General features: G+C 61.0%; 99 protein-coding genes and 1 tRNA gene (1 of these 100 only partly in view). 28 read left to right on the top strand and 72 right to left on the bottom strand.

Annotation, left to right across the window (positions count from 1 at the left end):
- Together ACP_RS06495 and ACP_RS06500 are read right to left on the bottom strand one after the other, a co-directional pair.
- A protein-coding gene (locus ACP_RS06495) for a CRTAC1 family protein (protein ID WP_148215253.1) crosses the window boundary here: on the bottom strand, positions 1–978 show its 5' portion. It extends 834 nt beyond the left edge of the window; only the first 978 of its 1,812 coding nucleotides appear in the window; its start codon is at positions 976–978; its stop codon lies beyond the left edge, outside the window.
- 109 nt (positions 979–1,087) lie between these two features.
- Complete coding sequence (locus tag ACP_RS06500; protein ID WP_148215066.1) at positions 1,088–3,343, bottom strand: tetratricopeptide repeat protein; 2,256 nt, start codon at positions 3,341–3,343, stop codon at positions 1,088–1,090.
- 215 nt (positions 3,344–3,558) lie between these two features.
- On the opposite strand from ACP_RS06500, the gene ACP_RS06505 reads away from it, so the two are divergent.
- Entirely contained in the window at positions 3,559–4,881 is a 1,323-nt protein-coding gene (locus tag ACP_RS06505) for a sialidase family protein (RefSeq protein WP_015896494.1), read from the top strand.
- Positions 4,882–4,983: 102 nt separating this feature from the next.
- On the opposite strand, the gene ACP_RS06510 is transcribed toward ACP_RS06505, so the two are convergent.
- Complete coding sequence (locus ACP_RS06510) at positions 4,984–8,094, bottom strand: hypothetical protein (protein WP_169305938.1); 3,111 nt, start codon at positions 8,092–8,094, stop codon at positions 4,984–4,986.
- A gap of 193 nt (positions 8,095–8,287) precedes the next feature.
- On the opposite strand from ACP_RS06510, the gene ACP_RS06515 reads away from it, so the two are divergent.
- Both ACP_RS06515 and ACP_RS06520 read left to right on the top strand, forming a co-directional pair.
- Entirely contained in the window at positions 8,288–11,326 is a 3,039-nt protein-coding gene (locus ACP_RS06515; RefSeq protein ID WP_015896496.1) for a WD40/YVTN/BNR-like repeat-containing protein, read from the top strand.
- Between the two features lie 147 nt (positions 11,327–11,473).
- The gene (locus tag ACP_RS06520; RefSeq protein WP_015896497.1) at positions 11,474–12,616 is read left to right on the top strand and encodes a radical SAM protein; all 1,143 of its coding nucleotides are present in this window, start codon (positions 11,474–11,476) and stop codon (positions 12,614–12,616) included.
- Between the two features lie 8 nt (positions 12,617–12,624).
- On the opposite strand, the gene ACP_RS06525 is transcribed toward ACP_RS06520, so the two are convergent.
- The 7 genes from ACP_RS06525 to ACP_RS06555 all read right to left on the bottom strand — a co-directional run bounded on the left by ACP_RS06525 (position 12,625) and on the right by ACP_RS06555 (position 20,213).
- Complete coding sequence (locus tag ACP_RS06525; RefSeq protein WP_202944495.1) at positions 12,625–13,944, bottom strand: glycosyltransferase family 4 protein; 1,320 nt, start codon at positions 13,942–13,944, stop codon at positions 12,625–12,627.
- A 3-nt stretch (positions 13,945–13,947) separates the two neighbouring features.
- Positions 13,948–15,096: an NAD-dependent epimerase/dehydratase family protein gene (locus ACP_RS06530; protein ID WP_015896499.1), complete on the bottom strand. Its 1,149-nt coding sequence runs from the start codon at positions 15,094–15,096 to the stop codon at positions 13,948–13,950.
- Between the two features lie 178 nt (positions 15,097–15,274).
- Positions 15,275–15,838: a PIN domain-containing protein gene (locus ACP_RS06535; RefSeq protein ID WP_015896500.1), complete on the bottom strand. Its 564-nt coding sequence runs from the start codon at positions 15,836–15,838 to the stop codon at positions 15,275–15,277.
- Positions 15,839–16,297 carry an excisionase family DNA-binding protein gene (locus ACP_RS06540; protein ID WP_015896501.1) on the bottom strand — a complete coding sequence of 153 codons (459 nt, stop codon included), beginning with the start codon at positions 16,295–16,297 and terminating at the stop codon, positions 15,839–15,841.
- A gap of 224 nt (positions 16,298–16,521) precedes the next feature.
- Positions 16,522–16,597: transfer RNA gene (locus ACP_RS06545), tRNA-Lys, on the bottom strand.
- An 84-nt stretch (positions 16,598–16,681) separates the two neighbouring features.
- Positions 16,682–18,382, bottom strand: a complete 1,701-nt coding sequence (locus tag ACP_RS06550) for a carboxypeptidase-like regulatory domain-containing protein (protein ID WP_148215068.1) — start codon at positions 18,380–18,382, stop codon at positions 16,682–16,684.
- 88 nt (positions 18,383–18,470) lie between these two features.
- On the bottom strand, positions 18,471–20,213 hold the full coding sequence (locus tag ACP_RS06555) for a GWxTD domain-containing protein (protein ID WP_015896504.1): 1,743 nt from the start codon (positions 20,211–20,213) through the stop codon (positions 18,471–18,473).
- Between the two features lie 257 nt (positions 20,214–20,470).
- On the opposite strand from ACP_RS06555, the gene ACP_RS06560 reads away from it, so the two are divergent.
- From ACP_RS06560 to purN, 7 genes are all read left to right on the top strand, one after another.
- A complete protein-coding gene (locus tag ACP_RS06560) occupies positions 20,471–21,844 on the top strand; it encodes an efflux RND transporter periplasmic adaptor subunit (protein ID WP_015896505.1) in 1,374 nt (457 codons plus the stop codon).
- 40 nt (positions 21,845–21,884) lie between these two features.
- The gene (locus ACP_RS06565) at positions 21,885–22,643 is read left to right on the top strand and encodes an ABC transporter ATP-binding protein (protein WP_041839367.1); all 759 of its coding nucleotides are present in this window, start codon (positions 21,885–21,887) and stop codon (positions 22,641–22,643) included.
- Positions 22,644–22,893: 250 nt separating this feature from the next.
- Positions 22,894–23,649 (top strand): 3-keto-disaccharide hydrolase, encoded by a 756-nt coding sequence (locus tag ACP_RS06570; RefSeq protein WP_015896507.1) that lies wholly within the window; start codon positions 22,894–22,896, stop codon positions 23,647–23,649.
- 121 nt (positions 23,650–23,770) lie between these two features.
- The gene (purM, locus tag ACP_RS06575) at positions 23,771–24,847 is read left to right on the top strand and encodes a phosphoribosylformylglycinamidine cyclo-ligase (protein WP_015896508.1); all 1,077 of its coding nucleotides are present in this window, start codon (positions 23,771–23,773) and stop codon (positions 24,845–24,847) included.
- Positions 24,848–24,947: 100 nt separating this feature from the next.
- Positions 24,948–25,130, top strand: a complete 183-nt coding sequence (locus tag ACP_RS06580) for a hypothetical protein (protein ID WP_015896509.1) — start codon at positions 24,948–24,950, stop codon at positions 25,128–25,130.
- Positions 25,127–25,825, top strand: coding sequence for a Fic family protein (locus ACP_RS06585; protein WP_015896510.1), 699 nt, complete (start codon positions 25,127–25,129; stop codon positions 25,823–25,825). Before ACP_RS06580 ends, ACP_RS06585 begins: the two co-directional genes overlap by 4 nt.
- Before the next feature lie 34 nt (positions 25,826–25,859).
- On the top strand, positions 25,860–26,465 hold the full coding sequence (gene purN / locus ACP_RS06590; protein WP_015896511.1) for a phosphoribosylglycinamide formyltransferase: 606 nt from the start codon (positions 25,860–25,862) through the stop codon (positions 26,463–26,465).
- 86 nt (positions 26,466–26,551) lie between these two features.
- On the opposite strand, the gene ACP_RS06595 is transcribed toward purN, so the two are convergent.
- A complete protein-coding gene (locus ACP_RS06595; RefSeq protein WP_015896512.1) occupies positions 26,552–27,391 on the bottom strand; it encodes a DUF1003 domain-containing protein in 840 nt (279 codons plus the stop codon).
- Positions 27,392–28,293: 902 nt separating this feature from the next.
- On the opposite strand from ACP_RS06595, the gene lipA reads away from it, so the two are divergent.
- From lipA to murQ, 6 genes are all read left to right on the top strand, one after another.
- Positions 28,294–29,208 (top strand): lipoyl synthase, encoded by a 915-nt coding sequence (gene lipA, locus ACP_RS06600; protein WP_041839368.1) that lies wholly within the window; start codon positions 28,294–28,296, stop codon positions 29,206–29,208.
- A 58-nt stretch (positions 29,209–29,266) separates the two neighbouring features.
- A complete protein-coding gene (nadD, locus tag ACP_RS06605; protein WP_015896516.1) occupies positions 29,267–29,989 on the top strand; it encodes a nicotinate (nicotinamide) nucleotide adenylyltransferase in 723 nt (240 codons plus the stop codon).
- Positions 29,990–30,252: 263 nt separating this feature from the next.
- Positions 30,253–30,930, top strand: coding sequence for a ribosome silencing factor (gene rsfS / locus ACP_RS17270; protein WP_015896518.1), 678 nt, complete (start codon positions 30,253–30,255; stop codon positions 30,928–30,930).
- Positions 30,931–30,952: 22 nt separating this feature from the next.
- Entirely contained in the window at positions 30,953–32,041 is a 1,089-nt protein-coding gene (locus ACP_RS06615; RefSeq protein ID WP_041839369.1) for an energy transducer TonB, read from the top strand.
- A 53-nt stretch (positions 32,042–32,094) separates the two neighbouring features.
- Complete coding sequence (locus ACP_RS17275; protein WP_015896519.1) at positions 32,095–33,174, top strand: energy transducer TonB; 1,080 nt, start codon at positions 32,095–32,097, stop codon at positions 33,172–33,174.
- Positions 33,175–33,178: 4 nt separating this feature from the next.
- On the top strand, positions 33,179–34,075 hold the full coding sequence (gene murQ / locus ACP_RS06625; RefSeq protein ID WP_015896520.1) for an N-acetylmuramic acid 6-phosphate etherase: 897 nt from the start codon (positions 33,179–33,181) through the stop codon (positions 34,073–34,075).
- A gap of 341 nt (positions 34,076–34,416) precedes the next feature.
- Here murQ and ACP_RS06630 read toward each other — a convergent pair whose 3' ends face one another.
- Complete coding sequence (locus ACP_RS06630; protein WP_041839370.1) at positions 34,417–35,790, bottom strand: FAD-dependent oxidoreductase; 1,374 nt, start codon at positions 35,788–35,790, stop codon at positions 34,417–34,419.
- 390 nt (positions 35,791–36,180) lie between these two features.
- Here ACP_RS06630 and ACP_RS06635 point away from each other — a divergent pair, with 390 nt between their 5' ends.
- The gene (locus ACP_RS06635; RefSeq protein ID WP_012680514.1) at positions 36,181–37,113 is read left to right on the top strand and encodes an IS481-like element ISAcp2 family transposase; all 933 of its coding nucleotides are present in this window, start codon (positions 36,181–36,183) and stop codon (positions 37,111–37,113) included.
- A gap of 274 nt (positions 37,114–37,387) precedes the next feature.
- Here ACP_RS06635 and dnaB read toward each other — a convergent pair whose 3' ends face one another.
- The 7 genes from dnaB to ACP_RS06670 form a co-directional block, all read right to left on the bottom strand.
- The gene (gene dnaB / locus ACP_RS06640; protein WP_015896522.1) at positions 37,388–38,791 is read right to left on the bottom strand and encodes a replicative DNA helicase; all 1,404 of its coding nucleotides are present in this window, start codon (positions 38,789–38,791) and stop codon (positions 37,388–37,390) included.
- 531 nt (positions 38,792–39,322) lie between these two features.
- A complete protein-coding gene (purF, locus tag ACP_RS06645) occupies positions 39,323–40,894 on the bottom strand; it encodes an amidophosphoribosyltransferase (protein ID WP_015896523.1) in 1,572 nt (523 codons plus the stop codon).
- Positions 40,891–43,275 carry a phosphoribosylformylglycinamidine synthase subunit PurL gene (gene purL / locus ACP_RS06650; protein WP_148215069.1) on the bottom strand — a complete coding sequence of 795 codons (2,385 nt, stop codon included), beginning with the start codon at positions 43,273–43,275 and terminating at the stop codon, positions 40,891–40,893. The genes purF and purL overlap by 4 nt, the downstream gene beginning before the upstream one ends.
- Before the next feature lie 12 nt (positions 43,276–43,287).
- Complete coding sequence (gene mmuM, locus ACP_RS06655; RefSeq protein ID WP_015896525.1) at positions 43,288–44,220, bottom strand: homocysteine S-methyltransferase; 933 nt, start codon at positions 44,218–44,220, stop codon at positions 43,288–43,290.
- 175 nt (positions 44,221–44,395) lie between these two features.
- Positions 44,396–45,730, bottom strand: a complete 1,335-nt coding sequence (locus ACP_RS17280; protein ID WP_052294719.1) for an outer membrane beta-barrel protein — start codon at positions 45,728–45,730, stop codon at positions 44,396–44,398.
- Between the two features lie 62 nt (positions 45,731–45,792).
- A complete protein-coding gene (locus ACP_RS17285) occupies positions 45,793–51,018 on the bottom strand; it encodes a beta strand repeat-containing protein (RefSeq protein WP_169305939.1) in 5,226 nt (1,741 codons plus the stop codon).
- 723 nt (positions 51,019–51,741) lie between these two features.
- On the bottom strand, positions 51,742–52,233 hold the full coding sequence (locus tag ACP_RS06670; protein WP_015896528.1) for a hypothetical protein: 492 nt from the start codon (positions 52,231–52,233) through the stop codon (positions 51,742–51,744).
- 179 nt (positions 52,234–52,412) lie between these two features.
- On the opposite strand from ACP_RS06670, the gene ACP_RS06675 reads away from it, so the two are divergent.
- Both ACP_RS06675 and ACP_RS06680 read left to right on the top strand, forming a co-directional pair.
- Positions 52,413–52,760 carry a PadR family transcriptional regulator gene (locus ACP_RS06675; RefSeq protein WP_015896529.1) on the top strand — a complete coding sequence of 116 codons (348 nt, stop codon included), beginning with the start codon at positions 52,413–52,415 and terminating at the stop codon, positions 52,758–52,760.
- Positions 52,757–55,558 (top strand): ABC transporter permease, encoded by a 2,802-nt coding sequence (locus tag ACP_RS06680; RefSeq protein ID WP_041839371.1) that lies wholly within the window; start codon positions 52,757–52,759, stop codon positions 55,556–55,558. Before ACP_RS06675 ends, ACP_RS06680 begins: the two co-directional genes overlap by 4 nt.
- Positions 55,559–55,828: 270 nt before the next feature.
- Here the strand turns inward: ACP_RS06680 and ACP_RS06685 are convergent, their stop codons facing one another.
- Positions 55,829–59,263 (bottom strand): TonB-dependent receptor, encoded by a 3,435-nt coding sequence (locus tag ACP_RS06685; RefSeq protein ID WP_420794753.1) that lies wholly within the window; start codon positions 59,261–59,263, stop codon positions 55,829–55,831.
- Positions 59,264–59,745: 482 nt separating this feature from the next.
- Between ACP_RS06685 and ACP_RS06690 the strand changes: the two genes are divergently transcribed.
- From ACP_RS06690 to ilvA, 3 genes are all read left to right on the top strand, one after another.
- A complete protein-coding gene (locus ACP_RS06690) occupies positions 59,746–62,103 on the top strand; it encodes a GH92 family glycosyl hydrolase (protein WP_015896532.1) in 2,358 nt (785 codons plus the stop codon).
- Between the two features lie 118 nt (positions 62,104–62,221).
- On the top strand, positions 62,222–62,683 hold the full coding sequence (locus ACP_RS06695; protein WP_015896533.1) for a DUF1569 domain-containing protein: 462 nt from the start codon (positions 62,222–62,224) through the stop codon (positions 62,681–62,683).
- Positions 62,684–62,935: 252 nt separating this feature from the next.
- Entirely contained in the window at positions 62,936–64,147 is a 1,212-nt protein-coding gene (ilvA, locus tag ACP_RS06700) for a threonine ammonia-lyase (RefSeq protein WP_015896534.1), read from the top strand.
- A gap of 3 nt (positions 64,148–64,150) precedes the next feature.
- On the opposite strand, the gene ACP_RS06705 is transcribed toward ilvA, so the two are convergent.
- Positions 64,151–64,774 (bottom strand): TetR/AcrR family transcriptional regulator, encoded by a 624-nt coding sequence (locus tag ACP_RS06705; protein ID WP_015896535.1) that lies wholly within the window; start codon positions 64,772–64,774, stop codon positions 64,151–64,153.
- A gap of 56 nt (positions 64,775–64,830) precedes the next feature.
- On the opposite strand from ACP_RS06705, the gene ACP_RS06710 reads away from it, so the two are divergent.
- From ACP_RS06710 to ACP_RS06720, 3 genes are all read left to right on the top strand, one after another.
- Positions 64,831–65,400, top strand: coding sequence for an isochorismatase family protein (locus ACP_RS06710; RefSeq protein WP_015896536.1), 570 nt, complete (start codon positions 64,831–64,833; stop codon positions 65,398–65,400).
- A 25-nt stretch (positions 65,401–65,425) separates the two neighbouring features.
- Positions 65,426–66,829, top strand: a complete 1,404-nt coding sequence (locus tag ACP_RS06715; protein WP_202944496.1) for a DHA2 family efflux MFS transporter permease subunit — start codon at positions 65,426–65,428, stop codon at positions 66,827–66,829.
- Positions 66,830–66,900: 71 nt separating this feature from the next.
- A complete protein-coding gene (locus tag ACP_RS06720; protein WP_015896538.1) occupies positions 66,901–67,806 on the top strand; it encodes a DMT family transporter in 906 nt (301 codons plus the stop codon).
- A 67-nt stretch (positions 67,807–67,873) separates the two neighbouring features.
- Here ACP_RS06720 and ACP_RS06725 read toward each other — a convergent pair whose 3' ends face one another.
- The 14 genes from ACP_RS06725 to ACP_RS06790 form a co-directional block, all read right to left on the bottom strand.
- Positions 67,874–69,253: a TolC family protein gene (locus ACP_RS06725; protein WP_015896539.1), complete on the bottom strand. Its 1,380-nt coding sequence runs from the start codon at positions 69,251–69,253 to the stop codon at positions 67,874–67,876.
- On the bottom strand, positions 69,250–72,423 hold the full coding sequence (locus ACP_RS06730) for an efflux RND transporter permease subunit (protein ID WP_015896540.1): 3,174 nt from the start codon (positions 72,421–72,423) through the stop codon (positions 69,250–69,252). Before ACP_RS06730 ends, ACP_RS06725 begins: the two co-directional genes overlap by 4 nt.
- 2 nt (positions 72,424–72,425) lie before the next feature.
- Positions 72,426–73,706, bottom strand: a complete 1,281-nt coding sequence (locus ACP_RS06735; protein ID WP_015896541.1) for an efflux RND transporter periplasmic adaptor subunit — start codon at positions 73,704–73,706, stop codon at positions 72,426–72,428.
- 108 nt (positions 73,707–73,814) lie between these two features.
- On the bottom strand, positions 73,815–74,378 hold the full coding sequence (locus tag ACP_RS18075; protein ID WP_148215073.1) for a hypothetical protein: 564 nt from the start codon (positions 74,376–74,378) through the stop codon (positions 73,815–73,817).
- A 46-nt stretch (positions 74,379–74,424) separates the two neighbouring features.
- The gene (locus ACP_RS06745) at positions 74,425–74,829 is read right to left on the bottom strand and encodes an OsmC family protein (RefSeq protein WP_015896543.1); all 405 of its coding nucleotides are present in this window, start codon (positions 74,827–74,829) and stop codon (positions 74,425–74,427) included.
- A gap of 44 nt (positions 74,830–74,873) precedes the next feature.
- Positions 74,874–75,110: a hypothetical protein gene (locus tag ACP_RS06750; RefSeq protein WP_041839373.1), complete on the bottom strand. Its 237-nt coding sequence runs from the start codon at positions 75,108–75,110 to the stop codon at positions 74,874–74,876.
- A gap of 14 nt (positions 75,111–75,124) precedes the next feature.
- Complete coding sequence (locus tag ACP_RS06755; RefSeq protein ID WP_015896545.1) at positions 75,125–75,703, bottom strand: class I SAM-dependent methyltransferase; 579 nt, start codon at positions 75,701–75,703, stop codon at positions 75,125–75,127.
- Between the two features lies 1 nt (position 75,704).
- Complete coding sequence (locus ACP_RS06760) at positions 75,705–75,917, bottom strand: YgaP family membrane protein (protein ID WP_015896546.1); 213 nt, start codon at positions 75,915–75,917, stop codon at positions 75,705–75,707.
- 10 nt (positions 75,918–75,927) lie between these two features.
- Positions 75,928–79,185, bottom strand: coding sequence for an efflux RND transporter permease subunit (locus tag ACP_RS06765; RefSeq protein WP_015896547.1), 3,258 nt, complete (start codon positions 79,183–79,185; stop codon positions 75,928–75,930).
- A gap of 11 nt (positions 79,186–79,196) precedes the next feature.
- Positions 79,197–80,318, bottom strand: a complete 1,122-nt coding sequence (locus ACP_RS06770) for an efflux RND transporter periplasmic adaptor subunit (RefSeq protein ID WP_015896548.1) — start codon at positions 80,316–80,318, stop codon at positions 79,197–79,199.
- A complete protein-coding gene (locus tag ACP_RS06775) occupies positions 80,315–81,694 on the bottom strand; it encodes a TolC family protein (RefSeq protein ID WP_015896549.1) in 1,380 nt (459 codons plus the stop codon). The genes ACP_RS06770 and ACP_RS06775 overlap by 4 nt, the downstream gene beginning before the upstream one ends.
- 59 nt (positions 81,695–81,753) lie before the next feature.
- Positions 81,754–82,680: a sigma-70 family RNA polymerase sigma factor gene (locus ACP_RS06780; RefSeq protein WP_015896550.1), complete on the bottom strand. Its 927-nt coding sequence runs from the start codon at positions 82,678–82,680 to the stop codon at positions 81,754–81,756.
- 126 nt (positions 82,681–82,806) lie between these two features.
- The gene (locus ACP_RS06785; protein WP_015896551.1) at positions 82,807–84,345 is read right to left on the bottom strand and encodes a carboxylesterase/lipase family protein; all 1,539 of its coding nucleotides are present in this window, start codon (positions 84,343–84,345) and stop codon (positions 82,807–82,809) included.
- Positions 84,346–84,529: 184 nt separating this feature from the next.
- Complete coding sequence (locus tag ACP_RS06790) at positions 84,530–85,963, bottom strand: alpha/beta fold hydrolase (protein ID WP_015896553.1); 1,434 nt, start codon at positions 85,961–85,963, stop codon at positions 84,530–84,532.
- 161 nt (positions 85,964–86,124) lie between these two features.
- Between ACP_RS06790 and ACP_RS06795 the strand changes: the two genes are divergently transcribed.
- A complete protein-coding gene (locus ACP_RS06795; protein ID WP_015896554.1) occupies positions 86,125–86,709 on the top strand; it encodes a TetR/AcrR family transcriptional regulator in 585 nt (194 codons plus the stop codon).
- A 75-nt stretch (positions 86,710–86,784) separates the two neighbouring features.
- Here ACP_RS06795 and rplQ read toward each other — a convergent pair whose 3' ends face one another.
- The 36 genes from rplQ to ACP_RS06975 form a co-directional block, all read right to left on the bottom strand.
- Entirely contained in the window at positions 86,785–87,267 is a 483-nt protein-coding gene (rplQ, locus tag ACP_RS06800; RefSeq protein WP_015896555.1) for a 50S ribosomal protein L17, read from the bottom strand.
- A gap of 98 nt (positions 87,268–87,365) precedes the next feature.
- Positions 87,366–88,457, bottom strand: coding sequence for a DNA-directed RNA polymerase subunit alpha (locus ACP_RS06805; RefSeq protein WP_015896556.1), 1,092 nt, complete (start codon positions 88,455–88,457; stop codon positions 87,366–87,368).
- Positions 88,458–88,628: 171 nt separating this feature from the next.
- The gene (gene rpsD, locus ACP_RS06810; protein ID WP_015896557.1) at positions 88,629–89,258 is read right to left on the bottom strand and encodes a 30S ribosomal protein S4; all 630 of its coding nucleotides are present in this window, start codon (positions 89,256–89,258) and stop codon (positions 88,629–88,631) included.
- A 199-nt stretch (positions 89,259–89,457) separates the two neighbouring features.
- Complete coding sequence (rpsK, locus tag ACP_RS06815; RefSeq protein WP_015896558.1) at positions 89,458–89,874, bottom strand: 30S ribosomal protein S11; 417 nt, start codon at positions 89,872–89,874, stop codon at positions 89,458–89,460.
- The gene (gene rpsM, locus ACP_RS06820; RefSeq protein ID WP_015896559.1) at positions 89,874–90,257 is read right to left on the bottom strand and encodes a 30S ribosomal protein S13; all 384 of its coding nucleotides are present in this window, start codon (positions 90,255–90,257) and stop codon (positions 89,874–89,876) included. The genes rpsK and rpsM overlap by 1 nt, the downstream gene beginning before the upstream one ends.
- 164 nt (positions 90,258–90,421) lie before the next feature.
- Positions 90,422–90,535 carry a 50S ribosomal protein L36 gene (rpmJ, locus tag ACP_RS06825; protein ID WP_015896560.1) on the bottom strand — a complete coding sequence of 38 codons (114 nt, stop codon included), beginning with the start codon at positions 90,533–90,535 and terminating at the stop codon, positions 90,422–90,424.
- Between the two features lie 91 nt (positions 90,536–90,626).
- The gene (gene infA, locus ACP_RS06830; RefSeq protein ID WP_015896561.1) at positions 90,627–90,845 is read right to left on the bottom strand and encodes a translation initiation factor IF-1; all 219 of its coding nucleotides are present in this window, start codon (positions 90,843–90,845) and stop codon (positions 90,627–90,629) included.
- A 42-nt stretch (positions 90,846–90,887) separates the two neighbouring features.
- Positions 90,888–91,640, bottom strand: a complete 753-nt coding sequence (gene map / locus ACP_RS06835; protein WP_015896562.1) for a type I methionyl aminopeptidase — start codon at positions 91,638–91,640, stop codon at positions 90,888–90,890.
- A gap of 4 nt (positions 91,641–91,644) precedes the next feature.
- Positions 91,645–92,361, bottom strand: a complete 717-nt coding sequence (locus tag ACP_RS06840; protein ID WP_015896563.1) for an adenylate kinase — start codon at positions 92,359–92,361, stop codon at positions 91,645–91,647.
- On the bottom strand, positions 92,361–93,755 hold the full coding sequence (secY, locus tag ACP_RS06845) for a preprotein translocase subunit SecY (protein WP_015896564.1): 1,395 nt from the start codon (positions 93,753–93,755) through the stop codon (positions 92,361–92,363). Before secY ends, ACP_RS06840 begins: the two co-directional genes overlap by 1 nt.
- Positions 93,756–93,823: 68 nt before the next feature.
- Positions 93,824–94,264 carry a 50S ribosomal protein L15 gene (gene rplO, locus ACP_RS06850; protein WP_015896565.1) on the bottom strand — a complete coding sequence of 147 codons (441 nt, stop codon included), beginning with the start codon at positions 94,262–94,264 and terminating at the stop codon, positions 93,824–93,826.
- 180 nt (positions 94,265–94,444) lie between these two features.
- A complete protein-coding gene (rpmD, locus tag ACP_RS06855; RefSeq protein ID WP_015896566.1) occupies positions 94,445–94,630 on the bottom strand; it encodes a 50S ribosomal protein L30 in 186 nt (61 codons plus the stop codon).
- 2 nt (positions 94,631–94,632) lie between these two features.
- On the bottom strand, positions 94,633–95,142 hold the full coding sequence (gene rpsE, locus ACP_RS06860) for a 30S ribosomal protein S5 (protein WP_015896567.1): 510 nt from the start codon (positions 95,140–95,142) through the stop codon (positions 94,633–94,635).
- 60 nt (positions 95,143–95,202) lie between these two features.
- Positions 95,203–95,559, bottom strand: coding sequence for a 50S ribosomal protein L18 (gene rplR, locus ACP_RS06865; protein WP_015896568.1), 357 nt, complete (start codon positions 95,557–95,559; stop codon positions 95,203–95,205).
- 43 nt (positions 95,560–95,602) lie between these two features.
- Positions 95,603–96,142, bottom strand: a complete 540-nt coding sequence (gene rplF / locus ACP_RS06870) for a 50S ribosomal protein L6 (RefSeq protein WP_015896569.1) — start codon at positions 96,140–96,142, stop codon at positions 95,603–95,605.
- Positions 96,143–96,318: 176 nt separating this feature from the next.
- Positions 96,319–96,717, bottom strand: a complete 399-nt coding sequence (rpsH, locus tag ACP_RS06875) for a 30S ribosomal protein S8 (protein ID WP_015896570.1) — start codon at positions 96,715–96,717, stop codon at positions 96,319–96,321.
- A gap of 124 nt (positions 96,718–96,841) precedes the next feature.
- Positions 96,842–97,027, bottom strand: a complete 186-nt coding sequence (locus ACP_RS06880; RefSeq protein WP_015896571.1) for a type Z 30S ribosomal protein S14 — start codon at positions 97,025–97,027, stop codon at positions 96,842–96,844.
- A 20-nt stretch (positions 97,028–97,047) separates the two neighbouring features.
- Entirely contained in the window at positions 97,048–97,596 is a 549-nt protein-coding gene (gene rplE / locus ACP_RS06885) for a 50S ribosomal protein L5 (protein WP_015896572.1), read from the bottom strand.
- Between the two features lie 104 nt (positions 97,597–97,700).
- The gene (rplX, locus tag ACP_RS06890; protein ID WP_015896573.1) at positions 97,701–98,027 is read right to left on the bottom strand and encodes a 50S ribosomal protein L24; all 327 of its coding nucleotides are present in this window, start codon (positions 98,025–98,027) and stop codon (positions 97,701–97,703) included.
- A 27-nt stretch (positions 98,028–98,054) separates the two neighbouring features.
- Positions 98,055–98,426, bottom strand: a complete 372-nt coding sequence (gene rplN / locus ACP_RS06895) for a 50S ribosomal protein L14 (protein ID WP_015896574.1) — start codon at positions 98,424–98,426, stop codon at positions 98,055–98,057.
- A 27-nt stretch (positions 98,427–98,453) separates the two neighbouring features.
- Positions 98,454–98,765, bottom strand: a complete 312-nt coding sequence (gene rpsQ, locus ACP_RS06900) for a 30S ribosomal protein S17 (RefSeq protein ID WP_015896575.1) — start codon at positions 98,763–98,765, stop codon at positions 98,454–98,456.
- A 3-nt stretch (positions 98,766–98,768) separates the two neighbouring features.
- Positions 98,769–99,044, bottom strand: a complete 276-nt coding sequence (gene rpmC, locus ACP_RS06905; protein WP_015896576.1) for a 50S ribosomal protein L29 — start codon at positions 99,042–99,044, stop codon at positions 98,769–98,771.
- Between the two features lie 82 nt (positions 99,045–99,126).
- Complete coding sequence (rplP, locus tag ACP_RS06910) at positions 99,127–99,561, bottom strand: 50S ribosomal protein L16 (RefSeq protein ID WP_015896577.1); 435 nt, start codon at positions 99,559–99,561, stop codon at positions 99,127–99,129.
- 85 nt (positions 99,562–99,646) lie between these two features.
- Positions 99,647–100,318 (bottom strand): 30S ribosomal protein S3, encoded by a 672-nt coding sequence (rpsC, locus tag ACP_RS06915; protein ID WP_015896578.1) that lies wholly within the window; start codon positions 100,316–100,318, stop codon positions 99,647–99,649.
- Between the two features lie 15 nt (positions 100,319–100,333).
- Positions 100,334–100,849 (bottom strand): 50S ribosomal protein L22, encoded by a 516-nt coding sequence (gene rplV, locus ACP_RS06920; RefSeq protein ID WP_015896579.1) that lies wholly within the window; start codon positions 100,847–100,849, stop codon positions 100,334–100,336.
- Positions 100,850–100,875: 26 nt separating this feature from the next.
- The gene (gene rpsS / locus ACP_RS06925) at positions 100,876–101,160 is read right to left on the bottom strand and encodes a 30S ribosomal protein S19 (RefSeq protein WP_015896580.1); all 285 of its coding nucleotides are present in this window, start codon (positions 101,158–101,160) and stop codon (positions 100,876–100,878) included.
- A 134-nt stretch (positions 101,161–101,294) separates the two neighbouring features.
- Positions 101,295–102,122: a 50S ribosomal protein L2 gene (gene rplB, locus ACP_RS06930; RefSeq protein WP_015896581.1), complete on the bottom strand. Its 828-nt coding sequence runs from the start codon at positions 102,120–102,122 to the stop codon at positions 101,295–101,297.
- A gap of 112 nt (positions 102,123–102,234) precedes the next feature.
- A complete protein-coding gene (locus ACP_RS06935) occupies positions 102,235–102,528 on the bottom strand; it encodes a 50S ribosomal protein L23 (protein WP_015896582.1) in 294 nt (97 codons plus the stop codon).
- A complete protein-coding gene (gene rplD, locus ACP_RS06940; RefSeq protein WP_015896583.1) occupies positions 102,528–103,196 on the bottom strand; it encodes a 50S ribosomal protein L4 in 669 nt (222 codons plus the stop codon). Before rplD ends, ACP_RS06935 begins: the two co-directional genes overlap by 1 nt.
- Positions 103,197–103,293: 97 nt before the next feature.
- A complete protein-coding gene (gene rplC / locus ACP_RS06945; protein WP_015896584.1) occupies positions 103,294–104,034 on the bottom strand; it encodes a 50S ribosomal protein L3 in 741 nt (246 codons plus the stop codon).
- A gap of 90 nt (positions 104,035–104,124) precedes the next feature.
- The gene (gene rpsJ, locus ACP_RS06950) at positions 104,125–104,442 is read right to left on the bottom strand and encodes a 30S ribosomal protein S10 (RefSeq protein WP_015896585.1); all 318 of its coding nucleotides are present in this window, start codon (positions 104,440–104,442) and stop codon (positions 104,125–104,127) included.
- A gap of 73 nt (positions 104,443–104,515) precedes the next feature.
- Complete coding sequence (gene tuf / locus ACP_RS06955; RefSeq protein WP_015896586.1) at positions 104,516–105,703, bottom strand: elongation factor Tu; 1,188 nt, start codon at positions 105,701–105,703, stop codon at positions 104,516–104,518.
- A gap of 70 nt (positions 105,704–105,773) precedes the next feature.
- The gene (gene fusA, locus ACP_RS06960) at positions 105,774–107,855 is read right to left on the bottom strand and encodes an elongation factor G (protein WP_015896587.1); all 2,082 of its coding nucleotides are present in this window, start codon (positions 107,853–107,855) and stop codon (positions 105,774–105,776) included.
- Between the two features lie 94 nt (positions 107,856–107,949).
- The gene (rpsG, locus tag ACP_RS06965) at positions 107,950–108,420 is read right to left on the bottom strand and encodes a 30S ribosomal protein S7 (RefSeq protein ID WP_015896588.1); all 471 of its coding nucleotides are present in this window, start codon (positions 108,418–108,420) and stop codon (positions 107,950–107,952) included.
- Positions 108,421–108,511: 91 nt separating this feature from the next.
- On the bottom strand, positions 108,512–108,907 hold the full coding sequence (gene rpsL, locus ACP_RS06970) for a 30S ribosomal protein S12 (protein ID WP_015896589.1): 396 nt from the start codon (positions 108,905–108,907) through the stop codon (positions 108,512–108,514).
- A gap of 547 nt (positions 108,908–109,454) precedes the next feature.
- Complete coding sequence (locus ACP_RS06975; protein WP_083770544.1) at positions 109,455–109,907, bottom strand: GNAT family N-acetyltransferase; 453 nt, start codon at positions 109,905–109,907, stop codon at positions 109,455–109,457.
- A 163-nt stretch (positions 109,908–110,070) separates the two neighbouring features.
- On the opposite strand from ACP_RS06975, the gene ACP_RS06980 reads away from it, so the two are divergent.
- Both ACP_RS06980 and ACP_RS06985 read left to right on the top strand, forming a co-directional pair.
- Complete coding sequence (locus ACP_RS06980; RefSeq protein WP_015896591.1) at positions 110,071–112,080, top strand: S9 family peptidase; 2,010 nt, start codon at positions 110,071–110,073, stop codon at positions 112,078–112,080.
- A gap of 164 nt (positions 112,081–112,244) precedes the next feature.
- Positions 112,245–114,608 carry a YncE family protein gene (locus tag ACP_RS06985; RefSeq protein WP_015896592.1) on the top strand — a complete coding sequence of 788 codons (2,364 nt, stop codon included), beginning with the start codon at positions 112,245–112,247 and terminating at the stop codon, positions 114,606–114,608.
- Between the two features lie 349 nt (positions 114,609–114,957).
- On the opposite strand, the gene ACP_RS06990 is transcribed toward ACP_RS06985, so the two are convergent.
- On the bottom strand, positions 114,958–115,242 hold the full coding sequence (locus tag ACP_RS06990) for a hypothetical protein (protein WP_041839375.1): 285 nt from the start codon (positions 115,240–115,242) through the stop codon (positions 114,958–114,960).
- Positions 115,243–115,343 lie beyond the last annotated feature (101 nt).

Consider the following 115,343-nt stretch of genomic DNA (forward strand, 5'->3'; position numbering starts at 1 on the left):
GCTGTTGTCAGTGAACGTGCCGTTGCCGTTGTTGGTGTACAGATAGTTCGGCGTGGAATCGTCGGCAACAATCAGGTCCACCTTGCCCTTGTTGCTGAAATCGGCAAAGATGCCGCCAAAGCCGTAATAGGCGCTCGGATCGCTGACGCCCGCCTTTTTGCTGATGTCGGTGAAGGTGCCATCGCCGTTGTTCTGGAAGAGATGGTCCGTCTCGCCCTGCAAACCGCGCGGCCCGCACATGGTCGCCACGCCGCGATAGTTACAAAACGCGTAGGAGACGGCCTTCGAGCCGGACACCGGCGGATTGTTCAGGTCGTAATGAATGTAGCCCGGCACAAACAGATCGAGCTTGCCGTCGCCGTTGATATCGCCCCACGTCGCGCCTGTGGACCAGTTGCCCAGCGCCACGCCGGCCTTCTCGGCAATGTCCGTGAAGGTGCCGTCGTGATTGTTCTTGTAGAGGCGATTCTTGCCGAAGTTAGTGACGTAGAGATCCGGCCAGCCATCGTTGTCAAAGTCGGCCACCACCACGCCAAAGCCCCAGCGCTCATTGAGCACTCCGGCCTTTTCGGCCACATCGGTGAATGTGCCGTCGCGGTTGTTGTGAAACAGCGCGGCGCGCGGCTGCGGAGCCTTGCCATCCATCGCATCGTAGGTCGAGCCGTTCACCAGATAGATGTCGAGCCAGCCATCGTTGTCATAGTCGATCAGCCCCACGCCCGAGCCGATGGTCTCAAGGATGAACTTCTTCTCCTTGGTGCCCATCACATGCGTGAAGGCATCGAGACCAGCCGCCTTGGTGGCGTTCTGGAAGACGATGGGGCCGCTCTTCACAAATCCGCCCGCGGTGATGGGGCGATGCTCCGCGTCATAGATCGCGGCATGCGCGCCGGCCGTCGAGCTGCCGCCTCCACTGCCGCCCGGCGTCTGCTGCGCCAGGCCGGGAATCGCGGACAGGTCAAGACCGGGCGCCACCATCGACGCCAGAAAACTCAAAGTAAACACACGGCGGTTCACCACTCAACAATCTCCCGCAATAAGAATGTCCATGACTGAGAAAAACAATACGACAGCGGGCAGGGAGCGCTCAACGCGCTCCTCCCTTGGCGACCGTTGCCGGTGGAGCGGTTTTGGCCGATGGCGTAGGCGAGTTCCAGGACTGCATGGCCTCGGCCTCAGTGTGTACATGCCACGGCACCGCCTCATCGGCAATGGCCGGATGCTTCGCATAGTAGCTCTGCATGCCGATATCCGCCATCGGATCGAGCTTCTGGTCGGCGAAGAGCTTCTCCTGCTTGGCTGCCTCGGCCCGATTGCCCAGGCGGCTGTAGACGATGCCCAGAATGTAGTGCGCCGCCAGATCATTCGGATTGATCGACTGCACCGTCTGGTACTGCGCCTCTGCCAGCTTGTACTCATGCTGCTGGTAATAGCTGAAGCCCAGCTCGCGATGAATGTCTGACGAGAGCGGGAAGAGCGTGGCCGCCTTCTTCAAATCGGCAATCGCCTCGGGCACCTTGGCCTGATTGCGGAAGGTGAGCGCCTGCCAGTAGAGCGTGCGCGCACTGTCAGGATTCATCGCCAGAGCCTTGGCCAGGTACTGCGCCGCCTCGGGATACTTCTCCCAGTTGTAGTACGCAATGCCAATGTTGGCCCAGGCGCGGTCATAGTCCGGCCGCATCTTGGCCACCTGCTCAAAGGCATACACGGCCTCGCCATACTGCTGCTGGCTCAGCAGAGTGATGCCGAAGTCGTTCCACCGCATCCAGTCGGGGTTGTCGCCCGGCTTGGGCGGCACCGGCTTGTTCTGGCCCAGGTAAAGCGTGCGCGTGCGCGAGGCCATCACAGTCACGGGCAGCGGCTTGTGCCCTGTGCCCAGCACCCAGTTGGCAAACACCTGATCGAAGTGACGGTAGTTCACCTTGGCCGTGACGGTGAAGGGGCCAGGATCGCCCTCGGGAATCTGGAACTGGTAGCGCACCAGCGTCGAGCTGCCCGACTGAATGGTGTAGCCCACCGCATTGGTGTGCTTGAGCCAGACCTCGTGATGCTGCAGCAGATTTCCCTGCGCATCGAGCATCTGCGCCACAAAGCTGTGCGCGTTCGGGTCCACGTAACCATTCGGCAGAATGCCGCCACTGTTCATCACCACGCGGCCATGCGCATCCTTGACGACAAACTGCACCCAGCTTTCCAGAATGTCGCGCTGCTCCGGCACCAGCGAGTGGCCAATGCCTTTGTTCTGAATCACGACCGCCAGTTGCACATTGTCGCCGGGCTTGAGCGTGAAGCCGGTCGAGCCGAGCGGGCCGGTCCATTGCTGATCCTTATTGAGGCGAACGGCAAAGAGATCCACATTCAACCGGTCATGCTGCAGGTTCTTGACCGTCTCGGCATACTGCTTCTTGTCATGGAAGTAGACCGGCACAGCCGTATTCCCGCCAATCCAGCGGTGTGACATGATCATGCCATTCTTCTTCGAGTAGTCCGGCAGCGAGGTCCGCACCAGGTCCATATGGCAGTTCTGGCACACCAGGTGCGGCTTGGTGTAGAAGGGCAGCGGCGACTCGTGCGAGAACGATGAATGCTGCCACTCGTCATAGAGCGTGATCGCCGGCAGCCACTTGTAATGGTTGAGCGTGCGCGGCAAATCGGCCTCATGGCACGCCGCGCAATATTGCGGCGACTTGTAGAAGGGCTTCATCACGGCCGCAATGTGGCGCTGCACGTGAGCCATGATCTCGCTGTAGGGCACCTCGCCGGGAATCGGCTTGCCATTCGCGTCGAGCAGCGCCGAAGGCGTGCCCATCACATAAGAACCGATGCCGTAGGTGGGCTTCACTTCCGCAATGGAGTGGCACACCGAGCAGGTGACGCCCTCGTTGTTGTACCAGGTGGCGTGCGTGTATTTGTCCGGCGTCAGGCTGCCGGAGAGCAGCGCGATGGGATTGTGGCAGGCCTCGCAGTGCCGCGCATAGGCCACGCCTTTGGTGTGCTTGAGCAGGTCTACATTCTTGACGTAGTAGGGCTCGCGGAACGAGTTCGAATGCAGCGAAGCGCGCCACTGATGATAGCTGGCCTGGTGGCAATGGCCGCAGTACTCTGCCGTCGGGAATGCGCCCGGCTGAATGAACTGGCCGCTCTGTGTGCTCGCATAGCTCGGCGAGAATGGCTTGTCAGAGCCGAAGGGGTACTGATAATTCTTGCTGACCGCCGCCGAATATTGCGTCTGCGGCGTCGCCGGGCGGCTGCCCGCGTGCGTGGGCCGCAGAAAGAGAAACGTGCAGCCTGCGAATAGAAGGAGTGCGGTACCGGCCTGAAAAAGTGTCCTGCGAAACTGCATATTTCTTCCCTGTTTTGGTGGTGGCTTCTTGAAAAATCGATTCGGGATTACGCAGAGCAGGGTACAGGAGGCCCACAACGGCGGGCAATGCAAAAGTTGCCGAAAACCCGCGAAAACATTGAGGATTTAACTCTCCACCCAGTGATCGATGCGGTAATCAACCAAAAGGTGGAGATGGTATTCCTCCCCTGGTGGGGAGCAGTACCATGAGGAGTATGAATCGCTTTCAAGTTGTGCTTGCCACCGCGCTCGCCGCGCCGGTTTTGGCGGCGTCTGGTTTTGCGCAAAGTCTGCCGCCGGTTCCCGGCTCTCAGGTCATCAACATTACGCCCACGCCCGGAACCTTCACTGAGCCCGGCGTGGCCGTGAATCCGAACAATCCCAAACAGGTGGTGGTGGTTTTGCAGTACACCGCCAAGGCCGCCTACACCGAGGACGGCGGCCAGACCTGGCATCTGGACAGCACCGGCGTCGCGCCGCTCAACTACCGCATGTCCGGCGATGTGTCCGTAGCCTTTGACAACAAGGGCCACGCCATCATGGACTGCATTGCCTTCGACAAGCTGGGCAGCTTCAACTACTGGGGCCATGGAGCCACGCGCAACGGCATCTTTCAGCGCCGCTCGCTCGACGGCGGCAAGACCTGGGAGACGCAACTGCGCACCGTAAGCGCGTTCCCGACGAAGCCGGGAATTCCCTTTGAGGACAAGCCGTACATCGTGGCCGATGACAGTCCGCAGAGCCCCCATGCCGGCAATCTCTATGTGGGCTGGACGCGCTGGACGCTGACCGACTCACGCATGCTCTTCTCGCGCTCGACCGATGACGGCGTGAAGTGGAGCAAGCCCATTGAGATTTCCCAGACGCGCGGCCTGCCTCGCGATGACAACGGCGCATTGGAAGGCTTTGATGGCGTCGTGGGGCCAAAGGGTACGCTTTATGGCGTCTGGTCCGCCGATGACGAGATCGTGCTGACCGAGTCGCACGACGGCGGCAAGACCTTCACGCCCTCGCGCAACATCGTTCACACCGCGCCGACGATGTTTGCCGTCGATGGCATGGACCGCGCGAATGGATTCCCGCAGATTGCCGATGACCCGAAGAATGGCGAACTCTACGTCACCTGGAGCGATTATCGCAACGGCGATGTGGACATCTTTTTGTCGCGCTCGACCGATCATGGCGCGACCTGGAGCGCCCCGGTGAAGGTGAACAATGACCCGAAGCATGATGGGGCCGATCACTTCTTCCAGTGGCTGGCCGTCGATCCCGTAACGGGCGCGGTGAATGTGGTGTTCTATGACCGCCGCGAAAACCCTCACAAGCAGATCGTGGTGCTGGCCCGCTCGACCGACCACGGCGCAACCTTCAACAACTACGCCTGGACCAACACGCCCTTCAGCGGGAAAGACGTCTTCATGGGCGACTACCTCGGCCTCGCCGCGTATGGCGGCAAGGTGTACGGAGCGTGGCCGGTGCATCCGCAGGGCGCAAAGGGCACGATTCTGCAGATTGGCGAGGCCAACTTCAACAAGTAACTTTCACGCGAGCAAATAAGAAATCCCCACTCCGGCGGCTGCTTTGCCGGGGTGGGGATTTTGTTTTGCGCGAGACAACGGGTCAGGCTCAACGCGCTTGCATTAACGAGTCATCAGGTAATGCATCTGCTGCTCGATTTCGGCAATGGCGACCGGCTCCAGATGGTGGCTGGCCAGCGCGGCATTCAATTGCTTGAGCGAGCCATGCTTCACCTGCTGCCACTCGGCAGACTGCTCCTCCACCTCGTGCGTGGCACGCTTGCCGAGCGTGAGCGCCTGATCGGTCGGCGTGCGGTCGCCGCTCTCGATGGCGCTGAGCACAGCCAGCAGCTCGCCGTTGGACTTGGCGAGGCCGCCGCGATCATGGCCCGGCCGCACTTTGCCTTCGACAAGCTGGTTGAGCGTGAGTTGCACGGCCTCGACCTGCGGCAGCAGGCCGGCGGTGGCGACTTCCGGCTTCTTCGCCAGATCGTCGAGCTTCTGCCGCACAGAGTTCACCTCGGCGAGCGCCTTGCGGCTGACCAGCGTCATGGCAAAGATGCGCTGCGCCGCCGTGAACTGCGCCTGCAGTTCGGCCGGGGTGGCCGGGCTGTTGGGGTCCATGAGGACGGTGAGCGGCTGGGTCTGGCTGTGGCCATCCACGGTGAGCGTCACCGTGTAGTCGCCGGGCAGCACGCGCGGTCCCTTCGGCGCGCCATCGCCTGCATCGTCGTCATCGTTCTTCGGCTTGGCTCCGGCGGCCGCCCATTGCAGGTCCCACACGAAGCGGTGCTCGCCCGGCGTGCTGAGAATGCGCTGCGGCTTGGGGAACCAGCGCGCCGCGATGGGCTGCGGCGGCTCCGGAGGCGGAGGCGGCTCGTTGCTGCGATAGCTGCGCACCACCTGCCCGCTGGCATCGCGAATGGTCAGCGTGACCAGCGATGCCTTGGCCGGCAGATAGTAGTCGAGAATGGCGCCGTTCGGCGGATTCTTTGCAGTCGGCTCCTCGGGCGGCAGTGGCGTGCCGGGGAAGGCGTCATTGTCGATGCGGTAGGCCGGCTCAGGCTGGAAGAGCAGCGGCTTCTGCGTGGATGTAGCCGCGCTGAGCTGGCGCAGCGGCGTCATGTCGTCGAGAATCCAGAGCGAGCGGCCATGCGTGGCCACGACAAGATCGTTGTCATGCACCGTCATGTCGCGCACTGAACTGGTGGGCAGATTCAACTGCAGCGGCTGCCAGTGATTGCCGTTGTTGAAGCTGACGTAGATGCCGTATTCGGTGCCGGCAAAGAGCAGGCCCGGCGTCTTGGGGTCTTCACGCACGGCGCGCACAAAGTGCCCGGCGGGAATTCCGGTGGTGACGAGCTTCCAGCTCTTGCCGTAGTCCTCTGTGCGGTAGATGTAGGGCGCATCGTCCATCATGCGATGGCGATCGACCGCGGCCCAGGCTTCGCCGGGGTGGAAGTTAGATGCCTCGATCAGCGAAATCTTGCTCCACGGCTTCAGGCCCGGCGGCGTGACATTCTTCCAGTGCTGGCCGCCGTCGGTGGTGAGGTAGATGAGGCCCGTGTCGCTGCCCGACCATATCTCCTGCGCGTTCACGGGCGAGGGCGCAATGGTGTAGACGACGCCATAGCCTTCCTGGATGGCCTCTTCGGGCGTGGGCGTCACACCGGGTTTCGGAGTCAGCTTCGGCGTAGCCGCGCCGGTGAGGTCGGGGCTGATTTTGGTCCAGTGCAGGCCGCCGTCCTCGGTCTTCATGACATATTGCGTACCGAGGTAAAGCGCCTTCTTGTCCACGGGCGAGAAGACGAGCACCGGCGTCCACGGGTCACGGTACAGGTGCGCGTAGATGGGGCTCTCTTCAAAGCCCGCGCCGGGTCGCGGCGAAATGTCCTGACTGAGCGCTGTCTTGCGGTTCCAACGCGTGACGGTGCCGTAGGTGTCCGTCTCATAGACGATGTTCGAGTTCAGCGGATCGGGCGCCATGTAGCCCGCCTCGCTGCCGCCGGCCGGGAACCAGTCGCGGGGCGTGATCTGCAGATGATTGGTGCGGCTGTAGACGCCGAGGCTGCCGCTGTCCTGCTGCGCGGCGTAGACCACGTAAGGAAACTCGTTGTCGGTGATGACGTGATAGAGCTGCGCAGTGGGCTGGTTATACCAGGTGCTCCAGCTCTTGCCATAGTCCAGGCTGATGGTAGTGCCCTGGTCGGTGCCGAGAATCATCGAGCCGGGATTCTTCGGGTCCACCCAGAGCTGATGATAGTCATCGCCGCCCGGAGCGCCGCGAATGATCGTGATGGTTTTGCCGCCATCGGTCGAGCCATAGAGCGCGACGTTGGGAATGTAGATGTCGTTCGCATGCTCAGGATCGACGGTGATGGAGTCGAAGTACCATTGTCGGCTGGTGAGGCGCGCATCGGCGTTGATGAGCGTCCAGTCGTTGCCCCCGTCATCGGAGCGGTAGAGGCCGCCGTCTTTAGCCGAGATGAGCGCGTAGACACGCCGGCCATGCGCGGCCACGGCGACGCCGACGCGGCCCCACGGCTGCGCGGGCAGGCCGTGGCCGCTGAGTTCGGTCCAGTGGGCACCGCTGTCCGTCGAGCGATAGAGGCCGGTGCCGGGCCCGGGGATGGGCGGATAGGCGCTCCACGGCGGACGATGCGCGTTCCATGTGCCGGCGAAGAGCACGCTCGGCTTGTCCTGGGCGATGGCGAGGTCAGAGATGCCCACGCTGGGGCCCTTGTCGAGCACATGCTGCCAGGTGCGGCCGCCGTCAGTCGATTTGTAGACGCCGCGCTCGGCGCTGGGGCCGTAGGCGTCGCCGAGCACGCCCACATAAACAATGTTGGCGCTGCTGGGATCAATGACAATGCGGCTGATCTGTTTGGCATGCGCCAGGCCCATGTGCTGCCAGCTCTTGCCCGCGTCGGTGGACTTCCAGACGCCATCGCCGGAGGCGAGGTCAGAGCGGATATCGGATTCGCCGGTGCCGACGTAGAGGGTGTTCGGGTCAGAGGGCGCGACCGCGAGGGCCCCAATGGAGGCCACCGGCTTGTGGTTGAAGATGGGCTTCCACACGGTACCGGCGTCGGTGGTCTTCCAGACGCCGCCATCGACCGAGCCGAAGTAGAAGGTGGTGTTGTTGCCGGGCACTCCAGTCACGGCGACAACGCGGCCCGCGCGAAAGGGGCCAATCAGACGCCAGTGCAGACCAGAGAACATTTGCGGAGGCACGGTTTGCCCCGAAGCAAACAGGGGCGCGCAAAGCAGAAGAGCAGCGGCAGAACGCAGGCAGTTTCTAAAAAGCATCGTGGAATGATTTAATCTTGAGTCCCGGAAAATATCAAAGCCTCTCACGGGTTGAGCAGTTGGTAACGCTGTGAGCAGCTCGCCGGGCCAGCACATTTCAATTTTGGAGCTGCCTCTGATGCGCACTCTCCCTGCTCTGCTTTCCGTCGCTGCCCTCGCACTGAGCGCGGCCGTCCTGCCCGGCCATGCCCAGGCCGTCCACCCGTCCCCGGCCGCGGTAGTCTCGTCTTCCACTTACAGCCACGACCTGCACTGGCGGCTGATTGGGCCGTTCCGCGGCGGACGCACCCGCGCGGTGAGCGGCGTGCCCAGCGAGCCGAACGTGTTCTACGTGGGCGCGGTGGATGGCGGCGTGTGGAAGACAAATGATTACGGGCGCACGTGGCATCCGATTTTTGACCATGAGCCGACCGGCTCCATTGGTGCCCTCGCGGTCGCGCCCTCTGACCCGAAGATCATTTACGTGGCCAGCGGCGAAGGGCTGCACCGGCCTGATCTTTCGGTCGGCGACGGCATTTACAAATCAACCGATGCAGGCAAAACATGGACACGCCTCGGACTGAGAAATGTGCAGCAGTTCTCGCAGATGGCCGTGGATCCCACGAATCCTGATCGTGTCTTTGTCGCAGCCGCCGGGCATCCTTACGGGCCCAACTCACAGCGCGGCATCTATCGCTCGCTCGACGGCGGCAAGACGTGGCAGAAGGTGCTCTATGTGGACGAGAACACGGGCGGCAACGACGTGCGCATCGACCCGAAGAATCCGCAGATTGTGTATGCCACGCTGTGGGAAGCGCGCGAAGGCCCATGGGAGAATGGCGAGTTCAGCGGGCCGGAGGGCGGCATCTATAAATCGACCGACGGCGGCAGCACATGGAAGAAGCTGCACGGCGGATTGCCGGACGACATCATTCAGGCTTACGTCGCAATCTCCCCAAGCCACCCCAGCACGCTGTTTGCCTCGGTCGCGGTACCGGGCAAAGTGCAGCTCTACCGCTCAGAGGATGGCGGCCAGACCTGGACCGCGCCGACCACGGACGCGCGGCCGAAGAATCGCATTGGCGGCGGCGACCTGCCCATGCCGGCCATTGATCCCGAGCACCCGAACGTCTTCTACATGACCAGCATTGTGACCTGGAAGAGCGAGGATTCCGGGCACACGTGGCATGCCTTTCGCGGCGCGCCGGGCGGGGACGATTACCAGAACATCTGGATCAATCCTCACAACTCGAAGGTGATTGCGCTGGTGGGCGACCAGGGCGCGCTGGTGACGGTCAACGGCGGACAGACGTGGAGCTCCTGGTACAACCAGCCGACGGCACAGATCTATCACGTCGCGGCGGACAACGCCTTCCCTTACCGGCTGTGCGGCGGACAGCAGGAGAGCGGATCGGTTTGCATTCAGACGCGCGGCAACGATGGCGAGATCAACTTCCGCAACTGGCACCCGGTGGGCGCGGAGGAATACGGATACGTTGCTCCCGATCCGCTGGACCCGGATATTGTCTACGGCGGCAAGCTGACCAAGTGGAATCGCGCGACCGGGCAGGTGCAGGACGTACTGCCGGTGCCGCTGCGCAACCATGGCTTTCGCGCGGTGCGCACCGAGCCGCTGATGTTTTCGCCGGTGAATCCGCACCTGTTGTACTTTGCGGCCAATACGCTGTGGGAGAGCTACGACGGCGGCAACACCTGGAAGCAGATCAGCCCCGATCTCTCGCGCAAGACGTGGGCGATTCCCTCGGTGGTGGGCATCTACAGCAAGCAACCGGACGCGCAGCCGAAGGATCGCGGCGTGATCTACGCGCTGGCTCCGTCGCCTTTGAATGTGAACCGCATCTGGGCCGGGACCGACGATGGGCTGATCTGGCTGACGACCGATGGCGGCCAGCACTGGAAGAACGTGACGCCGCCGGAGATGAAGCCGTGGCAGAAGATTTCCATTCTGGACGCGGGCCACTTTGACCCGAACACCGCCTATGCGGCGGTGAACACGCTGCGGCTCGACGATCTGCATCCGTACATCTATCGCACGCACGATGGCGGCAAAACGTGGACAAAGATTGTGAATGGCCTGCCGGACGATGAAGACGTGAACGTGGTGCGGCAGGACCCCAAGGTGAAGGGGCTGCTCTACTGCGGCACCGAGCGCACGGTGTATGTCTCGTTTGACGATGGAGACCACTGGCAGCCGCTGCGGATGAATCTGCCGGCGACATCGATTCGCGACCTCATCCTCAAGAACGACGACCTCGCGATTGCCACGCACGGGCGCGGCTTCTGGGTGATGGATGACATCACTCCGCTGCGGCAGTGGAAGAAGGTTGCGGGCAATGCGCCCGCGCTGATGAGGCCCGCGCTGGCCTATCGCGTGCACTGGGACACAAACACCGACACGCCGCTCGCACCCGATGAGCCGCATGCGGACAATCCTCCGGATGGGGCGATTCTGGACTACTGGCTGCCTGCCGATGCGCAGGGCGCGGTGACGCTGACCATTCGCGATGCTGCGGGCCACGTGGTGCGGCAGTATTCGAGCGCGACGCCGGTACCGCCGACGGACCCAAAACTTATGATTCCAGCCTACTGGCTGCGCCCGGCACAGCATCTCTCCGCGCAAGCCGGGCTGCATCGCTTCGTGTGGGACCTGCACTTCACGCCGGTCGCGGGAATTCCGGCCGAGTACCCGATTGCCGCCGTGCCGCATGACACGGCCCCCGCGCCCACCTCGCCGTTTGTGCTGCCGGGCCAGTACACCGTGCAGCTCACGGTCAATGGCAAGACGTATGCGCAGCCGCTGGTGATTCGCGAAGACCCGCGCGTGAAGACGCCGATGGAGGGATTGGAGGCCCAATTTGCGCTCTCCGATGCGGTCTATCGCGATCTCAAGACCGTGCAGGCGGTGATTGATAAAGCCAGCGCCACGGCCAGCAAGCCAGAGGTGGCCGAATTGGTGGGCGAGCAGGGCGGCTTTGAAGAGGGTCCGCGCCAGATGCAGCCCACGCTCTACGGCATGCGCGGCATGCTGCTGCAGATGCTCACGACGCTGCAGGGTGCGGATGTGGCTCCAACCCAGCCGCAGCACGCCGCCGTGAAGGAGCTGCACGGCGACGTGGAGAAGCTGCTGGCCCGCGCCAAGGCATTGGGCCTGAGCTGACGCGAGGCGAAATCGGCCCTTGCCGCCCTCCTTTTTGCAGGGGCGGGCGGCGGGGACCGTGGTCTGCCTGATTTCAACCGCTTTCGAGCAGAAATAGCCCTCTTTTAACAAGGGTTCGGTATCCTGTTAACAAGGAGTACTGCCCGCATGATGCCGATGCCCGTTCGCCGCACCCTCAGGCGCTGGAACCGTCTCTACCGCGAGACGCGAGTTGTCGCCCAGGCGCTGCGCGAGAAGGATCATCCTGTCTTTGCCCACGTCGTGGTGACACGGCGATGCAACCTGGCCTGTACCTATTGCAGCGAGTTTGACGACCACTCGAAGCCGGTCCCGGCCGAGGAGCTGCTGAAGCGCATCGACAAGCTGGCTGCGCTGGGCACGACGACCGTGACCATCACGGGCGGCGAGACGCTGCTGCATCCCGAGCTGGAGCTGGTGATTGCGCGCATTCGCAGCTACCGCATGATCGCCGTGATGATCACCAACGGCTATCTGCTCTCAGTGGATCGCATCAAGAGCCTCAACAAGGCCGGGCTGGACCGCATGCAGATCAGCATCGACAACATCGAGCCCGATGATGTGTCGATGAAGAGCCTGCGCATCCTTGACCTGCGGCTGCGCTGGCTGGCCGAGCATGCCGAGTTCCCTGTTCACATTCACTCGGTGGTAGGCGCGGGCACCAGCAAGCCTGCGGACGTGATCCAGATTCAGAGCCGCGCCCGGCAACTGGGCCACCTGAGCACGGCCGGCATTGTGCATGACGAGACCGGCCACATTCTGCCGATCGACGAAGAGAGCCGCCGCGTGCTCAAGCAGGTGGAAGGCAGCACGAAGTCTGCGTTTTCGTTTGCGCGGCACAATCCGTGGCGGGCCAAACTGCTGGCGGGCAAGCCGAATGACTGGCACTGCCCGGCCGGGGGACGCCACCTCTACATCTGCGAATTTGGACTGGTGCACTACTGCATGTCGCAGCGCGGCTATCCGGCGATTCCGCTGGAGAAGTACACGATTGAGGACTGCATTCGCGAAGCGAAGAAGCCCAAGGCCTGCGCACCCTATTGCACCATCTTTTGCGTACACCGCATTGCGTGGGTCGATCGCCTGCGCGAGAACCCGAGCCAGGCGCTCACCGAGCTGTTCCCTCCGCAGGAGGGCAGCGATCAGCCGGCGATTCCCGCGCCCGTGCGCGCGCTGACCGCGCTGTTTGCCGCACCCAAGCCGGGCAGCAAGCCGAGCGGAGCCACTCTGGCCTTCCGCAAGGCGGCCATGCGACTGCTCAAGATCAGCTAAAACAATTATCAGTTCGCGGTTGCGTGAACCTTCCGCTTGCCACCGGGCCCTGCCAGGGCGGCGTGGCGGCGGAAGGTAGCGCCGGAAATCTGCAACTGGGCGCAGATGGCTTCGGGCGTGGCGCCTGAGGCCATGGCCTGCGGTACCTCAATGGCCAGACGCTCCTCGCGCAGCAGCACGCGGCGGTAGTAGTCCTCAAGCTGGCGCGTGGCGGCGGCCCAGTCCCACTTTTCGGCGTCCAGGCGGGCGCGGCGGCGCACCTCGGCATGGTGGTTGGGGTCGGCAAGCAACTGCTGCACAGCCTTGACGTGGCCCATCTCGTCGGCGGGATCGTAGAGATGGCCTGTAATGCCGTCCTGCACAATGTCTGCCGTGCCCCCGGCATTGGGGGTGACCACCGGGCAGCCGGCGGCCATCGATTCCAACAGCACGAGGCCGAGCGTCTCGGTGCGCGAGGGCAGCATGAAGACATCGCCCGAGGCAAAAGCCTCGGCCAGGTCACGGCCCCGCATGAAGCCGGCAAAGTAGGTCTTTGTTCCGGCGAAGTGCTGCTGCAGCTTTTCGCGGTGCGGTCCGTCGCCCACCAGCGCCAGGCGCAGACCGGGGACGGATTTGAGCACGTCCAGGCAGCGCTCAATCTCTTTCTCGGCCGAGAGGCGGCCCACGTAGAGCAGCAGCTTGTCCTCCGGGTGCCCCTGCGTGAGGCGCTCGCGCATGGCCTGGCTGGCGCAACTGGGGTGGAAGGTCTCAGTATCCACACCGCGCTGCCAGAGATGCATGCGCTGAATGCCGTGAGCCTCCAGCTCGGTCTGCATGGCTGAGGAGGTCGCGAGCGTAAGATCGGCCCGGTTGTAGCCGGCCCGCATGCCCCACCACATCAGCGGCTCCAGCGAGCCGAGGCCGTAGTAGCCGAGATATTTAGGCAGATGCGTGTGGTAGGAAACCACCAGCGGAAGCTGATACCGCACGCTGTAGTAGAAGGCCGAAACGGCCAGCATGGCCGGATTGATGGCGTGAACGATGTCCGGCTGAAAGGCGGCCAGCGCCTCGCCGACCGAAGGCCGCGGAATGGCGATCTTCAGGTCGGGATATAGCGGGAAGGGGAATCCTGAAACACCGTAGACGGGCGCGCCCTCAAAATCATCGATCCCCTTGGGAGCGATGATCATGACCTCGTGCCCGGCCCGCCGCAGGTTGCGGATGGTGTGGCAGAGACGGGTCACGATGCCGTCGATCTTCGGCAGGAAGGTCTCCGTCAGCAGTGCGATGCGCAGCGGCCTCGCCTGGCCCGGCTCCACGGTCTGGATTACGGATTCCCCTTCGCGCAATGGTTACCTCCAGGTCACCTTGGGCAGAATCTGGCCGCGGTCTACGCGATCCTTATACCGGATCGCGAAGCTCAGAAGCGAGCTCAAAAGCGAATCGGAAAGGTTGTGCGGCTTGAGCCCCAGATCCTGCAACAGCGTGTTCTTCGCGTTGTAGTAGTGCTCTTCCTTTTCGACGCGCGGATTCTGAATATGGCTGATTTCCACGTTCAGGCCGGCTTCCTTGCCTGCCTTCTGCACCATCTCTGCCAGTTGCAGCACGCCGAACTGCTCGGTGAACTGATTGAAGACGCGGAACTCGCCCTTGTCTGCCGGATTGGTGCAGGCAATCTCAATGCAGCGCACCGTGTCGCGGATGTCGAGGTAGCCGCGCGTCTGACCGCCGGTGCCGTAAACCGTCAGCGGGTGGCCAATGGCTGCCTGGATGCAGAAGCGGTTGAGCGCCGTGCCGAAGACATGGTCATAATCAAGGCGGTTGACCAGCTTGTCGTCATTGGCGGTTTCGTCGGTCAGCACGCCGTAGACCACGCCCTGATTGAGGTCAGTGGCGCGCAGGCCCCAGATCTTGCAGGCAAAGCGAATGTTGTGCGTGTCATGCACCTTGCTGAGGTGGTAGAACGAGCCCGGCTGCATGGGATAAGGCAAACGGTCTTCGCGGCCGTTGTGCTTGATCGTGATGTAGCCCTCTTCAATATCAATGTTGGGCTGGCCGTACTCGCCCATGGTGCCCAGCTTGACCAGGTGAGCATCGGGGCAGATCTCGTGCATCGCAAAGAGCAGGTTCAGGGTACCGGTGACGTTATCCACCTGCGTCATGACGGCGTGGTCGCGGTCAATCATCGAGAACGGCGCCGAGCGCTGCTCGCCAAAGTGAACGATCGACTCCGGCTCCCAGGTCTTGAGGATGTTGCGCACCAGTTGATAATCGGTGATGTCGCCCACGAAAAGGTCGATCTTGCGGCCGGTCTTTTCATTCCAGTGCTGCACGCGCTGATGAATGGATGCGATCGGGGTGAGCGTATCGACACCCAGCGTCGCATCCCAGTGCCGGCGCACCAGACTGTCCACAATGGCCACTTCATGGCCGCGCTCCGACAGATAGAGGGCGGTTGCCCAGCCACAATATCCATCGCCTCCGATTACGAGAATCTTCATCTGTTGATTCGTCTCCGCAAGTACGTTTCAAATGAGGCGCGGAAATGCGCCCCTCCCAGCATCGCACAACGGCCCCGGAGATTGCACGGAGCGACGCCCTGAGGATTGTTTCTTAAAGGATTTGTAATGAAGAAAAGTACATTCTGATGAACATCAGACGGCATGCAGATCGAGACGATTAAAGGCCGAGATTTTGACGAATCAACCCGGTGAATGCGTAGCAACGGCACACCTCGAGGGATTTGAGCACACTTTCGATATTGCGCGGTGGATTAAGCTCAGCCCCCTGCTGATGCAAAATATGCACGACTATCTCTGGATTTATGGAATACAGATCAACCAGATATTCGTCTGGCGTTTTAGCTACGATGTTCTGGGCCTGGAGCCAGTCAGCGGGGAAATGCTTCGTATTGTAGGTCAGAATGACTTCTGCTCCGCATTTGATTGCAGCAGCCACGACATGGCGGTCTTTAGGCTCATTTCTCATGGCTGGAATAAGCTCCTTGTAGCCGTCTGCTACCCAGGCATCTGCAAAATGCGTGCGCAGTTCTCCAACCAAATAATCAGCGTCTTGCTCTGAACGCCCCAGCCTGGCAATCAGATTCCTCCGGACTTCCTCAATAATGTCGTCAGACCAGCGGCAAAGAAAAAGCCGCCGTTCTGACAACCGGAGAAGCGTGTCGCGAACAGCAGCCTGTATGAGTACATTGGCGTCAATAATGACGGGGAAATCCGAAGTCATCTAGCTTTCATCTACCGGAACAAACGTATCGTATATTCCTGATTCCTCGGATTTCTGGGCAATTCGTTGAATCGCATCATGCCGGTTGCGCTCTCGAGCTTCCTTGTAATCGCACAAATCCTTGAAGAAGATGCGCCGATGGGTTCCGGCCCGGTGAAACTTCAACTTCCCCGATTCGAGTTCGTTCACAAGATATTGACGGGATACCCCCAGCATATCCGCAGCAGCCTGGGTGCTGAGCTCCTCCATCACGGGCATCAAGGCCACGGCCTTGCCCTGTTGCATATCTTCAATAATCCTGCGCAGAACCTGATATACGGTTGGAGGCAAATCGATCCTGGTGTTATCAGGCCCAACCAGGGCCGCGGCACCGTCATGAATGAGCATCCGGTACAGTTTTTTGACTGCCTGAGTCTCCTCCTCATTCTGCGGGGCGATGCGAATTGCTTGCGTGCCCATAGGCTCCTCCCATGCGAATGCGCAAATATGCAGATTCTCATATTCGCTATACTCGCTACCGCTTAGTATCGGCAGCCGGCAGGCATTATGTCAACGAACAGCACTCCTCCTGCCCCAGAATGCTGTCCCATAGAATCCCTTTCCAGACAACGGAAAGACACATGCAGATCTCCAGCCCCTGCAAGGTGAGAGACACAGAAAAGAGTGTTGAAATGTTGATTTAATGGTGGACGCGGTAGGAATCGAACCTACAACCTGTCGATTAAGAGTCGAATGCTCTGCCAGTTGAGCTACGCGTCCACTGTTTGCGGAGATGCCCGCGGAAGGAAGAAGCGAAGAACTCGCTCCCTCATTTTTATATCACAAGATTGCGGTGTATCCGCCTCAGAAGGAGAAGGAAAGTCCGCCTTCAATCGAGCGGCTGAGCTGAGCGAAATACAACTGGCTGCCATCGCTGCTGAGGAAGGGCCGATAGCCCTCGGCGAGCAGGTTACGCACGTCCACCAGCGCCTCCATTCCATTGGGCAGCATGCGGCAGTGAATGGGCTGGCGCAGATAAAGGCTCAGATACGCATCAGGCAGCGCCGTAGCAAAGGGCGCAACCGGCGTCAGGGTGCCGGCGGTCTGCCAGCGGTAGGCCGCGCGCCATGCGGTGCCGGTGCGGTCCACACGCCCGGCGGCGGAGATGGCGACCATCTCGGCCGCCTCAGGATGCATCTGCTCAAGCGGCGCGGAGAAAGACACCGGCTCGGCCATCTGGCTGGCCGCGGCGAGCGCTTCGCCCGTGGCGGCATCGACGGTCAGGCGCAGATTGGCCCCCATGGGATTGCGAATCTCCGCCACGATGCCGGTGGCGCTGTAGCTTTGGCCGGCAGCGCTCAACTGCCCGGCAACCGGATCAAAGAGCAGATTGCCGGAGTTCAGGTCCGCATTCGTGGGCGCGCCGCCGCCATTCACAATGGGGTTGTCGATCTGATCGTGATAGACGCTCACGCTCATGGCACGACCGCTTCCGTCTGTGCCGTGGCTGATGGTGAACTGCTGGTGCAGGCCATGCTCGGTGACCAGTTGGCCATTGAGCTCGGTGGCCGCGGCGGAGAGATTCGTCTCCTCATCCACCATGCCGGCGCTCTGCGCGTCGGGGCTCGTAGCCACAGAGTAGGAGTAGCGCGTGTGGCCGGACTGCACCATCAGCAGCGCGAAAGGATAATTGCCCACCGTCGTGCTGGTGGAATGAAAACCCAGAACCTGGTCGCCCACCTGGGCCTCGACGCCCGGCATCAGGTTGAGCGTTTCGGCATTTCGCAGAGCAAAGGAATTCAGCCCCTGCACTGCGCCGCCCGCGATGCCTGGATGGTCTTCCACAATGCCGACCGTGCGGAAGGAGTTGCCAAAGGCGAGCCGGTGCTCGTAGCCGGCGACCATTCTGACGGCGGGGCTATCGGTCTCGACAGGGTCTGCGAGGTCGGCGCGCAGTACGAGCCCGCGCGAGCCGTCGAGGCTGCGGGCAAGTTCGAAGTCCTGATGCACGCCGCCGTCGCCAAAGCGGCTGTCGCCTCCGCGCAGCGTGACACGCGCCTTGAGGGTGCGGTTGCCGTTCGAATCAGTCACGACGACCAGTGGGCCATTCTGCAGCATACGCAGCAGGGGCCGGTCGGCGGAAAGACGCAACGTCCAGGTCCAGTCATCGGGCGGCTCCCCGGCTTTGCGGGGCTCGGCAGGCAGCCAGCGGAATGCCTCGTAGAGCGTGTTCAGCGTGAGATTGACGACGACGCGGGTGCTGGCGGCCAGTTCAAGATTTTCGCGAATGGTAGGCAGAAAGAGCGGACTGGTGGCGCGCAGCTCATAAGTGCCCGAGGGGATATGGTGCAGCGCATAATGGCCGTGCGTATCCGTCGCCATTTCGGCCACAATCTTCTGGTCAGGGCGCATCAACTCCACCAGCGCGCCAGACTCGGGCGCTCCCTGGCTGTTACGCACTACCCCTGAGACGTAAGCTTCAGGCGTTGCAGGATGCGTCTGCGCGCTCGCCGAAATTGCAAGCAGCAGCATCGCGGTTCCGGGAATGAACAAACGTCGAATCACTTCTTGCTTTCAATTTGCTCCCTGGCCGAGGAGTCCTGCAATCAAAGCGACGGCCAGCGGCTCTGACGGCCGCCTGGCCGGTGTGGCATTAGTCTACGACAAAGGGTGCGGATTGGGCGATTTCCTGCCCGGAGATGGCGTCGTGGACCGTGATTTTGACCTTGTACTTGCCGGGTTGCAGACTGGCCAGGGGGAGGCGCTTTTCGAGCGTCAACTCGTCTGAGTTCGAGGAAATATCCGCGGACTTCTGCGAGGTATCCAGCAGCACCTTGTTGGTTTTGGTGTCGATGATCTGATAGTTGATGGTCGCGTCGTTCCGCTTGGTCTTCTCATTGATGCCGAGGTTGTAGACCTGCATCCAGAAGTTCAGGTTCTGAGTGCGGTGGAAGCTGGCCGGCATGGAAGCGCGAGCCATGACGCGCGGGCGGATGAACGTGCTGCCGATCGTGAAGGCGCCGGTACCGATGTCCTTGTCGGGCACGCGCTCCATTTTGTCGGCCAGAATGAGCGATGAGGTGGAGAGGCTGTTGTCGTTGTACTCGGGCACGGTGATGGCCTCGGCCCAGGTGCCGACGTGATCAGGATTGTTGACGTCCTTAATGGCGATATCGATGCGATAACGGCCGGGACGCAGCGGCAGAGCCTTCCAATACAGCGAGGAATGGTTGAGCGTTTGCGGCAGCAGCTCGGAGGGTTCCTCGACTTCGACCGTGTCTTCAAAGGTCGTGACCACCTTGTCGGTGATGGTGGAAACCTGCCCGAAGATGTTGACCAGACCTTTGGAGACGCCATTGGTGGTCTTGAAGGTGATGTCGCCCTGCTTGATCTGCAGGGTGATGGGCACCAGCACGGTGTTATCGGTGATCTTCACGAAGTCGGTCTGGACATCAAAGGGGAAGAACGGACCGCTGAGCACCTTGTGCGTCGTGATGAAGTCCTGCAGGTCTTTGAACTTGACCACGGGCGGGGCTTCGAGCTTGGCGTACTGCTCGAGGCGGTCGAATTCCTTGCTGCCATTCTCGGCGGACATGGGGCCGGGGCCGAGCTGCTCAAGGCCGCCGCGGAAGCGGTCCGCCTTCTTGGCCATGCCCATCTGCTCATACAGGGTTTCGCCGGCGCCGGGCACGTGCAGCAGCGCGTCTTTGGCGGCACGGTTGATGGTCATGACATAGTTGCCGCACATGCACTGATCGACGAACTCAATGTTGACATTTTCGCCGATGCCCGCGATGTAGCGGTAATGCCAGTCCTCAAACGGATAGGTGTCCGTCTGGCCGCCGCCCTCGGAGATGGGACGGTTGTAGGTGCCGCCGCTGGGGTGCGACTCAATGCTGTCGGGCTTGCCGTACTTGATATAGATCATGCCGCGGTCGGTCATCCAGCCGGGCTCACCGTCAGAGAAGTGAGAGTTGGAATAGGCGATGCGGCGGTAGATCTCTTCGCGATAGGAGTTATAGGGCGAGCCGGGATCAGGATTGCGGCGGGCCCAGAAGTTCTCAATGAAGGCATCGCGCTCTTCATCATTGGTGAGCGCCTTGAAGGCCCGGCGTTCCTTGTCGGTGATGATCCAGCGAACGGTCTCATTCAGCCACTTCTTGTAGGGGCCCTTGAGCTCTTCGCGATACTCTTTTTGCTGCTTCCGGCGCACGCTGTCGGGCAACTGCCGCTTCAACGGATTCTGGTCGTCCTGCGAATTCTGGGAAGCATCTTGTGCGGACTGAGCCTGATTCCGGTCCCGGTCTCTGTGTGAAGGCTGCGCGTACAGACAGGGCGCGGAGCTCGCGCCGGCAAGCGTGGCCAACAGCAACATCGAAATACGGCACTGCGACATAATGCAACTACTCCTCAACGATTCCCCTATTGTACGAGCCGGTCTCCGGGGCTTTCAAGAAAATGGTTTTGGCCAGGCAACCCGAAAGCGGTTTTCCGGTCAGATTTTACGCTCCACCATTGCTATCATGGTGTGACTTTAATTCCACCCTTTCCTCATTGGTTTTCTGGAACTTTTGACCATGAGGCTACGTAACGCAGCGTAACCGGACAGGAAACCCCTGTCTGTGCCTTACGAACGCGGCAGGAAAGAGACGCATGAAGAAGGTTCTTCTGGTTGTTGTTGTTGTCCTGGTTCTTGGCGGCATTGTGGCCTTGACGATTGTTCGCGCGCACGCGGGCGGCACCAAGGTGCTGACCGGCAAGGTGGTGCGGGAGGATCTGACCTCGACGGTGAGCGCCACCGGGCAAATCAAGCCAAAAGAGTATGTCAACCTGGGTGCAACCGCGTTCGGCCCCATCACCAACCTCTATGTAAAGGAAGGTGAGCGGGTACATGCGGGCGAAGTGGTAGCCACCATTGACAACGTTCAGCAGACGGCCGCGGTGGCCGGACAAAAGGCCGCCATTGCCGCAGCCCAGCGCACCGTAGCCGCCGACCTGGCCGCGCAGGCGACCGCGCAGGCCAACATTGAGCATGCCCAGGCCCAGTTGACCCAGGCTGGATCCGAATACAAGCGGGCACAGGCCCTCTACAAGGCGCAGGTGATGTCGCGCCAGGATTTTGAGACCGACAAGGCGACCTACTTCGCCGATGTAGCCTCGCTGGCCCAGGCCAAGGCCGGGCTGACCCAGAACAAGGCCCAGACGGCCGCGGCTGAAGCGCAGTTGCGGACGCAGCAGGCGACGCTCAAGTCCAACCAGGATCAGCTCAACAAAACGCTCGCCATTGCTCCCTTTGACGGCATTGTGACCAACCTGCCGGTGCGCAAGGGCGAAACGGTGGTAGAAGGCATTCAGAACGCCGAAGGCTCGACGCTGATGACCATTGCCAACATGAGCACGGTGACGGCCGAGGTGATGGTAGACGAAGACGACATTATTAATGTCGCCATCGGCCAGCCGGCGCAGGTGACGGTGGATGCGCTGCCGGGCGAGTCCTTTGCGGGGCACGTAACCGAGGTGGGCGACCAGGCGCTGCTGCGCTCGACGGGCGTTTCGACGAGCCAGTCCACGTCAGGCACGCAGGAAGCCAAGGACTTCAAGGTGGTCATTACGCTCGACCATCCCAACAAGGACTTGAAGCCGGGCCTCTCCTGCACGGCCAAGATCACGACGGCCACGCAGCCGAATGTGGTGGCGATTCCGATTCAGGCGCTGACCATGCGCACCCAGAGCAGCCTGGAAAAGACGGCCTCGAAGAATGCCGCCGATACCACGACGGCCAGCACGGAGCCACAGATTCAGGGCGTATTTGTGGTCAGCCCGGGAGCCAAACCGAAGGTGCATTATGTCGCGGTCAAGACCGGGATCACCGGCACCACGGACATCCAGGTGATGAGCGGACTGAAGCCGGGACAGGAAATCGTGATCGGCCCCTACAGCGTGCTGCGAACCCTGAAGAACGGGGATCTCATCCAACGGGAAAAGACGGGCCTCGCAACCACGACCACGACCAGCAGCAGCAATTAGCAACGAGCCCGAGAGACGCTCACCGATGGCAGGAGTACACATGGCAACAGATCTTGGCATAGCGAATCCACAGACCACCCCGCAGAGGCCCGGCGCCGATGAAATCATCGTGGTCGATAACCTGTGGAAGACCTACCAGATGGGCGTGGAGCAGCAGGTGCATGCGCTGCAGGGCGTCACGCTGCGGATTCGCCGCAATGAGTATGTGGCCATCATGGGCCCCTCGGGCTCGGGCAAGTCCACCCTGATGAACCTGATCGGCTGCCTGGATACGCCGACCGAAGGCAACTACTGGCTCAACGGCCACCTGGTGAGCGAGCTGAATGATGATGAGCTGGCGCGCATCCGGAACAAGGAGATTGGGTTTGTCTTTCAGACCTTTAACCTGCTGGCGCGCGCCTCGGCCCTGCACAATGTGGAGCTGCCGCTGATCTATAACGGCACCCCGGCGGCCGAGCGGCTGGACCGCGCACAGAAGGCGCTCGAAGCCGTGAACCTGGGCACGCGCATGCACCACAAGCCCAACGAACTGTCGGGCGGCCAGCGCCAGCGTGTGGCCATTGCGCGCGCGCTGATCAACAATCCCTCGATCATTCTGGCCGACGAGCCGACCGGCAACCTCGACTCGAAGACCGGCGTGGAGATCATGGCGCTGTTTGATGAGCTGCACCGGCAGGGCAACACGATTGTGCTGGTGACGCACGAGCCCGACATTGCCGAGTATGCGCATCGCGTGGTGCACATTCGCGACGGAAAGATATTCTCAGACCAGCCCTCAAGCCGGATGCAGCACGCCTGAGAGAGCCGGACATCTTGAAACAGCACAGCGGAAGCGGATGCTTCCGCTGTGCTGTTTGTGCGCAGGATGAGGGAAGGCGCTTCGCGGCAACTCGTCGCAGCGCGGCGCGTTCTTTGGGGGGCGCTGTGTGTCTTTGGGGTCCTGGACTTCCCTTTCTGCGTCTTAATCTTTGTCCGCGAAGTTTTGCGCGCGGCGCAGCGGTTCTGCAATTCCTCCCTCAACCCTCCCCTAACCTCAAGGACACGACCGAATGATGCCACGATTGTTCTTTCGCCTTGCGCCTGCCCTGCTGGGCGGGTGCCTGCTTTCCTCCTTTGCCTATGCGCAGAGTGCGCCCAACACGCTCACGGCCCAGCAGAAGCAGCAGGGCTGGCAACTGCTCTTTAACGGGAAGAATTTTGACGGGTGGCACTCCTTTGGCCAGAAAGGCGTCGGCAAGGACTGGACGATTGACCATGGCGCAATCCGGCTGAAGAAGGCGAAGGGCGAGAACCAGGCCAACTCCGCCGACCTGACGACGAACGGCGAGTACGGCAACTTTGACCTGAGGGTCGAGTGGAAGGCTGAACCGTGCGTGGACAGCGGCATCATGTTTCACGTGCATGAGTCGGCGAAGTATCAGCAGCCCTACCAGACCGGCCCGGAGATGCAGATTGCCGACTACGCCTGCACGGTGCCGGACAGCCGCACGCTCTATGAGCGCTCCGGCGATATGTTCGGGCTGATTGCCGATCCCTATGAGTGGGTGAAGCCGGCCGGGCAGTGGAACAACTACGAGATCAAGGTCTACAACAACCACGTGCAGTTCTTTACCGACGGGCACAAGGTGGTGGATACGCAGATCGGCGATGCGGCGTGGAAAAACCTGGTGGCGCACAGCAAATTTGCGGGCTGGCCGGGCTTTGCCGGTTACCCGGAGGGCCACATCTCCCTGCAGGGCAGCGAGGTGAAGGGCAAGTCAGAGGTGAAGCTGTGGTTTCGCAATATCATGATTCGGAAACTGTAAACAGATGACCCGAAGCTGCCCCGGGAAAGGAATTTCCGGCCCGGGGCAGCAATTCCCCAATCTTTTGCGCGGTGCTTCCTTGCTAAAATGAACGTTCGATCTCCCATCCTGGAAGCCCACATTGCCTGCTAAAGAATCCGCCCCCGCTACGCCGTCCGCCGTCAAGAAGTCTCGCAAGGTCACCTATGCCGATGCGGGCGTCAACATCTCAGAAGGCGATCGCGCCAAGGAGCGCATCAAGTTTCTGGCGCAGAAGACCTTCAGCCGCAATGTGCTGAGCGACATTGGCGGCTTTGGCGGCCTCTTCAAGCTGGACGGCAAGTATGAGCAGCCGGTGCTGGTGTCCTCTGCCGATGGCGTGGGCACGAAGCTGAAGCTGGCCTTTCAGCTCGGCATTCACCACACAGTAGGCGCGGACCTGGTGAACCACTGCGTCAACGACATTGCCGTGCAGGGCGCGACGCCGCTGTTCTTTCTGGACTATCTGGCGACGGGCCGGCTCGAAAACGAAGTGATCGAGAAGGTGGTGCAGGGCCTGGCCGAAGCCTGCAAGGCCAATGGCGCGGCGCTGATTGGCGGCGAGACGGCACAGATGCCGGGCTTTTATGCCGATGGCGAGTATGACCTGGCCGGCTTCATTGTAGGCGTGGTGGAGCGCGAGAAGATCATCACGGGCAAGAACATCCAGAACGGCGACGTGCTGATCGGCTTTCCTTCGACGGGGCTGCACACGAATGGCTATTCGCTGGCGCGGAAGCTGCTCTTTGAGGTGGCGGGCTATGAGCCGGGGCAGTACGTTCCGGCGCTGAAGGACAAGGTGGGCGCGTCGCTGATGAAGATTCACCGCAGCTATCTGCCGGTGATTCGCAAGCTGACGGCGGGCGGCTACACGACGGGCATGGCACACATCACGGGCGGCGGCATTACGGAGAACCTGCCGCGCATTCTGCCGAAGGGGCTTGCCGCGCAGATTGAGCTGGGAAGCTGGCCGGTGCTGCCGCTGTTTGAGCACCTGCGCGAGTTGGGCGAGGTGGACCAGGATGAGCTGATGCGCACGTTCAACATGGGCATCGGACTGATCGCGGTGATTCCGCCGGAGAAGTACAAGCGGCTGAAGTCGCTGTTTGACCGCGCGGGCGAGAAGTTTTACCAGATTGGCCGCATTGTGAAGGGCGAGCGGCGGGTGATCTACCAGTAGGGCAGGATGTCGATATAGCTTTCAGATGCTCCTTGCTTTTCCGCACTTTTGAAGCGCGCTATTCTCTACAGGAGTCGAATAAAAGAGGGAGGGATACGCCATGCCAACTTATGTAGAAAAGTTGCTGGAGGCCGCACGCCTCAGGGAGTTCTCGGCGGAAGATCGCGAGGCGCAGAGGCGGAGCTTTGCGTATGGCAATACGCACATTGAGAATCCCCTCATCACCCGGCGGACGATCGACCAGCAGGCAGACTCTCTTCCGGCGAAGGACGAGCAGGAGTGAAGCCGCCGGACGCGCGACACAGCCAGGCAGAAGATGCCAGGCTTCTGACCGACCAGAACGAACTCGCGCGCCAAGAGGCACTCAACGGACTACGCCAGTTCGATGCCGTGGTGGAGATGGTGGAGTACCACCTGCAACCGGAGCATCGCTTTCGCTTCCGGCCTTCACACCTTCTGCATCTTCATCGGCTGGCCCTGGAAGGAATCTCCAGCTATGCAGGGACATGGCGGCCCGCCAGCATTCAGATCGAAGGCAGCCGTCATCAGCCTGCCGGGGCGCACCGCGTTCCTGAGCTGATCGAAGAACTCTGCGATTATGTCAATGACCATTGGCAGGAATGCACTCCGATTCATCTTGCGGCCTATGTGATGTGGCGGCTGAACTGGATTCATCCCTTTACCGATGGCAATGGCCGCACCTCACGCGCGGCCTCTTACTTGATTCCCTGCCTGCGAGCGGGATACCTGCTGCCGGGCAAGCAGACGATTCCCGACCAGATCTCACAGAACAAGAAGCCTTACTATGAGGCACTCGAAGCCGCGGATGCAGCCTGGTCTGAACGCGGCACTGTCGATCTTTCTGCCATGGAGAACCTGTTGGCCGAACTGCTTGCCCGGCAACTGGTGGAAGTGCTCGACCATGCCACAGGCGGTCATGTAACGCTGCCTTCCGCGAAAGAAAACCCATCTTCCTGAGGTGTCTGTCCTGATGAATGAACACGGAGCATCGATGACGCGACTTGGCATTCTGCTCTCGGGGCGTGGATCAAACTTTGTGGCGATTGCCGACCGCATTGCGCGCGGGGAACTGCGCGGGTGCGAGATTGCCGTGGTGATCTCAAACAAGGCCGAGGCCGGAGGCCTGGCAGCGGCGCGCGAGCGCGGGCTGACGGCGCTGGCCATCGAAGCCAATGGGCGCAAGCGGGCCGAGCACGATGCCGCGATCATCGCGGCGCTGCGCGAGCATGGCGTGGATCTGGTGATTCTGGCCGGATATATGCGGCTGCTTTCGCCGGGGTTTGTGCAGGCCTTTCCGCAGCGAATTCTGAACATTCACCCTTCCCTGCTGCCGGCGTTTCCGGGCCTGGAGGCGCAGGAGCAGGCGTTTGCCTACGGCGTGAAGGTGGCCGGCTGCACAGTCCACTTTGTGGACGAGGAGCTGGACCACGGCGTGATTGTGACCCAGCGGGTGGTTCCGGTGCTGGACGCCGACGATGAGGCCACGCTGTCGCGGCGCATTCTGGCCGAGGAGCATGAGGCCTACTCCGAAGCGATTGCGAAGGTAGTCAGCGGGGAGTATGAGGTGGCGGGGCGGCGGTATATTCGCAAGGGCTGAGGCGGCATGGCTGAAGCCATGCCCTGATACAGGCTTCTTCGTTCGGCCGGGGTGACATGGTCACGGGTTGCCGCCCCTGCGAGGGATCAGGCCTGGCTGCGGTCGCGGAGCATCTCTTCCATATCGCACATCTTGTCCATGACCAGGCTGAGGCGGTGCGAGAGGGACTGAATCTCGCTCTCGGCGCGGCGGTTGACCTCGAAGTCGAGTTCGCTGCGAAGGCGGTCCTTCACGTCCTGGCGGTTCTGGCTCATCATGATGACCGGCGCCTGCACGGCGGCCAGCATGGACAGGAACAGGTTGAGCAGGATGAAGGGATAGGGGTCCCAGGCGCGGCCTTTGAGCAGCACATTGATGGTGGTGTAGGACACCAGAATGACAGCAAAGCTGATGATGAAAGACCACGAGCCGCCGAAGCGGGCCACGCCGTCGGCGATGCGCTCGCCGACGGTGGTGCGCTCATCGATCAACTCATTCGGGTTGCGGGAGACGCGGCTCTGCACCAGCTTTTGCACGGTGTGGAACTGGCGGGCCTGCGCGCTGAGCATATCCATGGCAGCGGAGGGGCGGCGGGTGACGAGCTCGAGCAGGTCATAGCGGTCGATCTCGACGCAGACCACCTCGTCGTCGAGCGCCGTAGCGGTGGTGTAGCGCGGCGACTGCTCCAGCATGGACGCGAGGCCGAAGAACTCGCCGTGCGCTGGCTCGTCGACGACGACCTCCTGCTGGTCGTCATCGATGGCGGTGAGGCGGACGCGGCCCTCCATGACGATGTAGGCGTGGTTGGCTGGATCAGTGGCCTTGAAGATGCGCTGGCGGGGCGCGAAACGGCGCAGATCGACATGCGCGGCCAGGACGCGGAGTTCGTCGTCGTCGAGCAGGTCAAAGAGGGGAACGTGGCGCAGTTCTTCAAAGTCACAGGGCATGCAGAGGGGATCTCCTTTCGTTGAGCGGCTCTGGTGCGGCAGAAATGTGTCTCTGAAAGATTACAGATGCAGGGCGGAGGCGGGGCGGCTGGCCGGGAAAAATAATGTGAATTGGAATTCACATTATTTTGCAAAAGAGGGCTGATCGGGAGGTGGAGACCTGCTCAAGTGGCTTTCTTTTGTTTGGCTTGCACTCGGTTCAGGCACAATGTGAATGTCAATTCACTTTTGCATGGTTTTTGATTTTGAGCGGGTTGGCTGGCGGATAGAACCGGACATCCTGCTGATTTTTAACGAGTTAAATTGATCTGTAAATGTGAATCCGGATTCGCTTTTCGAGCAGGCGGAGCGACGGGTAGCGCTCCATTTACAAAATGCTGTTTATTTTCCTGCATTTGCGGGATTTCTCGAAGAGATTAGCGTCCTGGTCACAATGCAGCATTGCGGAATTTCCGCGTCTGGCGCATGCGGCAAATGATTTATTTTGTTTAGCTTATGGAGATTCGTGGAAATGTGAACATGGATTCACATTGATCCTGAAGCGCAGGGGCACTGGATTTTATGCCTTTATTTCTATGGTAGCGAATTGGAGAGGAATTTCCGGCGACCTGGATGGTCTGAGGTGAACCGCTGGGATCAATCGGTGGGGGAGGAGTCACCCCACATCTCTTCGAGATGTGGGGTACCCGACGATATAGGTCCCGCAGGTCGCGTCGCTTCTCTGATCCCGGGTCCGAACGAACGGACCCGGGGCACCCAGGAGGGTGAATGACTGGTTCTCGTGGCGGGACGAACGGACCTGGAGCATCGCGAGGAATTGTCAACAACTGAGTGACTGGTTGGAACGGCACCGCCAGAGTGATTCTCTGCACGGGGATGGTTGCCGGTTACAATAGAGGGTTATGGCCAGTGCTGCTGAGCTGATTCAGATTGACCTTGCCCCCAGGCGTCCGGTGCAGAAGCCGGAGTGGCTGAAGGCGCGCGCGCCGATGGGCGACAACTATCACGACCTGAAGAAGCTGGCGCGAAGCCTGAATCTGCATACGGTCTGCGAGTCGGCGCATTGCCCGAATATCGGAGAGTGCTGGAACCATCGCACGGCCACCTTCATGATGCTGGGCAACCTGTGTACGCGGCGATGCGGATTTTGCGCCGTGCCCAAGGGCAAGCCCGAGCCGATTGACTTTGATGAGCCGCGCCGCGTGGCCGAGGCCGTCGCCATGCTGGACCTGAAGTTTGCCGTGATCACCAGCGTGAATCGCGACGATGACATTGTGGGCGGCGCGCGCGCCTTTGCCATGGTGATTGAGGAGATTCGCAAGCAGGCTCCCGAATGCCAGGTGGAAGTGCTGGTGCCGGATTTTCAGGGCAGCGAAGAGGCGATCAGGATTGTGGTGGATGCGCATCCGGAGATTCTGAATCACAATACGGAATCGGTTCCGCGGCTGTATCGCGCGGTGCGCTCGGGCGCGCGCTATGAGCGCACGCTGCGGCTGCTGGAGTATGCCAAGGAACTGGACTCAACCGTTGTGACCAAGTCGGGCGTGATGGTTGGGCTGGGCGAAGAGATGCATGAGCTGCTCGATGTGTATCGCGATCTGGCGCGGGTGGGCACGGATGTGCTGACGATCGGGCAGTATCTGCGGCCGTCGAAGGATCACCTGCCGATGACGCGGTATTACACGCCGGAAGAGTTTGCGTCGATGAAGGAAGAGGCACTGCGGATGGGCTTTCGGCATGTGGAGAGCGGTCCGCTGGTGCGGTCGTCGTATCATGCGCATGAGCAGGCGGATTCGGCGACGGTGCGCCTGGTCTGATTCCCTGCCCTGTTGTTGACCCTGCTGTTCTCAGGAGTAAGCCCGCTTGAGCACACCGATGGCTCCATCGAAACAGAGCGGGCCTGCACGCGTTGGATTTTTTGGGGGAACCCGGGTTGGATTCTTTGGGGGAACCTTCGATCCGCCGCATCGCGGGCATGTAGCGCTGGCACGGCTGGCGATGCAGACGCTCGGGCTGGATAAGGTGCTGGTGGCTCCGGTAGCGGCGCAACCGCTGAAGCGAGACCGGCAGGCGACGCCTTACAGCGACCGGCTGGCGATGACGCGGCTGGCGCTGGGCGGCGAGCCGGGGATGGAGCTGAGCGATGCGGACGCTCCCCGGGCGGATGGCAAGCCGAACTACATGCTGGAGACGCTGCGGGAACTGGAAACTGAGCTGCCGCCGAGCGCGCAGGTGTTTGTGATTTGCGGGGCGGATGCGTTTTTGACGATTCAACAGTGGTATTGCGCCGAGGAGCTGCTGATGCGGTATCCGTTTGTGATTGGGGCGCGGCCGGGATTTGATTTGAGCCGGATTGCGCAGGCGCTGCCGGAGTCGATTTCAGTGGCGGCGGAGGAGAATCGCGAGGCGGGGCTGCTGACGCTGGGGCTGCGGGGTGAGCAGGAGAGGCAGTCCAGGCTGTATCTGCTGCCGGATTTGAGCGAGGATATTTCGGCGACGGAGCTGCGCGAGGCGCTGCGAAGGCCGGGAGCGGCTCCGGAGTTTCTGGATGGGGCGGTGCTCGGGTATATCCGGGCGCATGGGTTGTACCGGGATTGAGGGGCGATGGTCCCTGTTTCTTTAGGGTGCTTTTATGTACGGGCTAAAGCCCGTACCCTTCAGTAAGGATGGTTGGCCTGCCTTGCTGCGCAATGGTGGCGCACCCCTGGCCGGTCTGGTTCAGGAAAGGAAAGACCCACTCAAGCCAAAACCGGGCTTGAATGGCGCACCCAAAGCTTTGCGAGAATACCGGGCCGAGATTGAGCAAGACACTGCGCGAAGAGAAGCGCTACGATAACCGACAAGGAGAACCAAAGCCAAGCATGCCCACCCAAGAGACGCGCCAGATGGTGCTTACCGCAGCCGCAATTTGTGATGAGAAGAAAGGCGAAGATACGCGGGTGCTGGAGCTCGATCCGGCGGATTCAGGCTTCACGGATTTCTTCGTCATCACGAGCACAACCAACGACCGCCAGAGCGTCGCGATTGCCGACGAGATTGAGCTGCGACTGAAGCGCGAGTTTGGCCAGTATGCCAACTCGGTGGAAGGACGCAAGCAGGGCGAGTGGATTCTGCTGGACTATGTGGACTTTGTGGTGCACATCTTTCTGGCCGAGAAGCGCGCGTTTTATGACATTGAGCGGCTGCGCAAGTCCGCGACGCAGGTGGATCTGGATGAGCTGAAGCGCGCACTGACGAAGAAGACGCTGGCAGCGCGGAAGAAAGCTCCGGCGAAGAAGGTCACTGCACCTGCGGCGAAGAAGGCGGCTGCGCCTGCGGCCAAGAAGACAGCGGCAAAGAAGGCTGCCACGAAGAAGCCTGCGGTGAAGGCTCCGGTGAAGGCTCCGGTGAAGAAGGCTGTCGCCAAGAAAGCTGTTGTCAAGAAAGCGGTGGCGAAGAAGGCAGCCGTGAAGAAGGCTGTAGCCAAGGCTCCAGCGAAGAAGGCGGCCGTGAAGAAAACGCCGGCGAAGAAGGCCACGAAAAAAGCAGCGAAGCGGTAAGGGCAGCCGGCCGGTGGTTCTGATGATGCGCCGCCTGTTGTGCATCGCCATGCTGCTGCTGCCCTGCGCGGCGGGTGCGGGGCAGCGGGTGGCGAATGCATCGAGAGCGGATGCGTCGGGAGCGACGGCTCTGGCGCGCGATCCGAAAGCGCTGCTGGCGCTGGGCGCGCGGTCAGACGGGCTGGCGCTCTCAGGGCTGCGGAACTGGACGATCACCATCGACTACCAGCTTTACGATGCGCAGGGATTGCGCACGGAGGCTGGTGTTTTTCAGGAATGGTGGGCCGGGCCGGATGATTACCGGATGCGTTTTTCGCGGCCGGGCTATCACCTGGACGCGTGGGTGACGCCGAAGGGGAGCTACTCGATCGGCGACCCGAATCTGCCGATGGCCGAGCGGCTGGTGTACCGGTGGATGATGGAGCCGATTCCGCCAAGGATGAACACGGATGGCTATGAGTTGTGGCGCAGAGTGATGCTGCTGCCGAACTCGGTGCAGTTCCCTTGCGTGGAACTGAATCTGGCGCATCCGGCGCCGGAGGATCCGGACCCGATCAATCCTCAATATTGCTTTGACTCAAGCCAGCCGGTGCTGCGCATGGCGGATACCGAAGATGGCGAGCGGATTGTGTATCGCGCGCTGGCGGCGCTGCGCGCGCAGTATCTGCCGGGGGAGTTTGTGGCGCGCGTGGGGCGGATGCCGTTTTTGAGCGCGCGGCTGGTGGGAGGACGCATCTATGCGAAGCTGCCGGAGGGGGTGCTGACTCCGGCGGCGCAGGCCGTGCCGGGGCCGAGGCCGGAGACGGCGGTGCTGTATATGAGCACGGGGCATGCGCTGGATGCGCATGCGATCTCAAGGCCGATGCTCTCACAGGCGGCGATCAACAGCCGCATGGAGAACGGGATGGAGAGCCTGGCCTATGCGGTGACGATTGGCACCGATGGCAAGGTGAGCGACGTGCGCGTGATTGGGGACAACGCTCCTGAGATTGTGGATATGGTGACGAAGGAGCTGAAGCAGTGGCGCTTCCGGCCGTTTATGGTGGATGGCGTGGCGGCGCCGGTGCGGGCGCGTATCTGGCTGAACTTTGAGAAACAACTGGGCGAGTGACGCGGAGGGCTTGCTGGAGTGCGGGAAGACTTTGTTAGCATGAGGGCACTCTCATGAAGACGCTCGGGAAGTTGCTCTTTTGTTCGTTGCTGGCAGCGGTTGCAGGCGGCGCATTGCCGTGTGAAGCGCAGACACCGGCTGCAGCGAGTTCTGCCCCCATGCCGACTGATCCGGCTGCGCTGATGCAACTGGCGGCGCAGACGAATGGGCTGGCGGGCGCGGGGCTGAAGCCCTGGCACATCAAGGTTGCGTACCAGACTTACGATGCCAAGGGGAATCCGTCACAACAAGGCACTTTTGAGGAATGGTGGAATAGCCCAAGCGAGTACGTACGGCACTTTGAAGGACAGGGGCTGCGCCAGGAGTCCCAGGTAAATGCAAAGGGAAAGTTTATTGAAGGCGCTGTATCGCTTCCCTATTTCGCAAATGTGATCGAGAACATTTATCTGCATCCTTTCCCGAAGGACCCCACCGAGGATGGCCTGCATCTTCACTACAAGATGGAAAAGCTTGGCAAGGCGGACCTGAATTGCGTAGAGCAAATTGCAAAGGGTCTGGACACGGAAGCTGGACATACGCTCGATCCGGTCTTTCCAACTTATTGCTTTGAAAAAGATCACCCGATGTTGCGTCTTGCAGGCTCGTTTGGTCAGGGTGTCTATGAGATCATGCAGATCGCGTCTCTCGATGGAAGATATCTTCCCGAAGATGTAACCCTGTTTGACGACGGCAAGAAGCAGATGACGGTGCATTTGCTTTCGGGTGAAACCACGGAGCGCTGGCCGGAGAGTATGTTTGACCCGCCTGCGGGAGCTATCCAAGTTGAGGAGTTGCCTTCGCACAAGGTTTTGCTGCAAGGCAAAGTGATTGCTGGGAGGCGAATTGGTGGGAATAATCCAATTTACCCTCTCGACGCCAAACTGAATCATCAAGAAGGAAAGGTAGTGTTACACGCGATCATTGGCTCGGACGGGCGCATTCATAGTCTGATTGCGGTCTCGGCACCCTCAAAGCTGCTCGCATCATCCGCATTGGCGGCCGTGAAGACATGGCAATACAAGCCGTATCTTATAGGTGGCCATCCGGTAAGCGTGGAAACCGAGATCCACGTGATCTATCGACTGGGCAACTAGAGCGATGACGAAGCATCTTTCTGAGATCAGCACCGAGGCACGGCATGCGGCGAGTGAGCGGCTGGATGAGCTGGCGACGCCGGAGATGGTGGAGCTGCTGCATGCGGGCGACGGCGAGGCGCTGGCAGCGGTAGGGCGCATTCTGCCGCAAATTGCAACTGCGATTGATACGATTGCGGCGCGGCTGCGCGCGGGCGGCCGGCTGTTTTATATGGGCGCGGGAACTTCGGGGCGGCTGGGGGTGCTGGATGCGTCGGAGTGTCCGCCGACGTACAACACGCCGCCGGAGATGGTGCAGGGCCTGATTGCGGGCGGCGATGGTGCGCTGCGCACCTCAGTGGAAGGCGCGGAGGATAGCGCCGAGATGGGCCGCGATGATTTGAAGGCGCGCGGATTCACGGCACGGGATACGCTGGTGGGCATTGCGGCGAGCGGACGCACGCCCTATGTGCTGGGCGCGATGGAGTATGCGCGCGGGATGGGCGCGTTCACGGTGGGGCTGAGCTGCGTGGCGGAGTCGCCAGTGGCGCGGGCGGGCGACCTGGCGCTGACGGCGGTGACCGGGGCGGAGCTGGTGACAGGCTCGACGCGCATGAAGGCAGGCACGGCGACCAAGCTGGTGCTGAATATGATTTCCACCGGCGTAATGGTGCGGCTGGGGTATGTGTACGGCAACCTGATGGTGAATGTGCAGCCGACCAACACCAAGCTGCGTGATCGCGCGGCGCGCATCATCGCTTCGCTGACGGGGCTGGATGCGAAGAGTGCCGAGGCTCTGCTGGAAGAGGCAGGATCGGTGCGCGTGGCCGTGCTGATGCATCGGCTGGGCGGGAATCGCGCAGAGGCTCAAGCGCGGCTGGATGCGGCGCGGGGGAGCTTGCGCGCGGCGCTGCGAAGGTAGCGAGGGTTTCTGCCTCAGGGGCTGAAGCCCCTTTTTCTTCTTTGTGCGGTTGATGTACGGGCTGAAGCCCGTACCCTTCAGGCTTGGGGTGCTGTTTGACGGTGGAGGGATGCAGGTCCCTCCACTTGCTTCGTTCGGCCGGGATGACAACGGAGGGGAGACGGTCGGGATGACAACGGGTTAGGGGGCGATTTGGGATCCCAGGTCCGAACGGACGGACCTGGGGCACCCGGCACTTGAAGGAACTACCCCACACAAGCCAACACCGGGCTTGTATCCACCCCATCGACGAAGACCTGTCGATGGGGCCCGGCATGGGGCACCCGGCCGTGGGGTGTGTATCAGTCTCCTGAAGAGGTGACGGCGGCTTTTTCGCGCTCGATGGCGGCGAACATGGATTCGTTGTCGCTGAATTTGTAATCGCTAAGGTTTCTTTTTACAGCTTCCTGCTGTTCGGCGGCGGCGAGCAGGGTGAGATCGTCTTTGGTGACGGGGCGAAGGCCACGGGACTCGAGCAGGGAGAGGATGGACTCGGGGCTGGATTCGGGGTTGGGAGCGTCTGCTTCGGGCAGCGTCGCAAGGTAGTCGAGCGCGGCCTGCGCACCGACTTCGCCGTCGTGGCGCGCGATGCCGACGAGTCCGGTAGAGGCGCGGCGAGCCCAGCCGGCGACGAAGCGGCCGGCGAGCGGCTGCGAGAGCACGGGGTCCCAGACCTGAAAGACAGGCTCGTCGGGATGGTCGGGGTTGAGCTGCACGGCGTATCCGTTGGGGCCGATGGGCAGGCCGAGCTGCTCGTCATGCTTGTCGCCGATGGCAAAGATGAGCGTATCCACATCGAGAAGAGACTTTTGACCGTTGGGGACGGGTTTGGTGCTGCCGTCGGGGCGCAGGACGAGATCGTTGTCGCCGACCTCGAGCTGCGCGATGCGGCCATCGGGGCCGGGCAGAATGGCAGTGGGCGAAGAGAGAAAGCGGAAAGAGAGGCGCGGCGGAATGGAGGTGAAGTCCTCGGCGCTGAGCGCGGGAAAGTGCTCGGCAAAGATGGCAGCGGCGGAAACTTCTTCGCCAGCGGCGGCGCAGCGGCTCTCGACGCGGGCGAGTTCGGCGAGGAGCGCGGCGCGATCCACGTGATGGATGACGTGATCGATCTCTTTTTTGTCGAACTTGATCTCATGCGGGCCGCGGCGCGCGAGGATGATGACCTCTTCGGCGAGGCGTGAGGGGCTGTCGAGCAGGAGCCAGCGGGCGATGTCGATGGCCACGTTGCCGATGCCGATGACGGCGATGCGGCGGCCGGTGGAGAAGTCGGCGGAGGCGTAGGGCGGAAGCTGGTTGTAGTGGTAGACGAAGTCCTTGGCGGCGTAAACGCCTTTGGCGTCTTCGCCGGGGAGGCCGAGGCGGTGCGCGCCCTGCGCTCCGCAGGTGTAGAGGATGGCCGAGGGGTGCATGGCGTCAAGATCGGCGAGGGTGAGGTCGCATCCGTTGCCGATTTTTATGTTGCCGAAGTAGGAGACGTTGGGCAGCGCCAGGGCCTGGGCGAATTGCTTGCGAAGGCCGAACTTCATTTTGTCTTTGAGCGGATAGATGCCGTATTCGGCGAGACCGCCGGGCTTGATGTCGCGGTTGAAGAGCACGGCGCGATGGCCGGCGAGCGCGATTTTGCGAGCGGCAAAGATGCCGGCAGGGCCGGCTCCAACGACAAAGACAGTTTTCATGCGGGGACTCCTCGGGAGCGGATGAAGGCGAGGGGGTGATGGGCGCGATGAATTCGCATGCACCCCAAATATACCTGCCGGAGGGGTGAGGCGGTGATGGGGGACACATGGAGGGGATGCAGGGCCGTTGGCTCGGTTCGTTTGGTGGCGGGATGGCAAGGGTTTGGGGAGGGGGTGGGATCCCAGGTCCGGACGGACGGACCTGGGGCACCCGACACCTGAAGGAACTACCCCACACAAGCCAACGGCGGGCTTGTATCCACCCCATCGACGAAGACCTGTCGATGGGGGACCGGAATGGGGCACCTGTGATGTTTCAAGAGGTTGTCCATTCGAAATTTCGCGGAGAAGCTGTTTGTGGCGAACAAGCAGAGTCTTCGGAGAGATCGAATGGACATTCACCAGAATGCTCGTCTAACGCCTTACAGTCGAGAGCAGTTGGCGAGAAAAGTTATTTGTACCGGGTGCACGTTGAAGCTGGCCGCGGCCAGCTTCAACGTGAGCGCAAAGACGGCCGGCAAATGGGTGCGCCGGTATCGCGCCGAGGGTTCGGATGGCTTGCGGGACCGCAGCTCGCGTCCGCATCGCAGCCCGCGGCGCTTGCCGGAGGCGTTGCGGCTGAGTGTGATTGAGCTACGGCGGGGTTACATGCCGGGGTATCAGATCGCCCGGCGCAGCGCTGTGAGCGTGTCTTCGGTGAGCCGTATTTTGCGGCGCGCGCGGCTGAGCCGATGGCGCGATCTGAACCCGCCTCCGCCGGTGGTTCGCTATGAGCATGCCGCTCCAGGCGACTTGCTGCATCTGGACATCAAAGGCATGACGCGCTTCGGCGAGGTCTCGCTGCGCGGCGACGGCAGGCTGCGGGGCAAGAAGGAACACCCGGGCTTTTTGGCTCTGCATGTGGCCGTCGACGATCACTCGCGCATGGTCTTCGCCCAGATGCTGGCCGATCAGAAGGCGGAAACCACGATCGGTTTTCTGCACGCGGCGGTTGAGTTTTTCGCCAGCCATGGTATCGGCATCCGCGCGCTGCTGACCGACAACGGCAGCAGCTACCGCTCTCGCCAGTTCCGTCAGGCTTGCCAGCAGATGGCCATCAAACACAGCCGCACTCGGCCCTATACCCCCAGAACCAACGGCAAGGCCGAGCGCTTCATCCAGACAGCCATGCGCGAATGGGCTTACGCCAAACACTGGACCGACTCCAGCCAGAGAGATCAACACTTGCAGTCCTGGATCCACTACTACAACCACGAAAGACCTCATGGTAGCCTCAACTACAAACCGCCAAGCAGCCGATCCCAAGAAGGAACAACCTCTTGACCTTCTACAGGCACCCGACCGTGCCCTGATACGTGGTGATGGTGGGCATGGTGGGAGAAACCTCGGGCAGTGTTTGGCGACCGAGGCATCGCCGGGATTCTTCGCTGCGCTCAGAATGACGCATCGGTTGAAGGAAGTTTTTTGCTTAGTTAGGGGAAGAATTGTGGGTCCCGGGTCCGGACAGACGGACCCGGGGCACCCGGATGTGGCAGGGGCTGAAGGCCGTACCCTTCACTCATGAAGAGAGCGGGATGCAGATCCCTCGGCTTTGCAGCTAGTGGTATTCGCCGGCGTCGCCGTAGGCCAGATTGTCGAAGCGGGTGCACTTGGACAGGTAGGCCAACTGGACGGAGCCGGTGGGGCCGTTGCGCTGCTTGGCGATGATGATTTCGGCCTTGCCCTCGGTTTCGGGGTCGGGCTGGCCGTTTTCGTCGCGGTTGTAGTAGGCCTCGCGGTGGATGAAGGCGACGACGTCGGCATCCTGCTCGATGGAGCCGGATTCGCGCAGGTCAGAGAGCATGGGCTTTTTGTCGCCGCCGCGCTGCTCAGAGGCACGCGAGAGCTGGGAGAGCGCGATGACGGGGACTTTGAGTTCTTTGGCGAGCGCCTTGAGGCCGCGCGAGATGGCCGAGACCTCTTGCGTGCGGTTTTCGTAGCGCTTGGCTCCGCTGCCGCCGGGGGGTGTGCCGGTCATGAGCTGCAGGTAGTCGATGACGATGAGGTCGAGCGTGCCCTGCTGCTGGCGCAGGCGGCGGGCCTTGGCGCGCATTTCAGAGAGCGAGATGCCGGGCGTGTCATCTATGAACATGCGCGACTCGGCGAGGCGCTCGAGGGCCATGGTGAGCTTTTCCTGATCTTCGCGGAGGAGGAAGCCCTTCTGGATCTTTTGCGAATCAACCATGGCCTCGGAGGCGAGCATGCGTCGAAGGAGCGACTCCTTCGACATTTCAAGCGAGAAGACGGCGACAACCTTGCCGCCTTTGACGGCGGCATTTTGCGCGATGTTGATGGCCCAGGCGGTTTTGCCCATGGAGGGGCGGGCGGCGATGATGATGAGCTCGGAGTCCTGAAGGCCGGAGGTCATCTTGTCGAATTCTTCAAAATGCGTCGCGAGGCCGGTGACTTCGCGGCCCTCTTTGTAGAGATTGTCGATGGTGCCGAAGGAGTCGCGGACGATTTCAGGAATGCTGGCGAAGCCCTGCGAGATGCTGCGCTCGGTGACCTGGAGCAGCGCGCCTTCGGCGGCGTTGAGCACATCGAGCGCGTCCTCGGACTGGTCGGCGGCGCGGGTAATGGCGTTGGAGCTGATGGTGATGATCTGCCGCAGGAGCGACTTGTCTTTGACGATGCGGACGTACTCGTCAATGGCGAGCGAGCGCGGCAGGCCCTCGGTGAGCGAGGCGATGTAGGCGACGCCGCCGATGGTTTCGATCTCTTTGCGGCGGGCCAGCTCTTCGGCCAGGGTGACGATGTCGACGGGGCGGCCGCTGTCAATGAGCTCGGCCATGCGCGCGAAGATGCGCTGGTGGGCGCTCTGGGCGAAGTCATCGGCGCTGATCTTCTCGGCCGCCTCGTTGTAGGCATTGTTGTCGAGCAGGACCGCGCCGAGGATGGTGCGCTCGGCGTCAAGCGAGGCGGGCAGGCCGCCGACGAAATCGACTTCAGGGGATACGGACATGGGGCTGGCTCTAGTTTAGGCCGCGAGGGCGGGGATGGTGCGGGGAAATCGGGCGGATGCGGGGTGTGGGAATGTGGACAAAGGGCAGGGGTAAAGCGGGCCGGCGATGAGGTTGTGGGTTCCAGGTTAGGACAGACCTGGGCACCCGGCTATGGCAGGGGCTAAAGCCCTTGTTTCATTCGGGGGCGGTAGCGGCACGGCTAAAGCCGTGCCCTGATACAAGGTGCTTGTGGGCATGGTGGGAGAAACCTGGGACGGTGTTTGGGATGGAAGCATCGCCGGGATTCTTCGGCCTTCGGCCTCAGAATGACGCATCGTGAGTGAGGGGTGGAGTTCGGGATGGGGATGTGGGTCCCTCGACTCAGTTCGTTCGGATGGGATGACAAGGGTTTGGGTGGGGATCTGGGTGGGATGACAAAGGTTTGGGTAGACGGTGGGATCCCAGGTCCGGACGGACGGACCTGGGGCACCCGGATTTGTCCAGGTTTACGCCCCGGAATTGCCGGGGTTTACGTCCGGATGGATGTGGGCTTATAACGTGGCGGTGGCGGGGAGGATGTCTTCGACATCGACCCAGGCGGTGGGATAGTTGCCGGTGTAGCAGGCCACGCAGTATTGATTGCCCTCGCCGCCGTCGCAGGCGTGCTGGAGTCCGTCGAGCGAGAGGTAGGCCAGCGAGTCGGCTTCGATGAAGCTGCAGATCTCTTCAATGGACTGGTTGGCGGCGATCAGCTCGGATTTGCGGGGCGTGTCCACGCCGTAGAAGCAGGGCGAGATGGTCGGCGGGCAACTGATGCGGAGGTGGACCTCTTTTGCGCCGGCTCCGCGCACCATGCGGACGATTTTGCGGCTGGTGGTGCCGCGAATGATTGAGTCATCAATGAGGATGATGCGCTTGCCTTCGAGCAGATTGCGCACGGGGTTGAGCTTGAGGCGCACGCCGAAGTCGCGGACCTTTTGCTCGGGCTCAATGAAGGTGCGGCCCACGTAATGATTGCGGATGAGACCGAAGCGGAAGGGTACGCCGCTCTCAGCCGCGTAACCGATGGCGGCCGTGACGCCGGAGTCGGGCACGGGCACGACGAGGTCGGCGGGCACGTGCGATTCACGGGCGAGCTGGCGGCCCATCTGCTCGCGACTATCCTGCACCCAGCGGTTGAAGATTTTGCTGTCAGGGCGGGCGAAGTAGACGTGCTCAAAGATGCAACTGGACTGATTGGGCTCGGCGTACTGGCGCGAGGTGACGCCATCCTCAGTGACCATGACGAGTTCGCCGGGGGCGACGTCGCGCTCGAACTTCGCGTGGAGCAGATCGAAGGCGCAGGTTTCGGAGGCGAAGACGATGGTGTCAGGACCATCAGGATTTTGAATGCGGCCCATGGAGAGCGGGCGGAAGCCGTGACGGTCACGCGCGGCGAAGATGCGGTCGCGCGTCATCATGACGATGGAAAATGCGCCCTCGACCTGACGGAGCGAGTCGGCGATGGCATCGACCAGCGTGGTGGCGGTGGAATGCGCGATGAGCTGGATGATGATTTCAGAGTCGCTGGTGGTCTGGAAGGTTGCGCCCTGGCGCTCCAACTCGACGCGCAGATTGCCGAGGTTGACCAGGTTGCCGTTGTGGGCGATGGCGATGAGGCCCTTGGTGGACTCCACACGGATGGGCTGCGCGTTGAGCAGCGCGGAGTCGCCGGTGGTGGAGTAGCGGGTGTGGCCGATGGCCATGTCGCCCTTGAGCTTGGAGAGCACCTCGTCGGTGAAGATTTCAGAGACGAGGCCCATGCCCTTGATGTTGGAGATGGAGTTGCCGTCGGCGCTGGCGATGCCGGCTGACTCCTGCCCGCGATGCTGGAGGGCGTAGAGGCTGAGGTAGACCTGACGGGCCGCGTCGGGGTGGTGATAGACGGCGGCGACTCCGCAGTGTTCGCGGAGTTTGGGATCTTCTTCAGGACTGGCCGTCCTGGCGGGCGCGGCTTCGCCGCCATTGCGCTTCGTGCGGGAAGCAAGGGTCTGAAGGATTTTTGATTCGAAGCCCTCGAAGACGATGCGGCGCATGGGGGTGTCCAGTTCGGACTCGATGCCTTCGGCCTTGATGCGGCTCATGCGAGCACCTCATTCTGGAGCGCGGATTCGAGAGATTCAGACCATGGAGTGAAGAGGTCAGAGACGGTGGTGTGGACCAGGGTTTCGCCGTTACGAAGGATGGTGAAGCGCTGCTTGACCGTCTCGCCGAGCTGCACGGCAAAGAGCTGAGCGTGCGCGGCGATGATGCGGAGGAAATCGTCTTTTTTCTCAGGAGCGACGGAGGCGACGACCAGCGATGCATCCTCATGGAAGAGCATCATTTCGGGGGGCGTACCGGTGGGATCGCTGACCTCAACGCGGACGCCGATCTGGCGGGGGAAGCAGTTCTTGGCCAGTGCGACGGCAAGGCCGCCGTCGGAGACATCATTGACGGATTGCACGGCGGATGCCTGCGCCAGTTCAGCGAGGGCGCGATGGAGGGCGGCCTCGTCATCAAGGTGGAGCGCGGGAACATCGCCCCAGAGATGGGCGAAGCGCTGGCGCGCGTATTCTGTAGCGCCGAAGGTGTGCAGGGCGTTGCCGATGGCTCCGGCGATAGATTTGCCGCCGACCAGATAGACGAGATCGCCGGCGCGCTGGAAGTGCGCGGGGACGGATTTGGTTACGTCGTCGAGAATGCCGACGACGCCGATGACGGGCGTGGGGTAGATGCCTTCGCCACGGGTCTCGTTATATAAGGACACGTTGCCGCCGGTGATGGGGGTGCCGAGCGCGGTGCAGGCCTCGGCCATGCCGTCGATGGCGGTGGAGAGCTGCGCCATGATTTCAGGCTTCTCAGGATTGCCGAAGTTGAGGCAGTTGGTCGCGGCGACGGGGGTGGCTCCGGTGCAGGCGACCTTGCGGGCGGCTTCGGCGACGGCGTGCATGGCTCCGAGTTTGGGATCGAGATAGCACCAGCGACCGTTGCCGGCGAGCGCCATGGCGAGGCCGCGTTCGTGGCCGGGCGTGCCGGACTCCTTGATGCGCATGACGCCGGCTTCAGCGCCGGGGCCCTGCGCGGTGTTGGTTTGCACCATGGAGTCGTACTGCTCGTAGATGTAGCGCTTGGAGCAGATGTTGGAGGCGGCGAGCAGCTTCTTGAGCTCGGTGGTGTAGTCGGCTCGAACCTCAAGCGCGGCGAGCACGGCAGGAGGCGGATCGGCGGGGACGGGTGCTTTCCAGGTGCCGATGGGGCGGTGGTAGCGGGGCGCGTCGTCTGTGAGGGACTGGTTGGGAATGTCGGCCTCAAGCACGCCGTTGCGCCAGATGCGCATGCGCGGCTCGGCGATGACTTCGCCGACGACGACGCCATCGAGTCCCCACTTGGTGAAGACGTCGAGGACTTCCTGTTCCCTGCCCTTTTCGGCGACGAGCAGCATGCGCTCCTGGGATTCGCTGAGCATGAGCTCATAGGCGTTCATGTTGGTTTCGCGCTGGGGCACGTCGTCGAGATTCATCTCGATGCCGACGCCGCCGCGCGCGCCCATCTCGCAACTGGAGGAGGTGAGGCCGGCAGCGCCCATGTCCTGAATGCCGACGACCGCGCCGGTGCGCATGGCCTCGATGCAGGCCTCGAGGAGCAGCTTTTCCATGAAAGGATCGCCGACCTGGACGTTGGGGCGCTTTTGCTCGGAGCCTTCCTTGAACTCTTCGCTGGCCATGGTGGCGCCGTGGATGCCGTCGCGGCCCGTCTTGGCGCCTACATATATGACCGGATTGCCGACGCCGGTGGCCTTGGCGTAGAAGATTTCATCGCGCTTGACGAGGCCGAGCGCGAAGGCGTTGACGAGCGGGTTGCCGGAGTAGCAGGGCTCGAAGCGGGTTTCTCCGCCGAGGTTGGGCACGCCGAAGCAGTTGCCGTATCCGGCGATGCCGTGGACGACGCCCTCGAGGATGGAGTGATTTTTGTGAAGAACTGCCTCGCTCTCGGTATCCAACCCAGGTCCGGACACACGGACCTGGGGCACCCATTCTTCGCTGTGGATGGGGCCGAAGCGGAGCGAATCCATGACGGCGAGCGGACGCGCGCCCATGGTGAAGATGTCGCGCAGAATGCCGCCGACGCCGGTGGCCGCACCCTGGTAAGGCTCGATGTAGGAGGGGTGATTGTGAGACTCGATCTTGAAGGCGCAGGCCCATCCGTCGCCGACGTCAATGATGCCGGCGTTTTCGCCCGGCCCTTGCACGACGCGATCGCTTTCTGTGGGCAGGCGCTTGAGGTGCACGCGCGAGGACTTGTAGGAGCAGTGCTCGCTCCACATGACGCTGTAGATGCCCAGCTCGGTCATGCTGGGGGTTCGGCCCAGCGCGGTAAGGATGCGCTGGTACTCCTCTGGCGTGATGCCATGCTGTTGGAGAAGCTCGGGGGTAATGGCCGCGGGATGTGGCGCCATGGAAGACACGGAAGAATCAGGTTTCATGACGGTTAAAACTTATTGTCGCACGGCGGCGGCGGCCACGGCGCGAATGTGTTCGGGGGTGGTGCGGCAGCAGCCGCCGATGGCCTGCGCGCCGGCGGCAAACCATTGTCCTGCCAGAGTTTGGTAGTCCTTGACCTCGGCGGCGAGGTCAGTGCGGCCCTGCCAGGCTCGGGTGGCGGCGTTCCAGCTTTCGCCGGAGTTGGGGTAAGCGATGACGGGCTTTCTGGTCTGGGACTGGGCAGCGGCGAGCAGGGGCGCGACATGGCGAGGCGCGGTGCAGTTGATGCCCAGGGCCAGCACCTGCACGGCGGAGTCAAGAAGCTGGGCGCAGGCGGCGAGGGGTTCGCCGTGGGCGATGTGGGCTTCGTCCCGGCAGGTGAAGGACAGCCATGCGGAGACGTTGGGCGTATGGGTGAGCGCGGTGAGGATGGCGCGGGCCTCGTCGAGCGACGGGATGGTCTCAAAGGCGACCAGATCCGCTCCGGTTTCGGCGAGGACGGCGAGGCGGGCGCGGTGGAACTCGACCAGATCGTCAAAAGTGATGCTGTAGTTGCCGTGGAACTCGGCCCCGTTGTGCAAGGCCGCGCCGTAGGGGCCGAGGGAAGCGGCGATCCAGATGGGGCGGGAGTTTTCTTGCGCGTAGCGGGCGCGGGCCTCTTCGGCAAGGGCGACGCTGCGGCGGAGGGCGGTGGCGAAAGCTGGATCGGGGCGGCTCAGTTCGGCATAGCCCTGGGCAGATATTTGATAGCTGACGGTCGAGATGCAGTCGGAGCCGGCGCGGAGATAGTCAAGATGGACGGCCTGGATTGCTTCGGGGGATTCATCGAGCACGTGGGCCGACCAGAGCGGGCCGGAGATGTTGAAGCCGCGGCGCTCCAGCTCGGTGGCCATGCCGCCGTCGAGGACGCGGATACGGAGGAATTCGTCGTGGTAGAGAGGTTGCATCGCGAACCATTGACCCGGGTAAAAGAAGATTGGGGAAAACCTACCTATATAGGTATAGGACGCGCGGAGGAAGGCGAACGATTCCTGAGGCAAGAATGTGGGCAAGGCCGCGGGGCAAAAAAAGTGGCAGCTTCCCAATCCGGCTGGAAGCTGCCCGTTCGCTGAAGGTAGAAGGTTATGGCTGCGGCTTTTGCAGCGGGTCCATCATGAAGTGGGCACGGCGGTTTTGCTGGAAGCAGGCCGGCGTCTGATCGGAACAGAACTGCTTCTCTTTGCCATAGCTGAGGACGTTCATGCGGCCCATGTCGATGCCATCCTTTGCGAGCGCGCGGCGAACCGCGAGCGCACGCTGGAGGCCGAGCCAGATGTTGTATTCGGCGGTGCCGCGTTCGTCAGCAAAACCGGCGATGGTGATGTGAATGTCAGGATGCGACTCAAGATACGACGCATCATGGGCAATAGCAGATTGGGCATCGGGGCGAAGATTGTATTGGTTGTAGTCGAAGAATGCGTCCTGGATGTTCTTTTCAAAATCGAGCATTGCAGGGTTGTTGGTCGCGGGCTTCTCGACAATGGTCCGGGTGATGACCTTTGCCTTCTGTGGCGGCACGATGGTGAAGGAGACCTGGCAGTCGGAGTGGACTCCTGCATCATCGGCCAGATGGGCGGTGCCGTAAACGTGATAGGTGCCGGGCTCTAATCCAGCGGTCTCGATGGAGACCATGGAGCCGCTGCCCTGCACGGTTCCGGCGCTGGCGTGCCAGTCATAATCGACGGCGTCGTTGCCGGGCCAGGTGATGGCCTGCGCGATGATTTCGAGCGGCTCGCCGGGAGGAACCTGCTCGGCGCTCTGGGTGCAGCTCAGATCCACCTGTTTGGCGGGCATGTGCATGGGCGGCGCGGGAATGTAACGAGTACGGTTACCAAATTTGAAGACGACGCCCGCGCCGATCTCAAGGGTATTCTGCTCGCCGTTGATGCCGTTGGGCAGAGCCGTGTGAAGAAATTCAGCATCTGGCAGAAGCACGGCCATGCGTGGCGTGAGCTCGTACTCAAGGCCGCCGCCCACCGAGTAAGCCACGCTGCTGGCTGAGGTTGTGCTGGTTCCATTAGCGCGAGGAAAGTAGGAGCCAGTGCCCCAGGCTGCGCCGAAGAGGGCTTCGCCGTAGGGGGCGAAGCGCCCATGATGCCAGGTGAACCGGGGGCCCACGGTAAAGGTGGTGAGCGTGAGGTTCTGACCGAGCGCGCTGATGTCGTTGGAATGACCACCGGTGACTTTGCCTTCGATGCTGAGCCAGTCATTGAAATGGATGCCGGCGGAGAAGAAGCCGCCGTGCATGGCGAAGCAATGGCAGTTGCCCGGAGGCGCGTTGGCTCCAATGTAGTTGTAGCCAAGTGCCAGATCATAGCGGGGTGCGTTGACCGCGGGATCAGCGGTGTTCTGCTGTCCCACGGCCACGGCTACGCCGAAGACCATCAAGATTGCGGTGAAGTGGATCCATTGGGTCATTCGCATTGTCTTTCTGCATCTCCTCTTGAGCCCTTTCGGCCCATGTGAAACCACGTTTCTGCCTAGTAAGCCAGCGATACCGAGGGCGCCGTGTTGAGCGCACTGGTGTCGACGGTCACGAACCGGGTGGGCGAGATTGCGTAGATGACGGTGGTGCCGTCGCCGAGCAGATAACGGCCCGTTTGCGTGGGATCGTTGCTGCTGTCATTCAGCGCGTAAGTGGTGCTCGCGGTGGTGCCGAGTTGCAGCACGTTGAGCGTGCCTACGCCTACGTTTTCGTCCAGTGTTTCGGTTGCGTTGCCATTGCCGTCAGCGGTGAAGTTGCCGGTGGCAGTGATGTTGGCCAGACTGGCAGCCGGAAGCGTGTGAAGCACATAGCTTCCGTTGATGGTTCCCAGGCCGAAGGGCGAGCCGGTCTGCTGCTCGAAGTAACCGAGCCCGGCGTAGCTGCTCTCAAGGAAGTAGCCATTGCCTGGCGAGACCAGATAGAAGATGCGCGGCGCGGGCGCCCCGGTGGGTAGACCGAGAAGGCCGAGCAGCGTGTTGATGAGGCCAGAGGGCGCGGGATAGTTGAAGACTCCGCGACCGTTGCTGGTGACCTGGCAGGATGCGCTGCCGGTGGTTTCCTGCTGGCCGAGCAGGGCCTGCAGGAGAGTGCTCTTGCCGGCGATGCCGGTAAGGCTGTTGACGAGACCGGTGAGGCCGGCAACATCCACATCCGTGGTGTTGCATGTGCCGGCGCCGTTGGCCACCGAGCGGAAGATGGTCGCGCTGTTGTAGTTGAGGACATTCTGCAGCGTGACGCCGAGCAGACCGGGATCGACCTGGGCATTTTCATACCCGACGATGGGCCCGTTCATAGACGCGTTGCTGTAGGTGGCCGGAGTGGTCTGCTGCTTGGCGGTGCCGGCGAGCAGTTCGTAGGCCGAGTGCTTGTCGCTCGACATCACGAAGATCTCGTTGGAGTTCACGATGTAGGCGACATAGTCGACCGGGAAAGCACCGTCAGTGATGGAAGAGTTGGAGAGGGTCATCGCCACTCGTCCATCTGCGTCTGCCGGCTGATAGCTGCCGGCGAGGGTTGCATCGGGGTAGTTGGTGCTGGCCACATCCGCATCTTCTGACCCGGAGGTGATGGTGCCCGAGGCATTGACGGTGAACTGGCCGACCGCAGCAACCGGGCCAGAGGCCAGGCCTACGGCGCAGGAGACGAGGCAGGGCGTGTCACCGGAGAATCCAAAGGCGTAGCTGCCGTGGATGCCGGTGGCAAAGGCTGTCTTGTCTTGCGCGAGCAGCGTGCCGTTGCCCTTGGTTCCTGCCAGGTGATTGTTGTCGTACTCGATCAGGCTGCCCTGCGAGTAAATGGTGGCCGGAGAAACCGGCGGCTTGAGCGAGACAGCGTAAGTGCGGTTTGAGTCCACCGAGCCGTCGGGGTTGAAGGTGGTGAGGGTGACGAAGCCGGTGTTGTCCGCACCAATCTCGTAGGCGCCGACTAACTGCGTGGTGCCGACCGTGGTGCCGGTGGGGTTGGAGGACTGGTGGTTGGCGTCCTGCTCGCCGGCGGTGATGATGCCGGTTCCATCGGCGGTGATGCTGCCGACAGATGCAGTCTTGTAGGTCAGCACGCCGAGCACTGCATCGTCATACCCCTGGAAGAGGTAGGCGTAAGGACCTTTCAGCTTGGAGTTATTGCTGCACGCGGCGGACGGGCTGCCCGTAAGAGCGGGCACGCTGGTGGCCGTGGGGCAGTACAGCACATTGAGGGTGTAGGTGTCGGTGGCCGTCTCGGCAGTGGAGGAGCTGTCAGTCACCGTGACGGTGAAGACGCTGGCTCCGGCAGCGGTTGGCGTGCCGCTGATGGTGCCGGTTGTGGCATCGAGCGTGAGGCCCGCAGGCAGCGCGCCAGAGGTGACGCTGTAGCTGTAGGGCGTGGTGCCGCCGGTGGCATTGAGCGTGGCGGTGTATGCCTGGCCGAGGACCGCGTCGGGCAGGGTTCCGGTGAGGGAGAGCGCGCCGGCCGGATTGATGACGAGAGTGACCGGACCGGTGGAAGACTGCGTGGGATTGCCCGAGTCAGTGACCTTAACTGTGAGGTTGGTGGTGCCTGAGACGGTCGGCGTTCCTGTGACGGTGCAGCCGGAGAGCGACAGGCCAGCAGGCAAAGCGCCGGCCACAATGGTGCAGCTATAAGGCGAGGTGCCGCCGGTGGCGTTGATGGTGCCGGTGTACGGCACGTTGACGGTGCCAGCCGGAAGATTGCTGGTGGTGATGGTCAGCGTGGCCGGAGCGATGGTGATGGTTTCAGGCCCGCTGGTGGTCTGCGCCGGGCTGGCGGAATCTGTCACCTTCACGGTTACAGTTGCGCTGCCAGCTGCGGTGGGCGTGCCGTTGACTGTGCATCCGCTGATGGCAAGGCCAGCAGGCAGCGTGCCCGAAGTGATGGAGCAGGTGTAGGGTGAAGTGCCTCCGCTGACGCCAATGTTGGCTGAGTAGGGCACGTTGACGGTGCCGTTGGGCAGCGTGCTCATCGTGAGCGTGAGCGCGGCCGGAGCGATGGTGATGGTTTCAGGCCCGCTGGTGGTCTGCTGCGGATTGCCGGAGTCGGTCACCTTCACTGTGACGGTGGATGCGCCAGCCTTGGTGGGAGTTCCGCTCACGGTGCAGCCGGAGAGCGACAGGCCCGCGGGCAGCGTGCCCGAGGTGATGGCGCAGGAGTAAGGCGAGGTGCCGCCGGTGACGCCGATGGTCGCCGTATAAGGCACGTTGACGGTGCCGTTGGGCAAGGTGGAGGCGGTCAGCGCCAGATTGGCTGGGCTGATGGTGATGGTTTGCGGTCCCGTGGTGCTTTCGACGGGATTGCTGGAGTCAGTCGCCTTCACCGTAATGGTGGAGGCGCCAGCGGTGGTGGGAGTTCCGGTCACCGTGCAACCGGAGAGCGAAAGACCCGCGGGCAGCGTGCCGGAGGTGATGGCGCAGGAGTAAGGCGAGGTTCCGCCCGTGACGCCGATGGTCGCCGAGTAAGGCACATTGACCGTGCCGTTGGGCAGTGCGCTGGTGCTGAGACTCAACGAAGCCGGAGCGATGGTGATGGCTTCGGGCCCGCTCGTGGTCTTTTGCGGACTGCTTGCGTCGGTAACCTTCACGGTCAGGTTCGCGGTGCCAGCGGTGGTGGGAGTTCCGGTCACCGTGCAACCGGAGAGCGTGAGGCCCGCAGGCAGTGTGCCCGAGGTGATGGAGCAGGCGTAGGGCGAGGTGCCGCCAGTGACGCCGATGGTCGCTGTGTAAGGCACATTGACCGTGCCGTTGGGCAACGAGGCGGTTGTGAGCGAGAGTGCCGCCGCACCGATGGTGATGGTTTGCGGTCCGCTGGTGCTTTGCTGCGGTTTGCTGGAGTCATTGACCTTCACCGTAATGGTGGAGGTGCCAGCGGTGGTGGGCGTTCCGCTCACCGTGCAGCCGGAGAGCGTGAGGCCCGCCGGCAGCGTACCCGAAATGATGGAGCAAGCGTAAGGCGAGGTTCCGCCAGTGACGCCGATGGTCGCCGAATAAGGCACATTGACGGTGCCATTTGGCAGCGAGGTGGTGCTGAGTGTCAGCGCCGCCGGAGCGATGGTGATGCTCTCGGGCCCGTTTGCCGTTTGTTTCGGATTACCCGAATCCATGACCTTGACCTGAACGGTGGAAGCGCCGGCGGTGGTGGGAGTTCCGCTCACCGTGCAACCGGAGAGCGCGAGGCCCGCAGGCAGCGTGCCCGAGGTGATGGCGCAGGAGTAAGGCGAGGTTCCGCCGGTGACGCCGATGGCCGCCGAGTAAGCCACACCGACCGTGCCATTGGGCAGCGTGCCCGTCGTTAGGGCCAGATTGGCCGGAGCGATGGTGATGGTTTCCGGTCCACTGGTGGTCATGGCCGGACTGCTGGAGTCATTGACCTTCACCGTGACGGTGGAGGCGCCGGCGGTGGTGGGAGTTCCGCTCACCGTGCAGCCAGAGAGCGTGAGGCCCGCAGGCAAAGTACCCGAGGTGATGGCGCAGGAGTAAGGCGAGGTTCCGCCGGAGACGCCGATGGCCGCCGAGTAAGCCACGCCTACGGTGCCGTTGGGCAATGCACTGGTGGTCAGCACGAGATTGGCCGGAGCGATGGTGATGGTTTCAGGTCCGCTGGTGGTCATGGCGGGACTGCTGGAATCAGTCACCTTGACCTGAACGGTGGAAGCGCCGGCGGTGGTGGGAGTTCCACTCACCGTGCAGCCGGAGAGCGTGAGGCCCGCAGGCAGAGTGCCCGAGGTGATAGCGCAGGAGTAAGGCGAGGTTCCGCCGGTGACGCCGATGGCCGCCGAGTAAGCCACGCCTACGGTGCCGTTGGGCAGTGAAGTGGTAGTGAGCATCAGCGCCGGAGCCGCCACAGTGATAGCGATGGATGCCTGCGCGGTGGCCGTAGCGCCGGAAGCGTCTGTGACCTGCACGGTGAAGGTGGAGGTTCCGGCTGCTGTGGGAGTACCGGAGATGACACCGGTTGTGGCATCAAGCGTGAGGCCCGCAGGCAGAGTGCCCGCTGTGATGCTCCAGGTGTAAGGTGTCTGCCCCCCGGCGGCCTGCAGCGTGTCGGTGTACGGAGTTCCTACAACGCCCGCAGGCTGCGGTCCGCCGGTGACCATGAGCGTGCTCGCCGACGCGGTGACGCTGATGGTTTCGCTTTGAGTGACGGTGTACGGCACATTGCTGGAATCGATGGCCTGAATCACAAAGCTGAAAGTGCCTGCTTTGGTGGGCGTACCCGAGATGACGCCGCTCGAGGCATCGAAGCTGAGTCCATCAGGAAGATTGCCGCTGGCGAGGCTCATCTTCGCGGGCGCGGTGCCCCCTTGCACGCTTAGCGTGGCCGAATATGCGGTGCCCACAACACCGCTGCCGAGTTTGCCTTGAATAGTGGGATCAGGATTGACGGTGACACCTGCTGACTGGGTGTCTTTGGTGTTGGGAACCGAGGCAGTGAGAGTAGTTTTGATCGATGTGCTGACGCCGGCGGGAGCCGTGTAGAGAACCGATGAGCCGGTGGCATCGGAGAGCGCGCCGCAGCCTTGCGCTCCGCAACTGGTCTGCGCCAGGCTCCAGGAGAGATGAGCGGCGTCTTTCACAGATGCGGTGACGGTGAGTGCCTGTCCGGCATCCAGCGCAATTGCGGAATTGGAGAGGCTGACGATGCCACTGCCCGCGAATCCACCGGAGCCGCAGCCGGAAAGGCTAACCACCAGCGTGAATGTGAGCGCTGCGAACGCGGCGAGTGCCATGCTCCAGGGTTTTCTGGTCGAGCGGCATGCACCACTCACGTGGCCACGAATTGCCTTTTGTAGATTGCATTGGATCTGAGAAAAATCTGGCGTCCTCAACATCACGGCTCCTTTGAAATTCACAAGTGCAGCCACGCCTGCGGCTGCAAATGCTGTGTACCGTCGCAGGCAAATCAATTGCGCACGCGGATTACCGGGAAGCGAGCAGGAAGCGACACGATTAAGTGCTTCCTTTTCCCGCCAGAATGACATCACGGGTAACTCGCGCCGGTTACATCAGCGAGTTCATAGTAAGTCGGAAGCTAGATATATCAACCCTGCAGGTGACAAAAAGGCACAGAGTGATATCACGCGAGATATCCAGCGGTGATTTTCGTATTCCAAAGATCGGACAGAGAGAGCGCGCGGAGGAAATGGGATATCACTTTGTTCACGACCCGGACGAAATACGGGCAGCGGAAAAGCGCGCGGGCGGATAGAGCAGGAGGCAGGCCATTGATTCTGCTGGGGATAGAAATATTTTCGGGTAAAACCAATCCAATTGGCAGTTGAACGTCGTATATGTAGGTCGCGCAAGGAAGCAGTCAAATTTCATACTTAACGCGAGCAACCAAATGTTGACTGCACCAAAAAAATAATCGCCATGCGGCATGGCGACGGGTATAACAGAAATGAAGGAAGTAGCTATGTGATATCTCATGTGATATCACATGGATTTTTCTATCAGAAAGGACGCATATCCCCCATGCACATCGACAACAGATAAGAGCAATGCAAGATCATTAGTCCTGCACAATTTTCCTTTCGGGCCATTTCCAGAACTGCGAATCGACACGAAAACAAAGAAAGTAAAAAGGACTTGTTGCAATGCCACAGGAATATAAACGCCGCCAGTGCTTCCCTCTTCGTCTTGCCTCTTCCCTCAGAACCCAGGCCAACGATCTCGCGCATCGTGAAGGAATATCTCTGAATCACTTCATCAGCCTCGCTGTGGCCGAGAAAATCAGCCGTATGGAGCACGATCTGTGGGTGCAGCAACAACAGCAGAATCCACCGAAGCGGGATCTTGCACGCGACCTTTCGGTGGTGCCGCGTACCATGCCGAGTTTCAACAAGTAGCAGGGACAAAGCTGTATTGCGCGCGCCGGGGACGGTGACGGCGCGCCCTCTCTGCAAGCCATAGGCGCTTCCGCGAAGTTGCAGCGCCGACTCCACCTCCCACCTCTCCTGATCACAGCTAACAGCTAATAGCTATTGCTGTCCTTCTTTTCCCTGCTTCCATTGATAAGTGGAAATTCGCCTGCTCAGGCAATCGGACGCTTAAAGATTCTCCCTATTGCATTCCCATAGGGGATCGGGCATGCTTTCTGTGGGAAACCAATATGGAGGGCCCAATGCAGAAAAAGAGCGATGTGCCGCAGGGCACGCTGGCGCTGATGGTGCTGAAGACGCTGCAGGTGCTGGGCGAGCAGCATGGATATGGAATTGCGCGGCGGATTGAGCAGATCAGCGGCGAAGTGCTGGCGGTGAATCATGGCACGCTGTATCCGGTGCTGCTGCGATTGGAGCAGGAGGGTGCGATTGCATCGGAGTGGGGCGCGTCAGAGAACAATCGGCGGGCGCGATTTTATAAGCTGACGCGCGCGGGACATCGCCTGTTGCAGGAAGAGACGCTGGGCTGGCAGCAGACGGCGGAGATTGTGGGCCGGTTTTTGAATGCGCGCGCGGAGGACCTGGCATGAAGCGTCTGCGGCGGTTGCTGACAAGGCTGCGCAATAGCCTGGTGCGGCGGGAACAGAGAGAGCGCATGCATGAGGAGATGGAGACGCATCTTGCGCTGCTGAGCGAAGAGATGATGCGGGCAGGACACTCCGCGGAAGAAGCGCGGCGGCGAGCGCGGCTGAAGTTTGGCGGGGCAGAGAGCGCGCGGGAAAACTACGAAGCCGAACGCCGCTGGCTGGGACTGGAGTGGCTGATGCAGGATATCCGGTTTGGGCTGCGGATGCTGCGGAAGTCGCCGGGTTTCACCGTGGTTGCTGTGCTGACACTGGCGCTGGGCATTGGGGCGAATACGGCGATCTTCAGCCTGGTGGATGCGGCGATGCTGCGCTCGCTGCCGGTGAAAGATCCGGGGAGCCTGATGGCGCTGGAGTGGCATGCGCGCAGCAGGATTCACGTAGACCAGTACAGCGGATTTGGAGACTGCGATACTTCGCGGGGGGCGTATGTAGGATGTTCATTTCCCGTGCCGGTTTTGGAGCAGTTGCAGAAGCAGAAGGATATGTGGGCTTCGCTGACGGCCACGGCGGGCCCGGCAGATATGAACATGGATGGGCAGGGACCGGCCAAGGTGGCGAGCGTGGAGTTTGCCTCGGGCAATTACTTTTCAGTGCTGGGCGTTGGCGCGGCGGCGGGGCGGTTGCTGGGGCAGGTGGATGATACGGCCGATGCCCACGCGGTGGCGGTGTTGAGTTACGGCTACTGGCAGCGGAAGTTTGGCGGCCAACGATCCGTAATTGGCAAGACGATTCAACTGAACCATGTACCCTTCACGATTGTGGGCGTGGCGTCAAAGCGCTTTACGCATTTGACGCCGGGCAAGACGCAGGACCTGTGGATCAGCATTGCGATGATGCCCCGGATGGAGATTGACTGGGGCGCGGGCAGCCGCACGATGCAGAACTGGTGGCTGCTGCTGCTGGGACGGCTGCAGCCGGGCGTGAGCATAGCGCAGGCGCAGAGTGCATCGAACGCGATCTTTCGCAATGCGGTGCTGCATGCGGGCCATCCGATGTGGAGAGCGGCGAATGATCCTTCGCTGCGGGTGCTGCCGGCGCGGGACGTGCTGAATGAGCAGCGGGATCGACTGGCGACGCTGCTGACGATTCTGATGAGCGCGGTAGCACTGCTGCTGCTGATTGCGTGCGCCAACGTGGCGGGTCTGCTGCTGGCACGCGCGAGCGGACGGCAGCGGGAGATGGCCGTGCGGCTGGCGCTCGGAGCACGGCGCGCGCGACTGCTGCGGCAACTGCTAACCGAGAGCGTACTGCTTTCAACGGCCGGCGGCCTGCTGGGCGCGGGCGTGGCGTACTGGGGCATTCATGCGATTACGGCAGTGATTCCCTTCCCTTTTGCGGTGGCTCCGGATGGGCGGGTGCTGCTGTTTGCCGCTGGCGCATGCCTGCTGACAGGCATCGTGTTTGGGCTGGCTCCGGCGCTGCGCAGCACGCAGGTGGACCTGACACCGGCGCTCAAGCAGAATGCGGGTTTGCGGCCGGCGCAGGGTGGGCGGCGGCACATGCTTTCGCTGGGCAATGCGCTGGTGGTGGCGCAGATGGCGTTGTCTGTGGTGGTGCTGACGGGCGCGGGGCTACTGGTGCGCACGCTGGTGAATCTGCGCGATATCCATCCGGGTTTTGATTTGCAGAATCTGCTGGTGTTTGAGGTGAATCCGGGTCTGGAGGGATATGCGCCGGACAAGATTGCGCGGGTGTACGAGAGTCTGCAGCAGCGGCTTGCGGCTTTGCCCGGCGTGACGGGGGTGAGCTATTCGTCGGATGAGCTTCTGGGCGATGGCAGCTGGTCAGAGTCGATGGAAGTGGAGGGTCATCCTCATCAGACTGTGACGCTCAAGGTGCTGGCGACAGGGCCGGAGTTCTTTCGCACGATGCATATCGCATTGAGAGCCGGACATACATTTGACGCTGCCGACTTTGAGCGCACGCTCAAGGATGCAACCACGAGGAAGAAGCAACCAGGGAAGGTCACACCGGCTCCGCTGCCGGTGGTAGTGAATGAAAGCTTTGCGCGTGAGTTTTTTGCGCCGGGACAGGCGCTGGGCAAGCGCATCACTGAGGGGACGAGCGATCACTCTCACGATGGATACACGGCAAAGGCTCCCTCAAGGGAGTGGCAGATTGTGGGCGTGGTGGCCGACACGCGCTATGACACGCTGCGTCATGGAGTGGAGCCGATCGTGTTTCTCCCGCTAATGAGCAGCGGCGCATTTTTTGAGGTACGCACGGCGATGGACCCGCACGGGCTGGTGCCTGCTGTGCGGCATGCGGCGCAGCAGGTGGATAGCAATCTGCCCCTCATGAGCGGCGTGCAAACGCAGACGGAGGTGGTGGACGGATTGCTGGCACAGGAACGGCTGATGGCGCGACTCTCTGGCTTCTTTGGCGTGCTGGCGCTGGGGCTTGCCTGCATGGGACTCTACGGACTACTGAGCCATGAGGTGACGCGGCGCACGCGCGAGATCGGGATTCGCATGGCGCTAGGCTCGCCAAGGAGCGAGGTGCTGCGGCTTGTGCTGCGGGAGGGCATGGTGCTGGCTGCGCTGGGCGCCGCAGCAGGCACGGCGGTCTCCCTGGGCGTGATGCAGTCGCTCAAGAGCGTGCTGTATGGCGTGCGGGCAGGCGATACTGTGACGATGGCCACGGTCATTGGCCTGCTGACGCTGGTTTCAGCGATGGCGTGCTATCTGCCGGCGCGGCGCGCGACGGAGGTGGACCCGATGGTGGCACTGCGATATGAGTAGAAGGCGTCTTGTAACTATTTCTGTTACGGTTGCTACGCACGGGTGGCTTATTGTGACTAATGACTGTTACTTGATTTGCGTTGGATGACTTCAGCCGCCACTGCGGATCATTCGCAAAAAAGACGGGCTGACTGGGTGTCAGCCCGTTACGTCTTGCAACGAACATCGCAGGAACCGGGGGAGGGCTTCGATGTCCGTACCAAGGAGGCCTCGTTCGCATGGCAGCGGCAGAATGCTGCCGCCGCCATGGGAGCCGTGACATGCAGCGGCTCAGAATTGATAACGCAGACTGAACTGCAACTCGCGATTGGAAGAGTAGGTCTGGCCCTTGGTGGTGACCTCTCCAAACGTTCCGCTGGTGGGGTTGGTGTCTGGCGTATCGAGATTGGGGTGATTGGTGAAGTTGAACGCTTCGGCGCGGAAGGTCAACTGCTGACTCTGGAAGCGCGGCACCACGTGGAAGGACTTCTGCATGGCGATGTTCCAGCTCTGGAAGCCCGGACCATAGAGAGCGTTGCGCGTGCCCTGCGGCGCGAGAGTGCCCGCCGCGGGAGCGTGGAAGACGGATGGGTCAAACCAGTAGGCGTGACCGGTGCTGCCGGCAAATTGCTTGTGAACGGCAGGGATGCGGTTGATATCCCAGAGTTGCTCACCAGCACCGGGGCCGACGCCAGCGTAGTCATCTCCGGTACCGACGGAGAATGGCTCGCCGGTCTGCGCCTGCGTGACGCCGGAGAGCTGCCAGTTGGCGAGAACACTGCGGGCCACGTAGTTCTTGAGGTGATTGCCGTAGGGAATGTTCCAGACGTAATCGACGACGAGAACATCGCGGATATCAAAGTCCGCCGGGCCGTAGTCGGGCTTTGGGTTGTAGTAGTTCGGCAGCTCGTAGCCACGGCTGGAGCCGTAGTCCATGAGCTTGGACCATGTGTAGGCGACGCCGAACATGAAGTTATGCATGAGGCGGCGCTTGAGACCCACCTGCATGCCGTTGTAGATGGAACTGCCCGCGTTGGTGGCCTGAATGATAGTGGAGAATCCCTGATAAGGACGCAGCGCATCGGCCTTGACGCCGGGATTGGCCTGGATGGTTCCGGGACGAAGCTGATTGATGTCTTCCAACTGCTGCAGATGCAGGCCTCGGCGGCCTACATAAGAAATGGTGAGGTTAGCGAACTTGGGAATGTGCTGCTCGACGCTGGCGCTCCAGGCCCAGGCGCTGGGATTGGGAAAGTGGTAGGCCTGCGAGGAGAGTGCCAGCGGGTAAGAGTTGGCGCTTGAGCCGCCAGGGTTGTCGACATTGCCGGCGGTAATGGTTTCGCTGGCCTGGAAGGGCGGATTGCCGCCGGTCTGAATCACGTCGCTAACGCCGAGACGCTGCACGAAGCGGCCCGCGCCAAGGCGCACCACCGTGTTGGGCCCGACCTGATAGGTGAGTCCGAAGCGGGGCTGAATGTCAGACCAGACGATGGGTGAATAGGATTTGTTGAATCCGTGGAAGAGACGCGTGTAGTTGTCAAGCACAGAGGACGGCACGTGGCCGCGGGCCGAAGATGGGAAGCCGCTGCCGGGAATGACGACGCCGTCGTAAGGATCGCCGCCAGAGGTCTGGCCGGTGGTGGGATCGACCTTTGGCGCGTCGGCAGGATTGTAGATGCTGGCGTTGAACATGGACTGATTGCGCCACTTGGCCCAGTAGGGCTGGATCATGGTGTAGCGCACGCCGTATTCGAGCAGCAGACGGGGAGTGACGTGCCAGTCGTCCTGCGCAAAAACAGCGCCCATGTTGGAGCGGAAGAGCGTGTAAGACTTCTGGCCGATTTCGCCGTAGGTGTCGAAGATGCCGAGGGCGGTGTTGGCCACGGCGGCTCCGGAGGTGGCGTAGCCGTCGCGCGTGTCGGTGAAGATGAATTGACCATTCTGGTTGTTGGTTGCGCCGGGGGTGGTGCTGCTGACGCTGATCTGGTCATTGTCATTCTCACCGGAGTACTCCCACATGCCGCCGAAGACAAGAGTGTGATTGCCGATGATCTTGGTGAGGTGGTCGGCGACCGTATAGATGATACCGCCGGAGTGCGAGGGATAAGGGCCGCCATCGAGCGTGGTGAAGTTTGCGATCTCAATGGTGGGAATCTTGTTGGTCAGCAGCTTCTGAGATGCCGGGAACAGGTACGGGTAATTGATGCCGTACCGCGTGCGGTCATAGAGGCCGCTGGACAGATCGTAGTTGATGGTAACGTGATCAGCTGAGGCCGAAACCGTGGCGTCATTGACGGTGGTGGGATTGATGGTCCAGACGTCATGAAGCACAGCAACCTGGTCGGGCCACTTCCATATCTGCGGCGTGCGATTGAAGTTACCCGAGAAGGGGCTTTCCTGATTGAAATTGAAGTTGAGCAGCGAGAAGCGCAGTTGCTGGTTGTTGGTGGGATGATAGTCAATCACCAAGGTATCTTTGCGCTGGTTCTGCGGATAAGGTGCGGAAGCTGCCCAGTTATAGCTTGCGCCTGTTTCATTGGGAGCCGGATAGGCATTGAGCAGTGCGAGACCGTTGGAACTTAGCCCTGATGTGATGACGTTGTCCGGATAAGGGACGCCCGTAGTGGGATTCACAATCTGCACAGGCTTTGAGTAGAAGATATTGGAGCCGAGCAACTGGCTGAAGTTGCCCTGCCGCATCAGCGCGGTGGGCACGGTGCCGGTAGCAGTGGCATTGAGACGGTAGCGGAGAAACTCCTGGCCGGCGAGAAAGAAGAGCTTGCTGCGCGAGGTGTTGAAGAGATGCGGGATGTAGACGGGGCCACTCAGATTCCAGCCAAACTGGTTGTAGCGGAAGGCCTGCGGATGATCGGCCAGAGCGGGCTGGTCAGAGCTATTGCGCACCCAGGTGTTGGCGTCAAAGAAGGAATTGCGGAGATATTCAAAGGCACTGCCGTGAAACTGCTGCGTGCCCGAGCGCGGCACCTGGACGATGATGCCACCGTCGGTTTCGCCATACTGCGCCGGATAGGTGGTGGAGAGAATCTGCACGCTGGCCAGACTGTCCACATCCGCGACGCCGGTGGTGGTTCCGTTGGCGCGAGTGCGGATCATGGGAGCGCCGTCGAGCGTGACCAGAATGGAGTCATTGCGCGCGCCATTGATGGTGGGACCGCCAAAATCAGGCGCGAAGTTAAATGAAGTCATGGGCGCATTGCGCGTGACGCCGGGCTCAAGCTGCGAAAGATAGATTGGGTTGCGTCCATTCAATTGAATGGAATGCACTTCTTTGCCGGTGACCAACTGGCCGACGGTGGCTGACTCGGTTTGCAGCGCATTGGAGTTGGCATTGACCGTCACCGTGGTGCTGGAACTGCCGAGCTTGAGCACGAAGTTCAACTGGCGGCCGATATTGGGGTCAAGCTGCGTGCCCTTCTCCACCTGCGTCTGAAAGCCTTTGGCGCGCGCGCTCACGGTGTAGCTGCCGGGCTGCAGATTGGTGATGGTGTAAGAGCCGTGCGAGTTGGTGGTGGCCGTGGTGGCCGCTCCGGTGGCATCGCTGCGGATAGTGACGGTGGCGCCCGGCACGACTGCGCCGGTGGGATCGGTCACGTTGCCGGAGATGGAAGAACTGGTTGTTTGACCCTGCGCCGGGCATGCAAGCAGACATGCAGCTACGAGGGTGAAGAGTGCGATTGCGAACAGAGTACTGCTCAAACAACGCACGGAGCGAAGAATGCTTGGGGGGGCAAGCCTCATGTTGCGTCTCCTGAATTTAGTGCGGCAAGAAGAAAATCAGTTCTGGGTAAGAGGTATGGCTTTTGGACTTATATGAACTGAACGAAATGATAACGCTACCACGAAGTGACAAGTTAATGCCCGGTGATCTTAACTGTCAACCCTTTTGGGAAATTTTGTTCGTATTGGGACCCCGGTCCTCCGGAGGATGCTTCTGATCGCGGCATCGCTGCGTAAGATGCAGGCCGGAGCCTGGGAGGTGGCCTGCAGCTTCTGCTTATCTATTGGCCGCCTTGCGGGAATGGACAGGAGAGAAGTGCCTGTGACTCGAGCACGGACGAGAAGAGGCCGCAGGCATCGCTGTCTTCGTGGTATCGTTACCTTGCCAAAAGAACGGCACGAGGCCGGAACGCAAAAACTTCCCCCTCCCCCATTACAGTCAGGAATACTTATCTCTGCAGGAGATGCCTATGCAATGCATCAGAGATTTTTCGTTTGTGCGTGGCCTGCGCGGCCGCGTCTGTCTTTCTGTAAGAACCCCGGTGAAGTGGCGCGCGGCAGCCGGTGCGGCACTGGCGGCGAGCCTCATGTTCAGTCCACTGATCGCCAATGCCCAGAGCGCGAGCGGGCCGGTGGCAGAGGTGAATCCGATGATCGGCACCGGCACTGGGCCGGGCGACAGCGAGAATCTGTTCCCCGGGCCGAGCATGCCGTTTGGCATGGTGCAACTGAGCCCGGACACGGAGAGCAGCGGCTTCGGCTATCACTACTATCAGCACAAGATTCTCGGCTTCAGCATGACGCACATGAGCGGCGTGGGATGCTCCAATGAAGGCGAGGTGTTCTTCACGCCGACAACGGGTCCGGTGGATCTTGAGGGTGATGCTTCGAATTATTCACACCAGCAGGAGAGCGCAAGCCCGGGCTACTATCAGGTGCAACTGCTGCGCTGGGGCATTGAGGCAGCGCTGACAGCGACCGATCGCACGGGCGAAGTGAAGCTGACCTTCCCGGCGGGCAAACAGGCGAATCTGCTGATTCCGATCAGCCATACGCTGAACAATGCGATTGGCGCGCAAATAAAAATAGCAGGCAACAACCGCGTGGAAGGCTATGTGACGAATGAGACCTTCTGCGGCAGCAACCGGCCGTACAAGGTTTATTTTGTGATGGAGTTCAGCCATCCGTTTGCGAAGTATGGCACATGGAGCGGGTATCGCGATGGCGCACCGGCTGCGTTGACGGCGGGCAGCCGCGAGGCCACGCAGCCTGGCAATGACAAGCAGGTGGGCGCTTATGTCTCCTGGCCGCAAAGCAGCGACGCGCAAACCGTGACGGCGAAGATTGGCATTTCGTATGTGGACCTGAAGGGCGCCGAAGGCAACCTGAAGGCTGAGGCCGCGGGTAAGAGCTTTGCGCAGATTCGTCAGGAGGAAACGGCAGCGTGGAATAGGGCGCTCGGCGTGATTGACGTAACGGGCGGCACGGCCAAGCAGCGGACGGTTTTCTATACGGCGCTGTATCACAGCCTGCTGATTCCGAGCATCTTCAACGATGCCGATGGGCGCTATCTGGGCTTTGATGGCCAGATTCATCACGTGGCCTCGGGGCACAACATCTACGACAACTACTCGGGCTGGGATATTTATCGCAGCGAGATGCCGCTGGTGGCGTTGATTGAACCGAAGCGCATGGAAGATATTGCGCAGTCGGTTGTGCTGATGTACCAGCAGGGCGGATGGATTGGACGCTGGCCACAGATTAACCAGTACACGAACATCATGGCGGGGAGTCCGCTGACGGTGGTGCTGGCGACGGCGTGGCTGGACGGCCTGCATGGCTTTGACATGAAGGCTGGCTGGGAAGGCATGTATAAGGACGCAATGCAGGCTCCGCCGCCGGGCAGCTCTTATCAAGGCGAAGTGGGCATGAAGTGGATCAATACGCTGCATTACGTGCCCAACGACAAGGTGGGCTACGGCTCGGTGTCGCAACTGCAGGAAGACGCGATTGCATGGGCCTCGCTGTATGACCTGGCGAAGGACCTGGGCAAGCAGGACGCGGCTCACACGCTGTATGAGCGCGCGCTCTACTACCGGAATGCCTTTGATCCGCAGGACAAGATGTTCCATCCGCGCAATGCAGACGGGCAGTGGATCAAGAATTTTGATCCGAAGAAGAGCGATGGTTTTATTGAGGGATCGGGCTGGCACTACCAGTGGTTTGCTCCGGCAGACCTGGCGTGGGTGGTGCAGGCGATGGGCCGCGACACCTTTAACCAGAGGCTGACGCAGTTCTTTGATTACAAGAAGCCGGGATGGTATCCGCAGTACTACAACCCCTACAACGAAACTGATCTGGAAGCGCCGTTTGAGTTCAACTTCTCAGGGGAGCCGTGGATGACACAGAAGGTGGTGCGCCGCGTGCTGAATGAGAACTATCCGGATACTCCAGATGGCGTGCCGGGCAACGACGATGCGGGCGAGATGTCTTCATGGGCAGTGATGAGCATGATGGGCTTCTATTCGGTGGACCCGGCGAGCCGCGCCTATGAGCTGGTGAGCCCGGTCTTTCAGAAGACGGTGATTCACCTGCATGCGCCGTACAAAGGCAAGGAGTTCACCATTGAAGCGGGCCCAGAGCCGGAGAGCAACGCGTACATTCAGAGCGTTAAGGTCGATGGCAAAGCGCATGCAAAGAACTGGATCGACTTTGGCGACATCAGCCGGGGCGGCACGATGCAGTTCACTCTGGGATCGAGCCCGAATCAGCAGTGGGGCGCGGCGGCTGGGGATGCTCCGCCCTCATTGAGCGAACAACAGCAGTAGCTAGAGAGCAGTTGCAGTCGAAGAGGCTCGCCGGAATGGCGGGCCTCTTTTGCTTTACATGGGCGCCAGCATAGCTTTAGATTGCTGTCGGGCTGTTTCTGCCGATAGTGGGGGTGGGATGAGCGCAGAAAATCTGTTGGATGCTGCGGTCGCCGGGCAGATCAAGACACGGATCGACCGCCTGACGCCTGAGAGCGAGCGCCACTGGGGCAGGATGTCCGTTGCACAGATGCTGACGCACTGCTGTACCAGCATGCAGTGGGCGGTTGGCGAGGTAGTGCCGGAGAGACTGCCTTTTGCTGCGCGCCTGATGGGACGGCTGGTGAAGCCGTTAGCGCTTCGGGACGGCGAGCCGATGCGCAGGAATTCGCCTACAGCCAAGAGTCTGATTGTCGAGACCGAGCCGAATTTTGTGGACGAACAGCAAAGGCTGCTGACACTGATTGACAGTTTTGTTGCAGGGGGAGCGAGCGGATGCACGAGAAAGCCGCATAGCTTTTTTGGAGAAATGACCCCGCAGGAATGGGCGAAGTTGATGCACAAGCACCTTGACCATCACCTGCGGCAATTTGGGGTGTGACAACCCTGAAACTACCGGGAGATGTTGCGGAAGAGACTGTTGACGTAAGCTGCGCAGTCTGATTTGATCAATTCAACCGCATGCGTCGCTCCATGATCATTCCGGCCACGGACATCCGAATTATTTCGGCCATTATGATCATTCCTCCTCACTAGGAGCAGGCGGCTGGCGAATCCGTTCGAGACACCCGACCACCGGCTCCCTGAGTCTGGTGGTTTTGCTTTTTTGCAGGCAGAAAGAGGAAGACAAGGCATGAGCGTGACACTGCAAGGCATTGAACAGGCGCGGCAGCGCATCAGAAGCAGCATCTATTTTTCGCCTGCGCCGCACTCCGAAGCGCTGTCGCGCATGACGGGGCATCCGCTGTTTCTGAAGCTTGATAACCTGCAGCGCACGGGTGCCTTCAAAGAGCGCGGCGCACTCAATAAGATTTTGACGCTGACGGCGGAGGAGAAATCGCGGGGCGTGATTGCGGCCAGCGCCGGCAATCATGCGCAGGCCGTGGCCTATCACGCAACGGTGCATGGCATTCGCGCGCGCATTGTGATGCCGCTGATGACTCCGCTGGTGAAGACAGCCGCGACCGCGGCCTACGGCGCGGAGGTGGTGCTGCATGGCGCGAACTATGACGAGGCCTGTGATGAAGCGCTGAGACTCGCTGCGCAGGATGGAATGACCTTTCTGCATCCGTTTGACGACGACGCGGTGATTGAGGGCCAGGGCACGATCGGGCTCGAACTGCTGGAGCAGATTGAGCGGCTGGAGGCCGTGGTGGTTCCGATTGGCGGCGGCGGATTGATTGGCGGAGTGGCCTGCGCAATCAAGGAGTCGAATCCGAAGATTCGCGTGGTGGGAGTGCAGACGGAGCGGCTGCCGTCGATGCTGCGCGCGGCTGAGAATGGTAGTCCCGTGGCCATTGCCGCCGAGGCGACCATCGCGGACGGCATTGCGGTGCGTCGCGCCGGCGAGCGAACACTGCCGCTGGTGCAGCGCTATGTGGACGAGATGGTAACGGTGGATGAAGAGGAGATTGCACAATCCATTCTGGTGTTGCTGGAGCGCGAGAAGACGCTGGCCGAAGGCGCGGGGGCCGTGGCATTGGCGGCGCTGCTGCAGCAGAAGACTTCTTTGCGATCAGAGCGCACGGCCGCGCTGGTGTGTGGCGGGAATATTGATGTGAGCCTGCTGGCGCGCATCATTGAGCGGGGACTGGTGAAGGATGGACGGCGGACGCGGCTGCGCATTCATTTGACGGACCAGCCCGGCGCGCTGCATCAGCTCACACGGATATTGGCCGAAGCGCGTGCCAACATCGTGCAGACAGCGCATGACCGTGCGCACTATGGCGTGAGCCTGGGCGACACGGTGATCGACATTACGCTGGAGACGCGCGGAGGCGAGCACATTGAGGAGATCCGGCAATGGCTGCGGCAGGCAGGATACCGGCATGAACGAATTGACTGAGAATCAGGAACGCTCGGCCAGCACCTGCTCAAGATAAGCCGCGAGAACGCTGCGGAATTCGGCGATGACGGCTTCGCGCATCTTTGGCTCGGAGTCGGTATAGACGGCCATCATGCCTTTTGCAATCTGTACGGATACATTTGCTACGAGCATGGCGCGTTCGGAACTCAAAGCTGGATTTTTACGCTCGAAAGCCTGGGCAAGATAGAGCCGCAAGGCGCGGCGCGCCGCAGCATCCCGCCGGAAGCGGACCGGCGCGGTGAGCAGATTGAGCCACGCGGGATAGTCGCGGGCAAACTGGATAATGCAATCAATGAACTCTACCGCGAAGTCGCGCGTGGAGAGGGTCTCCGCTCGATCCATGAGGGCACGGATGCGAGAGCGCAACTCCTCAGAGTATTTGCGGAGCAGCGTGACGGCGATGGCCTGCTTGTCAGGAAAGTAGTTGTAGAGCGCCCCAATCGAGGAGGCGCTGCGGTCCGCGATGGCCTGCATGGTGGCCGCCTCAAAGCCGTGCTCGGCAAAAAGAGCCTCGGCCGCTTCAAGAAAGGCGGCGAGACGGCGCGCGGAACGTTCCTGCTGCGGAGCTACCCGGATGGAATTTGACGATATTGAGGGCACCCTCATATTCTATATTTAGAAATTCGAGGGTATCCTCACTTTTAACCGGGAGCTTTCCGTATATGCAAAATATTGTTCTTGACGCGAAGAAAACCGCGCTCGTGGCCATTGATCTGCAGAACGCCCTGATGGCAGTTCCGGGGGCGCCTCATGCGGTCGTGGATGTGGCGGCGCGTACGCGCCGGATTGCAGACGCTTTGCGTGCGCAGGGTGGCCTGGTGGTCTGGGTTCGAGTGAATCTGAATGACTTTCTCTCCTTGCCCGTGGATGAGCCCTCGCGATTTGGCGGAAAGGATATGCCGGAGGAGTTGTCGCAAATTGCGCCCGCGGCCGGAGCGCAACCCGCGGACATAGTGATCACCAAACGGCATTGGGGTGCATTTGCAGGAACGACACTAGAGCAGGAACTACGCGCGTGGGGAGTGGAGACGGTGATTTTGACCGGGGTCGCCACAAATGTTGGCGTCGAATCCACGCTGCGCCAGGGCACGGGGCTGGGCTTTGCGTTTGTAGTGCCGGCGGACGCCTGCTCGGCACTGAGCGAAGAGGAACATCGCTACTCGATGGAGAAAGTTTTTGGGAGGCTGGCGCGGGTTCGCACGACCGATGAAGTGGTGGCGGCTCTTGCCTGAGATGGATAGAGCCGCTGGGACTGGCATGGAGAAACTACCGCCCGGCATCTGGAAGATCGTAGCGGTCACAGTTTGCGGTACGTTGCTGGCGCAGATGGATGCGACGGTGGTGAATGTGTCGCTCTCGCAACTGGCGGCGGATCTGCATGCGAGTCTGCAGTGGATTCAATGGGTGACGAGCGGATACCTGCTGGCGCTGGCGCTGACACTTCCGCTGAATGGGTGGCTGGTGGAGCGGCTTGGAGCGAAGCGGGTATATCTGCTCTGCTTTACGGGCTTCACGCTTTCTTCGGCGCTGTGCGCGATGAGCTGGTCGGCCAATTCGCTGATCGGCTTTCGCATTCTGCAGGGCATGAGCGGCGGATTGATGGCGCCGATGGCACAACTCATGATTGCGAAGGCGGCCGGAAAACAGATGGCCCGTGTGGCCGGCTATGCCATTGTGCCGGTACTGTTGGGTCCTGTCGCGGGGCCAGTATTGGCTGGCACAGTTTTGCAGTATGCAACCTGGCATTGGCTGTTTTTGATCAATGTGCCGATTGGCGTACTTGGGATTGTGCTGGCGATCCTGTTTCTTCCGCGCGACGGGCACGAGGAGAGAAGCAGCCGCAAGCTGGACATTGGCGGATTGCTGCTGCTTTCTCCGGCGCTTGTGCTGTTGCTCTATGGCATGGAACATCTGAATGAGCACGCGGGCCTTGCAGCATTTGGCCTGTCGTTGGCTCTGCTAGCGGGCTTTTTCTACAAGGCACGGCGGGATGGCGAACGCGCGCTGCTGGACCTGAAGCTCTTTCGCAGACGCGTCTTTGCGACCGCGGCGATCACGCAATTTACTGGGAACGGATTGCTGTTTGCCGTACAGATGCTGGTGCCGGTGTACCTGATGCGCGGTGCGGGAGAGTCCCCGAGCATGACCGGATGGTTGATGGCTCCGATGGGGATGGGCATGATGATTACCTCTCCCCTGGTGGGGAGACTCACGCAACGGTATGGTATTCGGGGCACATCTTCGCGAGGCGCGATGCTGGCGCTCGTGAGCACGTTGATGCTGATTTATCTGAGCATCGAAAGACTGAATCCGTGGCTGGTGGGCATGGTGCTTTTTCTGCGTGGAATGGGAACGAGCGCGGTGGGCATTCCTTCCATGTCTGCCGCTTATGCTTCGGTTCCCAGGGCGGAGCTGCCGATGGCGACGACTTCGATGAACATTGTGCAGAGGCTGGGCGGCCCGACGCTGACAACCCTTTGCGCGGGCTTTTTAGGATGGCGGCTGGGTGGCGCGCAGATAGGAGCGGGACGGCCGGGAGCATTTCCGGAGAGCTTTGCACTGCTGTGCGGATTGCAGCTCCTGCTGTGGCTGGCGACGCTGAGGCTGCCGCGCGATATGGAAGAAGCGGAAGAATCAAAGAAGACGGCCGCGGCTGCTTGAAGACGAGACGGGGCGGAATTTCGCACAGAGAATGATGCGGCGGGCTTTGCATCCTGTAGTTTGAAGAAAGGATGCAGAGGCAGGCATGGAAGGTTACGGAGCTTGGCGCAATCGGCTTTGCGGTTGCCGGCTTCACGTTTTGGGTGCTGGCGGACACCTCGATCAAGCTGGTGGGCCAATCGAAGCTGCCCGCCTATGAGATGGTCGCGTTTCTGGGCCTCATCATGGCGGCCTTTCTGGGACTGTATGCCGCCATGCGCGGCCAGATTGGCCGTCTGAAGCCGCACCGGCTCGATAAACAGATTGCGCGCGCCTGCCTGGACATGGGCAACAACGTATGCGTGGTGATTGCGCTGCGACATCTGACGCTGACGCTCTTCTACATTCTGGTCTTCATGGCGCCGATGGTGATTGCGCTGCTCTCAGCGATATTTTTGCGTGAGGGCCTGCCATGGAAAAAAGCGCTGGCGATTGTGGCGGGATTCGGCGGGGTGATTGTGGCCGTGCATCCATGGAGCGCGGCTAACGAGGCAGACTGGGTGGGGCTGGGCGCGTGCCTGGTGTGCGTGGCGTGTTTCTCGACCAACATGGTGTGGTCGCGCGTGTTGACCCGCACGGAGACGCCGGAGAGCCTCGCGTTCTTTTCAGGACTGGTGACAGCCGCCGTGGGACTGGGCATGATGCTCACCGTGCATGCCGCACCGCTCACTCTGCCGTTGACGGGCGGCCTGTTTGCGATGGGGCTGTTTTGCGCGCTGGGGACTTCGTGTTTTTACGTCGCGGTGAAGCATACGTCGGCTGCGAATGTTTCGCAGTACCACTACACGCAACTGCTTACCGGAATGCTGCTCTCATACCTGATATGGCGCAACACACCGGGCTTTTATGTGCTGGCGGGGGCAGCGCTGATTCTTGGCTCGGGCCTCTATATTGCTGTGAGCGCAGGCGATGTCACGCCGTTGACCGAAGGCAATTAAAAAGGGCCGCAAATCCCTGAGACGCGCTCGGGAATTTGCGGCCGCCCTGGAAGAAGCGAGTAGAGGCCTAAGGAAGCTGCCCCGTCTGGTAGCGGAGTGTCGCCAGCGCCAGCCGGTATTCGTAACGGGCGTTGGTGGCTTCAATTTGTGCTCGTGTCTGTTGCAATTGCGCCTGGCTTAGCTCAACGATGGAGCTAAGGCCAAGATTGTAGCGAGTCTGCGCCAGCTTGAGGCCCATGTCGGCTTCCTGCACGAGTTGCGTTGTTACGGTAAGCCGCTGGTAGGCGGTGTTGACGCGCAGCCAGGAAGTATTGACGTCGCGGACGATCTTGTCTTTGAGGTCGCGCGTGTACTCGGCATCCGCCTCTGCCCGCTCGCGCGCGGCTTTGGCCTGTGCGTTGTAGAGGAAGCCGTTGAAGATGGGGACGTTCATGTTGACCCCGACGGCTCCCCACCAATTGCTGGTGTAATAGCGATCGACTCGTACCGGTGTTGCACCGACCGTCCCCATGGCGGAGATGGTCGGCAGCAACTGATCGCGCTCCGCATGTGCGTACTTCTGCTCGGAGCGGGTCCCGTAATTCATCGCCATCAGATCAGGCCGCTGCTGAATGGCCTGCTGCACCAGGCTATCCAGATCGACCGGAGGAGCCGGAGCCGTCGTGTGATCTTCGACGAGCTGGTATGCGACATTGTGATCGAGACCGAGGATGGCATCGAGCTGAGCCATGGAAGCATCGGCGTTGTTTTCCGCGTCAAGCTCCATCAGCTTTGCCTCTGACAGATTGACCTGCGCGAAGCTCAGGTCAAGTGTGGAGCGCAATTTATGCGCTGTGAGCTGATTGACCTGCGTCTCAGTGATTTGCCGCGTCTTCACGGTTTGCTGTGCCACATGGAGAATGGCCTGCGCCGTGAGGGCGCTATAAAACGCCTGATCGGTGTAGAGCACAATCTCCTCTTTAGTGGCCAGAGCGTTGGCGTTGGCGGCCTGCGCTTCCAGCTTCTGGGTGAGGATGAGGTTGCGCGTGTGTCCGAAATCAGTGATGAGCTGCGATAGCTCGCCACCGGCCCCGGCGTGGGTCATGAGACGTGATGCGGTCAAGGAACTGGCCGAGATACGGCTTCCGTTATCGGCCCTGACTGCGGTGACAGCACCGGTGAGATCAGGCAGATAAGCCGCGCGAGCCTCGCGCACCCCCTGCTGTTGCGCCATCGCGAGCAGTTTGCTTGCGCTGATGCGGGGGTTGTTGCGGAGCGCCATCTGCTCGGCCTGCTGGCGGGTCAGCGGAGGGTTCTGTCCACTGGAGACGCCGGCCGCATTGTTCATCTGCAGGGTCAGGTGCATGGCCGGCGCGGCAGGCAATGCCGAAGCATTGCCTGACTGCGCGACCGCCGAGAGAGACGTGGCCAGCAGAGTGGCCGTTACGATCCAGGCGTGTTTGCTCATGCGTTCACCTCGCCTTTCATCTGCTTCCCTTCTTCGCGTGCGTGAATGAGCAGGTACACGGCCGGCACCACAAACATGGTGACGACCACGGAAACTGCGAGTCCACCGATGATGGCACGCGCCAGCGGAGCATACTGTTCGCTGCCGGCCTCAATACCCAGCGCCATCGGAATCATGCCGAGCAGCGTAGCCAGTGAGGTCATGAGAATGGGGCGCAGACGCATCTTGCAGGACTGCACCGCGGCTTCGAGCAGCGGCAGGCCTTGCCGGTGCAGGATGTTCGCGAAGTCGACAATGAGAATACTGTTCGACACCACGATGCCGGTCATCATGATGGTGCCCATCAGCGACATCAGATTCAATGTGCTGCCGGTGAGTACCAGTGTGATGACCACGCCGGCGAGACCGGGCGGAATGGCCATGAGAATGATGAACGGATCAACAAAGGATGCGAACTGCGCCATGAGCACCAGGTAGACCAGAATGACGGCCAGAACCAGTCCCACGCCGAAGTGAAAGAATGCATCCTTCATATAGACGACCGCACCGATCACGTTGAGACGCGTGTTTTTGCCGGTCTTAGTGTTCTTGAGCAGATTCTGGATGCGATTGCCGATCTTGCCGAGCGCCTCAGTTTTAGTGGCCACGTAAATATCAATCACTCGCCGAAGCTGGTAATGGTCCACCTCGGTGGGTGTGTTGATGATGTTGACCGAAGCCACGGATTGCAGAGGCGTGTACTGATTGCTCTTGGCCGCACGCAGAGGAATGTTTTCAAACTGCTGCATGCTCATGTGTTCAATCATCTGCGGGTAGTACTGAACGGTCAGCATGTAGTTGTTACCGGTTTTGGGGTCGATCCAGTAGCTGGGAGCCACCTGCCCATCGGAGGTGAGCGCGGTGATGACGTTATCCATCACCTGCTTGGTGGTGAGGCCGATGAGGCTGGCCTTTTCGCGGTCGATATTCAACTGAATGCCCGGGTAGTCGAGATTCTGCGGAATATAGGCGCTGGCTACGTTCGGCATCTTGCGGATTTTTGCCGCCAGCTTTTGCGCGAGGGCATAAGCGCCCTGCATGTTGTTGGACTTGACCTGAATCACGATGGGAGCAGGCAAGCCCTGATTGATGACAGCATCGACGAGGCCGCCGCCCTGGAAGTAAGTAGTCAACTCAGGCATCTGCTGGCCCAAGGCTTTGCGCACACGATCCATGTAAGCAAAGCTGCTGAGAGTATGCCCTTCTTTAAGACTGACCTGGACAAAGGCCGTGTCCATGGATGAGTTGCTGGAATAGATGGTCGATGGACCGTGGGTGATGCCGATGTTGGAGACGATCATGCCGAGATCGCGTTTTGGAATCTGCTGGCGGATGATCTTCTCGACTTTGGCGATGTAGTTGTTGCTGTCTTCCACACGCGTGCCGTTGGGCATTTTCACATTGATGATGAACTGGCCGGCGTCGGTGCGAGGGAAGTAAGCCTGCCCCAGGAATGGAAGCGTGACCGCAATGGAGAGAATGACGCCCGCGAGAATCACGATGGTGGTGAGTCCGGGGCGCTGCATAGTGCGCTTGGCGAGACCTTCGTACCAGTCCTGAAGCTTCTGGAAGTAGTCGTTGAAAGTGTCGACGATGCGCCGGAAGATAGACCGCTTCCGTCTGTGCGCCTCTGCCTGCTCCTCATTGCCATGAGGGTGGTGGTCAAGCTGAATGAAAGTGGCGCAGAAGAGCGGCACCACTGTCATGGCGAAGACATACGACGCGAACATGGAGATGACCACGCCCAGCGCGAGCGGCGTGAAGATGTATTTGCTCACGCCGGTGAGCGAAGCCACCGGGAAGAAGACGATGGAAGTGGTAACGGTCGCAGCCAGCACGGCCAGAGAAACTTCTGTTCCGCCCACCTCCGCGGCGATGCGCGGGGGCTCGCCCATTTCCATGTAGCGGAAGATGTTTTCGAGTACCACCACGCCGTTGTCAATGAGTCGAGACAGTGCAAGCGCAAGACCGCCGAGCAACATGGTGTTGATGGAGCCGCCCATGATGTCAGTGAACAGCAGACACAAGATGACGGAGAGAGGCACCGAGAGCATGACGGCGATGGTGGCGCGCGCATTGCCGAGGAAGAGCAGAATCATCAGGCCCGTCAGCAGCAGACCGATGCCGCCCTCACGCAGCAATTGCACAATGGCCGACTTCACAAACGCAGACTGATCGAAGACCACAGAGGTCTTGAGCGTCTGGGGAATATCGACGAGGCTCTTCACCGTTTTACGGATGCCGTTGACGATGGTGATGGTGTTGCTGTCGCCGCCCTGCTTGAAGATGGGCAGGTAGACGGAACGCTGACCATCAATGCGCACGATATTCGTCTGAATTGCGCCGGAATCTTCCGCCTTGCCGACATCTGCCACCAGGACGGAGCCATTCCCTACGCTTTTGAGAGGGAGTGAGTTGATGGATTTAGGCGAGGGGAACTGGGCGTTTGCGTAGACGTTGTAGTCTTTGGTGCCGATCTGTACATCGCCCGCAGGCAGAATCAGGTTGGAGTTGTTGACGGCGTGTACGACATCCATCAGTGACAGGTTGTGCGCTTCGAGCTTGAGCGGATTCACGTAAACCTGAATCTGCCGGTAGGTACCACCGTAGGGATCGGGAATAGAAGCGCCCTGCACGCTGGCCAACTGATCGCGCACGTTGAACTGTGCGATGTCCTTCAACTGTGTTTCGTTGAGGCCCTTGCCCTTGAGAGTGACGAGGCAGACGGGCTGGTCCGATGCATCCATGCCGAGCACAACAGGAGGCAGCGTGCCAGGAGGCAGACGGCGCAAGTCAGCCATGGCGAGGTTGGAGATACTGCTGAGCGCCGAGTTGGGGTCTGTACCGGGCCGGAAGTAGACCTTGATGATGCTGACGCCCGTCATGGAGCGCGATTCGATGTGGTCTACGTTAGAAGCGTAGGTAAAGAAGCGCTCGAAGGTGTCAGTAATGTCACCTTCAATCTGCTGGGGAGGCATGCCGGAGTAGAACGTCGCAACGACGACAACCGGGATGTTGATCTTCGGAAAGAGATCCACGGGCATGCTGAGAAGGCTGACGATTCCGACGAGTGTCGAAATAAAACAGATCATCAGCACAAAAAACGGATACTTCAGAGCGAACTTAGGCATGCTTAGTCACTCTCCTGGCTGGCACTCATGTCGATCATGCCGCCCGTCTGTTTGTAGACTTCGCTGGCCGGCTCCTTCTGCAGAATGGGCTTCACCAGTTCGCCCTGCTGATATTTGCCCTGGCCGCCGAGAATCACGCGATCACCGGGCTGGAGGCCGCTGACGATCTGCGCGAGATTGGAGCCCTGCACGCCCACCTTCACGGGGCGAATCTGCACATGGCTGGTGCTGTCCACCACGTACGCTTCCCAGCCGTTGCCGTTGTTGTGCACGAGCGCGTCGAGCGCGACCGTGGGCACGTTATTCACGTGGGCGAGCTGCAGCTCAGTGTTCGCATACATGCCAGGGTCGATGGTGAGATCGGGATTCGGAACGTCGATTTCTGTTTCCATCGTGCGGGTGTCGAGGCTTACGCTGCGCGTGAAGCGCACCACCTTGCCCTCAAAGGAACGCCCGATGGCTCCCACATACACCTGCATGGGATCGCCGACATTGACGTAGCGCACGTCGTCTTCCGGTACAGGGACGCGGAGACGCAGAAGGTCGCTCTGCGAGAGCTTCACAATGGGCAGCGCCTGCGTGTCTGAGGTGGTGCCGGCCTGGATAAGCGCTCCGGTATCGGCATAGCGCCAGGTGATCACGCCATTGAGCGGGGCCACAACATCGGTGTAGTGATTGAGGGCGCTGACGCGCAGATGATTGGCGCGGGCCACCTGCTCGGCCTGCTGCGCGGCGGCCAGGGCAGACTTGGCAGCCGCGACCTGCGCCTGGGAGGCGAGATCCTTGGCCTGGGCGTCGTCGAGCTCCTGCTCGGCGATGAGGCCGGGCTGGGCTTTGGCAGCCTCCTGCAGGCGAAGGTTATCTTCATGCAGGGCGACGTGCTGCGATTCGGCGCGCGACACTTCATTCTGCGCCTGCACGACCTGCGCCTTAGCCTGCGAGAGCGAGGATACAGTGCCCTGCAGTTGAGCCTGCAGTTCGGGCACTTCGAGGACAGCAAGCGTCTGGCCGCGATGGACGATGTCGCCGATATCCACATTGATTTTGCGAATGAAACCGGAGACCTTGGGATGCACTTCCACAACCTGATAAGGCTGGAACTGCCCGGCAAGCGTCAAGACCTCAGAGATGTTCCCACGCTGCACCTCCGCAACCTGCGCAGTGGCAGGCCCGTGAGCTTCCACCTGCACAGGAGCAGACTGGTGATGCCGGTAAATCACCAAGACAATCAGCGCGATCGCAGCGCACACAGCGATGCCAAAGACGAGCTTCTTATTTTTCATTTTGAGGACACACCTGTTTCCGGGAACGCCATGCACGCGAAGAGATGGCATACCTCTACTGAAACGATTGAAAGCACTGCGGCGGCGAACTCACGCGCCGCACCGAGACTAGCGGAGAAGGGCTGGAATCAAAGCAGGCGGTGGGCGAAAGAAAAGAGAGGAAGAGCCTCGGAGAGCGGGCGGAAAGGCCTCGCAAAGCCAGAAAACAGAAGATGCGTAGCGGCGTAACGCGAGCAGCAGCATCGCGCCGATGAGCAGAGCGAGACAAGGGAGCAAGCGCGCAGTCACTGCCCAACGCGGTCCGCTCTCGGGCAGATACTGCCCCAGGTTCGCCTGGGCCGTGCCTTGCTGCTTATCGTTGGCCAGCAGCTTGGCGGTAGGCACGCGATGCGGTACTGCCAGTTCACCAGGATAGAGAGAGAGCTTGTACTGAAGGCCCCAGGCAAAGACCGCAATGCCCAGCATCACCCACAGGAATGGGAGACACTTCACGGTACGACGTTGGGCGCGCCTCAGGTTCAAGTTGAATTCTCTCAAGGAAACATCGGGCGAAAGAGCTGCCGAATCTCTTTCATGATAACGGTAACGATGCTCTGGAGCAACGGCGAAACCGGCAAAGTACCCCAAGGAAAATAGCTGCCAAAAAGCGGATGACCAAGCGCGCTGACGCACGTCTAAATTCGAATATATACGCCGTTTGTTACAGTTCGATTGCAGCTCATCGGGAGACAGGCATCTCCAGGTGAATGCTGATGGACAGGGGCTGCAGGAGCGTCTGGTGAATGAGGCAGCGATGCACGGCGCGCTCCATTCCGAGATGCTGATCGGCATTGAGCGAAACCGGGCTTTTGACATGCAGCCGCAGATTGCCGAGTCTGGCTGGATCGCGCAACTTGTCAGCCTCAACCTCGACCTCAATGCCGCCGCTGGCCAGATTGCGGATAGCCAGATATTGCGCCGCATAGAAGGCAGCGCAGGAAGCAAGCGATGCGAGGAATAGCTCGGGCGGAGTCATGCCCTCATCTTCGCCGCCATTCTCCACGGGCTGATCGCTGAGCAGCACATGCTGCCGGGCCTGGATTCGAAACTGCATTTTCCGGTCATGAACGGCGGTGACTTTCATGGCAAGCTCCTTTGCTGTCAAACTCACTTTGGTTCCGTGATGGTCTACCGTGTCTGCGACTCAATCATCCGCAGGCAGAGTGGGCAGAGCTGGCGCAGCCATCGCCGGGTTTCGTTGCTGCGTGGGAGCTGTTCGCAGACCATCCACGCGCGCAGCAAAGCCAGTGCGAGAGCATTGCCTGCGCCGGGGCGTCCGGCTTCCAGGCGGAACATCTGGCGATAGATTTCATCGCGCAGCTTTTCAACCGGCGGTGCGGCAGCGGGCTGGCGTTGGGATGGCATGAGGCGTGACGCGGTCAGCGCGCTCCCTGCACCAGCCAGTGGTAACGGCCGATGTCTTTGATGACGGTCGCGGCAAAGTCAGCCTGCTGCAACTCGCTTACGCAACTCTCGACGGAGAGACGATGATCGAGTGGAGGGCCGAACTCACGCTCTACATCGGGCCGCCAATCGAGAATGGCAATGCGGCCCTCAGGCTTGAGGACGCGCATGGCCTCGTGCAGAGTGGCCTCGCGGTCATCGAGTTCATGCCATAGATTCGCGAGAAAGAACAGGTCACAACACTCCTCGGGCAACTGCGTGGCGTGAGCCTCGGCATGCACCAGCTGAATGTTGAAGACCGCGTCCCGCTCGATCTTTTCGCGAATCCAGCCCAGCATTTCAGACTGCACATCGACGGCATAAACGACGCCGTGGAGCCCAATTTGCCGAGCCAAAGGCAAGGTGAAGTAGCCGGTGCCCGCGCCTACATCCGCGATGGTTTGTCCTGGCTCAACATCCATGGCCTGCATGATGTCGTGCGGTGGCAACCATTCCAGACGCGCGGGGTCTTCGAGGCGATGGGCCTGTTCCGGGCGAAAGATGCGTTCGTGCATCTCAACCTGCTTTCTGTGAGCGGCCGGATTCAGGCAGACCCATCCATCGGAAGATTGCCATCGCCGGGCACCAGTTGGTGAATGCGGATTGCAAAAGATTGAGTCCCACAAAAGCGGTGAGCCAATACCACCAGGGTGAAATCCAGTATCCGAGAGCCAGCGAGAGCAGTACGACGACACCGGCCATCAGACGAAGCGCGCGTTCTACCGTCATGGTGAACCTCCTAAGATTCTTCCGGCAAGTTGCAGGGTTCAGGCGGAGCCTGCCGATGGGCCGGGTGCAGCATGTAATAGAGCACCGGCACGGCAGGCCAGGAGAGAAATGTGGAGGCCACGGAGCCTGCGATCAGGGACAGGCCCAGGCCTTGAAAAATGGGATCGGGAAGAATGACGCTTGCGCCGATGATGACTCCACCAGCGGTGAGCAGCACGGGGCGCAGGCGCACGGCTCCCGCATCAATGACCGCCTCGGCAAGTGGCATGCCCTGCTTGAGGCGCAGCTCGATGAAGTCCACCACCAGAATGGAGTTGCGCACAATAATTCCCGCGCCGGCAATGAAGCCGATCATTGACGTTGCCGTGAAGAATGCGCCCATCAGCGCGTGTGCCGGCAAGATGCCTACCAACGTGAGAGGAATAGGCGCCATGATGACCAGCGGCGCGGTGAAGGACTTGAACCAGCCCACCACGAGCACATAGATGAGCACGAGCACCACGGCGAATGCGAGACCGAGATCACGAAAGACTTCAATGGTGATCTGCCACTCTCCATCCCACTTCATGGAGTAATGCGCGGTGGATTCGGGCTGAACAGCGTTGTATATCTTCAGCGGAAAGCCGCCGGGCGTGAGCTTGCGCAGGGCCTGATTCATTTTGAGGATGGCGTAGACGGGGCTCTCTTCGCCGCCGGCCACATCGCCCGTGACGTAGACGACGCGCTTCAGATTCTTGTGATAGATATCGGGCTGCAACGTGGTGTGTTTCACATCAACCAGTTCGCGCAGAGAAACCATGCTTCCGTCGGCGGCCCGCAGCTTGATGTTCTCGAGCGCCTGTTCAGAGGAGCGGTCAGGACGCTCCATCTCAACGAAGGTGGGAATTGCCTCACGCGCAGTGGGATCATGCAGGAGCCCGGCCTGCATGCCGGAGGTGGCCAACCGCAAGGTCTCGGCGACCTGGGCGACCGAGATACCGTGCAAGGCGGCCTTGGTTTGATCGACCTGCATCACCAGTTCGGATTGCGGGTCTTGCATGTACCAGTCGGTATCGACGACGCCGGGAGTCTGCTCAAAGATCTTTTTTACTTTGCGTGCGAGAGCGATCTGGCCTTGCTCACTGGGCCCGTAAATTTCGGCGACCAGGGTTTGCAGCACCGGCGGCCCTGGCGGCACCTCAGTGACTTGAATGCGCGCGCCATAGCGGGCGGCAATCTGGTCAAGGCCGGGGCGCAGCTGCCGGGCAATGGCATGGCTCTGTTCGCTGCGCTGATGCACCGGCAGTAGATTGACTTGAATGTCGGCCTGGTTGACCTGATGGCGCAGATAGTAATGGCGCACGAGTCCATTGAAGTTGAACGGACCAGCGGTGCCGGAGTAAATCTGATAGTTCACGACCTGGCGCTGCCGGCTCAGGTAATCGCCCAGCGCCTGCGTCACGCGCGTGGTCTGCTCTAGCGGCGTGCCGTCGGGCATATTGACGATGATTTGAAACTCGCTCTTGTTATCAAAGGGCAGCATTTTAACCAGCACCATTTTGAGCGGGACCAGTGCGGCGGCGAACATAAGGAGCACGACGACCGAGCCAAGAAAAAGCCAGCGGTTGCGTGCGCTGCGCATCAGAGGCTGCATGGCGCGGCGATAGAGGCGCGTGAGCCATCCTTCTTTCTCAGGCTCAAGAGTGTGAGCACCCTCAAGATGCTTGCGCCCCAGCAAACGCCGCGCGGCCCATGGAGAAACGATGAAGGCCACGGCCAGCGAGAAGAGCATGGCAATCGACGCGCCCACAGGGATGGGCCGCATGTAGGGCCCCATGAGACCGCGAACAAAGGCCATGGGCAGAATGGCCGCGATCACCGTAAAGGTCGCCAGAATGGTGGGGTTGCCGACCTCATCGACCGCCTCAATGGCCACCTCACGCAGCGGGCGGCGGCAGTTGACGGGCATGCGGAAGTGCCGGACCATGTTCTCCACCACCACGATGGCATCGTCAACGAGAATGCCGATGCTGAAGATCAGCGCGAAAAGCGTGACACGATTGATGGTGTAACCGAGCAGATAAAAGATGGCGAGCGTGAAGGCCAGAGTGACGGGGATGGCGAGCAGCACGACGCCTGATTCCCGCCATCCTAGGAAGAGTGCGATGAGAATCGTAACCGATATAGTTGCGAGAAACAGATGCTGCATCAGCTCATCTGATTTCTGCTTGGCGGTTGCGCCATAGTTGCGCGTAACGGTCAGATGCACATCGGCAGGCAGATTGACGCCGCGCATCTGATGGATGCGATGCAGCACCGCGTTGGCGACATCGGTAGCGTTGGAGCCCTTGAGCTTGGCGACAGTGAGCGTGACGGCGGGATATTCACGCGGGCCGCCGGGAGCGCTGGCCTGCGTGGTGCCAAAGAGCACATAGTCGCCGGGATCGGCAGGGCCATCCTGAATCTTTTCGGCTACATCTCGCAGATAAACAGGGCGGCCGTTTTCAACGCCCACCACGACGCCGGCTAAATCTTCTGTGTCGCGAAAGAGATGGCCGGCATCGACGCGAATCTCCTGATTGCTCTCAGCGAACTGGCCGGCCTGCACGCGGGCATTGGCTGCTTTGAGGCGCTGCACCACCGTGTCCGGAGAAATACCGAAGGCCGCGAGGCGGGCGCTGCTGAGAATGACGCGCATCTCGCGAGGCTGGCCGCCGATCACCGATGTCTCAGAGACATCGGGAACCTGCCGGATGGTGTGCTGCACTTCATCGGCGATCTGGCGCAATTCGTAACCGTTGTAGTGCTCTCCCCAAAGCGTCATGGTGAGAATGGGCACATCGTCAATCGAATGCACTTTGACCAGCGGGCGGCTTGCGCCGGGAGGCATGCCATCGGCGTTGGCGTAGAGCTTGTTGTAGACCTTGACGAGCGCGTCCTGCTCAGAGGAACCGACTTGAAAGCGCACGATGACGAGGCTCTGTCCCGGGCTTGAGATGGAATAGACATATTCGACGCCGGGGATCTGATGCATCCAGCTTTCGATGGGATTGGTGACGCGCTCTTCCACCTCTCGCGGGGAAGCGCCGGGCATCGCCGTCATCACATCGAGCATGGGCACCTGAATCTGCGGATCTTCTTCGCGAGGAATTGCGAGGACCGCGACCAAGCCGAGCGCCAGAGCCGCCATGACGAGCAGCGGCGTCAGCTTGGAGTCGAGAAACATGGAGGCCAGCAGGCCTGCCAGTCCACGATGTGCTTTACCGTCCTGAGGTATCTCCGTGTTCATCTTCGCGCCCCTCACATCGCCTCAATTCGCTTGCCGGCGAGGTCACGCTCGCCGGGATGATCGACCAACTGCTCGCCTGCCGTCAGGCCCGAGAGCACGATCACGTTGTCTGCCTGTGCGCGGCCGAGTGTGACATAGCGCAACTGAGCGATGCGGTGAGCGTCGAGCGCATACACATAGCTGAGAGAGCCGCGCTGCACAATGGCGGATTGCGGTGCAAGGACAACGGCTTGCTTGCCGGAGGGCAACTGGACCGTCGCATACATGCCCGCATGCACGGCGGAATTGGCCGGGAGATCGAGCTTCAGAAGAAAGGTGCGGCTGGAAGGGTCGGCAGCCGGTAGTATCTCAGCGACCTTGCCGGTCAATGACGCGGCCCCTGCCGCGTCAATCTGGACAGGCAGATTCATTCCCATGCGCACCTGAGGCAACAGCGACTCATCGACGGAGGCATAGACCTGAAGCGGCCCATCGCGATCGACGGCGAGCAACGGCATGCCGGGCGTGGCGAGCGTGCCGGGATCGGCCATGCGCGCGGTGATGACCCCGGCAAAGGGCGCTCGCAACTGCATGTAGCCAAGCGCTACGCGAGCACCGGCAACCGCAGCCTGAGCCTCGGCGCGTTGCGCATCGAGCGCGCGCACTGCGAGAGCGGCCGATTGCGCGCGCTTTTGAACCTCGTCAAACTCCTGCGGGCTGACGCTCTTCTGCTGCCGCAGCAACTGGTAACGCTGAAGCGTGCTGACAGCAAGCGCGGACTGCGTGCCTGCGATTTGCTGCTGCTGCTCGACCGCCTGCCATGCGGCCTGCGCGCGCGCGAGGCTGGCCTGCTCGGCGGTGGCATCGAGGCTGACCAACAATTGCCCGGCACGCACGTGTTGACCTGCCTGCACCAGCACGGCGCGAATGCGTCCGGGAGCCTGCGCTGAGATCATTGCGGTCTCGCGGGCATGCACCGTGCCGGTGAGCGGAATCATGCGCGGCACGCTGGCCGCCGTGCTTTGCACCAGCGCGGCCCGCACTGTGGCCGGAGCGGATGACGCGGGCGGATGAGCGTGCGAACAGCCGTTCAGCAGGAGTGGCGCGCTAGCGGAGAAGAGGAACAAGAAGGCGATGTTGGCGATTCGGTTCATTGCAGGTTCTCCGCGGCGGCGGGGGTGAGTGCACCCGTCGCGTACATGAGTTGGGCATAGCTGACGGTGTTGCCGTAGACGGCGCGCCAGTAGTTGTTCTGGCTTTGGCGCTGGGCGTCTTCGGCACGCAAGAGGTCGGTCATGGTGGTGAGTCCGGCCTGATAGCGGTTTTGCAGAATGCGCAGGCTCTCGGCGGCCTGCTGCATGGAAGCCTGTGCCGTGGCCACGATACGCTCGGCGGTGCGATGCGCGGTGAATGCCTGACTGACGGCCAGGCAAATCTGCTCTTCGCCGGCGCGCTGCCGTGCCTCGGCCTGCTGGCGCAGAGCCTTCTCCTGATCGAGACGCGCGCGCTTGCCGAGGGGCAGAATGTCCAACTGCAACTGCACACCCGCGAGCCAATGATTGCCGCCGTCTCCTGCGAAGGAGTCGCGATCCGTTTCCCAACTGCCGTAGGTATTGACTGCAGGCAGAAGGCTGGCGCGCGCTGCCTTCACAGCCGCCGCGGCCGCGGCCTGCTGCTTGCGTAGCGCGTCGAGATCAGGGCGGGTCTTGAGCGCCTCTGCAATCTGCTCATCAAGAACGCCGTCAGGATAACTGCGCGGAGGGATGGGTGCGAGCCGGTGGCGCACAGCGTGGTCGATGCCCATGGCGGCCTCCAGCGCGGCCCATGCTCTCTCGACATCGCCCTCGGCGGCGATCTTCTCCTGCTGGCGCTCAGAGAGATTGACCTGCGCGGTGAGCACGTCAGAGTCAACGGCGAGCCCGGCCTGCACACGCGTTTTTGCATCGTGCAGCAGCGCCTGCGCCGTCGCCACCTCGTGCCGTGCCACGCTCTCGCGACGCTGCGCGTACAGCATGGCCTGGTAGGCCTGCACTACACGCAAGATGATGGTCTGACTCGCCTGACGGCTCATGGCGCTGGCGCTTTGGACGGAGAGCCGGGCGCTGCGCATGCGGTCTTGACTGCCCCACCAGTCAAAGAGCTGCCAGTTGCCGCTGATCTGCGTGCCAAAGTTGTTGATGGGCGTAGGCCGATTGAGCGCATTGAGCGCAAAGTCAGCCTGAGTGAAGCGCTGCTGGCGCAGCCGCGTGCCAAAGGCGTACACGGGATCATTGCCGCGCGTGAGGTCCTCAGTGAATTGCAGATGCGGCAGCAGCGCGGCGCGGGCCTGCTCCACCCCGGCCTGAGCGGCGCGCGTCTCCGCCTGCGCCAACGCCGCATCGGGATTTTTTGCGAGGCTGATATCGATGGTCTGCCGCAGCGTCCACTCGTCGCCGGTGCCAGTCTGCGCGCGCGCCGGGCAGGAGCCCGAAACCCACAGCAGCGCCACGGCCACAACGAACCAGCGTGCGCGATTTTGATTGCTTCTCATGCCTGTGTGCCCCAGTGAAATGTCCTTCACTGGAAGAAAGGCAGGCAGGCGCGGAAGCGTTACAGATGTTTTTTACTTTTTTCTGAAGGCCCGGGCGGTTCCGGTTCGGCGGCTTCTCCGTGCTCGACCAGGCGGAGATACTCCTCGGCCAGCACCCGGCGCAAAGTGGTGCCGGTCTCGCTTTCCATGGGTATGTCGAGCTTGCGGCAGCGGTCGATGGCGGCCTTGAGGTCTTGAATGAAGGCAATGCAAGCGGGGCAGGCCTCAATGTGCGCCTGCATCTGGTTGCAGCTTCTGGTTTCCATGCGGCCGTCGAGATACTCCGAGAGGTTGCCGAAGATTTCGCGGCATTGAGACGGACGCACGCGGGCTGCGGTGCCGGAAGAGACAGATGCGGGAGATGCATGATCCGGCTGGCCACGCAGAAGCTTGTCCATCTGCTGCCGGACCAGCAGCCGGGCACGATGCAGGCGCACGCGCACGGTTCCGGGCTGCAGACCCAGGACCTTGGCTACCTGCGCGGTGTCAAGCTCTTCCATGTCATGCAGCACCAACACGATGCGATAGGGCGGAGGCAGTTGCAGCACGGCCTCGTGAACCATCTGATGGTCCTGATGGCTGGCGGCCAGCGCCTCGGGGCTTTGGACTGAGGCGGCGAGCTGCGCGGCGAGTTCAGCATCGCCGGGCATGAGATCATCGAGCGCCACGGACTTGCGATAGGAAGGGCGCTTGCGGCTGCGCCAGCAGCGATTGCGAGCCGCCGTGTAGAGCCAAACGCTCAGGGCGCGCGCATCTTCAATTTTTCTGAGATGAGGCAGTGAGCTGAGAAGCACGTCCTGCATGGTGTCTTCGGCGTCTTCGCGATGACCGCAGACCTTCATGCTGAAGGAGAAGACGGTGCGCTGCAGCAGCATAACGGCCTTTTGCACACTCTGCTCGTCGGATTGGCGAAGCAGAGTGACGGCCTCCTGCAGTTCAGCGCGCATGCAAGTACCCTGTCTTTCCGGGCAGTGATGGAGTCTCCCCTCTCAGTTTACCGCCGGACCCTCGATGGATGAGTGGTCCGGCAGCGGAAGAGTTATCGGAGAGCCGCGCGAAGAATGACCGGCGGGCTATTTGGGATAGGAGGGATCCATGAGCGCGCAGGCCTCACCGCCAAAGGGCTGGCTGACGGCGTGAATATCCGTTCCGGTCTTTGGGATGTTGAGCCAGGGGCCGAACTGCGCGCCCTGATAACGAGGCCATGCGGCGGCCGGCGCGGGCGCTCCGGTTTTGGCAAGGCTCGTCCAATAGAGATCAAGATGGTTTCCGATCGCGAGATCCTGCGCGGTGGGTTTGGCTTTTCCAAAGAAGGAGTCGAAGAGGTAGAACAGCTCGGAGGTATGCATGGCCGAGGTCTGGCCGGGATCGGGCCGGTCAAAGCGATAGACCCAGGTGGGGTATCCGTGCGAGGCATGCCAGGAGGCCAACAAGCGAATGGCGCAGTGGAAGTCGTGGTCCGTGGCAAAGCGCGCGGACGGCGAACCGAGCAGCGCGCTGGGGTTGTGCTGGTAGAAGTCCTCAATGGCTGCGGCGGCCTTGTAGCCGACGGTCTCAGCCATGACGTGCTGCAACTGGCGGGTGGTCTGGCCGAAAGGTACAATCTCTTGCACGTTGGTGCCGAGCACCAGTGGAACGGGCGCCTCATGACCGGCCTGGTAGACGCGCCAGGGCATCTCGGGCAGCACCCATCCATCAACACTTGCGCCGCGATAGCCCCACCAGGTGACCGGAGGCGGCTTGGGAGCCTGCTTGTCGATGGCGAGCACCTTGGCGGTGCTGTCAGCCCGCTGCGCAGCCAGAGAAGAGCCGAGCGCCCTGGCGACGGGAGCCCACGCAATCTCTGACTCACTCCTGGTCGAGGTGGGCATGAGGCCAAGCACCTGGCCGCTCTCTTCAAGCGCAGAGGTGAAGAGCCCGCGCGCCAACGGTGAGGTGAGCAGGAGGCCCGTGTCGACGGCTCCGGCGGACTGGCCGAAGATCATCACCTTGCCGGGGTCGCCGCCGAATTTGGCGATGTTGTTGTGAATCCATTTGAGCGCGGCAATCTGGTCAAGCAGGCCGTAGTCGCCGGAGGCGTGGTGCGGCGACTCCTTGTCGAGCGCGGCGGTGCGGAAGAAACCGAAAATATCGAGCCGGTACTCGATGGTGACCAGCACGACTCCATGCTTGACGAGCGGCGTGCCGTCAGAGAAGCCATCCCCGGCGAGATTGGAGCCGCCGTGGATGTAAACCATCACGGGCAGGTTGTGGGCATGGGCGGGCGTCCAGACGTCGAGATGAAGGCAATCTTCGCTGCCATGGTCGGCGTCCCATTTGTTCCAGCCCTCGCTGAGCTGCGCGCAGGGATTGCCGTGGCTGTCTGCCATGTACACGCCCTGCCAGGGCCGAGACGGTTGCGGCGGTTGCCAACGCAGATCTCCGATCGGTGGCTGGGCAAATGGGATGCCAAGGTAAGCGAAGATGCCGGGCGCTGGCTCGGTGCCCTCAAGCTGGCCCTGCGCGATGCTGACACGCGCCTGTGGCGTGGGCTTGAATTTGTCGGATTGCGCGGCACAGAGCGCTGGAATGAGAAGCAGGCAGGCAAGCAGAAGTCGGCGGGAAGCAGGCATGTGTCAGGCGATCCTTTTGGTTGGCGCTAAGCCTCGCTGCGAGGCTCTGGATATAGGCGGCGAGATGTGGCTCGCCGGAGGTCACCCGATTTTATGCACGCCAGGAATGGACTCGCAAGGCGAGGATAGATGCCAATTCTCAGGAGGTGGGCCGGGACGGCGCGGCGACCGTCCCGGGCGGGAGTTATGCCTGCGGCTGGAAGCCGGGATCGAGCGCCGGGCGCGCCAGATGTGCGACCGTGTTGACGAGGGTTTTCGCTCCCACGGCGAGGGCGATGGCTACAGCCGCGCGGCGGTCATAACCGGCATCCGTCAGCAGCCGGACGTCGGCGTCTGAGACCTGCGTGTGCTTGAGAGCAATGGCCGCAGCGAACTGCCGCACGGCATCCAGCTTTCTATCCTGCAGAGGGGCACCGTTGCGGATGGCCTCGATGACCTGCGGGGATGCTCCCGCGCGGGCGGCGAGTGTGGCATGCACCTGCACGGCGTAATCCGCCGCATTGGCGTAGCTGGCCGCGGCGAGGGCGACCTGCTGCGCGATCGGGTCGAGCGATGTCTGGCCGAGAGCCTGCAGCATCTGGATGTAGACGTGGAGCACGGCTGGCTCCGCGCCAAGGGCGTAGCCGAGATTCGGAACGAAGCCGAAGAAATTGCTCAGCCCCTCGACCTCTTCCCTGCCCTGCTGCGGCACAGAGGCCAGATTCAGCTGGCCGAACAGAGCGGCTCCCTGCGCGGTGTCGAGCGTGCGGGCCAGAAAGTTACGAATGATGCGCGCGGCCTCGTCGAGATGCGCTTCGAGAACAAAGTGTCCCGCATCGAGAAGATGGACTTCGGCATCTGGAACATCGCGACGAAATGCCTCGGCCCCCGCGGGAAGGAAGAAGGGATCGTTGCGTCCCCACACGGCCAGAACGGGCGGGCGATGGGTGCGCAGATACTGCTGAAACTGCGGATAGAGAGCCAGATTGTTCTGATAATCGCGGAAGAGATCGAGCTGGATTTCCTGATTGCCCGGGCGGTCAAGGAAGTGCTGGTCGAGGGTGTAGCTCTCGGGCGCGATGTGCGTGGAATCGGCCTCGCCGTGCGTGTACTGAAATTGCGTGGTACCGGCCTGCAGGAAGGCGCGCAGTTGATCGCGATTCTGCTGGCTAGGATCTTGCCAGTATGCGCGAATGGGATTCCAGCCGTCGCTCAGGCCTTCCTCGTAGGCATTGCCATTCTGCGAGATGATCGCGGCGACACGCTCAGGATGCGCGAGCGCCAGACGGAAGCCGACCGGCGCGCCGTAGTCGAAGACATAGATGGCGTAACGCGTGAGGCCGAGAGAATCCACGAAGCCCTGCATGATCTCTGCGAGGTGATCGAAGGTGTAGGAGAAGGTGGCTGCATCGGGCGCGTCAGAGAAACCGAAGCCCGGCAGGTCAGGCGCAATCACGCGGTACTTGTCAGAGAGGCGGTCGATGAGGCCGCGATACTGATGACTTGAGGTAGGAAAGCCGTGCAGCAGCAGGACGACAGGGTTATCTTGCTGGCCGGCTTCGCGATAGAAGATGCTCAGTTTGCTGGCGGCGCGAGGATCTTGCACGGAGAGGTTTTTATAGGCGACGGCGGATGGCATCGGGAAAACTCCTTTTGGGGGCGAGGGGTTAGCCCCTGCGTATTGTACCGAACGTTCGGTATTTATGTATCCATGAGATGCTTAGCTTTCAAGAAAAGCGTCAGATTTATGCAGATTTTTTCTGAAGTAGAATGAATGGTCTGTACAGGACTGGAGACGCCATGCCTACTCCGCTTGCCTCAAAAGAGGAAATTGTTGACCGGCTCTTCGCTGTTTTCCGCGACCGCGGCTTCGATGGAGCTTCGCTGGCCGACCTTTCGCGTGCCACCGGGCTGGGAAAGTCGAGCCTGTATCACCACTTTCCGCAAGGCAAGGAGCAGATGGCCGAGGCCGTGCTGGCGCGCGCGACAGGGTTGATTGACCGCGCCATTCTGGAGGAGGCGCGCCGCGAGGCTCCGCTCAAGGTGAAGGTGCGAAAGATTGTGGCGGCGCTGGAGCAAATCTATTCCGGCGGCCGGACGCCCTGCGTGCTGGGACAACTGGCCACGGCGGCAATCGGGAGCACGGCCCGCAAGCATTTGCAGGCGGCTTTTGCGCATTGGATCACGGCCATTGCGGAGCTGGCTCAGGAAGCAGGAATGCCGCCGAGCCGCGCACGGAAGTTTGCCGAAGATTGGGTCGCGAGCCTGCAGGGAACGCTCATTTTGCAGGCGGCGACGGGGGATGCAGCTCCGTTTGAGCGGGCGCTAGAGGTATTGTTGCAACTCGCGTCACGCGAGAGATCGGCGTCGGCAGAACGGGGATAGAAGATGAGTAGAAAGTACAAAAGCGCACCCTTTGAGAGTGCGCTTTTGTGTCGTTGAGGTGTTTTGGGAGCAGAACTACTCGTTGCCGCCTTCGGGCTCGCCGCCCTCAGCCTGCTGCTGCTCGGCCATGGCCTTCTGCATCTCTTCGCGGCGCTTGGCACGGGCTTCGGCGCGCTTCTGGCGCTTCTCGTCCAGTTCCTGCTCGGCTCCGAGAAGCTCGATGAAGGCCTTTTCGGCTCCGTCGCCGCGCTGGAAGCCGCTGCGCACGATGCGCAGATAGCCGCCATTGCGGTCGCCGTAACGGGGAGCCACCGTGTCAAAAAGGCGGGTGACCGCTTCGCGCGTCTGCAAGTAAGCCAGCGCCTGCCGGCGCGAGTGCACGTCGCCCTTCTTGCCCAGGGTGATCAGCTTTTCCACGTGAGGCCGGGCCGCTTTGGCCTTGGTGATGGTGGTCTCGACGCGATCTTCCATCAGAATGGACGTGACCAGGTTCCGCAGCAGCGCGCGGCGATGGCTGGTGTTGCGCCCCAGTTTGTAACCTGCATTGCGATGACGCATGGCGAATCTCTCTTGATTAAGTTCTCAGTTGTCAGTCCCCAGTCTTCAGGCCCGGGCAAAGCCACTGGGGACTGAAGACTGGCAACTGGATACTTCTGTTAAAAGTTTTCGGTCTCGTTCGGCAGCGGGAAGTCTTCTTCAAAGTCTTCCTCGTCGTCATCGAAACCGCTGTAGCTCTGAGCCAGCGTCTGCGCGGGCAGGATGCTGGTGGGGCCGGGAACTGCGTTGCCGTTTTCGTCGATCTTCATGCCGAGGGAGAGGCCCATCTGAGCCAGGATCTCCTTGATCTCGTTGAGCGATTTGCGGCCGAAGTTCTTGGTCTTCAGCATCTCGGCTTCGGTCTTCTGCACCAGCTCGCCGATGGTCTGAATGTTGGCATTCTTGAGGCAGTTGTAACTGCGCACGCTCAGCTCCAGCTCTTCGACGGAGCGGTTGAGGTTTTCATTGCGCAACTGCACGCGGCCTTCTTCGCTGTGGCTCTCGGCTTCGATCTCTTCCTCGAAGTTGATGAAGATGCTCATGTGATCCTTGAGCAGCTTCGCAGCCAGGCCGACGGCATCGGCGGGCAGCACGGTGCCGTTTGTCATGACTTCGAGCGTCAGCTTGTCGTAGTCAGTGATCTGACCAAGACGGGCGGCCTCGACAAAGTAGTTGACCTTGCGCACGGGCGAGTGAACGGAGTCCACCGGGATGAAGCCGATGCCGAGGTCATTGTCGTGGTTCTTGTCCGCCGAGACGAAACCGCGGCCCCGCTTGAGGCGCATTTCCATCTCCAGCTTGCCGCCTTCGCTGACGGTAGCGATATAGATATCCTTGTCGAGGATTTCGACGTCGGCATCGGCTTCGATCATGCCCGAGGTAACGACTCCGGGCTGGTCGGCGCGCACATAAAGCGCCTTGGGGCCGTCGCCGTTGAGCTTGAAGGGCACCTGCTTGAGGTTCAGGATGATGTCCGTCGCATCCTCGACGACGCCGGGGATGGACTGGAACTCGTGCAGAACGCCTTCAATCTTGACAGCGGTGACCGCAGCTCCCTCGATGGACGAGAGCAGGGTGCGGCGCAGCGCATTGCCGATGGTGGTGCCGAAGCCGCGCTCGAAGGGCTGAGCGCTGAACTTGCCGAACTTCTCAGTGAGCGTCTCGGGATCAACCACCAGACGCTTGGGCTTTTGAAATCCTCTCCAAAGCATATCGATTCACTCTCCATGCACAGCAAACGCCGCGAAGCATTCTGCAACGGCTGTGCCTGTTTCTTCTCCGTTGCGTTAATTTTGCCGCGCCGCAGCGCGGGTGTTGCGGAGTTCTCAGCGGCCAGTCCCCTGCCAAAGCCGAGGACCGGCCGCTGCGAACTAAAAACCGGATTACTTGCTGTAAAGTTCGACGATCAGCTGCTCGTTGACCGGGAGGTTGACGTCTTCGCGCTTGGGCAGCGAGACGACCTTGCCGGAGAGATTCGCGTGATCGACCTGCAGCCATGCCGGAGCCGGCTGACCACTGGCGAAGTCGCGGCCCATCTCAACGACGACGAGCTTCGAGCTGTTCGGGCGGATCTTGATCTCGTCCCCAACCTTGACCTGGAAGGAGGGGATGTTCACCTTGCGGCCGTTGACCTCGACGTGGCCGTGGCGCACAATCTGGCGGGCCTGACGGCGGGAGGTGGCAAAACCGAGACGGAAGGCGATGTTATCGAGGCGGCACTCGAGCTGCTGGATGAGCAGTTCGCCCGTCACGCCCGGCGCGCGCGAAGCCTTCTCGTAGTACTCGCGGAACTGGCCTTCGAGGGTGAAATAGATGCGCTTTGCCTTCTGCTTTTCACGCAGCTGCAGACCGTAGCCAACAATCTTGGCCTTGCGGTCACGGCCATGCTGGCCGGGGGCGAAGTTACGCTTCTCAATGGCGCACTTGTCGGTAAAGCACTTGGTGCCCTTGAGGAAAAGCTTCATGCCTTCGCGACGGCAAAGGCGGCATACAGGTCCGGTATAACGTGCCAAAATCTCTCTCCTAAATCTTCAGGGGACGACCGGTTTACGCGCAGCACAGCGTGTCTTCCCAGTCCTTAGGCAGCTCTTAGCTGCAAGCTCTTAGCCTTTAGCTTAAAAGGCAAAACGCAGCAGAGTGCCATCTACTAGTTTACAGACTTTTGGCCGCCAGCTCCAGCGAAAGGTAAGAGCTGGCGGCTAAAAGCTGCACTTATACGCGCCGGCGCTTGGGCGGACGGCATCCGTTGTGGGGCACCGGGGTGGTGTCGCGAATTGAGCGGACTTCGAGGCCGGCAACTGCCAGCGCACGCACCGCGGACTCACGGCCCGAACCGGGACCGCTGACGCGCACATCGACCGAACGGAGACCATGATCCCGCGCCATGTTGGCGGCGTTGATCGCGGCCTGCTGGGCTGCGAAGGGAGTGCCCTTACGCGACCCGCGGAAGCCGAGGGAGCCCGAGCTCTTCCACGAGAGGGTATTGCCCTGGCCGTCGGTGATGGTCACGATGGTGTTGTTAAACGAGGCCTGGATAAAGACCAAGCCGTAAGGAACATTTTTCCGTTCCCGCTTCTTGAACTTTTTGTTCTTGGCGGCCTTGCCGGCCGTTGCCTTTGCCTTCGCCATTAGGTCTTGGTCGCTTTCTTCTTACCCGCCACGGTGCCACGGCGCGGTCCCTTGCGCGTACGGGCGTTGGTGTGAGTACGTTGTCCGCGAACCGGCAGGCTGCGGCGATGCCGGAGACCGCGGTAGGACTGGATTTCGATGAGCCGCTTGATGTGCATCGCAACGTCTTTGCGCAGGTCGCCTTCGACCTGGCCTTCGGCTTCGATGACCTGACGGATACGGTTGACCTCGTCTTCGCTGAGATCCTGAATCTTCCGGAACGGATCGACGTTCGCGGCAGTCAGGATGCGGAGCGCACGGGGGTTGCCGATACCGTAAATGTAGGTAAGCGCGATCCGGGCCTGCTTGTTCCGAGGCAGATCGACGCCAGCAACACGTGCCATAGTTTGCCCTTCATGGCTCCAGAAACTGCTCTCTGGAGCGGGTGGTTATGCCTCGGCCGGCTTCGGCTCTGGCGGGTGAGGACCGGGGTTCATCGCAAGCCTTGATGGCTACTCGCCCCTGCCCGCGAAACAGACGGGCGTGGTCCGGTGGAAACAGGCCAGAACTAGCCCTGGCGCTGCTTGTGCTTGGAATTCTCGCAGATCACACGCACCACACCACGGCGGTGGATGACCTTGCACTTGTCACAAATTTTCTTTACCGATGCACGAACCTTCATAAACAGTCCCCAGTTTTCAGTTACCAGTTATCAGCGGCCAGTGCTCAGTCCCTATGGCCCCACCGGGGACTGCGGACTGGCAACTGCTCGCTTACTTGTAGCGGTAGACGATCCGTCCGCGATTCAGGTCGTAAGGGCTGAGCTCGACCGCAACACGGTCGCCCGGAAGGATGCGGATGAAGTTTTTCCGCATGCGACCCGAGACGTGCGCCAGCACCTCGTGACCATTCTCGAGCGTGACCTTGAACATGGCATTGGGCAACGTTTCTGCCACCGTTGCCATGACCTCAATCGCGTCTTCTTTCGACAAATCCCCTGCCTGGTTCTGCCGGCTTCGCGGCCGGCTCACTCTTTACTGCGTCAATATCAAAGCGCCGTCAGCGGTGACTGCCACGGTGTGCTCGAAGTGGGCGCTCATGCTGCCGTCTTCGGTTACCGCCGTCCATCCGTCTTCGAGCACCTGTACGCCGGGCTTGCCTACATTGACCATTGGTTCAATGCAGATCACCATGCCCTCTTTCAACTTCTGGCCCTGGCCGCGACGCCCGTAGTTGGGCACCTGCGGATCTTCGTGCATCCGCGTACCGATGCCATGGCCCACAAACTCACGCACCACGCTGAAGCCCGCGGCCTCGACCACTTCCTGCACGGCCGCACCGATATCGCCCAGCGCCGCTCCGGCTCTCACGGCTTCAATGCCACGTTGCAGCGACTCTTCGGTCACTTCGAGCAACTTCTGCGTGCTCGGACTGGTCTTCTGTCCTACCACGATGGTCGTGGCCGAGTCGCCGTAGTAACCATCGATTACGACTCCGGTATCGACAGATACAATGTCGCCCTCGCGGAGCGTCCGCTCGGCGGAAGGAATGCCGTGCACCACTTCACTGTTGACCGACGTGCAAAGCACGCACGGATAGCCGCGGTAGCCCTTGAAAGCCGGCTTGACGCCCATCTCGTGCATCCGGGCCGCTGCCGCGTTCTCCAGATCAAGGGTAGTCACGCCGGGCTTCACCAGCCCGCGCACGTAATTCAAAATCTCACGGACTGCTTGTCCGCTGCGCCGCATCTTTTCAATTTCCTGCGGCGACTTGATCATGATCGCCATCCTGCTAACTCCTCAGCTTCTCGATGGCTGCCATAATGCCCGAGGTCACGGCTTCCACGGCCCGCTCTCCATCGACTTGAGCAAATCTGCCAAGGCCGCGATAGTGCTCGACGACAGGGGCAGTCAGGGATTCGTAGGCTCGCATACGCTCCTCAAACACTTCTTCCGTATCGTCGGAGCGGCGGACGAGCTGCGTGCCGTCTTTGTCACAGACTTCGTCGACGCGGGGTGGCTGCAAGTAGATGTTGTAGATCGTCTTGCAGACAGGGCACATGCGCCTTCCCGTAATACGGCGCAAGAGTTGATTGTAGCTCACCTGAATGCTGACTGCAACGACGGGGACCGTTCCCCGCTGCGCGGAGAGGTGGGCATCGAGCCAGTCTGCCTGGCCCAGAGTCCTGGGGAAGCCGTCGAGGATATATCCGGTGGCCGTGTCAGGCTCGAGCAGGCGCTGGGCGACCATCTGGTTGACCAGATCATCAGGGACCAGCTCGCCGCGATCCATAAGAGCCTGCGCCTGCCGGCCGAGGTCACTGCCCTTTTCGACATTGGATCGGAGCAGATCTCCAGTGGAGATCTGCGGAATGCTCCAGGCCTTCATGATTTCCTTGGCCTGAGTTCCCTTACCGACTCCCGGAGCTCCCAGAAGCAGAATGGGGCCAGGGGTAAAGTTTACGGGCAGCGCGCTCTCGGCGGCTGCCCTGAACTGAGCTTCGCTCACTACCAGGCCCGCCTTCCACGCGTGCGGCTGCGCGGCGAGAAGCCTTCATAGTGGCGCATGATGAGCTGCGACTCGATCTGATTCACCGTATCCATTGCCACCCCGACCACGATGAGCAGCGAAGTGCCACCAAAGTAGAAGCTGAAGCCGAGGCCGTTGGTCACCCACAGCGGCGCGTGCTCAAACCAGGAGCCGATCAACGGCAGATGGTTCAAGTGGATACCGGTGATGAGGAACTGCGGAATGATGGCGACGATGCAGAGATAGATGGCACCGATCAGCGTGATGCGCGTCAGGATGTCATTGACAAAATCTGAGGTGCGTTTGCCGGGGCGAATGCCGGGGATGAAGCCGCCGTACTTGCGCATGTTATCCGCGATGTCATCGGGACGGAAGACGATCGAGATATAGAAGTAGGCGAAGAAGATGATGGAGGCGAAGTACAGGAACTCGTACCAGGGCTCTCCCGGCGCTAGGGCTGTCGCAATACTGTTGAGAACACTGCTATTGCGCACGAACGCCGCGTGGCTGAAGAGTAGCGGCGCCGACAGCACCGACGCTGCGAAGATGATCGGCATGACGCCGCCGGAGTTGACGCGCAGCGGTAAATGCGTAGACTGCCCCCCCATGAGGCGGCGCCCAACGATGCGCTTGGCGTACTGCACTGGAATGCGGCGCTCGGACCGCTCCACAAAGACGATGAAGGCGACGACCGCAACCATGCCAGCGACGAGAAGAATCAGCGCCGGAACAGTGAAGGCGCCGAACTTGTGGTCACGCGCCGTGTTCACAATGTCCGCAATTCCGGCCGGCAGACCAACGATGATGCCGGCAAAGATCAGCAGGCTCATGCCATTGCCGATGCCGCGTTCCGTAATCTGCTCGCCCAGCCACATGACGAACGTAGTGCCGGTGGTCAGGGTGAGAATCGTCATCAGGACAAAGCCGATGCCGGGATCGAGAACGAGCTGCTGACCGGTGGAACCGTGCAGAAGCGCCAACGCGATGGCTGTGGACTGGACCACGCCCAGAATGACCGTCATATAACGTGTCCACTGGGTGATCTTCTTACGCCCCATCTCGCCTTCGTTCTGCATCTTCTTAAGCGGCTCATACACAACAGTCAGCAACTGGAAGATGATGGACGCGGTGATGTAGGGCATGATGCCCAGGGCGAAGATGGTCATGCGGCGGAGGTTGCCGCCGCTGAACAGATCGACCAGGCCGAGCGAAGAACCGGAGTTGGAATTGAAGAACTGCTCGATCACATGCCAGTTCACGCCCGGCGTGGGAATGAAGGCGCCCAGGCGGTAAATCGCCAGCATGCCGAGCATGAACAGGACCCGGTTACGGAGATCCGGAATCTTGAAGATATTCGCGAACTTTTCAAACATAGGAGCTTTGGTCCCTATCCTAATCGCTCAGCAGCAAAGAGCGATATGGTTGTGGTCAAAAAGCCGCTTTAGGCGACAAGGATTGCCTTGCCGCCGACCTTCTCGATCTTTTCCTGAGCAGACTTCGAGAACTTGTGCGCATGCACGGTGATCGCGGTGGTCAGTTCCCCGTTGCCGAGAATCTTGAGCAGACCGTTGCGCTTGTCGAGCAGGCCCTTGGCGATGAATGCATCGATCGTCAGCTCGGTCTCGTTCAGCTCCGCCAGACGGGAGAGATTGAGCACGGTGTACTCGGTGCGGAAGATATTGGTGAAACCACGCTTGGGCAGACGGCGGTGCAGCGGCATCTGGCCGCCTTCAAAGCCGCGCATCGAGCGCGAGCCCGAACGCGAACGCTGGCCCTTGTGGCCGCGAGTTGAGGTTTTGCCGTGCCCTGAGCCCATACCACGGCCGACACGCTTGCGATTCCGGTTCGCCTTCTTGGGCGCACGAAGATTGGAGAGATTCATGATTGCCTCGCTAACGCCGGCCGGGTTTGCCCACGGCCGACTCGCTTTTTTTAAGTTGTCAGTGACCAGTTCTCAGATTTCAGTAATTTCGATAGCGCTGAATGAAAACCGGTCCCTGATCGGTACTTCTTTCGCCGTCAGCCCTCAACCCACTGTGGACTGAAAACTGACAACTGATGACTATTCCACGATACGCAGCAGGTGAGGCACGGTCTTGACCATACCCCGGATCGAGGGCGTGTCTTCGCGCTCGACCACCTGGTTGAGACGCGTAAAGCCGAGACCCTTGACGACCTTCTTATGCTTCTCGGGAGCCTGGATCACCGAGCGGTAGTATTGAATGCGGATGGTTGCCTTCTCTGCCATGATTAAAGCTCCTGGACCTGCTTGCCGCGCAACGCCGCAACTTCTTCCTTGTCGCGAAGCTGCACGAGGGCGTCAAACGTAGCCTTGATGACGTTATGCGGGTTCGCGGTGCCGAGGCTCTTGGTGAGCACATTCTGCACACCGGCCGAGGTCATGACGGCGCGAACCGCTCCGCCGGCGATGACGCCGGTACCTTCAGGAGCCGGCTTGAGCAGCACCTGGCCCGAACCGAAGCGGCCGAGCACCTGGTGAGGGATGCTGGTCTCGGTCAGGTTGATGCGCACCAGATTCTTCTTGGCGGACTCGATGCCCTTGCGGATGGCCTGGGGAACTTCCTTGGCCTTGCCGGAGCCGTAGCCCACGACTCCCGCAGCGGGGTCGCCGACCACGACGAGCGCGGCAAATGACATGTTCTTGCCGCCCTTGACGACCTTGGTGACGCGATTGATGGCGACCACCTGATCCTTCAGGTTGTACTGGCCGGCGTCCAATTTCTTTTTGATTGTTGCCATTGCTTGCTGATTCCTTTCGGGCCGGCGCTCAAGCCGCCCTGCAACCGTGAAAACCTGTGGTTAGAATTCGAGGCCGGCCTCGCGTGCCGCGTCGGCCAAAGCCTTGATGCGGCCGTGGTAGAGATAACCGCCACGGTCGTAGACCACTTTCTTGATGCCCTTGTCGACGGCGCGCTGGGCGACGAGCTTGCCAATCTCCTTGGCCGCTGCCACATTGCCGCCGGTCTTGATCTTGTCGGCGATGGTCGAGGCCGAAACCAGCGTGCGGCCCTGCGTGTCGTCGATGATCTGCGCGTAAATGTGATTGAGCGAGCGGTAGACGTTCAGGCGCGGGCGCTCGGTGGTGCCCTGGATGCGCTCGCGGATGCGCGTGTGGACGCGCTGGCGAATGACGTTGCGTTGAATCTGCGGAATCATATTTTTTTCCTATCAGCGGAGCCGCCCCGCGGCCCCGTTCGGTTTACTTGGAGCCAGCCTTGCCGGCCTTCTTCTTCAGCTTCTCGCCAACATAGCGCACGCCCTTGTTCTTGTAAGGATCGGGCTTGCGAAGCGAACGCATATCGGCGGCCACCTGGCCAACCTTTTGACGATCGATGCCGGAGACAGTGACGCGGGTCTGCTTCGGGTCAATGACTGCAGTGATGCCTGTGGGCAGAGGAAACTCGATCGGATGCGAGTAGCCCAGGGTGAAGACCACCATGTCCTTGCCCTTGAGCTCGGCACGATAACCGATGCCGACGATGTCGAGGTCCTTGGACCAGCCTTTGGTGACGCCCTCGACCGCATTGAAGACCAGCGCGCGGGTCAGACCATGCACGGCGGCATGCTTCTCGGTCTCGCGAATGGCGTGGATATGGCCATCCTTGGTTTCGAGCTTGATGCCTTCCGGAATGACCTGTTCAATCTTGCCCTTGGGGCCTTCGACTACAACCTTGCCGCCGGCGTGGGTGTACTTGACGCCCGCCGGAAGCGGAATGGGCTTGTTGCCAATACGAGACATGCTTCAATCCTTGGGTGGCTTGCGAGTCCCGGAGCCTGAAAGGCTCCGTTCCACTGCAGCCGCAGCACCTTGGCGCTGCTTTGATGCTTCTCACTTCGCCGTGCCATGAACACGGGCTTTTTCCGCAGGCATTCAGACGGATGACGCCGAAGGCGCGTACCGCTGTATGCGGAGTGCTACCAGACTTCGCAGAGAATCTCGCCGCCGACACCTTCACGACGGGCCTGACGGCCGGTCATGACACCGCGTGGAGTGGTCATGATGCTGATGCCCAGACCGCCCTGCACACGCTTGATCTCGTCGCGGCCGATGTAGACACGGCAGCCGGGACGGGAGACGCGGGAAAGATCGCGGATGGCGGCTTCGTTGTTCGAGCCGTACTTGAGGTAAACCCGCAGAATGGCGCGGCCCTCTTCTTCCGTGGTCTTGTAGTTGGCGATGTAACCCTCTTCCTTAAGAATACGGGCAATTTCAGCCTTCAGCTTCGAGGCCGGGACATCCAGCTTCTGATGACGCGCGCGGATGGCATTGCGGATACGCGTCAGAAAATCTGCTACCGGATCGGTCAAACTCATCGTTTCTCCTTCATCCCCCGTTCGCTCTGCCTCGGCAGAGAACCAGCAGGAATGTTACGCGGCCATATCCCCGCAGGGAAGGCCGAAGTGTGGTGCCACGCCAGCCAAAGCCGGCGCGCAATCTTTACCAGGACGACTTGATGACGCCTGGAATGTCGCCCCTGTGCGCGAGCTGACGGAAGCACAAACGGCAAACGCCAAACTTGCGCAAAAACGCGCGCGGACGGCCGCAGAGCTTGCAGCGGTTGTGCTTGCGGCACTTGAACTTGGGCTTCCGCTCGTCCTTAACTTTCTTCGCAATCGTTGACATAGTTCTCCAAATCCTTCCCGTTACGCCGTCTGGCGGAAGGGAACGCCGAACTGCTTGAGCAGCGCGCGCGCCGAGTTATCGTCCTGGGCCGTGGTCACGATGGTGATGTTCATGCCCTTCAGCTTTTCCACCTTCGAGATATCGATCTCGGGGAAGATAAGCTGATCGCGCACACCCAGCGTGTAGTTGCCGCGGCCGTCAAAGCTCTTGGTGGAAACACCGCGGAAATCACGCACGCGGGGCAGCCCCACCGAAATCAGGCGGTCAAGGAACTCGTACATCGTGTCGCCACGCAGGGTAACCATGGCGCCGATCGGCATGCCCTCGCGCACCTTGAAGGCGGCGATGGACTTCTTGGCCCGCGTGGTCACCGGCTTCTGGCCGGCAATGGCGGCCAGATCGGCCACGAGTGGATCCAGCAGCTTCGAGTTCTGCGTCGCTTCACCGAGACCCATGTTGAGCACGATTTTCTCGATGCGGGGCACGGCCATCGTGTTCTCAAGACCCAGCTCCTTCTGGAGCGCCGGGCGAATTTCCTTGATGAACTTCTCTTTCAGTCTTGCTGCCATGACTCTTCTCTTTTCTGCTCCGGTCTCGGAGTGGACGCGCGGCCCGTGTACCGTTGCGGAGTGCTTCTGCGCGGATTCAGACTTTCAGAAATCCGCGACAGGTTTTACTTCTTGCCCGCCAGGGTCTGTCCGCACTTTTTGCAGACGCGCACCTTGTGGTCACCTTCAAGCTTGTGGCCCACGCGAGTGGGACCGCAGTTGGGGCAGACCAGCATGACGTTCGAAATGTTGATGGGCATCTCCTGCTCGGCGATGCCGCCCTTGATGTTCCGCTGGGGATTGGGGCGGACATGCTTTTTGACGACGCGCACATGCTCGACGAGCACGCGGCTGGCGCCAGGCAGCACGCGGAGCACGCGGCCACGCTTGCCCTTATCGCTGCCGGCGATGACCTCAACCTGGTCGTTACGGCGAATATTCAGACTCGGCATTTCTCTTCCTTCCGTCTTCGCTGCGGCTTACAGAACTTCCGGAGCGAGGGAAACAATCTTCAAAAACTTCTTCTCACGCAGTTCGCGGGCGACCGGGCCGAAGACGCGGGTACCAACTGGCTCGCCGGCATCGTTGATGAGCACCGCCGCATTCGTATCGAAGCGGATGTAGGTGCCATCGCGGCGGCGCGATTCCTTGCGCGTGCGGACGATCACGGCCTTCACGACTTTGCCCTTCTTGACCTGGCCGTCGGGTGAAGCTTCCTTGACGGCGGCGGTGACCACATCGCCCAGACCAGCTTTGGAGCCGGTCGAACCACCGAGGGGAAGGATCATCTGCAGCTTGCGAGCGCCGGAGTTGTCGGCGACCTCGAGCATGGTCCTCATTTGTACTGCCATCGTTCTCTCTCCTGTACCTTCGGCGGATTACTTGGTGCGAGCGGCCGGCTCATCCTGAACGAGCGAGGAGCGGCGGACAATCTCTTCGAGATTCCAGCGCTTCAGCTTGCTCAGCGGACGGGTCTCGCGAATGCGAACCATGTCGCCCACATGCGCGCTGTTCTCGGGGTCGTGCGCGTAAAACTTCTTGCTGGTGCGGACGATTCTCTTGTACTTCGGGTGCGCCTTACGCATCTCGACCTCGACCACGATGGTCTTCTGCATCTTGGTCGAGACGACCTGTCCTACCTTTTCATTGCGGCGCGACTGCGCCTGAACTTCGTTCTGCGTCTCAGCCATGGCTTAGAGCGCCTCCTTCTTGGACTTGCGCGCACGGGACTTGGTCTTGGCCGGAGCGCTGGACTCGGCCAGCGGCGCGGCGCCGCGGATCGCGAGCACGCGCTCGCGGGAGATCGTGCGGATGCGCGCGACATCCTTCTTGAGCTCACGCAGCTTCTTGACGCCCTCGGTCTGGCCCATCTTCATCTGAAAACGCAGACGAAAGAGCTGCTCCTGCGCCTTGTTGTCTTCGACCTTGAGCTCTTCGTCGCTCAGGTTGCGAATTTTATCGAGTTCCATGATCCTTCTCTTCTCCAGGACTCCGGCCCATCCGGACCGGGTATCCATTCAATCTCTGCCGGTCGATCCGGCACGCGGGATGCTACTTGGCGGCGACTGTCGTCTTGACGTCGTGACGCATCACGAAGCGGGTCTTGAGCGGCAGCTTGTTGGCGGCCAGGCGCATGGCTTCCTGCGCCATCTCCGGGCTGACGCCTTCCATCTCAAAGAGCACCTTGCCGGGGCGAACGACCGCTACCCAATGATCGGGAGCGCCCTTGCCCTTACCCATACGGGTTTCGGCCGGCTTTTTGGTGATCGGCTTATCAGGAAACAGGCGCAGCCAAATCTTGCCGCCACGCTTGATGAAGCGAGTCATCGCGATACGGCTGGCTTCAATCTGCCGGTCCGTGATGTAGCCGCATTCCATAACCTTCAGGCCGTAGTCGCCGAACGACAGCTCGCTGCCGCGCCATGCTTTGCCGCGCATGCGGCCGCGCTGCTGCTTGCGATACTTGACCTTCTTTGGCATCAACATGATGAAACCCTCTAAACCAGTTATCAGTTGTCAGTTATCAGTTGCCAGCCTTGAAACTGGGGACTGACAACTGACAACTGGATACTTAAAATACCGACGTTCCGACGGCGGCCTGCGGCTCACGGCGACGCTGTTGGTAGATATCGCCACGGTAGACCCAGGTTTTGACGCCGATGATGCCATACGTCGTGTGCGCTTCGGCAAAACCGTAATCGATATCCGCGCGGAGCGTGTGCAGTGGCAGACGGCCCTGCAGATACCACTCGGAGCGCGCGATTTCGTTGCCGTTCAGACGGCCGGAGACGCGAACCTTGATTCCTTTGCAGCCGAAGCGAAGCGCTGAATCGACAGCCTTACGCATGGCGCGACGGAAGCCTACACGCTTCTCAAGCTGCAGCGCGATATTCTCAGCGATCAGCTGGGCATCGAGCTCCGGCTTGTTCACTTCAAGAATATCAATGAAAACCTCGCGGTTGGTGCGCTTCTGCAGATCCGCCTTGAGCTTTTCAATTTCCGCACCCTTGCGCCCGATGATGATGCCAGGGCGCGCCGTGCGAATGATGAGGCGCAGCTTGTTGCCAGGGCGCTCAACCTCGACCGAGCTGACGCCCGCGGCCTTGAGCTTTTCCTTCAGCTCGCGCTTCAGGTGAACGTCCTCGACGAGCAGCTTGTCGTAGTCGCGCTCGACGAACCAGCGAGAGCGCCAGGGCTTGTTCACGCCCAGTCTAAATCCGTAAGGATGGACTTTCTGTCCCATAGTCTCCTCGATCCTTTACTTCTTGGCCGACTTCTTCGCCGGAGCCTTCTTGGCGGCCGTCTTCTTGGCCGGAGCCTTTTTCGCCGCAGTCTTCTTCGCAGCGGCCTTCTTCGCCGGCTTGGCGGCAGCGGAGTCACCCTCTACCCGCTCGACCAGATCCCCAGCCTGCGCGCGCTCGGCCACCGAAATGACGATGTGCGCAAGACGGCGCTGGTAGCGATAGGCGCGGCCCATCGGCGCCGGTCGAATCCTCTTCATGCGGGGGCCATCATTGGCAACGGCCTGCTTGACATAAAGATTGTCGACATCAACATCCAGCCCCTGCTCCTGGCTGAGATAGTTGGCGTTCTGAATGGCCGAACGCAGCACCTTCTCGACCAGCGGAGCCACCGACTTCTTAGTGAAGGCGACGGTGTGGAGCGCCTCTTCGACGCCGCGGCCCTTGATGAGTTCGAGCACCAGGCGCGCCTTCTGCGGAGATACCCGCTGGAATCGCGCTTCGGCCCGGAATTCCCGTGTGTCCAGTTGCATTGGCTTACCCTGATCCCTCTGAATTCTTAACGCGCCCTTGAAGAGGATTCGGTCTTGGCCGCATGCCCCTTGAAGGTGCGGGTCGGGGCGAATTCGCCCAGTTTGTGACCCACCATGTTTTCCGTCACGTAGACGGGAACGAACTTCTTTCCGTTGTGGACGGCAATCGTGTGACCGACCATATCGGGGTGAACCGTCGAGCGGCGTGACCAGGTGCGTACGACCTTGCGATCATTGGCCTGGTTCATCGCCTCAATCTTGACCATCAGGTGCCCGTCAATGAAAGGACCCTTTTTTGTCGACCGTGCCATAAAACCTCGTTTAGCTGCCAGCTTCTAGCCGTTAGCTTTTAGCTTTCCGCTCTCCATGAGAGTGTTGCGGATTGACCTTAATCTTGCTCAACCTAGCTGGCAGCAAAAAAGCTAAGAGCTAGGAACTGTCCTTATTACTTCTTGCCCCGGCGGTTGACGATGAATGTGTCCGTCCGCTTGTTGTTGCGCGTCTTGTAGCCACGCGTCGGCTGGCCCCAGGGCGTCACAGGGTGACGGCCACCGGAAGTCTTGCCTTCACCACCGCCGTGCGGGTGATCGACCGGGTTCATGGTGACACCACGGTTGGTCGGGCGGATGCCCTTCCAGCGGTTGCGGCCCGCCTTGCCGATGCTGACGTTTTCGTGGTCGGTATTGCCGACCTGGCCGATCGTCGCCATGCAGTTGATCAGTACGCGGCGCGTCTCACCGGAAGGCAGCTTCAAGAGCGCGTAGTCGCCTTCTTTGGCCACCAGCTGCGCCGAGGCACCGGCCGAGCGAACCATCTGCGCACCCTTGCCAGGGCGAAGCTCGACGTTGTGCACCGTGGTACCGGCCGGGATGTTCTTGAGCGGCAGCGCGTTGCCCACCAGAATGTCGGCCTCGGGACCGCTCATGATGGTCTGACCCACCTTGAGACCCACCGGCTGGAGGATGTAGCGCTTTTCACCGTCGGCATAGCTGATGAGAGCAATGCGCGAGGAGCGATTCGGATCGTATTCGATGGTCGCGACGCGGCCCGGAACTCCGAACTTGTCACGCTTGAAATCGATCAGGCGGAGCTTCTTCTTGTGACCGCCGCCGTGGTGACGGATCGTCAGATCGCCTGAGTTGCGGCGGCCTCCCGTGCGGAGCTTGGTCACGAGCAGCGGCTTATGCGGCTTGTCCGTGGTGATGTCGTCATTGACCAGCGCCGTCTGGAATCGAAGCGTCGGCGTGATCGGTCGAAATGTCTTGATCGGCATAGTTAACTCTTAGCTTCTAGCCGGCCGCCCTTGCGGTGGACCAGCTCGTTCCAAAAAATCCTGTCCTGCATCTTCCTCTTGCGCGAGCCATGGCCTGCGCGAGGGACTCCACTTACAGGCTGTTCACGTACTCCGGCATCTTTTCGCCCGGAGCGAGGCGGACATACGCCTTCTTCCAGTCCGGACGGTAGCCGACGAAGCGGCCCCGGCGGCGTTCCTTGCCGGCATAGTTGGCGGTGCGGACCGTGGAAACCTTGACCTTGAACAGCGCCTCAACAGCCTGCTTCACTTCGGTCTTGGTTGCCTTGCCAGCCACTTCAAAGACCAGGGTGTTCTCGGTCTCCTTGACGGTCAGCGCGCGCTCGGTGATGAGCGGGCGGCGGATCACGGTATAAGTCGTCGGCATCAGGCCACCTCAGCCTTTCTGCGGCGGGAGACGGTCTTCTGGAGCGACTCCTGCAGCTTCTCGATGGCAGCCCGGGAGAAGATCGCCCGCTCGTAGCGGAGCAGATCGTAGGGATGCACTTCGTTGTTGAGCACCAGCTCGACATTGGCCAGATTGCGGGCGCCGAGATAAAGATTCTCGGTTAGCGACTGGCTCGACTCCACCAGCAGTGTGCTGCGATTGGCCTCAAGCTTGTCGAGCGCGGTGCGATACAGCTTGGTCTTCGGCTCGCTTACCTCAAAGCTCTCGACGACGATCAGCTTGCCATCGGCCAGCTTTGCGGCCAGTGCCGAACGCAATGCGCCCATGAGCTTCTTCTTCGGGAAGGCATAGTCATAAGAGCGGGGCTGCGGTCCATGCACGGTGCCGCCATGACGCCAGAGCGGCGAGCGAACCGAACCAACGCGCGCGCGGCCGGTGCCCTTCTGCTTCCAGAGCTTCTTGCCCGAACCGGAGACGAGCTTCTTGTTCTTGGTGGCGTGCGTGCCCTGACGGAGCGATGCGCGGTAATGCTTGACCGCCTCCCAGAGCAGCGCCTCATTCACTTCGCTCGGAGCGAAAAGCTCGTCGGCCAGCTCCAGCGAGCCGACTTTCTTTCCCCCGAGATCCAAAACGTCAACGTTTGCCATTGTCTTAACTCTTTTCAGCTATCAGCCTTTAGCTTTTAGCCCTTAGCCGGCGCCTTGCGCCGATACTGAATTTCATGCCGAAGCTAGCGGTATCGCGTTACTTCTTCTTGGCGCTTGCCTTCTTCGAAGCCTTCAGCGGATCAACCGTGCCGCCACCGGAGAAGCCACGGCGCTCGCGCGGCGGAGCCTTGGCCTTCGAGATCAGCACGTAACCATCACGGGGACCCGGCACCGCACCCTCGACCATAATGAGGTTCTCATCAAGATCGATGCCACGAATGCGGAGGTTGCGAACCGTCACGCGATCCGTGCCCATGTGGCCCGGCATGCGCTGGCCCGGGAAGACGCGGGAGGGAAACGACGAGGCGCCGATGGAACCCTGCACCTGGAACATGTGACCGTGGGACTTGGGGCCACCGCCGAATCCATGACGGCGAACCACGCCCGCGAAGCCGCGGCCCTTGCTGGTGCCGATGATATCGACATACTTCTCGTCAGCGAAGATGTCCACCAGGACACGATCCCCGGCCTTCACCGCGCCATTACTCTCGCCCTCGGCAGAGGGAGCTGCGGTCTCGACATCGACTTCCTTGATCATGCGGACGGGAGCGACATCGCTCTTGGCGAAGTGGCCCTTCATCGGCTTGGTGACCTTGGAGTCCTTGACGAACTCGACCAGGCCGATCTGCGCGGCGTCATAGCCGTCTTTGGCCGCGGTCTTGAGCTGGGTGATAACGCAGGGGCCTGCCTGGAGCACCGTAATGGGGTGCACCTCGCCCTTCTCGTCAAACACCTGGGTCATGCCGATCTTCTTGCCCAGAATTCCTGTAACTGACATCTTCTTTTATCTCCCCATCATGCCGGCTCAATTACCGCAGGCACTGAAGGCTGGTTGCGGCCGCAGGCTAAAGCCTGAGCGGCCAAATGGCTACTTCTCGAACGCCTTGATCTCGACATCCACACCGGCCGGCAGGTCCAGACGCATCAGGGCGTCCACGGTCTGCTGGGTCGGCTCAAGAATGTCAATGAGCCGCTTGTGCGTGCGAATTTCGAAGGCCTCACGGGACTTCTTGTCCACGTGGGGCGAGCGAAGCACGCAATACTTGTTCTTGACCGTCGGCAGGGGAATCGGGCCGGCGACCTGAGCGCCCGTGCGCTTGGCCGTATCGACGATCTCGCCTGTCGAAGTGTCGAGCACCCGGTAGTCGTATGCCTTGAGCCGAATGCGAATCCGTTGTCCAACCATAGTGTGTATCTTTCCTGCCTGCGAGGCTTAGAGGCCCCGCAGGCTTTGCAAACTGTCTCGTTCCACCCTGCGCTTACTGCAGGATTTCGCTGATCGTACCGGCGCCGACCGTGCGGCCGCCTTCGCGAATCGCGAAGCGCAGGCCCTTCTCCATCGCCACCGGAGTGTGCAGCTCGATCTCCAGCGCGATGTTGTCGCCCGGCATCACCATCTCCGTGCCTTCCGGAAGCTTCGCCGTGCCCGTCACGTCCGTCGTGCGGAAGTAGAACTGAGGACGGTAGCCATTGAAGAACGGAGTGTGACGCCCGCCTTCTTCCTTCGACAGCACGTAAACCTCGCCCTTGAACTTCGTGTGAGGCGTGATCGATCCCGGCTTCGCCAGAACCATGCCGCGCTCCACATCTTCCTTCGCCACACCGCGCAGCAGCAGACCCGCATTGTCGCCGGCCATGCCCTCATCGAGCTGCTTCTTGAACATCTCGACGCCGGTCACCACCGTCTTGCGCGTGTCACGGAAGCCCACAATCTCGGCTTCCTCGCCCACCTTCACCTTGCCGCGCTCGATGCGGCCCGTCACTACCGTGCCGCGGCCAGAGATCGAGAAGATATCCTCAATCGGCATCAGGAACGGCTGGTCCACCGCACGCGCCGGCAACGGCACGTTGTCGTCCACGGCCTGCATCAGCTCGTCGATCTTCGCTTCCCACTGCGCCTCGCCGTTCAGACCGCCCAGGGCCGAACCGCGAATCACCGGCACATCGTCGCCTGGGAAGTTGTACTTCGACAGAAGCTCACGCACTTCCATCTCCACCAGGTCGATCAGCTCGGGGTCTTCCACAGCATCGCACTTGTTCAGGAACACCACGATGTAAGGCACACCCACCTGGCGGGCCAACAGAACGTGCTCCTTGGTCTGCGGCATCGGACCGTCGGTCGCTGCCACCACCAGGATCGCGCCATCCATCTGCGCCGCGCCCGTGATCATGTTCTTGATGTAATCGGCGTGGCCCGGGCAGTCCACGTGAGCATAGTGACGGTTCGACGTCTCATACTCCACGTGCGCCGTCGCAATCGTGATACCGCGCTCACGCTCTTCCGGCGCGTTGTCAATCGTGTCGAACGAACGGAACGCGATGTTCGGGTTGTGCTTCGACAACACCTTCGTGATCGCTGCCGTCAACGTCGTCTTCCCGTGATCGATGTGACCAATCGTCCCCACATTCACGTGAGGCTTCGAACGATCAAATTTCTCCTTCGCCATGTGTCCCTCTCTGAACCTTTCTCAAACTCGTTCGTACTACGGCCTCCGCGCGGAGGCCAATCACTGAAACCTACTTGCCCTGGTTGCGGCCGATGATCTCTTCGCTGATCATGCGGGGGGCTTCCTCATAACGCGCAAACTGCATCGTGTAGGAGGCGCGGCCCTGCGTCGAAGAGCGAATGTCATTGACGTAGCCAAACATTTCCTTGAGCGGCACGATCGCGCGGATGACCTGCGAACCACCCGAGTGCTCCATGCCCTCGATGCGGCCGCGGCGCGAATTGATGTCGCCAATGATGGTGCCCATGTGCTCTTCCGGAACCGTAACTTCGACCGACATGACCGGCTCGAGCAGCACAGGACTTGCCTTCTTCGCGGCTTCCTTGAAAGCCATGGAACCGGCAATCTTGAAGGCCATTTCGTTCGAGTCCACATCGTGATAGCTGCCGTCAAAGAGCGTCGCCTTGACGTCGACCATCTCGTAGCCAGCCAGAACACCGTTCTGCAGCGCTTCGCGGATGCCCTGCTCGGTCGGCTTGATGTACTCGCGGGGAACCACGCCGCCCTTGATGGCGTCGATGAACTCAAAGCCCTTGCCCGGCTCATTCGGCTCGAGGCGAATCTTGACGTGGCCGTAGTTACCGGAACCACCGGTCTGGCGGATGTACTTGCCTTCCGCCTCAGAAGCCTTGCGGATGGTTTCGCGGAAGGCGACCTTCGGCTCACCCACATTGGCTTCCACCTTGTGCTCGCGCTTCATGCGATCGACAAGAATCTCAAGGTGAAGCTCACCCATGCCGCTGATGATGGTCTGGCCCGAATCCTCGTCGGTGCGCACCTTGAAAGTAGGATCTTCGTCGGCGAGCTTCGAGAGCGCGATGCCCATCTTTTCCTGGTCGCCCTTGGTCTTCGGCTCGACCGCAACCGAAATGACAGGCTCGGGGAAGTCGATGGCGCTGAGCGCAATCGGGTCCGTAGTAGCGCAAAGTGTATCGCCTGTCTTCAGCTCTTTGAGGCCGACCGCGGCGCAGATATCACCAGCGTAGATCTCAGTGATGTCTTCGCGCTTGTTGGCGTGCATCTTGACCAGACGGCCCACGCGCTCGGTCTTGCCGGTGCGGGGGTTGAGAACCGTGTCGCCCGTCTTGAGCACGCCCGAGTAGACACGGATAAAGCCAAGCTTGCCGAACGGGTCATTGATGAGCTTGAATCCCAGCGCCGAAAAGGGCGCGTCATCCTTGGCTTCGCGGGTCATCACCACGGAGGTGTCCGACGGATCGATGCCCTCGACCGGAGGCACATCGAGCGGGCTCGGCAGATAATCAACAACCGCGTCGAGTAGCGTCTGCACGCCCTTGTTCTTGAATGCCGTACCACAGAGCACCGGGAAGACATGCATGTCAATGGTGGCCTTGCGCAACGCCTTCTTCAGCTCTTCGACGGTCGGAGTCTCGCCCTCAAGGAACTTGTGCAGCATCTCGTCGTCATTCTCGGCGACAGTCTCGATCAACTGCATGCGGAAGGCTTCCGCCTTCTTCATCAGGTCGGCCGGAATCTCTTCGACGGAATACTTGGCGCCCATCGTTTCGTCGTGCCACAGAATGGCGCGCATCTCGATCAGGTCCACTACACCTTTGAAGTTGGCTTCGGCACCGATCGGAATCTGGATCGCGACCGGACGCGCGCCGAGGCGCTTGCGGATGGTCTCAATCACATGCTCGAAGTCCGCGCCGGCCTTGTCCATCTTATTGACGAAGCAAATGCGGGGGACGCGATACTTGTCGCCCTGACGCCATACGGTTTCAGTCTGCGGCTGCACGCCGGAAACCGAATCAAAGAGAGCCACGGCGCCATCGAGAACGCGCAGCGAACGCTCCACCTCGGCCGTAAAGTCCACGTGGCCGGGGGTGTCGATGATGTTGATGCGGATGTTATTCCACATGCAGGTGGTGGCCGCCGAAGTGATGGTGATGCCACGCTCCTGCTCCTGCTCCATGTAATCCATGGTGGCGGTGCCTTCATGCACTTCGCCAATACGGTGCGTGATGCCCGTATAAAACAGGACGCGCTCGGTCGTCGTCGTCTTTCCGGCGTCAATGTGCGCCATGATTCCGATATTCCGGCAACGGTTCAGAGGTACCTGGCGAGCCACTGTGAATCTCTCTCTGCTTCCCGCGAGTTTCCCCGCGATTAAAACCATGGTTCAGGCCGGAAGCTCCGGCCCACTCATTTTCAATTTCCGCAAACTACCAGCGGTAGTGCGCGAAAGCCTTGTTTGCCTCAGCCATGCGATGAACGTCTTCCTTCTTCTTCATCGCGGCGCCACGGCCATTGGCCGCGTCGAGCAGCTCATTGGTCAGCTTCTCAATCATGCCCTTTTCGCCGCGGGCGCGACCGTAGCTCACCAGCCAGCGAATCGCCAGCGAGGTGCGGCGCTCTGGATTCACTTCGACCGGCACCTGATAGTTGGCGCCGCCGACGCGGCGAGTCTTGACCTCGAGCAGCGGCTTGCAGTTCTCGACCGCCTTCTTGAAGAGCTTGATGGCCTCGTCGCCACCCTTCTGCTCCAGATTCGTCATGGCGGAATAGAAAATACCCTGCGCCGTCGACTTTTTGCCGCCCCACATCATGGAGTTGACAAACTTGGTGACGAGCGTCGAACCGTAGACCGGATCGGGAGCCACTTCCCGCTTCGCAATGTGACCTTTTCTCGGCATAAAACCTGTTCCTTCTTCCGAACTGCTGAAAACTTTCGCACTATCGGCACCAGCCATCTTCCGGCAGGCGCAAACCTATTCGCGCAGACCGCTACTTCTTGCCGGCCGCCGCGCCACCCTTGGCGCGCTTGGCTCCGTACTTGGAGCGGCCCTGTTTGCGGTTGGCCACGCCGACCGAGTCAAGCGTGCCGCGCACCACGTGATAGCGGACACCAGGAAGATCCTTCACACGGCCGCCACGAATGAGCACAATCGAGTGCTCCTGCAGATTGTGGCCGATGCCGGGAATGTACGTGGTGACCTCGATGCCGTTGGTCAGGCGAACACGGGCAACCTTACGCAGCGCCGAGTTCGGCTTCTTGGGGGTCTGCGTGTAAACGCGGGTGCAGACGCCGCGGCGCTGGGGCGAACCCTGCAGCGCAGGCGAAGCCGTCTTGTAGCGAGGCGCGGTGCGACCCTTGCGAACGAGCTGACTGAATGTAGGCAAACTGAAACTCCTTACCTGTCCTAAAACCTGCTCAAACCTGTCAGGCGCGCAGCATCCTCGAGTCGCGCGGTTCTCCCGGCCACCCTTGGAGGCGGCCCATGCCCGCACGAAGCCCTGATTCTGCTTCGCGTCTGCTTCCTTACCTTCTCAGACGAGAATCAGGACGGTGGCCGCGCGCAGCTTGCTCAAAGATGAGGGAAAGCTGGCCAACTCCGTTTCGCTGATTCCGGCCTACATAGTCCGCCAAGGTGGCGGATGTCGCAGGCTCCGATGCGATGTTGCCCTGCCGTTACGAGACCGGCCAGTGGCTCACGAGCGCCTCACTGGCCGCCTCGTGTTGAATTCCTATCGTGCGCCGGCAACATACACACCAAAGCGCACTCTCGCGGAACCCTCTAAGATTACCAACAGCTTCGAGCAGAGTCAACGGATAGAGAGAGTTTTCTCCCGGAATTTGTAGCTCTTTTGTGCCCGGAGCAGATAGATAGAGCATAACGCATTCGCGCAGTTGCTGCACGGGGCCGAGAGAGGGCGTTTCTACGGGGCGCTAAAGGGAACGGCGAAGGTAGAGAACCTCCGGCCCGGGCTGGGTTTCGGGCGGAGCCGTCAGGGGCAAAAAACCCAGCGCCCGATAGAGAGCGTAGGCCCGCTGCATGGTAGCCGGTAGTGTATCGAGATAGATGGCGTGGTAGCCCAGATGCCGCGCCTCCTCAAGAACGGCTTCGGCCAGCCGGCGGCCCAGGCCTAGCCCCTGAAATGCCGGCCGTACCCATAAGCGCTTCATCTCGCAGGCTTTTTCAGACGCCAACGCAGGGCGGGATGCCGGCAGCGGCCGCAGCGCGACCACTCCTGCGGGTTGCTGACCGGTAAAAGCCAGCAGCAGCGCGCCGGCGGGCGGGGCATAGAGCTCGGGGAGCCGCGCCAACTCCTGATCGAGCGAAGTGACGCAAATATGCTCGCCGCCTACGGTTGCATTGAGGGCAGCCGCGTATTCGCGCATCAACGTGCGGCATAGGCCGAGATCGTCAGGATCGTGATACCGGGCGGCGCGAATGAGAGGAGGAGGTCATAATGCCCGGACGTTATCACAACCGGGAATCGAGGATGGTTCAAGCAGGAAGGCACTTTCCCCTGCGGACCGGACAACTGATATAAACCTGTCCATGAAGATTCCTTTTTCTGCCGCGATTCTCAGTTTTTCCCTGGCGTCGGGCGCCTTTGCGCAGGCTCCAGACCATGCCAGGATCAACCATCTGATTGACGCCCTGCAACAGACCACCGCAGTGAGCGAGACTGCTCTGTCGCCCAATGGACAGAGCCTTGTCTGGGCCGAAGGCGGGCGGAATGGCGCTCATTTGAAGGTGGCAAGCGTAGCCGATCCGGCAGGGGCCCGGGTGATCACGGCCTGCCCGGCCGGCAACTCAGGCCGGGAGAGCGATGCGGTGTGGTCGCCGGATTCGAAGCAGATTGCGTTCTTTTCCAACTGCACCCCGGATCACAAGCCGGGCGTCTTTGTGGCCGAAGCCGATGGTTCGGGCACGCCGAAGCTGCTGGCGGAGCTGGATGGCTATGCGCACTCGCTGGCGTGGTCACCCAATGGGCAGGAGCTGAGCTTCATCTATGTGAAGGGCTCCGAAGGACCGGTGAATGCGCTGGCTCCGTCACCGGCGCCTTCGGGCGTGATTGGCGTCGAGCATATTCAGGATCAGCGCGTCGCGACGGTTTCGGCCAAGGGCGGAGAGGTTGCACAGATCACCCCCGCCAGCCTGTATGTCTACGAGTTCGAGTGGTCGCCGGATGCCCAGAAGCTGGTCTATGTGGCGGCTCCACCGCCGGGGGATGACAACTGGTGGACGGCGGAGATGTACACGCAGGCCATCGGGGAAGCTCCGCACGTGGTATTGGACCCGAACACGGTGAGCGGCGCGCTGCATGGTTTGCAGATTGCCGTGCCGCGCTGGTCGCCAGACGGGAAGCAGATTGCCTTCATTGGCGGATTAATGTCAGACCAGGGCGTGACGGGCGGAGACATTTATCTGATTCCTGCCAGTGGCGGCCAGCCGAAGGACATCACGCCAGGCATCGCCAGCACGCCAACCTGGCTGCACTGGCTGGGGCCGAACCGGCTGGGATTCTCTGACATTGCGGCGGGCAAGACGGCCTTTCTGAGCGTTGATCCGGTGACCGGACAGGTCAAGACCCTGCTGGCTCCCCAAGGACAATCGATCGGCGACGGGCGGCTGCTCAACAGCGTTTCGCTTTCAAAGAATGGCGAAGTCGCGCTGATTGCCAGCTCGTTTGCGCATGCGCCGGAAGTCTATGAAGGCCAGTTGGGGGGCACGCTGCACGCCATCACTCACGCAAACAGTGACCGCAAGCCGCTCTGGGGCAAGGCCGAGTCCGTCCAGTGGACGAACGATGGGCTCCATGTGCAGGGATGGCTGCTTTATCCAAAGAACTATGACCCGGCGAAGAAGTATCCGCTGATTGTTTACGTACACGGCGGCCCGGCTTATGCCAACCTGGCGCACTGGCCCTATGCCGGTTATGGGCCGGTTCCCTTTTCGGCGCTGGGCTATTTTGTGCTGATGCCGAATCCGCGCGGCAGCTATGGCGAGGGTGAGCGCTTTACCAAGGCCAATCGCAAGGACTTTGGCTATGGCGACCTGCGCGACATTCTGGCGGGCGTGGATGCAGTGGAGAAGCAGGTGCCGATCGACAACCATCGCGTGGGCCTGACGGGCTGGAGCTACGGCGGCTTTATGACCATGTTTGCCGTGACCCAGACGCAGCGCTTTCACGCGGCCGTGGCCGGGGCCGGCATCTCAGACTGGAAGAGCTACTATGGCGAGAATTCAATCGACCAGTGGATGATTCCCTTCTTTGGCGCATCGGTTTACAACGACCCGGCGGTGTATGCCAAGAGCTCGGCGATCAACTTCATCAAGAATGTAAAGACGCCGACGCTGGTGGTGGTGGGCTCAAACGACAAGGAGTGCCCGGCGCCGCAGTCCTATGAGTTCTGGCACGCGCTGCGCGCGATGCATGTGCCGACCGAGCTGGTGGTGTATGCGGGCGAGGGGCACGGCTTTTACAAGCCGGCCGACCGGCGCAATGTGCTTGAACGTGCCCTTGCCTGGTTCGAGCAATACATGCCGGCAGAAAAGCAGTGATCGTGGGTTCGGCCCGGTTCCAAACGGGATTCCGGGCCGAACCTGCAATTCCTTGTACGGATGCGCTGTTCTGGCGTACCCGTGGCCTGTTATCTTAAGGGCACCCGGCTATTCTGAGGCGGTAAGAGACCGTCTGCGCGGAAGCGTGCGGACGGGGAGGTTGCATGCAGCGGTTTTTTGTCCTGATTGTTTTGCTCTGTTTTTCGCTACCGGTTGGACTCTCCATCGCAGGGTGCGGGCACAACACTAACAACTATTGCTTGAAAAACGGCCACGCGTATGGTCTGCAGACCAACCAGGTCGCCTACGTGACGATGGGCCCGCAGACGACCGGCATCTCGCTGGCGTGGGGCCAGACGGAGTCGGTGAACGAGCCGGCCGCATTCAATTGCAACAACGATCCTGAGACCGTTACGAGCTATACGTATGGATCTCTGAACCCGACGCTGGCTGATATTTCGCCCTCGGGTGTGGTTTGCGCAGGCACCTGGAACCGCTACAGCCAGGGGCTGGTGGCGCCTTATACCGTCTGCACTCCGCCGAGCGGAGCCTCGGAAGGAAGTTGCGGCTCCACGGCTTCTCCCAACTCTGCCTGCGGTGTGACCCAGGTGACTGCGACGGGGGCCGGAGTCGCGAGTAATCCGGTGAATGTCTACGTCCATCCACCCATAACGTCGATCGTCATCACTCCCACTTCGGCCACGCAGACTGGCTGCTTTTCAGAGGGAACCACGGTCAGCGATTCCAGTGGGAACCCGATCACGCTGCTCAGCGCGACTTCAGTTTCCGGCTCCAATGGAACGATTCCGCAGAGCGACGTGGGCACCATTACCTACACGGCCGAGAACCCGGATGTCGTCACGATCAACAACACGACCGACGCCACATCCTCGACCAGCAGCTCGAACGCGAACGGCACGGTGACGGCGAAGTATCCGGGCTCGACCTTGATCACGGCTTCGGTCGCGGGCTCCAGTTCGGCCGCTGGCTACTTCTATACCTGCCCGCCTACCAAAATTGCACTCAACGTGAATGGATCGACCAACGTCACGATCACGCCCAACTCCTCGCCAACGGTCAATGCGACGCTGACGGACAAGAACGGGGCGAAGATCACGGGTGTGTCGCTCGACTACAGCTCGACGCAGCCGCAAAACCTGCAGGTCAGCTCGACGGGCGCCATCACGGAGAACTTCCCGAGCACGGCCATCATCAATGCCATCTGCCAGCCGACGACCTGCAACCCGGCTCCGATCAACCAGATTGGCGTTTATGGAACGGGCTTGCCGATTGTTTCGAATGACCTCACCATTAATGCTCCGGGACGGGCCAGCGAGAAAGTCTGGATGGCCTCCACAAATTCACAATATGTCAGCTCTGTTGACCTGACGACCGGGACCACAGCCAGCAGCGTGCAACTGCCCTATGTGCCCAACTCAATGGTGGCAGATGCGGGCGCGAATGACCTTTACCTGGGCAGCTATCGCGAGCTGATGGTTTTCAGCACCAACAGCAACTCGCTTTCAAAGCAAGATGTATCCGTACCGGGTGTGGTACTGGCCGCCTCGGCGGACAACACGCAACTGGTCATCAACGATCAACTGCGCAAGGTGATCTACCTCTATTCGATTACCACCGGCACCAACACCAGCATTGCCGGACTGGCCACACATGCGGAGTTTTCTCCGGACGGCAAGACGGTCTATATCACCGGGCCTGACGCTCTGTACGTACACAACATCAATACCGGTTGGGCTACCTACCCCATCAACAACACCGAGAGCACAAGCTGCACGCCGGTATTCAGCAACGCCAGCACTGACCCGTATTGCGGTCGCGACCTGGCGCTGATGGTGCCGCAGGAAGGCCCCTTCGTCACCGGCAGCGCGACTAACGCATACAGCTTCTGCCCGGATACCACGGTGACTCCGCCGGTCTATTACCCGCAGGCCGCAAGCGTGGGGGTGGCGACGGATCACATCGGGGCAACGCCGGATGGCGAGCACATGATCGGCGCGACCGACACTGGCATTCAGGACATGTGGGTGTTCTCTGACGCGGGGCAAACGACGCTGGGGCCGCCGACAGGCGCCTGCCCGCAACCGACGGCTACCACCAGCACGGGCTTCACGCTCTATCCGTACACGGTCAGCACACCGTTTACCGGCATCACGCCTTCTGAGATTGATCAGGTGGTAACATCGCCGGATTCCTCGGTGGCCTTTGTTACGTACCAGTCGACCTCGGCGAACGGCCTGCTGCCGGCTTATCAGCCCTCCACCACGGCCAAGCAGCAGGGGACCCTGAGCAATGTGCAGCTCTCCGGCAGCGCGGGAGCACCGATTGATGGAGCGTTCAGCCCCGATGGCAGCCTGTTCTTCGTAAGCACCACGGGGGATAACCTGGTGCATATCGTGAACTCTTCCACGCTGAAGGATACTGAGACGATCAACCCGAACCTGGTGGACACGAGCAACAAGCCGACTCCGGCGCAGTTCGTCGTGGTCAAGTCCCGCACCACAACCTAGCCAACAGCAGTACGCAAATCGTAAAAGCCCGTCCCTTACCGGACGGGCTTTTGCTTTGCGTAGCCGGCGAAGTCTCAAGGCGCCAGGTTGCGCGCCGAAGCGCAGTGCGCGGCCGATTTGCCTCATCATTTGCTGATCGAGCTGCGGAAACAAGGCCCTCAGAGGCTAACAAGTGAGCAAAGGCAAGATCTGGCTGACGGGAGCAATAGGGAAATGGGGCAAGATACGCCTGGGGGGCTGGCTGAAACGCAAAAGCCGCCCGAAGGCGGCTTTTGAGGAGAACGGAGTCAGAAGAAAGAACGCAATTCACAGGCCCACTGCTCTGGTGGCAGAAGAGGGCAATCGGTTTCTAGCGGCCGGCCATACCCATGCGCCCATGGATGGGCAGCACGGTGCTGGTGTAATTCGGGGCGGCCTGCACCTTCGAGATGGGCATGATCACTTCCTGCGAGCGGGCCGCCGCACTGCGGAGCGGGCGAGCTGGCTGGGCCTTGATTTCGGCCACATCTTCATGGATGGCTTCGGGCTGCGACTCTTCTTTGCCGCTACGCGCGGCGACAATGGCCGGGGTCACAATCATTCCCAGGAAAACCACCCCCAGAATCATCCCCTGAAACTGCATGACAAAGTGCATAACCAACCTCACTGAAACCATCCTGCGCCCGAGGCGGCGAGCTGGCCATACCACTTCCCGGAGGGCAGCATTCAACAGCCGGGGGACTGCATGGCACAGGA

Source organism: Acidobacterium capsulatum ATCC 51196, from assembly GCF_000022565.1.
Taxonomy (GTDB): domain Bacteria; phylum Acidobacteriota; class Terriglobia; order Terriglobales; family Acidobacteriaceae; genus Acidobacterium; species Acidobacterium capsulatum.

Coding starts and splice junctions, on each gene's coding strand:
- ACP_RS06675 (WP_015896529.1), top strand. CDS start 52,413: ATGCAGAAAAAGAGCGATGTGCCGCAGGGCACGCTGGCGCTGATGGTG.
- purL (WP_148215069.1), bottom strand. CDS start 43,275: ATGAAACCTGATTCTTCCGTGTCTTCCATGGCGCCACATCCCGCGGCC.
- ACP_RS06580 (WP_015896509.1), top strand. CDS start 24,948: ATGCCAACTTATGTAGAAAAGTTGCTGGAGGCCGCACGCCTCAGGGAG.
- rplP (WP_015896577.1), bottom strand. CDS start 99,561: ATGTTGATGCCAAAGAAGGTCAAGTATCGCAAGCAGCAGCGCGGCCGC.
- ACP_RS06765 (WP_015896547.1), bottom strand. CDS start 79,185: ATGAACACGGAGATACCTCAGGACGGTAAAGCACATCGTGGACTGGCA.
- ACP_RS06560 (WP_015896505.1), top strand. CDS start 20,471: ATGAAGAAGGTTCTTCTGGTTGTTGTTGTTGTCCTGGTTCTTGGCGGC.
- ACP_RS06755 (WP_015896545.1), bottom strand. CDS start 75,703: ATGCACGAACGCATCTTTCGCCCGGAACAGGCCCATCGCCTCGAAGAC.
- rpsK (WP_015896558.1), bottom strand. CDS start 89,874: ATGGCGAAGGCAAAGGCAACGGCCGGCAAGGCCGCCAAGAACAAAAAG.
- ACP_RS06530 (WP_015896499.1), bottom strand. CDS start 15,096: ATGAAGATTCTCGTAATCGGAGGCGATGGATATTGTGGCTGGGCAACC.
- ACP_RS06595 (WP_015896512.1), bottom strand. CDS start 27,391: ATGCCCTGTGACTTTGAAGAACTGCGCCACGTTCCCCTCTTTGACCTG.
- ACP_RS06555 (WP_015896504.1), bottom strand. CDS start 20,213: ATGTCGCAGTGCCGTATTTCGATGTTGCTGTTGGCCACGCTTGCCGGC.
- secY (WP_015896564.1), bottom strand. CDS start 93,755: ATGTTTGAAAAGTTCGCGAATATCTTCAAGATTCCGGATCTCCGTAAC.
- rpsM (WP_015896559.1), bottom strand. CDS start 90,257: ATGGCACGTGTTGCTGGCGTCGATCTGCCTCGGAACAAGCAGGCCCGG.
- ACP_RS06730 (WP_015896540.1), bottom strand. CDS start 72,423: ATGCCTAAGTTCGCTCTGAAGTATCCGTTTTTTGTGCTGATGATCTGT.
- rplQ (WP_015896555.1), bottom strand. CDS start 87,267: ATGCGTCATCGCAATGCAGGTTACAAACTGGGGCGCAACACCAGCCAT.
- ACP_RS06935 (WP_015896582.1), bottom strand. CDS start 102,528: ATGCCGACGACTTATACCGTGATCCGCCGCCCGCTCATCACCGAGCGC.
- tuf (WP_015896586.1), bottom strand. CDS start 105,703: ATGGCGAAGGAGAAATTTGATCGTTCGAAGCCTCACGTGAATGTGGGG.
- rplX (WP_015896573.1), bottom strand. CDS start 98,027: ATGCCGAGTCTGAATATTCGCCGTAACGACCAGGTTGAGGTCATCGCC.
- ACP_RS06725 (WP_015896539.1), bottom strand. CDS start 69,253: ATGAGCAAACACGCCTGGATCGTAACGGCCACTCTGCTGGCCACGTCT.
- ACP_RS17285 (WP_169305939.1), bottom strand. CDS start 51,018: ATGGCACTCGCCGCGTTCGCAGCGCTCACATTCACGCTGGTGGTTAGC.
- rpsG (WP_015896588.1), bottom strand. CDS start 108,420: ATGCCGAGAAAAGGTCACATTGCGAAGCGGGAAGTGGCTCCCGATCCG.
- ilvA (WP_015896534.1), top strand. CDS start 62,936: ATGAGCGTGACACTGCAAGGCATTGAACAGGCGCGGCAGCGCATCAGA.
- ACP_RS06775 (WP_015896549.1), bottom strand. CDS start 81,694: ATGAGAAGCAATCAAAATCGCGCACGCTGGTTCGTTGTGGCCGTGGCG.
- ACP_RS06695 (WP_015896533.1), top strand. CDS start 62,222: ATGAGCGCAGAAAATCTGTTGGATGCTGCGGTCGCCGGGCAGATCAAG.
- ACP_RS06790 (WP_015896553.1), bottom strand. CDS start 85,963: ATGCCATCCGCCGTCGCCTATAAAAACCTCTCCGTGCAAGATCCTCGC.
- lipA (WP_041839368.1), top strand. CDS start 28,294: ATGGCCAGTGCTGCTGAGCTGATTCAGATTGACCTTGCCCCCAGGCGT.
- ACP_RS06570 (WP_015896507.1), top strand. CDS start 22,894: ATGATGCCACGATTGTTCTTTCGCCTTGCGCCTGCCCTGCTGGGCGGG.
- rsfS (WP_015896518.1), top strand. CDS start 30,253: ATGCCCACCCAAGAGACGCGCCAGATGGTGCTTACCGCAGCCGCAATT.
- rpsC (WP_015896578.1), bottom strand. CDS start 100,318: ATGGGACAGAAAGTCCATCCTTACGGATTTAGACTGGGCGTGAACAAG.
- rpsJ (WP_015896585.1), bottom strand. CDS start 104,442: ATGGTTGGACAACGGATTCGCATTCGGCTCAAGGCATACGACTACCGG.
- ACP_RS06515 (WP_015896496.1), top strand. CDS start 8,288: ATGCGCACTCTCCCTGCTCTGCTTTCCGTCGCTGCCCTCGCACTGAGC.
- ACP_RS06780 (WP_015896550.1), bottom strand. CDS start 82,680: ATGCGCGCTGAACTGCAGGAGGCCGTCACTCTGCTTCGCCAATCCGAC.
- rpsH (WP_015896570.1), bottom strand. CDS start 96,717: ATGAGTTTGACCGATCCGGTAGCAGATTTTCTGACGCGTATCCGCAAT.
- murQ (WP_015896520.1), top strand. CDS start 33,179: ATGACGAAGCATCTTTCTGAGATCAGCACCGAGGCACGGCATGCGGCG.
- ACP_RS06505 (WP_015896494.1), top strand. CDS start 3,559: ATGAATCGCTTTCAAGTTGTGCTTGCCACCGCGCTCGCCGCGCCGGTT.
- ACP_RS06880 (WP_015896571.1), bottom strand. CDS start 97,027: ATGTCAACGATTGCGAAGAAAGTTAAGGACGAGCGGAAGCCCAAGTTC.
- ACP_RS06745 (WP_015896543.1), bottom strand. CDS start 74,829: ATGAAAGTCACCGCCGTTCATGACCGGAAAATGCAGTTTCGAATCCAG.
- map (WP_015896562.1), bottom strand. CDS start 91,640: ATGGCGATCATGATCAAGTCGCCGCAGGAAATTGAAAAGATGCGGCGC.
- mmuM (WP_015896525.1), bottom strand. CDS start 44,220: ATGCAACCTCTCTACCACGACGAATTCCTCCGTATCCGCGTCCTCGAC.
- nadD (WP_015896516.1), top strand. CDS start 29,267: ATGGCTCCATCGAAACAGAGCGGGCCTGCACGCGTTGGATTTTTTGGG.
- ACP_RS06990 (WP_041839375.1), bottom strand. CDS start 115,242: ATGCACTTTGTCATGCAGTTTCAGGGGATGATTCTGGGGGTGGTTTTC.
- rplB (WP_015896581.1), bottom strand. CDS start 102,122: ATGCCGATCAAGACATTTCGACCGATCACGCCGACGCTTCGATTCCAG.
- ACP_RS06735 (WP_015896541.1), bottom strand. CDS start 73,706: ATGAAAAATAAGAAGCTCGTCTTTGGCATCGCTGTGTGCGCTGCGATC.
- ACP_RS17280 (WP_052294719.1), bottom strand. CDS start 45,730: ATGACCCAATGGATCCACTTCACCGCAATCTTGATGGTCTTCGGCGTA.
- rplN (WP_015896574.1), bottom strand. CDS start 98,426: ATGGCAGTACAAATGAGGACCATGCTCGAGGTCGCCGACAACTCCGGC.
- ACP_RS06500 (WP_148215066.1), bottom strand. CDS start 3,343: ATGCAGTTTCGCAGGACACTTTTTCAGGCCGGTACCGCACTCCTTCTA.
- ACP_RS06680 (WP_041839371.1), top strand. CDS start 52,757: ATGAAGCGTCTGCGGCGGTTGCTGACAAGGCTGCGCAATAGCCTGGTG.
- ACP_RS06770 (WP_015896548.1), bottom strand. CDS start 80,318: ATGAACCGAATCGCCAACATCGCCTTCTTGTTCCTCTTCTCCGCTAGC.
- ACP_RS06520 (WP_015896497.1), top strand. CDS start 11,474: ATGATGCCGATGCCCGTTCGCCGCACCCTCAGGCGCTGGAACCGTCTC.
- rplF (WP_015896569.1), bottom strand. CDS start 96,142: ATGTCTCGTATTGGCAACAAGCCCATTCCGCTTCCGGCGGGCGTCAAG.
- ACP_RS06635 (WP_012680514.1), top strand. CDS start 36,181: ATGGACATTCACCAGAATGCTCGTCTAACGCCTTACAGTCGAGAGCAG.
- ACP_RS06715 (WP_202944496.1), top strand. CDS start 65,426: ATGGAGAAACTACCGCCCGGCATCTGGAAGATCGTAGCGGTCACAGTT.
- rplD (WP_015896583.1), bottom strand. CDS start 103,196: ATGGCAAACGTTGACGTTTTGGATCTCGGGGGAAAGAAAGTCGGCTCG.
- purF (WP_015896523.1), bottom strand. CDS start 40,894: ATGAGCCGCATCAAGGCCGAAGGCATCGAGTCCGAACTGGACACCCCC.
- ACP_RS06705 (WP_015896535.1), bottom strand. CDS start 64,774: ATGAGGGTGCCCTCAATATCGTCAAATTCCATCCGGGTAGCTCCGCAG.
- rplE (WP_015896572.1), bottom strand. CDS start 97,596: ATGGCAGCAAGACTGAAAGAGAAGTTCATCAAGGAAATTCGCCCGGCG.
- rplC (WP_015896584.1), bottom strand. CDS start 104,034: ATGTCAGTTACAGGAATTCTGGGCAAGAAGATCGGCATGACCCAGGTG.
- ACP_RS06565 (WP_041839367.1), top strand. CDS start 21,885: ATGGCAACAGATCTTGGCATAGCGAATCCACAGACCACCCCGCAGAGG.
- ACP_RS06750 (WP_041839373.1), bottom strand. CDS start 75,110: ATGCCATCCCAACGCCAGCCCGCTGCCGCACCGCCGGTTGAAAAGCTG.
- rpsQ (WP_015896575.1), bottom strand. CDS start 98,765: ATGGCTGAGACGCAGAACGAAGTTCAGGCGCAGTCGCGCCGCAATGAA.
- ACP_RS06760 (WP_015896546.1), bottom strand. CDS start 75,917: ATGACGGTAGAACGCGCGCTTCGTCTGATGGCCGGTGTCGTCGTACTG.
- rpmJ (WP_015896560.1), bottom strand. CDS start 90,535: ATGAAGGTTCGTGCATCGGTAAAGAAAATTTGTGACAAGTGCAAGGTC.
- rplV (WP_015896579.1), bottom strand. CDS start 100,849: ATGCAACTGGACACACGGGAATTCCGGGCCGAAGCGCGATTCCAGCGG.
- ACP_RS06985 (WP_015896592.1), top strand. CDS start 112,245: ATGCAGCGGTTTTTTGTCCTGATTGTTTTGCTCTGTTTTTCGCTACCG.
- ACP_RS06690 (WP_015896532.1), top strand. CDS start 59,746: ATGCAATGCATCAGAGATTTTTCGTTTGTGCGTGGCCTGCGCGGCCGC.
- ACP_RS06980 (WP_015896591.1), top strand. CDS start 110,071: ATGAAGATTCCTTTTTCTGCCGCGATTCTCAGTTTTTCCCTGGCGTCG.
- ACP_RS06615 (WP_041839369.1), top strand. CDS start 30,953: ATGATGCGCCGCCTGTTGTGCATCGCCATGCTGCTGCTGCCCTGCGCG.
- rplO (WP_015896565.1), bottom strand. CDS start 94,264: ATGAATCTCTCCAATCTTCGTGCGCCCAAGAAGGCGAACCGGAATCGC.
- ACP_RS06630 (WP_041839370.1), bottom strand. CDS start 35,790: ATGAAAACTGTCTTTGTCGTTGGAGCCGGCCCTGCCGGCATCTTTGCC.
- ACP_RS06710 (WP_015896536.1), top strand. CDS start 64,831: ATGCAAAATATTGTTCTTGACGCGAAGAAAACCGCGCTCGTGGCCATT.
- dnaB (WP_015896522.1), bottom strand. CDS start 38,791: ATGTCCGTATCCCCTGAAGTCGATTTCGTCGGCGGCCTGCCCGCCTCG.
- ACP_RS06975 (WP_083770544.1), bottom strand. CDS start 109,907: ATGCGCGAATACGCGGCTGCCCTCAATGCAACCGTAGGCGGCGAGCAT.
- ACP_RS06805 (WP_015896556.1), bottom strand. CDS start 88,457: ATGCTTTGGAGAGGATTTCAAAAGCCCAAGCGTCTGGTGGTTGATCCC.
- rpsE (WP_015896567.1), bottom strand. CDS start 95,142: ATGGCAACAATCAAAAAGAAATTGGACGCCGGCCAGTACAACCTGAAG.
- ACP_RS06785 (WP_015896551.1), bottom strand. CDS start 84,345: ATGCCTGCTTCCCGCCGACTTCTGCTTGCCTGCCTGCTTCTCATTCCA.
- rpmC (WP_015896576.1), bottom strand. CDS start 99,044: ATGGAACTCGATAAAATTCGCAACCTGAGCGACGAAGAGCTCAAGGTC.
- rpmD (WP_015896566.1), bottom strand. CDS start 94,630: ATGGCAGAGAAGGCAACCATCCGCATTCAATACTACCGCTCGGTGATC.
- ACP_RS17275 (WP_015896519.1), top strand. CDS start 32,095: ATGAAGACGCTCGGGAAGTTGCTCTTTTGTTCGTTGCTGGCAGCGGTT.
- ACP_RS06535 (WP_015896500.1), bottom strand. CDS start 15,838: ATGACTTCGGATTTCCCCGTCATTATTGACGCCAATGTACTCATACAG.
- ACP_RS06720 (WP_015896538.1), top strand. CDS start 66,901: ATGCAGAGGCAGGCATGGAAGGTTACGGAGCTTGGCGCAATCGGCTTT.
- rplR (WP_015896568.1), bottom strand. CDS start 95,559: ATGATTCCGCAGATTCAACGCAACGTCATTCGCCAGCGCGTCCACACG.
- purN (WP_015896511.1), top strand. CDS start 25,860: ATGACGCGACTTGGCATTCTGCTCTCGGGGCGTGGATCAAACTTTGTG.
- ACP_RS06795 (WP_015896554.1), top strand. CDS start 86,125: ATGCCTACTCCGCTTGCCTCAAAAGAGGAAATTGTTGACCGGCTCTTC.
- ACP_RS06540 (WP_015896501.1), bottom strand. CDS start 16,297: ATGGGCACGCAAGCAATTCGCATCGCCCCGCAGAATGAGGAGGAGACT.
- rpsS (WP_015896580.1), bottom strand. CDS start 101,160: ATGGCACGGTCGACAAAAAAGGGTCCTTTCATTGACGGGCACCTGATG.